General features: G+C 65.0%; 96 protein-coding genes, 1 tRNA gene, 1 other RNA gene and 2 riboswitches (2 of these 100 only partly in view). Of the genes, 58 read left to right on the top strand and 40 right to left on the bottom strand.

The features are described from left to right. Positions 1-1,391: the 5' portion of a sigma-54 interaction domain-containing protein gene (locus tag AAEU42_RS12150; RefSeq protein WP_342233831.1), read on the bottom strand. The gene continues 28 nt to the left of window position 1, outside the view; only the first 1,391 of its 1,419 coding nucleotides appear in the window; its start codon is at positions 1,389-1,391; its stop codon lies beyond the left edge, outside the window. A 300-nt stretch (positions 1,392-1,691) separates the two neighbouring features. On the opposite strand from AAEU42_RS12150, the gene AAEU42_RS12155 reads away from it, so the two are divergent. Genes AAEU42_RS12155 through acrA form a run of 5 tightly spaced genes read left to right on the top strand, consistent with a single transcriptional unit; the run spans position 1,692 to position 7,135 of the window. After that, positions 1,692-2,468, top strand: a complete 777-nt coding sequence (locus tag AAEU42_RS12155) for an enoyl-CoA hydratase-related protein (RefSeq protein ID WP_342233832.1) — start codon at positions 1,692-1,694, stop codon at positions 2,466-2,468. Between the two features lie 12 nt (positions 2,469-2,480). After that, the gene (locus tag AAEU42_RS12160; protein ID WP_342233833.1) at positions 2,481-4,037 is read left to right on the top strand and encodes an acyl CoA:acetate/3-ketoacid CoA transferase; all 1,557 of its coding nucleotides are present in this window, start codon (positions 2,481-2,483) and stop codon (positions 4,035-4,037) included. Positions 4,038-4,059: 22 nt separating this feature from the next. Continuing rightward, positions 4,060-5,196 (top strand): acyl-CoA dehydrogenase, encoded by a 1,137-nt coding sequence (locus tag AAEU42_RS12165; protein ID WP_342233834.1) that lies wholly within the window; start codon positions 4,060-4,062, stop codon positions 5,194-5,196. A gap of 15 nt (positions 5,197-5,211) precedes the next feature. After that, entirely contained in the window at positions 5,212-6,012 is an 801-nt protein-coding gene (gene acrB / locus AAEU42_RS12170; protein WP_342233835.1) for an acryloyl-CoA reductase electron transfer subunit gamma, read from the top strand. A gap of 16 nt (positions 6,013-6,028) precedes the next feature. After that, positions 6,029-7,135: an acryloyl-CoA reductase electron transfer subunit beta gene (gene acrA / locus AAEU42_RS12175; RefSeq protein ID WP_342233836.1), complete on the top strand. Its 1,107-nt coding sequence runs from the start codon at positions 6,029-6,031 to the stop codon at positions 7,133-7,135. Between the two features lie 53 nt (positions 7,136-7,188). Here the strand turns inward: acrA and AAEU42_RS12180 are convergent, their stop codons facing one another. From AAEU42_RS12180 to AAEU42_RS12205, 6 genes are read right to left on the bottom strand one after another with little or no spacing between them, the layout of a single operon-like run. Continuing rightward, positions 7,189-7,785: an NAD(P)H-dependent oxidoreductase gene (locus AAEU42_RS12180; RefSeq protein ID WP_342233837.1), complete on the bottom strand. Its 597-nt coding sequence runs from the start codon at positions 7,783-7,785 to the stop codon at positions 7,189-7,191. An 8-nt stretch (positions 7,786-7,793) separates the two neighbouring features. Continuing rightward, entirely contained in the window at positions 7,794-8,555 is a 762-nt protein-coding gene (locus AAEU42_RS12185; RefSeq protein WP_342233838.1) for an SGNH/GDSL hydrolase family protein, read from the bottom strand. A gap of 10 nt (positions 8,556-8,565) precedes the next feature. Further along, a complete protein-coding gene (locus tag AAEU42_RS12190; RefSeq protein ID WP_342233839.1) occupies positions 8,566-9,273 on the bottom strand; it encodes a M15 family metallopeptidase in 708 nt (235 codons plus the stop codon). 2 nt (positions 9,274-9,275) lie between these two features. Next, positions 9,276-9,953, bottom strand: a complete 678-nt coding sequence (locus AAEU42_RS12195) for a GNAT family N-acetyltransferase (RefSeq protein ID WP_342233840.1) — start codon at positions 9,951-9,953, stop codon at positions 9,276-9,278. A 13-nt stretch (positions 9,954-9,966) separates the two neighbouring features. Next, complete coding sequence (locus tag AAEU42_RS12200) at positions 9,967-11,031, bottom strand: M24 family metallopeptidase (protein WP_342233841.1); 1,065 nt, start codon at positions 11,029-11,031, stop codon at positions 9,967-9,969. A 23-nt stretch (positions 11,032-11,054) separates the two neighbouring features. Next, the gene (locus AAEU42_RS12205; protein WP_342233842.1) at positions 11,055-11,273 is read right to left on the bottom strand and encodes a helix-turn-helix domain-containing protein; all 219 of its coding nucleotides are present in this window, start codon (positions 11,271-11,273) and stop codon (positions 11,055-11,057) included. Positions 11,274-11,338: 65 nt separating this feature from the next. Here AAEU42_RS12205 and AAEU42_RS12210 point away from each other — a divergent pair, with 65 nt between their 5' ends. Further along, entirely contained in the window at positions 11,339-11,572 is a 234-nt protein-coding gene (locus tag AAEU42_RS12210; protein ID WP_342233843.1) for a hypothetical protein, read from the top strand. Between the two features lie 663 nt (positions 11,573-12,235). Here AAEU42_RS12210 and AAEU42_RS12215 read toward each other — a convergent pair. Both AAEU42_RS12215 and AAEU42_RS12220 read right to left on the bottom strand, forming a co-directional pair. Beyond that, a complete protein-coding gene (locus tag AAEU42_RS12215; protein ID WP_342233844.1) occupies positions 12,236-13,090 on the bottom strand; it encodes a TIM barrel protein in 855 nt (284 codons plus the stop codon). Beyond that, on the bottom strand, positions 13,087-13,593 hold the full coding sequence (locus AAEU42_RS12220; protein WP_342233845.1) for a YqeG family HAD IIIA-type phosphatase: 507 nt from the start codon (positions 13,591-13,593) through the stop codon (positions 13,087-13,089). Before AAEU42_RS12220 ends, AAEU42_RS12215 begins: the two co-directional genes overlap by 4 nt. 115 nt (positions 13,594-13,708) lie before the next feature. On the opposite strand from AAEU42_RS12220, the gene AAEU42_RS12225 reads away from it, so the two are divergent. Further along, the gene (locus AAEU42_RS12225; RefSeq protein ID WP_342233846.1) at positions 13,709-14,497 is read left to right on the top strand and encodes a glycoside hydrolase family 18 protein; all 789 of its coding nucleotides are present in this window, start codon (positions 13,709-13,711) and stop codon (positions 14,495-14,497) included. A gap of 50 nt (positions 14,498-14,547) precedes the next feature. Here the strand turns inward: AAEU42_RS12225 and rpsU are convergent, their stop codons facing one another. From rpsU to AAEU42_RS12275, 10 genes are all read right to left on the bottom strand, one after another. Next, complete coding sequence (gene rpsU / locus AAEU42_RS12230) at positions 14,548-14,730, bottom strand: 30S ribosomal protein S21 (protein WP_342233847.1); 183 nt, start codon at positions 14,728-14,730, stop codon at positions 14,548-14,550. A 124-nt stretch (positions 14,731-14,854) separates the two neighbouring features. After that, a complete protein-coding gene (locus AAEU42_RS12235; protein WP_342233848.1) occupies positions 14,855-15,238 on the bottom strand; it encodes a VOC family protein in 384 nt (127 codons plus the stop codon). A gap of 11 nt (positions 15,239-15,249) precedes the next feature. Beyond that, positions 15,250-17,688 (bottom strand): leucine--tRNA ligase, encoded by a 2,439-nt coding sequence (gene leuS / locus AAEU42_RS12240; RefSeq protein ID WP_342233849.1) that lies wholly within the window; start codon positions 17,686-17,688, stop codon positions 15,250-15,252. A gap of 199 nt (positions 17,689-17,887) precedes the next feature. Beyond that, complete coding sequence (locus tag AAEU42_RS12245) at positions 17,888-19,294, bottom strand: hypothetical protein (RefSeq protein ID WP_342233850.1); 1,407 nt, start codon at positions 19,292-19,294, stop codon at positions 17,888-17,890. Continuing rightward, positions 19,291-19,797, bottom strand: coding sequence for an RNA polymerase sigma factor (locus tag AAEU42_RS12250; RefSeq protein ID WP_342233851.1), 507 nt, complete (start codon positions 19,795-19,797; stop codon positions 19,291-19,293). Before AAEU42_RS12250 ends, AAEU42_RS12245 begins: the two co-directional genes overlap by 4 nt. 314 nt (positions 19,798-20,111) lie before the next feature. Continuing rightward, positions 20,112-21,824 carry a phosphoenolpyruvate--protein phosphotransferase gene (gene ptsP / locus AAEU42_RS12255; protein WP_342233852.1) on the bottom strand — a complete coding sequence of 571 codons (1,713 nt, stop codon included), beginning with the start codon at positions 21,822-21,824 and terminating at the stop codon, positions 20,112-20,114. Then, positions 21,821-22,087, bottom strand: a complete 267-nt coding sequence (locus AAEU42_RS12260) for an HPr family phosphocarrier protein (protein WP_342233853.1) — start codon at positions 22,085-22,087, stop codon at positions 21,821-21,823. The genes ptsP and AAEU42_RS12260 overlap by 4 nt, the downstream gene beginning before the upstream one ends. 27 nt (positions 22,088-22,114) lie before the next feature. Next, the gene (locus AAEU42_RS12265) at positions 22,115-24,049 is read right to left on the bottom strand and encodes a PTS fructose transporter subunit IIABC (protein WP_342233854.1); all 1,935 of its coding nucleotides are present in this window, start codon (positions 24,047-24,049) and stop codon (positions 22,115-22,117) included. A gap of 6 nt (positions 24,050-24,055) precedes the next feature. After that, entirely contained in the window at positions 24,056-24,976 is a 921-nt protein-coding gene (gene pfkB / locus AAEU42_RS12270) for a 1-phosphofructokinase (protein ID WP_342233855.1), read from the bottom strand. Further along, on the bottom strand, positions 24,973-25,731 hold the full coding sequence (locus AAEU42_RS12275; RefSeq protein WP_342233856.1) for a DeoR/GlpR family DNA-binding transcription regulator: 759 nt from the start codon (positions 25,729-25,731) through the stop codon (positions 24,973-24,975). Before AAEU42_RS12275 ends, pfkB begins: the two co-directional genes overlap by 4 nt. Before the next feature lie 269 nt (positions 25,732-26,000). On the opposite strand from AAEU42_RS12275, the gene AAEU42_RS12280 reads away from it, so the two are divergent. The 3 genes from AAEU42_RS12280 to AAEU42_RS12290 all read left to right on the top strand — a co-directional run bounded on the left by AAEU42_RS12280 (position 26,001) and on the right by AAEU42_RS12290 (position 29,618). Then, the gene (locus AAEU42_RS12280) at positions 26,001-26,402 is read left to right on the top strand and encodes an RrF2 family transcriptional regulator (protein WP_342234027.1); all 402 of its coding nucleotides are present in this window, start codon (positions 26,001-26,003) and stop codon (positions 26,400-26,402) included. A 76-nt stretch (positions 26,403-26,478) separates the two neighbouring features. Next, entirely contained in the window at positions 26,479-28,389 is a 1,911-nt protein-coding gene (locus AAEU42_RS12285; protein ID WP_342233857.1) for an acyl-CoA dehydrogenase family protein, read from the top strand. Positions 28,390-28,403: 14 nt separating this feature from the next. Further along, complete coding sequence (locus AAEU42_RS12290; RefSeq protein WP_342233858.1) at positions 28,404-29,618, top strand: FprA family A-type flavoprotein; 1,215 nt, start codon at positions 28,404-28,406, stop codon at positions 29,616-29,618. Positions 29,619-29,684: 66 nt separating this feature from the next. On the opposite strand, the gene AAEU42_RS12295 is transcribed toward AAEU42_RS12290, so the two are convergent. Next, positions 29,685-31,376: an FUSC family protein gene (locus AAEU42_RS12295; protein WP_342233859.1), complete on the bottom strand. Its 1,692-nt coding sequence runs from the start codon at positions 31,374-31,376 to the stop codon at positions 29,685-29,687. A gap of 161 nt (positions 31,377-31,537) precedes the next feature. Further along, complete coding sequence (gltX, locus tag AAEU42_RS12300) at positions 31,538-33,019, bottom strand: glutamate--tRNA ligase (protein WP_342233860.1); 1,482 nt, start codon at positions 33,017-33,019, stop codon at positions 31,538-31,540. Between the two features lie 138 nt (positions 33,020-33,157). Between gltX and trpS the strand changes: the two genes are divergently transcribed. The 4 genes from trpS to AAEU42_RS12320 all read left to right on the top strand — a co-directional run bounded on the left by trpS (position 33,158) and on the right by AAEU42_RS12320 (position 37,290). Then, positions 33,158-34,156 (top strand): tryptophan--tRNA ligase, encoded by a 999-nt coding sequence (gene trpS / locus AAEU42_RS12305; protein WP_342233861.1) that lies wholly within the window; start codon positions 33,158-33,160, stop codon positions 34,154-34,156. Positions 34,157-34,247: 91 nt separating this feature from the next. Further along, positions 34,248-35,327, top strand: coding sequence for an MraY family glycosyltransferase (locus AAEU42_RS12310; protein ID WP_342233862.1), 1,080 nt, complete (start codon positions 34,248-34,250; stop codon positions 35,325-35,327). After that, positions 35,324-36,472, top strand: coding sequence for a non-hydrolyzing UDP-N-acetylglucosamine 2-epimerase (gene wecB / locus AAEU42_RS12315; RefSeq protein WP_342233863.1), 1,149 nt, complete (start codon positions 35,324-35,326; stop codon positions 36,470-36,472). The genes AAEU42_RS12310 and wecB overlap by 4 nt, the downstream gene beginning before the upstream one ends. 50 nt (positions 36,473-36,522) lie before the next feature. Beyond that, positions 36,523-37,290, top strand: coding sequence for a hypothetical protein (locus AAEU42_RS12320; RefSeq protein WP_342233864.1), 768 nt, complete (start codon positions 36,523-36,525; stop codon positions 37,288-37,290). Between the two features lie 53 nt (positions 37,291-37,343). On the opposite strand, the gene AAEU42_RS12325 is transcribed toward AAEU42_RS12320, so the two are convergent. From AAEU42_RS12325 to AAEU42_RS12335, 3 genes are read right to left on the bottom strand one after another with little or no spacing between them, the layout of a single operon-like run. Further along, on the bottom strand, positions 37,344-37,583 hold the full coding sequence (locus tag AAEU42_RS12325; RefSeq protein WP_342233865.1) for a hypothetical protein: 240 nt from the start codon (positions 37,581-37,583) through the stop codon (positions 37,344-37,346). Next, on the bottom strand, positions 37,576-38,067 hold the full coding sequence (locus AAEU42_RS12330; protein ID WP_342233866.1) for a hypothetical protein: 492 nt from the start codon (positions 38,065-38,067) through the stop codon (positions 37,576-37,578). The genes AAEU42_RS12325 and AAEU42_RS12330 overlap by 8 nt, the downstream gene beginning before the upstream one ends. A 27-nt stretch (positions 38,068-38,094) precedes the next feature. Further along, positions 38,095-38,373, bottom strand: coding sequence for a hypothetical protein (locus AAEU42_RS12335; RefSeq protein ID WP_342233867.1), 279 nt, complete (start codon positions 38,371-38,373; stop codon positions 38,095-38,097). A 70-nt stretch (positions 38,374-38,443) separates the two neighbouring features. Here AAEU42_RS12335 and AAEU42_RS12340 point away from each other — a divergent pair, with 70 nt between their 5' ends. Together AAEU42_RS12340 and AAEU42_RS12345 are read left to right on the top strand one after the other, a co-directional pair. Beyond that, positions 38,444-38,914 (top strand): metallophosphoesterase family protein, encoded by a 471-nt coding sequence (locus AAEU42_RS12340; protein ID WP_342233868.1) that lies wholly within the window; start codon positions 38,444-38,446, stop codon positions 38,912-38,914. Positions 38,915-38,924: 10 nt separating this feature from the next. Further along, complete coding sequence (locus AAEU42_RS12345) at positions 38,925-39,701, top strand: type III pantothenate kinase (RefSeq protein ID WP_342233869.1); 777 nt, start codon at positions 38,925-38,927, stop codon at positions 39,699-39,701. Between the two features lie 76 nt (positions 39,702-39,777). On the opposite strand, the gene AAEU42_RS12350 is transcribed toward AAEU42_RS12345, so the two are convergent. Next, positions 39,778-40,680 carry a helix-turn-helix domain-containing protein gene (locus AAEU42_RS12350; protein ID WP_342233870.1) on the bottom strand — a complete coding sequence of 301 codons (903 nt, stop codon included), beginning with the start codon at positions 40,678-40,680 and terminating at the stop codon, positions 39,778-39,780. 285 nt (positions 40,681-40,965) lie between these two features. On the opposite strand from AAEU42_RS12350, the gene AAEU42_RS12355 reads away from it, so the two are divergent. Genes AAEU42_RS12355 through AAEU42_RS12370 form a run of 4 tightly spaced genes read left to right on the top strand, consistent with a single transcriptional unit; the run spans position 40,966 to position 45,592 of the window. Beyond that, positions 40,966-41,610 (top strand): GntR family transcriptional regulator, encoded by a 645-nt coding sequence (locus AAEU42_RS12355; protein WP_342233871.1) that lies wholly within the window; start codon positions 40,966-40,968, stop codon positions 41,608-41,610. Continuing rightward, a complete protein-coding gene (locus AAEU42_RS12360) occupies positions 41,607-43,466 on the top strand; it encodes a glycine betaine ABC transporter substrate-binding protein (protein WP_342233872.1) in 1,860 nt (619 codons plus the stop codon). Before AAEU42_RS12355 ends, AAEU42_RS12360 begins: the two co-directional genes overlap by 4 nt. A 13-nt stretch (positions 43,467-43,479) precedes the next feature. Then, complete coding sequence (locus tag AAEU42_RS12365) at positions 43,480-44,667, top strand: quaternary amine ABC transporter ATP-binding protein (protein WP_342233873.1); 1,188 nt, start codon at positions 43,480-43,482, stop codon at positions 44,665-44,667. A 46-nt stretch (positions 44,668-44,713) separates the two neighbouring features. Beyond that, positions 44,714-45,592, top strand: coding sequence for a YitT family protein (locus AAEU42_RS12370; RefSeq protein ID WP_342233874.1), 879 nt, complete (start codon positions 44,714-44,716; stop codon positions 45,590-45,592). 55 nt (positions 45,593-45,647) lie between these two features. Here the strand turns inward: AAEU42_RS12370 and AAEU42_RS12375 are convergent, their stop codons facing one another. Continuing rightward, a complete protein-coding gene (locus tag AAEU42_RS12375) occupies positions 45,648-47,681 on the bottom strand; it encodes a bifunctional diguanylate cyclase/phosphohydrolase (protein ID WP_342233875.1) in 2,034 nt (677 codons plus the stop codon). Further along, entirely contained in the window at positions 47,674-48,039 is a 366-nt protein-coding gene (locus AAEU42_RS12380; protein ID WP_342233876.1) for an Hpt domain-containing protein, read from the bottom strand. The genes AAEU42_RS12375 and AAEU42_RS12380 overlap by 8 nt, the downstream gene beginning before the upstream one ends. 244 nt (positions 48,040-48,283) lie before the next feature. On the opposite strand from AAEU42_RS12380, the gene AAEU42_RS12385 reads away from it, so the two are divergent. The 3 genes from AAEU42_RS12385 to AAEU42_RS12395 are packed head-to-tail and all read left to right on the top strand — an operon-like array spanning position 48,284 to position 52,567. After that, positions 48,284-49,210 carry an AAA family ATPase gene (locus AAEU42_RS12385; protein ID WP_342233877.1) on the top strand — a complete coding sequence of 309 codons (927 nt, stop codon included), beginning with the start codon at positions 48,284-48,286 and terminating at the stop codon, positions 49,208-49,210. 4 nt (positions 49,211-49,214) lie between these two features. Then, complete coding sequence (locus tag AAEU42_RS12390; RefSeq protein ID WP_342233878.1) at positions 49,215-50,189, top strand: DUF58 domain-containing protein; 975 nt, start codon at positions 49,215-49,217, stop codon at positions 50,187-50,189. Beyond that, positions 50,186-52,567 carry a transglutaminaseTgpA domain-containing protein gene (locus tag AAEU42_RS12395; protein WP_342233879.1) on the top strand — a complete coding sequence of 794 codons (2,382 nt, stop codon included), beginning with the start codon at positions 50,186-50,188 and terminating at the stop codon, positions 52,565-52,567. The genes AAEU42_RS12390 and AAEU42_RS12395 overlap by 4 nt, the downstream gene beginning before the upstream one ends. Before the next feature lie 52 nt (positions 52,568-52,619). On the opposite strand, the gene AAEU42_RS12400 is transcribed toward AAEU42_RS12395, so the two are convergent. Beyond that, positions 52,620-54,530 carry a sensor domain-containing diguanylate cyclase gene (locus AAEU42_RS12400; RefSeq protein ID WP_342233880.1) on the bottom strand — a complete coding sequence of 637 codons (1,911 nt, stop codon included), beginning with the start codon at positions 54,528-54,530 and terminating at the stop codon, positions 52,620-52,622. A 303-nt stretch (positions 54,531-54,833) separates the two neighbouring features. Here AAEU42_RS12400 and AAEU42_RS12405 point away from each other — a divergent pair, with 303 nt between their 5' ends. From AAEU42_RS12405 to AAEU42_RS12450, 10 genes are all read left to right on the top strand, one after another. Beyond that, positions 54,834-56,228: a putative periplasmic lipoprotein gene (locus AAEU42_RS12405; protein ID WP_342233881.1), complete on the top strand. Its 1,395-nt coding sequence runs from the start codon at positions 54,834-54,836 to the stop codon at positions 56,226-56,228. 63 nt (positions 56,229-56,291) lie between these two features. After that, the gene (locus AAEU42_RS12410; protein ID WP_342233882.1) at positions 56,292-56,903 is read left to right on the top strand and encodes an HAD family hydrolase; all 612 of its coding nucleotides are present in this window, start codon (positions 56,292-56,294) and stop codon (positions 56,901-56,903) included. A gap of 90 nt (positions 56,904-56,993) precedes the next feature. After that, positions 56,994-58,391, top strand: coding sequence for a hypothetical protein (locus AAEU42_RS12415; protein ID WP_342233883.1), 1,398 nt, complete (start codon positions 56,994-56,996; stop codon positions 58,389-58,391). A 95-nt stretch (positions 58,392-58,486) separates the two neighbouring features. Next, positions 58,487-60,316 (top strand): ABC transporter permease, encoded by a 1,830-nt coding sequence (locus tag AAEU42_RS12420; protein ID WP_342233884.1) that lies wholly within the window; start codon positions 58,487-58,489, stop codon positions 60,314-60,316. Between the two features lie 3 nt (positions 60,317-60,319). Then, the gene (locus AAEU42_RS12425; RefSeq protein ID WP_342233885.1) at positions 60,320-61,966 is read left to right on the top strand and encodes an ABC transporter ATP-binding protein; all 1,647 of its coding nucleotides are present in this window, start codon (positions 60,320-60,322) and stop codon (positions 61,964-61,966) included. 75 nt (positions 61,967-62,041) lie between these two features. Then, positions 62,042-62,836, top strand: a complete 795-nt coding sequence (locus AAEU42_RS12430) for an HAD family hydrolase (RefSeq protein ID WP_342233886.1) — start codon at positions 62,042-62,044, stop codon at positions 62,834-62,836. Then, positions 62,833-63,468: a beta-phosphoglucomutase gene (pgmB, locus tag AAEU42_RS12435; protein ID WP_342233887.1), complete on the top strand. Its 636-nt coding sequence runs from the start codon at positions 62,833-62,835 to the stop codon at positions 63,466-63,468. Before AAEU42_RS12430 ends, pgmB begins: the two co-directional genes overlap by 4 nt. A gap of 98 nt (positions 63,469-63,566) precedes the next feature. Next, the gene (locus AAEU42_RS12440) at positions 63,567-64,580 is read left to right on the top strand and encodes an ABC transporter substrate-binding protein (protein WP_342233888.1); all 1,014 of its coding nucleotides are present in this window, start codon (positions 63,567-63,569) and stop codon (positions 64,578-64,580) included. Then, positions 64,577-66,301 carry a cache domain-containing sensor histidine kinase gene (locus tag AAEU42_RS12445; protein ID WP_342233889.1) on the top strand — a complete coding sequence of 575 codons (1,725 nt, stop codon included), beginning with the start codon at positions 64,577-64,579 and terminating at the stop codon, positions 66,299-66,301. The genes AAEU42_RS12440 and AAEU42_RS12445 overlap by 4 nt, the downstream gene beginning before the upstream one ends. Further along, a complete protein-coding gene (locus AAEU42_RS12450; RefSeq protein WP_342233890.1) occupies positions 66,295-67,038 on the top strand; it encodes a response regulator transcription factor in 744 nt (247 codons plus the stop codon). Before AAEU42_RS12445 ends, AAEU42_RS12450 begins: the two co-directional genes overlap by 7 nt. A 47-nt stretch (positions 67,039-67,085) precedes the next feature. On the opposite strand, the gene AAEU42_RS12455 is transcribed toward AAEU42_RS12450, so the two are convergent. The 12 genes from AAEU42_RS12455 to AAEU42_RS12510 form a co-directional block, all read right to left on the bottom strand. Next, positions 67,086-70,406 carry a hybrid sensor histidine kinase/response regulator gene (locus AAEU42_RS12455; RefSeq protein ID WP_342233891.1) on the bottom strand — a complete coding sequence of 1,107 codons (3,321 nt, stop codon included), beginning with the start codon at positions 70,404-70,406 and terminating at the stop codon, positions 67,086-67,088. 36 nt (positions 70,407-70,442) lie between these two features. Next, positions 70,443-72,575, bottom strand: a complete 2,133-nt coding sequence (locus tag AAEU42_RS12460) for an ATP-binding protein (protein WP_342233892.1) — start codon at positions 72,573-72,575, stop codon at positions 70,443-70,445. A 7-nt stretch (positions 72,576-72,582) separates the two neighbouring features. Continuing rightward, positions 72,583-73,878 carry an ABC transporter substrate-binding protein gene (locus AAEU42_RS12465; RefSeq protein ID WP_342233893.1) on the bottom strand — a complete coding sequence of 432 codons (1,296 nt, stop codon included), beginning with the start codon at positions 73,876-73,878 and terminating at the stop codon, positions 72,583-72,585. Positions 73,879-74,028: 150 nt separating this feature from the next. Beyond that, a complete protein-coding gene (ade, locus tag AAEU42_RS12470) occupies positions 74,029-75,828 on the bottom strand; it encodes an adenine deaminase (protein WP_342233894.1) in 1,800 nt (599 codons plus the stop codon). A 67-nt stretch (positions 75,829-75,895) separates the two neighbouring features. Next, complete coding sequence (locus AAEU42_RS12475; protein ID WP_342233895.1) at positions 75,896-77,281, bottom strand: NCS2 family permease; 1,386 nt, start codon at positions 77,279-77,281, stop codon at positions 75,896-75,898. 89 nt (positions 77,282-77,370) lie between these two features. After that, positions 77,371-78,648 (bottom strand): amidohydrolase family protein, encoded by a 1,278-nt coding sequence (locus tag AAEU42_RS12480; RefSeq protein WP_342233896.1) that lies wholly within the window; start codon positions 78,646-78,648, stop codon positions 77,371-77,373. Between the two features lie 81 nt (positions 78,649-78,729). Then, a riboswitch (purine riboswitch) is annotated at positions 78,730-78,826 on the bottom strand. 67 nt (positions 78,827-78,893) lie between these two features. Then, positions 78,894-78,990: riboswitch (purine riboswitch) on the bottom strand. 218 nt (positions 78,991-79,208) lie between these two features. Then, positions 79,209-81,740 (bottom strand): putative bifunctional diguanylate cyclase/phosphodiesterase, encoded by a 2,532-nt coding sequence (locus AAEU42_RS12485; protein WP_342233897.1) that lies wholly within the window; start codon positions 81,738-81,740, stop codon positions 79,209-79,211. Positions 81,741-81,924: 184 nt separating this feature from the next. Then, positions 81,925-83,478: a sensor domain-containing diguanylate cyclase gene (locus AAEU42_RS12490; protein WP_342233898.1), complete on the bottom strand. Its 1,554-nt coding sequence runs from the start codon at positions 83,476-83,478 to the stop codon at positions 81,925-81,927. Between the two features lie 91 nt (positions 83,479-83,569). Continuing rightward, complete coding sequence (locus AAEU42_RS12495; protein WP_342233899.1) at positions 83,570-85,045, bottom strand: GntR family transcriptional regulator; 1,476 nt, start codon at positions 85,043-85,045, stop codon at positions 83,570-83,572. Between the two features lie 53 nt (positions 85,046-85,098). Next, a complete protein-coding gene (locus AAEU42_RS12500) occupies positions 85,099-86,427 on the bottom strand; it encodes an ABC transporter substrate-binding protein (protein ID WP_342233900.1) in 1,329 nt (442 codons plus the stop codon). Next, on the bottom strand, positions 86,424-88,559 hold the full coding sequence (locus AAEU42_RS12505) for a hybrid sensor histidine kinase/response regulator (RefSeq protein WP_342233901.1): 2,136 nt from the start codon (positions 88,557-88,559) through the stop codon (positions 86,424-86,426). Before AAEU42_RS12505 ends, AAEU42_RS12500 begins: the two co-directional genes overlap by 4 nt. Positions 88,560-88,871: 312 nt before the next feature. Then, a tRNA-Ala gene (locus AAEU42_RS12510) sits at positions 88,872-88,947 on the bottom strand. 164 nt (positions 88,948-89,111) lie between these two features. Here AAEU42_RS12510 and ffs point away from each other — a divergent pair. The 25 genes from ffs to rpoD form a co-directional block, all read left to right on the top strand. Beyond that, positions 89,112-89,376, top strand: an RNA gene (gene ffs / locus AAEU42_RS12515) — signal recognition particle sRNA large type. Positions 89,377-89,450: 74 nt separating this feature from the next. Beyond that, positions 89,451-91,220, top strand: coding sequence for a DNA polymerase III subunit gamma/tau (gene dnaX, locus AAEU42_RS12520; RefSeq protein ID WP_342233902.1), 1,770 nt, complete (start codon positions 89,451-89,453; stop codon positions 91,218-91,220). 14 nt (positions 91,221-91,234) lie between these two features. Continuing rightward, positions 91,235-91,585: a YbaB/EbfC family nucleoid-associated protein gene (locus AAEU42_RS12525; RefSeq protein WP_342233903.1), complete on the top strand. Its 351-nt coding sequence runs from the start codon at positions 91,235-91,237 to the stop codon at positions 91,583-91,585. Positions 91,586-91,590: 5 nt separating this feature from the next. Continuing rightward, positions 91,591-92,277, top strand: a complete 687-nt coding sequence (locus tag AAEU42_RS12530) for a YoaK family protein (protein WP_342233904.1) — start codon at positions 91,591-91,593, stop codon at positions 92,275-92,277. Next, a complete protein-coding gene (locus AAEU42_RS12535) occupies positions 92,277-93,260 on the top strand; it encodes an MBL fold metallo-hydrolase (RefSeq protein WP_342233905.1) in 984 nt (327 codons plus the stop codon). The genes AAEU42_RS12530 and AAEU42_RS12535 overlap by 1 nt, the downstream gene beginning before the upstream one ends. A gap of 1 nt (position 93,261) precedes the next feature. After that, a complete protein-coding gene (locus AAEU42_RS12540) occupies positions 93,262-94,386 on the top strand; it encodes a DUF362 domain-containing protein (RefSeq protein ID WP_342233906.1) in 1,125 nt (374 codons plus the stop codon). Between the two features lie 46 nt (positions 94,387-94,432). Next, on the top strand, positions 94,433-95,098 hold the full coding sequence (gene deoC / locus AAEU42_RS12545) for a deoxyribose-phosphate aldolase (protein ID WP_342233907.1): 666 nt from the start codon (positions 94,433-94,435) through the stop codon (positions 95,096-95,098). Between the two features lie 442 nt (positions 95,099-95,540). Continuing rightward, positions 95,541-96,719 (top strand): BMP family lipoprotein, encoded by a 1,179-nt coding sequence (locus tag AAEU42_RS12550; protein ID WP_342233908.1) that lies wholly within the window; start codon positions 95,541-95,543, stop codon positions 96,717-96,719. A 309-nt stretch (positions 96,720-97,028) separates the two neighbouring features. Continuing rightward, positions 97,029-100,340, top strand: a complete 3,312-nt coding sequence (locus AAEU42_RS12555; protein WP_342233909.1) for a PD-(D/E)XK nuclease family protein — start codon at positions 97,029-97,031, stop codon at positions 100,338-100,340. A 42-nt stretch (positions 100,341-100,382) separates the two neighbouring features. Beyond that, entirely contained in the window at positions 100,383-103,952 is a 3,570-nt protein-coding gene (gene addA / locus AAEU42_RS12560; RefSeq protein WP_342233910.1) for a helicase-exonuclease AddAB subunit AddA, read from the top strand. 135 nt (positions 103,953-104,087) lie between these two features. Further along, positions 104,088-104,777 (top strand): permease prefix domain 1-containing protein, encoded by a 690-nt coding sequence (locus AAEU42_RS12565; RefSeq protein WP_342233911.1) that lies wholly within the window; start codon positions 104,088-104,090, stop codon positions 104,775-104,777. Next, positions 104,774-105,400, top strand: coding sequence for a hypothetical protein (locus AAEU42_RS12570; protein WP_342233912.1), 627 nt, complete (start codon positions 104,774-104,776; stop codon positions 105,398-105,400). The genes AAEU42_RS12565 and AAEU42_RS12570 overlap by 4 nt, the downstream gene beginning before the upstream one ends. Before the next feature lie 14 nt (positions 105,401-105,414). Next, on the top strand, positions 105,415-106,149 hold the full coding sequence (locus tag AAEU42_RS12575; RefSeq protein WP_342233913.1) for a permease prefix domain 1-containing protein: 735 nt from the start codon (positions 105,415-105,417) through the stop codon (positions 106,147-106,149). Continuing rightward, positions 106,146-106,796, top strand: coding sequence for a hypothetical protein (locus AAEU42_RS12580; RefSeq protein WP_342233914.1), 651 nt, complete (start codon positions 106,146-106,148; stop codon positions 106,794-106,796). The genes AAEU42_RS12575 and AAEU42_RS12580 overlap by 4 nt, the downstream gene beginning before the upstream one ends. A gap of 14 nt (positions 106,797-106,810) precedes the next feature. Beyond that, entirely contained in the window at positions 106,811-107,143 is a 333-nt protein-coding gene (locus AAEU42_RS12585; protein WP_342233915.1) for a PadR family transcriptional regulator, read from the top strand. Between the two features lie 5 nt (positions 107,144-107,148). After that, a complete protein-coding gene (locus AAEU42_RS12590; protein WP_342233916.1) occupies positions 107,149-107,874 on the top strand; it encodes a permease prefix domain 1-containing protein in 726 nt (241 codons plus the stop codon). Continuing rightward, the gene (locus AAEU42_RS12595; protein WP_342233917.1) at positions 107,871-108,551 is read left to right on the top strand and encodes a hypothetical protein; all 681 of its coding nucleotides are present in this window, start codon (positions 107,871-107,873) and stop codon (positions 108,549-108,551) included. The genes AAEU42_RS12590 and AAEU42_RS12595 overlap by 4 nt, the downstream gene beginning before the upstream one ends. A 129-nt stretch (positions 108,552-108,680) precedes the next feature. Beyond that, positions 108,681-108,887, top strand: coding sequence for a 50S ribosomal protein L31 (rpmE, locus tag AAEU42_RS12600; RefSeq protein WP_342233918.1), 207 nt, complete (start codon positions 108,681-108,683; stop codon positions 108,885-108,887). Positions 108,888-108,979: 92 nt separating this feature from the next. Further along, positions 108,980-109,480, top strand: a complete 501-nt coding sequence (locus tag AAEU42_RS12605; protein WP_342233919.1) for a flavin reductase family protein — start codon at positions 108,980-108,982, stop codon at positions 109,478-109,480. A 10-nt stretch (positions 109,481-109,490) separates the two neighbouring features. After that, positions 109,491-110,801 carry a GTPase HflX gene (hflX, locus tag AAEU42_RS12610; RefSeq protein ID WP_342233920.1) on the top strand — a complete coding sequence of 437 codons (1,311 nt, stop codon included), beginning with the start codon at positions 109,491-109,493 and terminating at the stop codon, positions 110,799-110,801. Positions 110,802-110,803: 2 nt separating this feature from the next. After that, positions 110,804-111,337, top strand: a complete 534-nt coding sequence (locus AAEU42_RS12615) for a GNAT family N-acetyltransferase (RefSeq protein ID WP_342233921.1) — start codon at positions 110,804-110,806, stop codon at positions 111,335-111,337. Beyond that, positions 111,334-111,963 (top strand): IMPACT family protein, encoded by a 630-nt coding sequence (locus tag AAEU42_RS12620; RefSeq protein ID WP_342233922.1) that lies wholly within the window; start codon positions 111,334-111,336, stop codon positions 111,961-111,963. Before AAEU42_RS12615 ends, AAEU42_RS12620 begins: the two co-directional genes overlap by 4 nt. A gap of 108 nt (positions 111,964-112,071) precedes the next feature. After that, entirely contained in the window at positions 112,072-113,076 is a 1,005-nt protein-coding gene (locus AAEU42_RS12625) for a deoxyguanosinetriphosphate triphosphohydrolase (RefSeq protein ID WP_342233923.1), read from the top strand. A 95-nt stretch (positions 113,077-113,171) separates the two neighbouring features. Continuing rightward, the gene (dnaG, locus tag AAEU42_RS12630) at positions 113,172-114,953 is read left to right on the top strand and encodes a DNA primase (protein ID WP_342233924.1); all 1,782 of its coding nucleotides are present in this window, start codon (positions 113,172-113,174) and stop codon (positions 114,951-114,953) included. A gap of 107 nt (positions 114,954-115,060) precedes the next feature. Next, positions 115,061-115,343 carry the 5' portion of an RNA polymerase sigma factor RpoD gene (gene rpoD / locus AAEU42_RS12635; protein WP_342234028.1) on the top strand. 953 nt of this gene lie beyond the right edge of the window, so the window shows 283 of its 1,236 coding nt (coding positions 1-283); the start codon lies at positions 115,061-115,063; its stop codon lies off the right edge, out of view.

The following is a 115,343-nucleotide window of genomic DNA, read 5'->3' on the forward strand; positions in this document are numbered from 1 at the left end:
CGCGCGGCGGTGGCCTGGGAGATCCCCAGCTCCTTCGCCACGGCCACGGTGGTCTTGTTCCGGGCGTAGGAATCCAAAATGATCTGCCGCTCGTAGTCGTCCATCCGCCGGGAAAGGGGCCCGGCGGCCTGGACGGCCTGGGGCCCGGCAGGGCCGGAGAGTTCAGGGGGCAGGTCGGTCAGGTCGACGATGGGCCCCTGGGCGGTGATGACCACCCGCTCCACCAGGTTTTCCAGCTCCCGGACGTTCCCCGGCCAGGGACAGCTCTCCAGGAAGCCCGGAAACCGGGGGGAAAAGCTCAGGGTCTTGCCGTACTCCTGGGAAAACCGGCTGAGGAATTGGTGGGCCAGGGGCAGGATGTCCTCGGTCCGCTCCCGGAGGGGCGGGATGTGCATGCGGATGACGTTGAGCCGGTAGAAGAGGTCGGAGCGGAACAGGCCCTTGCGCACTTCCTCCTCCAAATCCCGGTTGGTGGCGACGATGAGGCGGAAATCCAGCTCGATTTTTTTGGTGCCCGAGAGCCGCTCAATGGTCTTTTCCTGGATGAGTTGGAGGAGCTTGGATTGGATGTGGGTGGGCAGCTCGCCGATCTCGTCCAGGAAGAGGGTGCCGTGGTTGGCCAGCTCGATTTTGCCGATTTTCCCCGCCGAGGAGGCCCCGGTGAAGGCCCCCTTCTCGTAGCCGAAGAGCTCGGACTCGATGAGGTTTTCGTGGAGGACGGCGCAGTTGACCTCGATGAAGGGGCCGTCGGCCCGGCCGCTCATCTTGTGGATGGTCTTGGCCACGGCGGACTTGCCCACGCCGGTTTCCCCGGTGATGAGGATGTTGGCCTTGGTGTTGGCGGTATTCTGCATCAGGGTCCACAGCCGCTGCATAGCCGGACTGCGGAAAACCAGCTTGCCCGTGGCGGTGGCCCGGGTGCGCAGCTCGGCCAGCTCGGCGGTGTACTGCTCCACCGACTCCTGGAGGTCGTGGTAGTTACGAAGGATGGTGTTGATTTGCTCCATGGACACCGTGTTGAAGCACACGGCGTATTTCAGCGTCCCCCGGCTGTCGAAGAGGGGGATGCCCACCGTCATCACGTTCTTGTGGGTGCGGTTGATGGTTTGGGTGGTGATGACCTTGCTCCGCTCCCGGATGACCCGGGCGGTGATGCAGGGGGAGAAGGTGCCGTCGGCCTCCAGGTCGAAGGCGGACTTCCCCACGATGGAGCCGTGGGCGAAGCCAAAGTTCTGCTCGTAAGTCTCGGAGACCCGCAGGATGGTGCCGTCGGCAGCGGAGAGCATCATGTCGTCGGCCAGCACCAGGTTGTTCTCCGGGTTGATGATGTCGAACAGGCATTTCAGGTCGATATCGTCGGAAAAAATATCTGCTTTATTTTCTCTGCTCAAGGGGATAACCTCCCTCTTTCTATTCACTTTTGAGTATAGCATATTCAAAAGTGAATAGAAAGAGGGCTTTTTTGGTGGGAAACAACAATTTTTGCGGATGGCATTTGGAGGGCTTCCACAAAAACAACAGAGAGAAGGCGGGTGAAAGGGCTATTCAAAGATGAATAACCCATTGCTCTGGAGAAAGAAAACCGCCCTCAAAGGACAAAAAATGCCCCCAAACGGGGGGAGAGGGGCCGAAAAAATTGGCACGCCGATTGCAACAGATATGGGCAGTGAAAAAATAAGGAGGTTTTCGTCATGTATCAAACCATCCATTATGAAAAGAAGGACCACATCGGCATCCTCACCATCGACCGGCCCGAGGCGCTGAACGCCCTCAACTCCACCGTCATCACTGAGTTGGAGCAGGTGATTGGCGAGGTGGAGGGGGACGGGACCCTGCTGGGCCTCATCCTCACCGGCGCGGGCCGGTCCTTCGTAGCCGGGGCGGACATCGGGGAGCAGCAGCCCTTGGACCTGGCCGGAGGCCGGAAGTGGGGCCAGCGGGGCAGCGCCCTTATGCGCCGCATCGAAAAGCTGGAGATCCCCACCATCGCCGCGGTGAACGGCTTCGCCCTGGGGGGCGGCTGCGAACTGGCCCTGTCCTGCGATATTATTTTGGCCAGCGAGAAGGCCAAGTTCGGCCAGCCCGAGGTGGGCCTGGGTATCACTCCCGGCTTCTCCGGCACCCAGCGGCTGCCCCGCCGGGTGGGGACGGCCAAGGCCAAGGAGCTGATCTTCTCCGGCCGGATGGTGAAGGCCGACGAGGCCGAGCGGATGGGGCTCGTCAACGCCGTCTGCGCCCCGGAGGAGCTGATGGACAAGGCCATGGAGCTGGCCCGGTCCTTCGCTAAGAACGCCCCCATCGCCGTGAAGTACTCCAAGGCCTGCATCGACCGGGGGATGCAGATGGACATCGACGACGGCATCGCCCTGGAAAACGAGCTCTTCGCCATGTGCTTCGCCACCGCCGACCAGAAGGAGGGTATGAAAGCCTTCCTGGAGAAGCGGGACGCGGCCTTTGAAAACAAATAAGGGGGCGGGGGCGTGAGAAAAGCGAACGTCATCACCGCCAAGGAGGCGGCCCTTCTCGTGAAGGACGGGGACACCATCTCCACCGGCGGCTTCGTCAGCTGCGCCTGCCCCGAGGGGCTGTCCAAGGCGCTGGAGAAGCGGTTTCTGGAGACCGGGCACCCCCGGGACCTGACCCTCTTCTTCGCCGCCGGCCAGGGCCACCGGGACGGCACCGGCGGTGACCACTACGGCCACGAGGGCATGGTGAAGCGGGTCATCGGCGGCCACTGGGACCGGGCGCCCCGGCTGGGGGACCTGGCCCTGGCGGGGAAAATCGAGGCCTATAACCTGCCCCAGGGGGTCATCTCCCACATGTACCGGGACATCGCCGCCCACAACCTGGGTACCTTCACCACCGTGGGGCTGTACACCTTCGCCGACCCCCGCAACGGCGGCGGCAAGCTCAACGACGTGACCACCGAGGATTTGGTGAAGGTGGTCAACGTGGAGGGGGAGGAGCTGCTCCTCTACAAGGCTTTCCCCATCGACGTGGTGTTCCTCCGGGCCAGTTACGCCGACGAGTACGGCAACTGCACCGTCCACCGGGAGATCGGCCCCCTGGACGTCACCGCCATGGCCCAGGCCTGCAAGAACTCCGGGGGCAGGGTCATCGTCCAGGTGGAGAAGATCGTCCAGGGGGGCACCCTGGACCCCAAGCTGGTGGCCATCCCCGGCATCTACGTGGACTCCATCGTGGTGGGCACCGCCGAGGAGAGCGACCAATGCCTGGGGATGCCCTACGACGGCGCCCTCACCGGCGAGTACCGCATCCCGGTGGACGCCATCCCGCCCATCCCCCTGGACGCCAAGAAGGTCATCGCCCGCCGGGCGGCCATGGAGCTGCCCCGGGACGCGGTGGTGAACCTGGGCACCGGGGTGCCCGAGAAGATTGCCAACGTCTGCGCCGAGGAGGGCATCTCGGACTACATGACCCTCACCGTGGAGGCCGGCTCAGTGGCCGGGGTGCCCATGGGGGGCACTCAGTTCGGGGCCGCCGCCAACGCCATGTGCATCATGCCCCACAACGTGCAGTTCGACTTCTACCAGGGCGGCGGGCTGGACATCGCCTTCCTGGGCCTGGCGGAGACCGCCCCCAACGGGGATCTGAACGTCTCCAAGTTCGGCACCCGGCTGGCCGGGGCCGGGGGCTTCATCGACATCACCCAGAACGCCAAGAAGGTCTGCTACTGCGGAACCTTCACCGCCAAGGGCCTGGAGGCCCTGTGCGAGAATGGCAGGCTGGTCATCGCCCGGGAGGGGAGCAAGAAGAAGTTCGTGCAGTCGGTGGAGCACATCACCTTCTCCGGCAGATACGCCGTGAAGGTGGGCCAGCCGGTCCTCTACATCACCGAGCGGGCGGTCTTCGAGCTGCGGCCGGAGGGGGTCACCCTCACGGAAATCGCCCCCGGGGTGGACCTCCAGACCCAGGTCCTGGACCAGATGGACTTCATGCCCAAGATCGCCATGGACCTGAAGCTGATGGACAGCCGTATTTTCCAAGACGAGCCCATGGGGCTCGCCCAGCGCTGATGAATAAATAGGAGGGAACCAAATGGAATTCGAATTGACCCGTGAGCAGGAGCTGGTCCGCAAGATGATGCGGGAATTTACCGAGACCCAGGTGAAGCCCATCGCCGCCGAGACCGACAAGACCTCTACTTATCCCCGGGAGACCATCGAGAAGCTCTTCGACCTGGGCGTCATGGGCATGATCGTCCCCGAGGCGTACGGCGGGGCCGGGGCCGACGACCTGGCCGGGGCCATCGCCATCGAGGAGCTGTCCAAGCAGTGCGCCTCCACCGGCGACATCGTGGCCACCCACAACGGCCTGTGCTGCGGCCCCATCCTCCAGCACGGCACCGAGGAGCAGAAGAAGAAGTACCTGCCCATGCTCACCACCGGCCACCATGTGGGGGCCTTCGCCCTCACCGAGCCCAACGCCGGCTCCGACGCCTCCAAGGGCCAGACCGAGGCCCGGCTGGAGGGGGACCACTGGGTGCTGAACGGCTCCAAGATCTTCATCACCAACGGCTACGTGGCCGACGTGTTCGTGGTCTTTGCCATGACCGACAAGTCCAAGGGTACCAAGGGCATCTCCGCCTTCATCGTGGAGAGCTCCTACCCCGGCTTCTCCGTGGGCAAGCACGAGGAGAAGATGGGCCTCCACGGCTCCCCCACGGCGGAGATTGTCTTCACAGACTGCATCGTGCCCAAGGAAAACCTGCTGGGCCGGGAGGGCAAGGGCTTCTCCATCGCCATGCAGACCCTGGACGGGGGCCGCATCGGCATCGCCGCCCAGGCCCTGGGCATCGCCCAGGGGGCCATGGCGGAGGCCATGGACTTCACCAAGACCCGGGTCCAGTTCGGCAAGCCCATCGACAAGTTCCAGAATACCCAGTTCGTCTTTGCCGATATGTACATGGGTATCCAGGCGGGACAGCTTTTGACCTACAAGGCCGCCGCCTCCAAGATGGCGGGGAAGCGCTTCACCGTGGACGCCGCCTGCGCCAAGCTCTTCTGCTCGGAGCTGGCCATGAAGACCACCGTCAAGGCCCTCCAGATGTTCGGCGGCTACGGCTACACCAGGGATTACCCCATCGAGCGGATGATGCGGGACGCCAAGATTACCGAAATCTACGAGGGGACCTCCGAAATCCAGCGGGTGGTCATCTCCGGCAATATTCTGTAAGGGAGGAAGGAACTTATGAAAATCATCGTCTGTGTCAAACAGGTCCCCGATACCTCCGGGAAGGTGGCCGTCAACCCCGACGGCACCCTGAACCGGGCATCCATGCAGACCATCACCAACCCTGACGACCTGAACGCGGTGGAGGCCGCCCTGAAGCTCAAGGAGGAGACGGGTGCCACGGTCACCGTCATCACCATGGGCCCGCCCCCCGCCGAGGGGATGCTCCGGGAGCTGCTGGCCATGGGGGCGGACGACGCCGTGCTGGTGTCCGCCCGGGAGTTCGGCGGGTCGGACACCTACGCCACCTCCCAGATTTTGGCCGCCGCCATCAAGCGCATCGGCCTGGGGGAGGACGGCGTGGTCCTGTGCGGCCGTCAGGCCATCGACGGCGACACCGCCCAGGTGGGGCCCCAGATTGCCGAGAAGCTGGGCCTGCCCCAGGTGACCTACGTGGCCGACATCCATAAAAACGGCAAGACCTTCTCCTGCAAGCGGATGCTGGAGGACGGCTACATGACCGTGGAGGTGGACGCCCCCTGCCTCCTGACCTGCATCAAGGAGCTGAACGAGCCCCGGTACATGTCGGTGAACGGCATCTACAAGGCCTATTCCAAGCCCCTGGCCGTCTTTGATTACGAGGCCCTCAAGGACGACGCGCTGGTGGACCCGGCCACCATCGGCCTCAAGGGCTCCCCCACCAACATCTTCAAGAGCTTCACCCCGCCCAAGAAGGGGGCGGGCACCATGCTGGCCGGCTCCGGGAAGGACGCCTGCGCCCAGCTGGCGGACGCCCTGGCCGAGAAGCACTACATCTGAGGGAGGAGAGAGGAACATGACGAATTTCGATAGCACGGCCATTGCCGAATTCAAGAATGTCTGGGTCTTCTGCGAGCAGCGGGAGGGCAAGCTGTCCTCCACCGCCCTGGAGCTGATTTCCGAGGGCCGCAAGCTGGCCGACGACCTGGGGGGGAAGCTCTGCGGCGTCCTGCTGGGCGAAAAGGTGGAGGCCCTGGCCGCCGAGCTGGGGGGCCACGGGGCCGACGAGGTGCTGGTGTGCGAGCACCCCCTCCTGAAGGACTACACCACCGACGCCTACGCCAAGGTGCTCTGCGACGTGGTGGCCGGGGGCAGGCCCGAGGTACTTCTGCTGGGCGCCACCAACATCGGCCGTGACCTGGGCCCCCGCTGCGCCGCCCGGCTCCACACCGGCCTGTGCGCCGACTGCACCCACCTGGACGTGGACGTGGCCAAGTACGTCTCCTACCTGCGGGAGAACTCCACCCTGGACGTGGACGGCACCGAGTGGGACATGGCCGACCGCAACCTCAAGATGACCCGGCCCGCCTTCGGCGGCCACCTGATGGCCTCCATCATCTGCCCCCGGTTCCGCCCCTGCATGGCCACCGTCCGCCCCGGCGTGATGAAGAAAGCCCCCTATGACCTGGCCAAGGCCCAGGCGGTGAAGGTGGTGAAGCCCGCCTTCTCCCTCAGCGAGGCCGACCTCCACACCCGGGTCACCGAGACCGTGAAGGCCGCCAAAAAGCTGGTGGACCTGATTGGGGCCGACTACGTGGTCTCCGTGGGCCGGGGCATCGCCAAGGACGTGGAGGGCGGCGTGAAGCTGGCCCAGGCCCTGGCCGACGAGCTGGGCGGCGTGGTGGGCGGCTCCCGGGCCGCCATCGACTCCGGCTGGCTCTCCGCCGACCACCAGGTGGGGCAGACGGGCAAGACCGTCCACCCCAAGGTGTACGTGGCCCTGGGCATCTCCGGGGCCATCCAGCACAAGGCGGGGATGCAGGACTCGGAGTGCATCGTGGCGGTGAACACCAACGCCGGCGCCCCCATCTTCGAGGTGGCGGACTACGGCATCACCGGCGATTTGTTCCAGGTGGTGCCCGAGCTCATCGAGGCCATCCGGGCCGCGAAGGCCGCGAAGTAAGCGAACATCAGAAGAGCGGTGGAACGCAGCGCGTTCCACCGCTCTTTTTCCTTTTAAAAAGTCTCGGCCAGGGCGTCGGCCTCTTCTCCCGCCCGGGCCAGGAGGGCCCCGGCGTCGTTGCGCACGTCGTCCAGCCCCTCGGCCCGGAGGAGCAGGGGCTCCCCGATGCCGTACATGCCGCACAGCCCAACAATTTGCCGCCAGCCGCACTCGAATTCGGAGCCGTCGTAGTTCCCGCCCCGGGTGGTGACGAAGAGGAGCTTGTCGGCTTTGCACATGCCGATGGTCTCCCCGTCCGCCCCATAGCGGAAGGCGATGCCCACCACGGAGACGTGCTCCAGATAGACCTTCACCGCCGCCGGGAAGGACAGCTCCCAGAAGGGGGCGGCCAGCAAAATCTTGTCGGCGGCGGCGAACTGTCGGGCCAGGGCGAAGTCCGGGCCGTCAAAGGACTTTTCCCGCTCCAGCTTCCCCAGCCGCTCGATTTCCGCCCCGGTGCGGGGCCGCAGGCCCATGGCGTCCAGGGTCAGCCGCTCCACCGCCCAATCCGGGTTCTTCGCCTGCCAGCGGTCCAAAAACCGCTCCGTCAAAGCCAGCGTCCGGGACTGTCCGCCCCGGACGCAGCCGTCGATAAATAAGAGTGTCTTCATGATTTCCCTCACACAAAATGATGGGCCCGCAGCCCTTCCAGCACCGCCTGGGCCATCCGCTCCTGCCCCGCGGCGTTCAGGTGGTGGGCGGGGCAGTCGCCGTAATACTGGAGCTGCCGCTCAAACCAGGGGCCGGTGTCCCAGAAGGGGGCGCCGTAGGCCTCGCACAGCTCCCTGGCGATGCCGTTCCACACCGCCAGCCGGTCCTGGGAGCCAAGGAAGCCGTAGCCCCGGTCGAACCAGAGGATGGACAGCACCAGCATGGGCCGGTGGCCGTTACGCTTTAGGATGCCCTCCAAATCGGCCCGGTATGCCTCTGCGGTGGCCTCGGGCCGCTTGATGTCGTTGGTGCCGAAGGCCAGGATGACCCCGCCCGCCCCCAGCGTCCGCCGCTCGAACTGGGCCTTGGCGAAGGAAGTCTCCCCGCCGGGCCAGCCCTCGTTCACCACCCGGACCCTCCGCCCCTCGGCCCGGAGGGCCTTTTCCACCAGGGCGGGCCAGGCCTGCTCCGGCGGCCCCGGCTCCTGGGTGGCGGAGAGCCAGTAGCGGGTGTTGGAGTCCCCGAAGGCGGTGATGAGGGCTGGCTTGGCCGCCTCCGCCACCACCCGCAGACAGAAGGGGCAGTACCACCCCACGCTCCCCGCCCGGCCCTGCCGCTCCCGGGGCAGGGGGACACAGTCGTCCTGGCGGCCCGTCTCGGGCCGCCAATAGGAGGCCTCCTCGCCCAGCCGGCCCTTCCGCATCTCTCTGCCGCACCAGGGACATTTCATGTATGTCACCTCATCCGTCACACTCCGGGCAGTAGCCGTAGAAGGGCGCCTTGCCCGTCCGCGCGGCCCACTGCCGCTCGCCGTAGGCGTAATGCCACCACTCGCAGGGGTAGTTCACCAGCCCCACCTCTGCCATCAGGTGGTAGAGGAGCCGCCGGTTGTCCCGGGCCTCCTCCAATCCGGGGGGACAGGCCCGCTCCAGCCAGTCGGTGTGGGCCAGGTCGGTAAAGTCGTCGAAGCCGGTGCCCATCTCCAGGGGCGCGCCGTCCCTGCACAGGGTCAGGTCCACCGCTCCGCCGGTGGTGTGGGGCGCGGGGCGGCTGGGCCGCTTCACGGGCCGGGCCACGAAGTCGTCCAAAATCAGCTCCACCTCGGCGGGGCTGGCCTGGGGGCGCTCCCGGGTCACCACCTCCCGGAACTGGTCGTAGAGGGCCTTCTGGACCCGCAGGGGCCGCAGGCCGTCGAAAATGAGGAGGGACCAGCCCTCCGGCAGCAGCTCCGCCGCCCGGACCAGCCGATGGGCCAGCCCCCGGCGCAGGAGGCACCGGTCCATGGCCCCGGGCAGGCCTTGGGAGAGGTAGGCCCCGTTGTAGGCGATCCGGGGGGACAGCTCGGTGGGGTCCACCAGAGGCTCCCCGCACTCCGCCGGGGCGGGCACCTTCTCCCAGTCGTCCTTGGGGGCGGCGGGGATGGGGGTTAAAAAGTCACGGGGAAACATGCTCAGACCACCTCGAACCAGCTGGACACCACGCCGGTCTGGGCGAAGCCCGTCTGCTCGTAGAGCCCCATGGCGGCGGCGTTGGCGGTGGAGACCAGCAGGGAGCAGGCCCCGGCCTTGGGCCCCAAAGACTCCAGAGCGGTGAGCAGCAGCGCCCGCCCCAGGCCCAGCCGGCGCAGCTCCGGGTCCACCGCCAGGGTGGTGAGCTGGGGGGTCTTCTCGCTCAAATCCAGGCAGTACGCCCCGATGAGCTGCTCCCCCTGGTAGGCCAGGGTATACCGGCAGTTGGGCAGCCGCAGGTCGCCCTGGCCCTGGGTCTTGGCGTTGGGCACGTCCCGGTAGGCCTTGTTCACAAGGTCCAGGTAGGTCTTCTCCTCCAGGGCCTTCTTCACCGGCTTCAGCACGAACTTCTGGGTGGGCTTGGGCAGGTCGGGGCCCAGGGCCCGCTCCATGGTCACCATGTCGTGGACGTGGGTCAGCCGCCACACCCCCACGGGGCCGGGGTGGAGGGGCTCCCCCTCGGGCAGGGAGGTGGCCCAGACCTGTCTGGCCCCGGCCTTTTTCAGCTTTTCCATGCCCTTGCCCAGGGCCTCGCCCAGCCGGTCCTCCGGGCAGTCCCGGAGGATGAGGTAGCCGATGCCCCGGGTGGGCACCTCTCTTTGAATGACTTCGAGAACCATAGAAGGCCCCTCCTTACAGAATGATAAGCTCCTTGGGGGAGTGGGTGATATCGGTGTTGCCGCCCTCCTCCATGCGCACCACGTCCTCGATGCGCACGCCGAACTGGCCGGGGATATAGATGCCCGGCTCGGCGGAGACCATGGCCCCCACGGGCATGGGGGTGGTGTCCCGGGTGTTGGCGTTGGGGCTCTCATGGATCTCGATGCCCACGCTGTGGCCGTAGCCGTGGCCGAAGAACCGGCCGTAGCCCGCGTCCTCGATGACCTTGGCGGCGGCGGCGTGGATCTCGGTGCCCGGCACCCCGGCCTTGGAGGCGGCAATGCCCGCAAGCTGGGCCTTCAGCACGGTGTCGTAGACCTTTTTCTTGTCGTCGTCGATTTCTCCCAGGGCCACGGTGCGGGTCATGTCGGAGCAGTAGCCCTCGTAGATGCAGCCGAAGTCCATGGTGATGAACTCGCCCTTCTGGACCTTCCGGGGGCCGGGGACGGCGTGGGGGCGGCTGCCGTTGGGGCCGGAGGCCACGATGGGGTCGAAGGAGGTCTTGTGGGCGCCGAAGCGCATCATGTCGTACACCAGCTTGGCGGCGATCTCCTGCTCGGTGACCCCGGGCTGGATGAATTTGCAGATTTCAGCAAAGGCCTTGTCGGTAATCTCCTGGGCCTTCACCATCCGGGCGAACTCCTCCTCGTCCTTGGCCGCCCGCAGGCCGGTGACCAGCCCCCCGGCGTACACCAGCTCGGCGTGGAGCTCCTTTTTCAGGAAATTGTACTGGGACAGGGACATGTAGTTGTCCTCGATGCCCAGCTTTTTGACGCCGTGGGCGTCCAAAAACTCGTTGATGAGCACGGTGTAGTTGCGGCCCTTGTCCACGGTGAGCACCTCGGCGCCGGTGACGGTCTCCTCGGCCGCCTCGGTGTAGCGGGAGTCGGTGATATACCGGCAGGCGGAGGGGGCGACGATGGCGAAGCCCTCCCCACGCAGGCCCACGGCGTAGAACTCGCCGGGCTCGGAGTTGACAAGCATGGCGTCGATGTGGTACTCGGACAGCTTGGCGGCGATTTGGGTGAGATGATTCATGGTGATGACTTCCTTTCTGATTGTCAGGGCTGGTCGGTACGGCCCAGGAGGTAGTCGGCGGAGACGCCGAAGTAATCGCAGAGCAGGCAGAGGCGGGGGAGGGAAGTGATTTTCGTCCCCTTCTCCATCTCGCTGATTTGGTTGACGCTGACACCGATGGCGTCGGCCAGGACTTGCTGGGATTCCCGGCGGGCTTTTCGCAGTTCCCGGATCCGGGCGGAGAATTTTTCTTGGTCAAACATAGGTATCCTCCTTGACGATTCACCTAACAGGTGATATAATAAAATTCAACTGGGAGGTGAATTGTTTGGACTGCTTAGAAGAATTGTTCCTTTCTCTGTGGGAGGAAAGAGACCCCGTGACACTGGAATTTGAGGAGATCCGACAGGTGCAAATGAAGCTGGGAAATAAGCTGGATGCCGTTGCCGGGGATGAGTTGGTGGAAAAATGGCTGGATATTCAAGGGGAATACCTGGAATTGAAATGCCGGCAGTTTTTCCACAGTGGGGTGCGGCTGGGAGTGGAATTGCTCAAACTTTGAGTGATTGCACGTCAAACGTGCGTGTAACTGGGGGACATTTCTTTTCCCGAGGAAAAGAAACGCCGCCCCAGACCCCCAAAGAAAAGTCTCTGGTGCGAGCCTGCTCGCAGTTTCCCTTTTCAGTAGGAGGTCTACTGCTCGAAGAAGAGGTATAAGCTCGGGTGCGTCTGTACGACCCGTGGTCCCTCTTGCGTCGCTGCCGCTGATAGCTTCTTGATACCGCCTGGTCCTTAGCCTTCCCCTTGGGGGAAGGTGGCAGCCCGGAGGGCTGACGGATGAGGGGAACTGAGGACATGGGAGAGGCCCTGCTAAACGATAAGTTCCCCTCATCAGTCTCGCTTCGCTCGACAGCTTCCCCCAGGGGAAGCCTAAGACCTGCCGAACCCCGGCCCCGTTACGGAGTAAGGGGCCGGGGTCATCCCACATTCTTGTGGACAGCCCCGGGAGATGAATCCAAACAAGGGGGCCGCAGTCCCCCTCCTTTGGCCGTTGAGAGAGGGGGCCCAGAGGGAGAGATTTGTTGGCCCTTAGCGAGGTACGAGCTTAGGGCCAGCTAATGCAGCGTAGCTGTTGAGTCGGAACTCTCTCCCCCTGGTGCTTTCTTGGGGGGTGTGGGGGGCTATTCTTTCCAGAAAGAATAGCCCCCTACGTTCCCCCGTGCGTTCACGCACGGCACTCCAGGGAAGAAAGGTACATTCCCTTCATTGCCAAAGCGTCCTCCGTCTGCGTCCCCGCGCTCTCACAGATAAAGGTGGGCGCCCACCCCCGCCGGGCCACCTCGGCCATCAGCGGTGCCGGGTCGGGCCCGAAGCCGCCGTTGTCGGCGAAGGTCCGGTGGCACTTCTCGCCCCCGTTGGGGGTGAACTCGATTTGGGAAAAGTGGCTGTGGAACCCCCCGGCCCGCTCCCGGCCCAGGGCCCGCTCCATCTTGTCCAGCATGACGCCGTAGGGCTCCGGGTCCCCCAGGGCCCGGGCGTAGAGGTGCCCAAAGTCCACGGTGGGGATGAGCCGTCCGTCCAGCTGGCACAGCTCCAGCACCTCGTCCAGGTCCCCCAGCTGGTTGATCTTCCCCATGGTCTCGGGGCACAGGGCAATGTGCGCATACCCCTCGCCCTCCCAGGCCTTGAGGACCTCCGTCATGGAGGCCTTGGCGATGTCCAGCGCCTCCCGCCGGGTGCGCTTCATCAGCGCTCCGGTGTGGACCACCACCCGGCCGGCCCCCATCCAGTCGGCGGCCTGACAGGCGGCCAGGATATAGCCGGTGGTCTTTTTCAGGCTCTCCGGGTCGGGGTTGGCCAGGTTGATGAAATAGGGGGCGTGGAGGGAGAGGGAAATGCCCGCCTCCCGGGCGGCGGCGCCCAGCTTCCGGGCGGTCTCCTCGCCCACGTTGACCCCCTTGCCGCACTGGTACTCGTAGCAGTCCAGGCCGAGCCCGGCCAGCCAGCGGGGGGCGTCCACGGAGGATTTATAGGGAAAGGCGTCGGCGTTACCCGCCGGGCCGAATTTCGCTCGCGTCATAGTGTGTCCTTTCTTTTCCCCGCCAGACGGAAGGGGGTCTCGGCGGCGTAGCGGGCCGCCCGCAGGGGATTTTTCCCGATGGCGATGGGTTTTACCAAAATGGAGGCGACCCCCGCCCGGTTGGCCCCCAGCACGTCGGTGAAGATCTGGTCCCCCACCATGACGGCCTCCTGGGGCTTGACCCCCGCCTCCCGGAGGGCCCGGCGGAACCCCGCCCGCCCCGGCTTGCCCGCGTGGCGGACGCAGGGGACGCCCAGGGCGGCGCAGAAATCGGGGCACCGGCGGCTCTTGCGGCTGTTGGACACCACGTAGAGGGCAATGCCCGCCCCCTCCAAAGCCTCCTTCCACAGCCGGACGGCGGGGGAGGGGAGGGCGTCCTCATAGGACACCAGGGTGTTGTCCAGGTCGGCCAGCACCAGCCGGATGCCTTTGGCCCGGAGGGTGCCGGGGGTCAGGTCGAAAATGCTGTCCGCCACGTAGGACGGCACCAGGGGAAAAGCCAAGGGATCACCTCTTTTTGCCGGGGGCTTCTGTTTTCCCCCTGTCCTGCATACTTTAAATCAGATTATAACACTTTCCAGGTCGCCAGGACAAGGGGGAAATGGAACGATGGAATGGATGGAACGATTGATTATTGCGGCCCAGCCGGGGCAGCTCACCGCCGCCGGAGGCTGGGGGCTGCCCCTGGCCCATCTGGCCTACCGGGTGGGGGGAGGCCCCCACCTCTTCCGGGCCAACGCCCCGGTGGCGCCCCGGGGCGGGCTGATGGTGATGGACGCCGCCCGCTTCGACGGGGCGGGGGAGAGCCTGCCCTTCTGCAACGAGGTGCTGCGGGAGTGCGCCGCCCGGCGGTTCACGGGGGTGGTGTGCCGCTTTGAGGGGCGGCCCCTGCCGCTGCTGGGGGAGATCGCCGGGAAGCTGGGGGAGCTGTGCGGGGAGCGGGGCATGGAGTGCTTCGTCTCCGAGCCCTACGGGGCCGCCGCCCCCGCCGCCAAGGTGCTCATCCCGACGGCCCTCTCCGGCGGCTCCTTGCAAAGCAGGCTGGAGGAGGCCCAGGGCCGGTTCGGCCCCGGCCGGGTGGCCCTCTGGGTGGACCGGTCGGCGGAGGATTTCCTCCTGCCCTCCCCCGGCGGGGCCGGCGCGCCGCTGACGGTGGAGGAATTGGCCCGCCGCCGGGAGGAACAGGCGGCCACCATTTTCTTTTCCGATGAGCTGTGCGCCCACTATTTCACCTATATGGCAGGGGAGAAGGCCCACTTCGTCCTCTTCGACGACGCGGGCAGCGTGGGCAAGAAACTCCACGTCGCCCACCGCCTGGGCATTACCACCGCCTTCCTGCCCCACGAGACCATGTCCGACCTTCTGCCGGAACTGCTGGGGGAGAAGAAGTCGCAGAGGATGGGCTGACGGCCTGCAAAAAACCCCGTGTCCAACCGGACACGGGGTTTTTGACGCTTTTAATAGAACTTTTTCTTGTTCTTGCGGGCGGCCTCAGACTTCTTACGGCGCTTGACGCTCGGGCTCTCATAGCACTCACGCTTACGCACTTCGGCCAGGACTCCGGACTTGGCGCAGCTGCGCTTAAAGCGCTTCAGCGCGTTGTCCAGGGACTCGCCCTCTTTCACATGGATCTCCGACATTGACTTCCCCTCCCTCCGAAGCGACGGAAATTCTCCCGCCGCGAAAGGGCCACATAGCTATGGCTTTAACAGTAATATTATATGAAAAATATGTGCTTGTGTCAAGTGAGAATTTCAGAATGGCCTACCGTTCCTGGAAAAACTCGATATCCTCTCCGGCGGGGCCGGTACAGAAGGCGATGCGGATGGGGTAGTCCCCGCCCAGGTTCTTGTCGGAGGGGAGGAGAAAGACGGGGCACCCGGCCTCCTCAACGGCCCGGACGGCGGCGTCCACGTCGTCGGTACGGAAGGCGATGTGGGCGAAGGGGCCTTTGGAGTCCCCGGCGCTCCCGTTGGCCATGACCTCCAGCAGGGTATTGCCCAGCTCCAGCATGGCGCCCCGGTCGTCCCCCCGGCCCCACTGGCGGACCAGCCCGGCCCCCAGGACGCCGGTGTAGAAGTCCAGCACCCGCTGGAACTGCTCTTCTCCGGCGGCTTTGAGGGAGATGTGGTGGATCCCTTGCAGCATGATTTGCCTCCTTACGCCTGGGGCTTGACGATCAGGTTCACCAGCTTGCCGGGGACGTGGATGACCTTGACGATCTCCATGCCGTCGAGGAACTTGGCTACCTTGGCGTCCGCCTTGGCGGCGGCCACCGCCGTGTCCTGGTCACAGCCGGCGGGGACGGTGACGGTGCCCCGGAGCTTGCCGCCCACCTGGACGGCCATGGTGACGGTGCTGGCCACGGTCTTGCTCTCGTCGTAGGCGGGCCAGCTCTGCTGGCAGGCCATCCTGCCGCCGTGGGCCTGGGCGAAGCCCATGCTCTCCCACAGCTCCTCGGTCATGTGGGGGGCGAAGGGGTTCAAAAGCAGGAGGAGCACGCCGTAGTCGGCCTTGGAGCAGCCGTTGGCGTAGAAGTCGTTCACCAGGGCCATGAGGGTGGCGATGGCGGTGTTGAACTTCATGGCGTCGATATCGCCGGCCACCTTCTTGATGGCCTTGTGGAGGGCGGACTCGTTGGCGGCGGTATGCTCCAGACTGTCGGTGACCTGCTCGGAGAGGTTCCACACCCGGTCCAGGAACCGCTTGCAGCCCTTGACGGCGTTGTCGCTCCAGGCGGCGGCCTTCTCAAAGTCGCCGATGAACATGATATACATGCGCATGGTGTCTGCCCCGTACTGGGCCACCACGTCGTTGGGGTTCACCACGTTGCCCCGGGACTTGGACATCTTTTCCCCGCCCTCGCCCAGGATCATGCCGTGGCTGGTCCGCTTGGCGTAGGGCTCTTTAGTGGGCACCACGCCGATGTCGTAGAGGAACTTATGCCAGAACCGGGAGTAGAGCAGATGCAGGGTGGTATGCTCCATGCCGCCGTTGTACCAGTCCACGGGGGACCAGTAATTCATGGCCTCCTTGGAGGCGAGGGCGTCGGGGTTGTGGGGGTCCATATACCGCAGGAAGTACCAGGAGGAGCCCGCCCACTGGGGCATGGTGTCGGTCTCCCGCTTGGCGGGACCGTGGCAGTGGGGGCAGGTGGTGTTCACCCAGTCGGTCATCTTGGACAAGGGGCTCTCGCCGTCGTCGGTGGGCTCATAGCTCTCCACGTCGGGCAGCAGCAGGGGGAGCTGGTCCTCGGGGAGGGGCTGCCAGCCGCACTTGTCGCACCACACCATGGGGATGGGCTCCCCCCAGTAGCGCTGGCGGGAGAACACCCAGTCCCGGAGCTTATAGTTGACCTTCTCGTGGCCGATGCCCTGCTCGGTGAGCCACTTGGTGACGGCGGGAATGGCCTCTTTCACGGTGAGGCCGTCCAGGAAGCCGGAGTTGACCATGATGCCGGTGTCGTCCTTGGCGGTGAAGGCCTCCTTCTGCACGTCCTCGCCGCCGGAGACCACCTCGATGATCTCACAGCCGAACTTCTTGGCGAAGGCCCAGTCACGGGTGTCGTGGGCAGGGACGGCCATGATGGCGCCGGTGCCGTAGCTGGCCAGCACGTAGTCGGAGATGAAGATGGGGATCTCCTTGCCGTTGACGGGGTTCACGGCCCGGACGCCCTGGAGCATCACGCCGGTCTTTTCCTTGTCGGCGGCCAGCTCGGTGCGTTCGAAGTCGGACTTGCGGGCGGCCTCCTGGACGTAGGCGTCCACCTCGTCCCAGTTGGAGAGCTTGTCCTTCCAGGCCTGGACGTACTTATGCTCGGGGGAGATGACCATATAGGTGGCGCCGAACAGGGTGTCGGGCCGGGTGGTGAAAACCACGATGTCCTCCCCGGTGGTGGCCTTGAAGGTGACCTCGGCGCCGGTGGAGCGGCCGATCCAGTTCTTCTGCTGGGTCTTGACCCGCTCGATGAAGTCCAGGCCGTCCAGATCGTCGATGAGCCGCTGGGCGTACTCGGTGATCTTCAGCATCCACTGGCTCTTCTCCTTGCGGATGACGGGGGAGCCGCAGCGCTCGCAGACCCCCTCCACTACCTCCTCGTTGGCCAGCACGCACTTGCAGGAGGTGCACCAGTTCACGGGCATGGTGGTCTTGTAGGCCAGGCCCTTCTTGAACAGCTGGAGGAAGATCCACTGGGTCCATTTGTAGTAGGCGGGATCGGTGGTGTTGATGACCCGGTCCCAGTCGAAGGAATAGCCCAACATCTGAAGCTGCCTGGTAAAATTGGCGATGTTGTCGTGGGTCACCTTGGCGGGGTGGATGTGGTTTTTGATGGCGTAGTTTTCCGTGGGCAGGCCGAAGGCGTCGTAACCCATGGGAAACAGGACGTTATAGCCGTCCATGCGCTTCTTCCGGGCCACCACGTCCATGGCGGTGTAGGGCCGGGCGTGACCCACGTGGAGCCCCTGCCCCGAGGGGTAGGGGAACTCGACAAGGCCGTAGAACTTGGGCTTGTCCGAGCCGTTTTCCGCGGCAAAGACCTTCCCGTCCTGCCACTTTTTCTGCCATTTCGGTTCAATACCGGCAAAATCGTATTTCAAATCCAATCACGCTTTCCTGTATTTCTGCCTGTACGGGACAAGGGCCCGCCGGCTTGGTGCAGATTCCAAAATATTATACAGGAAAAGACTAATGATTGCAAGGCCCGCGGCCCTGTTTTTCCCACAGGACCAGGCTGGAGAGGGAGGAGAGGCTCTCGCGTTTTTCTGGATTCCCGCCTCCTGCCGTCTTTTTGCGTTTCTACTCTGGGAGTTCGGAGAGCCAGGAGCCTGGGCTGCCATCCAGGGGAAGGTACCGCAGGCCGATGGCAACGCCCGCCACCTGGTCCGGGTCGATGGACTGGGGGCAGTCCCAGCCAGTGGTGAAGTGGCCGGAATCGCCGCCGGTGTGTTCCCACATGCTTCCGCCCAGACTCTCCCCCAGTGGGACGGCGGCGCCGTCGGCCAAGAAAAGGGTCATCCGCTGTCCGCTCAGCGTGGCGCGGCCCTCGTAGGTGGTGTCCCCCTCCACCCATACGCTGATGGCGGAGAGGGTGACGCTTTTCAGCTTCATCCCCGGCCGGTCCAGGGTGTCGGAGAGCGCTACGGCACGGGAGGGAACCTTTTCCACCGCGAAGGAAATCTCCCAGCTCCCCTGGATCCTGTCGGCCAGGACCAGGATACCGCCCACCGGGTCCAGGGACAGGTCGGACAGATCGGCGGGGGTGGCACCCTGGATACCGAAGTCGTAATAGGGTACGCCGTCCGCCAAAAAGCCGATACCGCCGGTGAAGGCGGTATTATAGACCGTGTCGCCGTTGATCTCCCCGGCGGCGTGGGCCGCCTTGGAGCGAACGGTGGTCAGCAGATGGGTCTCCTCCGGCTGGGCTCCCTCGGGAAGCCGGAAGAGGAAGTGGAGATACCCGTCGGAGGCGAAGCCCATAGAGGAGAGGGATATGCCCATGGCTCCCGGCAGCTCGGCCACGGTCTGCCCCGGTTCCAGCACCAGAGTACCGTCGTCCAGGGACCTGCTCTTCAGCGTCTCGCCGGTGACCCGCTCCGCAGGAAGAGGCGTGCCGCCGTCACCCGCGTTGGGGAGCCGGTAGAGCTCCGGCCGCAGGCCGCGGGCCAGGAAGACCATCTCCTCTTCCGCGGGCACCGTGCTCTCGTATGTGACCTCAAAGAGCGCTGTATCGGCGGCGTCGTCATAGCTGACAAGCCGGCACCCGCCGGAGGCGACGCTGCTCTCGCCCAGGGCCTTGCGGCAGATGCTGGCCTCCAGCTCCACATTGCCGCTGGTAAGGCGTCCGTCTGTCAGGTCCCGAACCTCCACATAGACCTTGGCCTGGTAGTCGTCCACCAAGGCCCGGACCACCTTCATTTCAATGCCCTGGTCCCGGGTGGCGCTCTCGATCTCCTGGGCGTAGGGGAGGGAGCTCCCCAAGAACTGGTCCAGCGCCTCCCGCAAACCGGGAGAGGCGGCAAAGACGGTCACGGCCAGGGCGGCGCATAGGGCCGCCGCGATCAAAAAGCTGCGGCCCAGGGGCCGCCGGCCCTTCCTCTGCTCCGGCAAATTCTCCAGCAGGGTCTCCAGCCGGGCGTCGAACCCCTCCGGCACCGGACAGCCCTGGCGCTTCGCCCGCAGGCGGAGCCGTTCATCAAAAGTCATATTTCTTCCTCCTCACCCAACAGGACCCGAAGCCGGGCCCTAGCCCGGCTCAGCCGGGATTTCACCGTCCCCTGGGCCACCCCCAGGATGGGGGCGATCTGGGCCAGGGTCAGGTCTTCATAATAAAAGAGCACTACCGCCGCCCGCTGATCCCTGGGCAGTCGGTTCACCGCCTGCCAGAGGTCTTGGACGGCGTCGGCGTCCCGCTCAGGAGCGGCGGTCTCCAAGGTGTCGACGGGGATGAGCCGGCCGGTTTTCCGATATTGCTCCCTGGCGCAGTTGGCCGTAATCTTTAAAAGCCAGGCCCGCACGGACAGAGGATCCCGTAGGGCGCCGTAGCTCTGCCAGGCCCGCAACACAGCCTCGCCCACAGCGTCCTCGGCGTCAGCGTCGGAGCCGGTAAGGGCCCGAGCTGTACGGAACATGGCGCCGCTGTGGAGCCGCACCACCTCGCAAAACCGTTCTTTGGTCTCTTCCCGTGGGACGGTCAAGTCCAAATCCATGGTCGTCACCTCTTTTTTGTCTAGACACCCCTTAGATGCGGGGGAGAGGAAAAAGGTTCCCATCAGTTTGTGAAAAAAGGCCCCCTAGGGTCCTTTTTTCACAAACTGCCCAATGCCGGCATATTTATGCCGCTACACGTTGTCAAAATCTTCACTTCGTTCGACGAACGCCTGCCGTGGGGGCTTTTCGAGGCTTTTGATTTCTCGCAAGGTGGACCGCTACTCTTTCACGCTCTCCCGCAATTCCAGCGGCTGTTTTTTTTTGAGGAACCGAAATAAAAGGGAACGGCTATTCAGCCGTTCCCTTTTCAATCTTATGGCCGGATCGATTCCTCCAGCGCGGCGCGGACCTCTTCCTCGGTCTCCAGCTCCATGGCCCCGGCGGCCACCCAGTCGGCGTCCACTTTGCCCCAGCGGGCGATCTCCCGCCGGGCGGCCAAGATGGAGGAGCCACCCACGGAGAACTCGTCCAGTCCGAAGGAGAGGAGGACGGGGATGAGCCGGGGGTCGGCCGCGGCCTCGCCGCACATGCCCACGGGGATGCCCCCGGCGTGGCCGGCGGCGATGACCTGCCGCACCGCCCGGAGCACCGCCGGGTCGAAGGGGGAGCCGATGGCGGCCACCTGGGGGTTGCCCCGGTCGGCCACCATGGTGTACTGGGTCAGGTCGTTGGTGCCGATGGAGAAGAAGCCGGCCTCCCGGGCCAGCGCGTCCGCCATCAGCACGGCGGCGGGAGTCTCCACCATAATGCCAAGCGGGATGTCCTTGTTGTACGCGATGCCCTCCCGGTCCAGATCGCCCTTGGCCACCTCCAGAAGGGCCCGGGCCTGCCGCAGCTCGGTGAGCCGGGTCACCAGGGGCAGCATGATCTTGACGGGGCCGAAGGCGGAGGCCCGCAGCAGGGCCCGCAGCTGGGTGAGGAAGAGCTCCCGCCGGTCCAGGCAGTACCGGACGGCCCGGAAGCCCAGGAAGGGGTTTTCCTCTTTCGTGAGGCCCAGGTAGGGGATGTCCTTGTCGCCCCCCACGTCCAGGGTGCGGATGATGACCTCCCCGGCCGGGAAGAGCTGGGCGGCGGCCTTGTAAGCCTCGAACTGCTCGGCCTCCGTGGGGAGGGCGGAGCGGTCCATGAAGAGGAACTCCGTGCGGAAGAGCCCCACCCCCTCGCCGGTGGCCTCGGCCACCGCCTGGGCGTCGGCCACGGAGCCGATGTTGCCGTAGAGCTGGACGGCCTTCCCGTCGGCGGTGCGGGTAGGCCTGCCCCGGAACTGGCCCAGAGCGGCCCTGTCCGCCAGCTGCCGCGCCCGCTTGGCCTCGTATTCCTTTAAAAGCCCCGCCTCGGGCTTGACCAGGACCAGGCCCTTGTCCCCATCCACCACCAGGGCGTCCCCGTCGGCGATGGCGTCCAGCGCGCCGGGGACGCTGAGGACGGCGGGCAGCTCCATGGCCCGGGCCAGGATGGCGGAGTGGGAGGTGACGCCCCCGGTCTCGGCCACGATGCCCGCCGCGTGGGCGGCGTCCAGGGCGGTGGCCATGGAGGGGGTCAGGTCCCGGACCACCAGCACCGTGCCCGCCGGGAGGTGGGCCAGGTCGGCCTCTTCCCGGCCCAGCAGGAGGGCGAGGAGCCGGGCGCGCAGGTCCCCCACGTCGGTGGCCCGCTGGGCCATCAGCTCGTCGCCGGTGGCGGTGAACATGTCGATGAAGGACTGGCACACCTCATCCACGGCCCGCTCGGCGCAGGCGCCCCCGGAGAGCTTTTCCGCCAGCTGGCCCTGGAGGAAGGGGTCGGAGAGCATGATGAGCTGGCCCTCCAAAATCTCCGCCTGGTGCTCCCCGGCCTTTTCCCGGGCGGCGTCCGCCAGGTCCCGGGTCTTTTCGGTGAAGGCGGCCACGGCGGCGGTCAGCCGGGCCTGCTCGGCCTCCGCCCCGGCGGAGGAGACGTGGGAGTAGTCCAGATCGGCGGGGACCACCCGCAGGGCGGTCCCGACGCCCACGCCGGCCGAGGCGGCGATGCCCCGCAGCTCCATCATTCCTCTCCCAGCCCGGAGTTGATGAGCCCCGCGGCGGCCTGGAGCATCTCGGCCTCGTCGGGGCCGGAGCACTGCAGCTCCAGCTCGGAGCCCTGCTTCATGCAGGCGGCCATCACGTTCATGATGCTCTTGCCGTCGATGTTTTTGCCGTTGAAGACGATGTTGATGTCGCTTTTAAATTGGGCCATGGCCTGGACGAAGGCGCTGGCCGGGCGCATGTGGAAGCCCATTTTGTTGATGACGGTGACTTTCTTGGATACCATAAAAGACCCTTCTTTCTATGTGATGGTTCAGACCTTTTTCTTCTTCAGCAGGGCCAGCATGGCCATGCCCACCACCGACCCGGCGGCCAGGGCCACCACGTACATGAGCACGTTACCCATCACGGGGAAGACGAACAGGCCGCCGTGGGGGGCGGGGAGGGTGCAGCCGAAGGCCATGGACAGCGCCCCGGCCACGGCGGAGCCCACCACGCAGGAGGGGATGACCCGGATGGGGTCGGCGGCGGCGAAGGGGATGGCGCCCTCGGTGATGAAGCAAAGGCCCATGATATAGTTGACGTAGCCGTTCTTGCGCTCGTCGGCGGTGAAGCGGTTTTTGAAGAAGGTGCAGGCCAGGGCGATGGCGATGGGGGGCACCATGCCGCCCACCATGACGGCAGCCATGGTGGGGGAGTTGACGGCCTGCCCGGCGGCGTTCACCAGGGAGGCGGTGCCGAAGAGGTAGGCGGCCTTGTTGAAGGGCCCGCCCATGTCGATGGCCATCATCCCGGCCACCACGGCCCCCAGCAGGATGGCGGAGGCGCCGTTCAGAGACTCCAGGCCGCCGTAGACGGCGGTGTTGATCATGCCCACGAAGGGGTTGATGGCGCACATCACGACGCCGATGGCGAACACGCCCACCAGGGGGTAAATGAGGATGGGCTTGATGCCCTCCAGGGCCCGGGGGAGCTTATCGCAGAGCTTTTCCAGCCCCAGGGTCAGGTAGCCGCCGGCGAAGCCGGCGATGAGGGCGCCCAGGAACCCGGCGGACACGTCGGTGCCGGTGGGGGAGGCGAAGGTGGCGCCCGAGACGGCCAGCGCCCCGCCCACGAAGCCCACGGCCAGCCCCGGCCGGTCTGCGATGGACTCGGCGATGAAGCCCGCCAGGATGGGGAGCATGAAGCCGAAGGCCGCGCCGCCCACGCTCTTCAAAAACGCGGCGATGGGGGTGATGGTGCCGAACTGGCTGAAGTTGGTGTCGTTGACGGCCCCGGCGTCGAAGAGGAAGGCCAGGGCGATGAGGATGCCGCCGCCGATGACGAAGGGCAGCATGTGGGAGACGCCGTTCATCAGGTGCTTGTAGATCTTGTGGCCCACGCTCTCGTCGCCGTCCACGGCGTTGGCCGGGGCGGAGCCCTGGGCGGCGCGGTAGACGGGGGCCTCCTGGACCCGGCGGATGAGCTCCTCGGGTTTGTTGATGCCGTCGGACACGGGCACCTGCACCAGCCGCTTGCCGTGGAAGCGGGAGAGGTCCACGTTCTTGTCAGCGGCGATGATGATGCCGTCGGCGGCGGCGATCTCGGCGGCGGTGAGGATGTTCTTGGCCCCGCCGGAGCCCTGGGTCTCGGCCTTCAGGGGCAGGCCCAGCTCGGCGCCCTTTTTCTCCAGGGCCTCGGCGGCCATATAGGTGTGGGCGATGCCGGTGGGGCAGGCGGTGACGGCCAGGAGGCGGTAGCCCTCCCGCTTGGGGGCGGGGGCGGCTTCCTCCGTTACCTCGTCGGGGTACTTCTCCCGCTCCGCGGCGTCGATGGCGGCCAGGAAGGCGGCGGGGTCCTTGGCGGAGAGGAGCTTTGAGCGGAAATCGGCGTCCATGAGAAGGACCATCAGACGGGACAAAATCTCCAGGTGGGTGTCTCCCCCCTGGGCGGGGGCGGCGATGGCGAAAAAGAGGTTGGAGGGCTTGCCGTCGGGTGCGCCGTAGTCCACGCCCCCGGGGACGGTGATGGCGGCCAGCCCGGGCCGCTTGACGGCGGCGGACTTGGCGTGGGGCACGGCGATGCCGTCCCCGATGGCAGTGGAGCCCTGGGCCTCCCGGGCCAGCAGGTCGGCCTTATAGGCCGCGGGGTCGCTCAGGTTGCCGCAGGTGTGCTGGAGCTTAACGAGGGCGTCCAGCGCCCCGTCCTTGTCCTTGGGGGCGGCCCCCAGGGAGATGCCCTCGGGGCGGAGCAGGTCGGTGATCCTCATGTCATATCATCCTTTCGTCTCGGTGATCTGTCGATAGACGGTTTCAATTTCCTCTTTGGTGGCCAGACGGGGGGAGAAGGCGGTGGCCCCTCCGGCGGCGGTGCCCAGCCGCAGGGCCTCGGCGCAGCCGCCCCGGGCGTAGCCAGCCAGGAAGCCGGCCACCATGGAGTCCCCGGCCCCCACGGAGTTGCGCAGGGTGCCGTGGGCGGCGGCCTGGGCGAGCACCTGCCCGTCCTCGGCCACCAGCAGGGCCCCGTCCCCGGCCAGGGAGACCAGCACGTTCCGGGCCCCCTTTTTCTGAAGGGCCTGGGCGGCGGAGACCAGGGCGGCGGTGTCGCCGGGGTCCAGCTCCTTCCCCGCCAGCTCCCCCAGCTCGTGGTGGTTGGGCTTGATGAGGAAGGGGCGGAAGGGCAGGACGTTTTCCAACAGCGGCCCCGTGGCGTCCACCACGTACCGCACCCCTTTGCCCTCCAGCCGGGCCAGGGCCCGCTCATAGACGTCGGGGGGGAGGGTGGCGGGGATGGACCCGGCCAGCACCAGGGTGTCCCCCTCCGTGAGGCCGTCCAGCTTGGCGAAGAGGGCCTCCAGGGCGGCGGGGGGGATGTCCGGGCCACGGCCGTTGATCTCGGTCTCCACCCCATTTTTCAGCTTGACGTTGACGCGGGTCATCCCGGCGGGGAGGGTGACGAAGCCGGTTTGGACCCCCAGCGACTCCACCCACTGCCGCAGCAGCTCGCCGGTGTACCCGGCCAGGAAGCCCAGGGCCACGCTCTCCACCCCCAGCTGCCGCAGGACCAGGGAGACGTTGATGCCCTTGCCCCCCACCTGGAGCTCCTCGGCGTCGGCCCGGTTGGTTTTGCCGGGGACGAAGGACTGGATGCGCATGAGGTAGTCCAGGGCGGGGTTAAAGGTGACGGTATAGATCACGGTGCCATGACCTCCTTGACGACGGTGAGTTCCCGGTACTGGGGATCGGGGAGGGTGTCGGTGACGACGCAGGCTTTCCCCAGCGCGCCGAAGGTGAGGGAGGAGACCCGGCCGAACTTGCTGGCGTCGGCCAGCACGTAGGTGAGGTAGGAGCGGGCCATCACCTCGCCCTTGAGCATGGCCTCCTCCGGGTCGGGGGTGGTGAGCCCCGCGGCGGGGTGAATGCCGTTGGTGCCCAGAAAGGCCTTGGTGAAGTTGTACTGCCGCAGGCTTTGCAGGGCGGTGGCCCCCACGATGGCCTCGGTGGTGGACTTGAACTGCCCCCCCAGGATGAAGGTCTTCAGCCCCCGCCGGGTGAGGCGGATGGCGTGGTCCACGCCGTTGGTGACAAAGGTGGCTTTGCACCCGGGGGCGACGTGGTCGATGACCTTCCCCGTGGTGGTGCCCGCGTCCAGGTAGACGAAGTCGTCGTCGGCGATGAGCCCCGCGGCGTACCGGCCCACCGCCTCCTTCTCCGCCACGTGGAGGGCGGCCTTGGTGGCCACGTCCTCCTCGGCGGAGGAAAAGGCCGTCCCGGTCCGGGCGGTGGCCCCGCCGTGGACCTTCTGGAGCCTGCCCAGCTCGTCCAGGGCGTTCAGGTCCCGGCGGACGGTGGACTCGGAGATGTTCAGCGTTTGGGCCAGCTCGGTCACGGTCACGGCGCCCTGCCGCTCCACCAGCTCGGTGATCTTCTGATAGCGTTCCTGGGTCAGCATCTGCCGTCCCCTCCCCTCGTTCTGGGGCCATCATAACACCACAAAAAATCATTGTCAAGCATAATTGATCAAAATCAATCAAAAATGAGCAAGAAAAAATCGGAGGGGGTTTGAGCCAGTATACCCAGTTTGCGTTTTTCACAAAACACCCCCTCCTTTTTTGTGGGAATGGTAAATTCGCCCAAGAAAAGCGCGGATATTCTTGACAACCATTATCCAGATTGCTATGATGGAATCACACAGAAGGAGAGGGGGGAGCGCGCCTGCTGATCACCAGAGAGACCGATTACGCCCTGCGCGTCCTGCGGGCCCTGTCCGGTGGGGAGCTGCTGCCGGTGGGGGAGATCTCCAAAGCCGAGGGCGTCCCCCAACAGTTCGCCTACAAAATCATCAAAAAGCTGGAGAAGGCGGGCCTGCTGGAAATCGTCCGGGGGGCGGGAGGCGGCTGCCGCCTCACCGCGGACCTCAAACAAGTGACCCTCTTCGACCTCATGGCGGTCATGGAGGAAGACACCCGCGTCATATCCTGTATGGAGCCGGGCTTTCTCTGCACCCGGCCCCAGGACAGCCTCCGCTGCGCCGCCCACCACCGGCTCAAGGCCATTCAGGACGTCCTGGACCGGGAGCTGAGGGGCCACACCCTGGCCCAGGTGCTGTTCGGCCCGGAATGAGGGAGTTTGTTTTTTTACCTTTAAAGTGGATAAAATTTGTCGAGTATAAAATGAAAACGTAAAAGGAGGCACCGGTATGTTGTTCCAAACCACACAGGCCCACGAGGAGCTGCGGGCCAAGGTCCGCGCGTTCGCGGAGGAGGCGGTGAAGCCCATCGCCTTCATGCTGGACCAGCAGAACGACTTCCCCGCCGAGGCGGTGAAGCAGATGGGGGAGATGGGCCTGATGGGCCTGCCCTACCCCAAGGAGTACGGCGGCGCGGGGCTGGACGTCATCAGCTACGCCATCGCCGTGGAGGAGCTGTCCCGGGTGGACGGCGGCACCGGCGTCATCCTCTCGGCCCACACGAGCCTGGGCACCTGGCCCATCTTCGCCTTCGGCAATGAGGCTCAGAAGAAAAAGTACTTAGTCCCCCTGTGCAAGGGCGAAAAGCTGGGGGCCTTCGGCCTCACCGAGCCCAACGCCGGCTCCGACGCCGGCGGCACCGAGACCACCGCCGTGCTGAAGGGCGACCACTATGTTTTGAACGGCGGGAAAATCTTCATTACCAACGCCCCAAAGGCGGACACCTACGTGGTCTTCGCCGTCACCACCCCCGACATCGGCACCCGGGGCATCTCCGCCTTCATCGTGGAGAAGGGCTGGAAGGGCTTCGAGTTCGGCGATCACTACGACAAGATGGGTATTCGTTCCTCCTCCACCGCCGAGCTGATTTTCAACGACGTCATCGTGCCCAAGGAAAACCTTTTGGGCAAGGAGGGCGAGGGCTTCAAGATCGCCATGGCCACCCTGGACGGCGGCCGCATCGGCATCGCCTCCCAGGCCCTTGGCATCGCCCAGGGGGCCTACGAGGCCGCCGTGGACTACGCCAAGGAGCGGGTCCAGTTCGGCAAGCCCATCGGCTTCCAGCAGGCCATCGGCTTCAAGCTGGCCGACATGGCCACCAAGCTGCGCTGCGCCCGGCTGCTGGTGTATTCCGCCGCCGACTTGAAGGAGGCCCACGTGCCCTACGGCATGGAGTCCGCTATGGCCAAGCAGTACGCCTCCGACATCGCCCTGGAGGTCACCAACGACGCCCTCCAGATCTTCGGCGGTACCGGCTACCTCAAGGGCATGGACGTGGAGCGGATGTACCGGGACGCCAAGATCACCACCATCTACGAGGGCACCAACGAGATCCAGCGGGTGGTCATCGCCTCCCACATCATGGGCAAGCCCCCCAAGAGCGAGGGCGGTTCCTCCAGCCGACCCAAGAAGCCCGCCCCCATCACCGGCGTGCGGAAAAAGCACATCCTCAAGGAGGGAGATGCCGCCGAGAAGGTGGCGGAGCTGGTGGCCCACCTGGAAAAGGACGGCCACGACTTCACCGTGGGCATCCCCGCCGACACGCCCATCATCCAGGCCGAGCGGGTGGTCTCCGCGGGCAAGGGTATCGGCGACAAGAAAAACATGAAGCTCATCGAGGACCTGGCCAAGGCCGCCGGCGCTGCCATCGGCTCCTCCCGCCCCGTGGCCGAGACCCTGAAATATGTGCCCCTGAACCGCTACGTGGGCATGTCCGGCCAAAAGTTCAACGGCAACCTGTACATTGCCTGCGGCATCTCCGGCGCCATCCAGCATTTGAAGGGTATCAAGGATGCCTCTACGATCGTGGCCATCAACAAGAATGCAAATGCCCCGATCTTCAAAAACTGTGACTACGGCATCGTGGGAGATGTCAACGAGATCCTGCCCCTCCTTACCAAGGCCCTGGACCGGGGGGAGAAGCAGCCCGCGCCCCCCATGGTGAAGATGAAGCGGCCCCAGCCTCCCAAGCCCGAGCCCCTGGGCAAGCGCTACGTCTGCGGCGGCTGCGGCTACGAGTACATCCCTGAGCTGGGGGATGCCGACGCCGAGATCGCGCCGGGCACCCTGTTTGAAAAGCTGCCCGAGGATTGGGTCTGCCCCGAGTGCGCCGAGGAAAAGTCCATGTTTATTGAGGCTTAAAGGAGGAAAAGACGATGTATTGTGTCAGAAACGTTACAGAGGACCTCTACTGGGTAGGGGCCAACGACCATAGGCTGCACCTGTTCGAGAATATCCATCCCATTCCCCGGGGGGTCAGCTACAACGCCTATCTTCTCCTGGACGAAAAGACCGTCCTCTTTGATACCGTGGACTGGTCGGCCTGCCGCCAGCTCTTGGAAAACATCGAGTACCTGCTGGCCGGGCGGCCACTGGACTACTTGGTCATCAACCACATGGAGCCCGACCACGGCGCGTCCATCGAGGAGATCCTGATCCGCTACCCCGGCGTGAAGATCATCTCCACCGAAAAGGCCTTCATGCTCATGCACCAGTTTGGCTTCGACGTGGACGGCCACGAGTGCGTCGAGGTGAAGGAGGGGGACACCCAGACCTTCGGCAAGCACACCGTCACCTTTGTGGCCGCCCCCATGGTCCACTGGCCCGAGGCCATGGTCACCTTCGACGTTACCAACGGCGTCCTGTTCTCCGCCGACGCCTTCGGCTCTTTCGGCGCCCTGGACGGCAAGCTCTTTGCCGACGAGGTGAACTTCGACCGGGACTGGATCGACGACGCCCGGCGCTACTACACCAACATCGTGGGCAAGTACGGCCCCCACGTCATGCATCTGCTGAAAAAGGCGGGCACCATCGACATCAAGATGCTCTGTCCCCTCCACGGCCCCGTGTGGCGGGAGAACATCCCCTACCTGCTGGACAAATATGTCCACTGGGCCACCTACGAGCCCGAGGAGAAGGGCGTCCTCATCACTTACGCCTCCATGTACGGAAATACGGAGGCGGCCTCCCAGGCCCTTGCCTCCAAGCTCTGTGAGAGAGGGATCACCAACGTCTGGGTCTACGACGTGTCCAACACCCACGTTTCCTACCTGATTTCCGAGACCTTCCGCCTGAGCCACGTGGTGCTGGCCAGTGTGACCTACAACCTGGGCATCTACCCCGTGATGCACGACTACCTCATGCACATGAAGGCCCTGAACCTGCAGAACCGGACCTGCGCCATTGTGGAGAACGGCTCCTGGGCCTGCAAATCCGGGGATCTGATGCAGAAGTTCCTGGACGAGGAGATGAAGGGCATGACCGTTCTCAACGAGCGGCTTTCCCTGGCCTCCGCCCTCAACGACGGCAAGGCCGCCGAGCTGGACGCCCTGGCCGACGCCATTGTGGAGTCCATGGAGCCCCGGGCCTGATCGGAAAACAAAAAACCCGGGCGGCCGCCATTATGGCGGCCGCCCGGGTTTTTTGGCCGGTGGGGGTCAGGTGGCCAGCGGCGCCCAGTGCCGGTGGGCGCGGCGCACCCGCTCCCGGCCCTGGGCCAGGATGGCGCCGATCTCGGGCCAGCAGCCCTGGGCGGCGTTCTGGGCCAGCTTTTCCTCCTGGAGGTGGGCCTGGATGACCAGGTCGTAATAGAGCTGGGGATCGGGGGAGTCCTCCTGGCTGACCCTGGTGAGAAGGTCGGTGGTGGCGGCGTACTTTTTTAGCAGCTGCCGGGTGGCGGTGTCCCGCTTGTAGGGGAAGAAGAGGCAGTTGGCCGCCAGGGCGATGAGGGCGCCCACGCAGATATAGCCCAGCCGGATGGCGAACATCTGCCCCACGGGCCCCCAGCCGAAGGCTCCGGTGACCACGGCTCCTCCCAGCGCCCCGATGGTGGAACAGGCGTAGGTGCCGGTATAGTCGGAGAAGTAGAAGGTGAGGTAGCCCGAGAGCATCATCACCGCCGTCCGCCCGGCCATGGAGGGGATGAGGGCGTAGGCCGCCACGGACACCAGCCCGCCCAGAATGGTGGCAGCCACCCGCTTCCTGGTTTTGGTCCCTACGTCGTCTGCGTAGGGGAGGGAGAGGGAGGCCAGGGTGAACAGCAGCCACTTGCCGTGGGGCAGGGCCAAAGCCTGCACCAGCAGGGTGAAGGCGGCCAGGAGGAGGGATACCCGCAGAGCGTAGAGGACCCGCACGGGGCTCACGTCCAGGGCCGCCTTGAGCCGCACGGAGAAGGAGAGGGCCGTGGGCCGGTAGTGCCGCCGGGTGTCCGGGTCGGTCATGTGCCGCAGATGGCCGCAGGTATACTCCAGGGTGTCGTACAGCTCCTTCTCGGCCCTCCCCTCCGGGAGAAACCAGGCGGGATCGGGGGCGGGGAGCGCGTCGGCCTCCCGCTGGAGGAAGGCCCGGATTTGGCAGAGCTGGCCATCCACGGCCTGGAGCAGGGCGGGGGAGAGGGTGTGCTCGGCCAGCAGGAGGACCAGGTTTTCCAGCCCACGTCCGGCGTCGATCATGGAGAAGGAGGCGTCCGAGACCTGAAGGACCCGCCTGCGCCGTTCGTAGACCGTCCGGCTGAGCCGGCACAGGGTGCCCCGGACCTCTTCGGGGGAGGCGGGAGCGCCCTCCCCGGAGCGGGCGAAGCGGACGGAGGCCCGGGCCTGGTCCACCATGGCCGTCAGCACCCCCTGGGCGGTCTCCGCCACCCGGTTCCGGCCCATAAAAAGCTGATAGAGGATGACGCACACCGCCCCAGCCAGCAGTCCAATCAGCCGCTTGGGCAGCTGGCCAAGGCCCACGGGAGAGATGAACACCAGGAAAAGATAGGAGAGGATATAGGGGAAATACATGTGGGTGGCGTACTCATAGGTGAAAGCGTAGAGGATGCCGAAGATGGTGGCAAAGTTAATGGGCAGGGCCGCCAGAGGGGGCAGGGTGACCACCAGGCAGGCGGAAACGCCCATCCAAACCAGCACCGCCGCCTGGATGAGCAGGTGCTTCCAGGGGGTGGCCGTCATGTCCCGCACCATAGAAGCCGACATCATGATGGTGAAGATGACCCCCACGATGGAGTTTTCCGGCCCAAAGATGGCCTGGAACACGTTGACGAAGAGAATGATGAAGATGAAGTTCAGCGTGGCGCGGGCAAAGGTCCCCCGGACCCTCTCCGCCGCTATTTGAATGAGGTTATACAAAAAATCAGTCCCCTTTTTGGAAGCGTTTCAAGAATGGAATCTATTTTATCAGAGGAAAAAGCCAGATTCAATAACGTAACTTTTGCACAAAGTTTCTTCGTGAAGCGAAAGGAACGCCCCCTCCGCGTTTCGCGGAGGGGGCGTTCCTGAATTTTTGGTTCTCAGCCGCCCAGCTGGGCGATGCCCTTGCGGATGCGGACGAGGCTCTCCTCCCGGCCAAGAAGCTGGCACAGCTCCACAGCTCCGCCGGGGGTCACCGGCTTGCCGGAGAGGGCGGTGCGCACGGGCCACATGATACGGCCGTTTTTCAGCTCCAGCCGCTCCGCCAGGCCCACCAGGGCGTTGTGGATGGCGTCGTAGGTCCACTCCGGCAGAGCCTCCAGCACCGGGAGGACGGCGTTCAGCGCCTCCAGGGAGTTGGCCTCATCGGTCTTCATCTTCTTGTGGCAGTAGAGCTCGTTCCCGTACTCGGGCAGGGCGTCGAAGAAGTCCACCTGGGGGGCGATGTCCAGCAGGGTGTCGCACCGGCCCTGGACCAGGGGGGCCACCAGCTTCAGATCCACCTGGGGGGCGCGGACGGCGGCCTTGAGATAGGGCTCCGCCGCGGCGTAGAAGGCCTCCGGGGACAGGGCCCGGAGGTAGTGGGCGTTGAAGTAGTTGAGCTTCTCCCGGTCGAAGATGGCGGGGGATTTGGAGATGCCGGCGATGTCAAAGACCTGGGAGAGCTCGTCCAGGGTAAAGAACTCCCGCTCCGCGTTCTCCCCCTTGGGGGCCCAGCCCAGGAGAGAGACGTAGTTCACCACCGCCTCGCACAGGTAGCCCTGCTCCAAAAGGTCCTCGTAAGAGGGGTCCCCGTGGCGCTTGGACATTTTGTTATGGGCGTCCCGCATGACGGGGGAGCAGTGGATATACTCGGGCACTTCCCAGCCGAAGGCCTCGTAGAGGAGGTTGTACTTGGGGGCGGAGGAGAGGTACTCGGAGCCCCGGACCACGTGGGTGATGCCCATGAGGTGGTCGTCCACCACGTTGGCGAAGTTGTAGGTGGGCAGGCCGTCGGACTTGATGAGCACGTTGTCGTCCAGGGTGTCGTTGTCCACGGTGATGGAGCCGAACACCGCGTCGTGGAAGGTGGTCTGGCCCCCGTGGGGGATCTTCTGGCGGATGACGTAGGGAACCCCGGCCGCCAGTTTTTCGTCTATCTCCTGTTGGGACAGATTCCGGCAGGGGTCCTCGGCCTTCTCGAAGGGCGCGCCCTCCTCGGCCTCGGCCTTCTCGCAGAAGCAGTAATAGGCTCCGCCCTTCTCCACCAGGAGCCGGGCATATTTGCTGTAGAGGTCTTTACGCTCGGTCTGGATATAGGGGCCCACGGGACCGCCGACGTCGGGGCCTTCATCCCAGGTGAGGCCGCACTCTTTGAGGGTCTTGTAGATGACCTCCACGGCCCCCTCCACCAGACGGCCCTGGTCGGTGTCCTCGATGCGCAGGATGAACTTCCCGCCGCTGTGGCGGGCGATGAGCCAGGTGTACAGGGCGGTGCGCAGGTTGCCCACGTGCATGTAGCCCGTGGGGGAAGGGGCGAAGCGGGTGCGTACCTCCCCGGTGGGGATGCGCCCCTCCATTTCCTCGAACCAGGCCATATCCATGTTGATTCCTCCAAATCCAATTCACATTCTTCCCTATTTTATCGGTAGGAGTAAAACTTGTCAAGCGGGGCGGATTATGGTATGATATCTCGGTATTACCAGGGTGGAAAAGAGCCCTGAGAAAAGGAGTGTTTTCACATGAACAAAGACCGTAAAGTCAGTTTCAGCGGCATTCAGCCCAGCGGCAACATCACTCTGGGCAACTATATGGGGGCACTCCGGTACTGGCCTACCTACCAGGATGACTGCGACTGCGTCTACTGCGTGGTGGATGAGCACGCCATCACCGTCCGCCAGGACCCGGCGGCCCTCCGTCACCACGCCCTGGAGCTGTTCGCCCAGCTCATCGCCTGCGGCATCGACCCCCAGCGCAGCATCCTGTTTGTCCAGTCCCAGGTGCCCGCCCACGCGGAGCTGGCCTGGGTCCTCAACTGCTTTACCATGTTCGGCGAGCTCTCCCGCATGACCCAGTTCAAGGAGAAGTCCGCCTCCCACGCCGACAATATCAACGCCGGCCTCTTCACTTACCCCAGCCTTATGGCCGCCGACATCCTCCTCTACCAGACCGACATCGTCCCCGTGGGGGAGGACCAGAAGCAGCACGTGGAGCTGGCCCGGGACATCGCCCAGCGGTTCAACGGGGTGTTCGGTGACGTGTTCACCATCCCCGAGGCGGTCATCCCCAAGGTGGGCGCCCGGGTCATGAGCCTCAGCGAGCCGGAGAAGAAGATGTCCAAGTCCTCGGACAACGAGAACTCCTATATCCTGGTCATGGATACCCCCGACGCCATCATGCGCAAGTTCAAGCGGGCGGTCACCGACTCCGACGCCTGCGTCCGCAAGTCCCCCGATAAGCCGGGGGTGTCCAACCTCATCGACATCTACTGCGCCGCCACCGGGGCCACCGCCGAGGAGGTGGAGCGCCAGTTCGAGGGCAAGGGTTACGGCGACTTCAAGCCCGCCGTGGGCGAGGCAGTGGTGGAGTTCCTCCGCCCCGTCCGGGAGGAGACCGAGCGCCTCATGGCCGACAAGGGGGAGCTGGAGCGGCTCTACCGTCTGGGGGCCGAGAAGGCCGCCCACGTGGCCAACCGCACCCTGATGAAGGTCCACAAGAAGCTGGGCTTCCTGCCCCGCTGACCCGGGCGCGGCGCCCTGAGGCACGCACTTTCCCATACGATATCATCCCCAGAAAGAAACCCGGCCCGCGCCGGGGAAGGAGCCGTTTTTCATGCCTATCTCGTTGGAATTGATCGGCAAGGTGGCCGCCGCCCTGGGCGTGGCCTTTCTCATCGCCCTGATCACCACCCCCGTGGTGAAGAACCTGGCGGTCAAGATGGGGGCGGTGGACGTCCCCAAGGATGCCAGAAGGATGCACGACCACCCCATCCCCCGGATGGGCGGACTGGCCATTTTCCTGGGCTTTCTCCTCAGCGCCCTGGTCTTTGTCCCCATGACGGGCCCCCTCCGGGGAATGCTTTTGGGGGCGGTCATCATCGTGATCCTGGGCATCTTCGACGATATCTACGCTCTGGGGGCCAAGTTCAAGCTGGCGGTGCAGATCATCTGCGCCCTGGTGGCGGCCCTGTCGGGGAACGTTATCACCGATCTGTCCAATCCCAACGTGTTTTCCGCCGACCTGTACTGGCACCTGGGCTGGCTCTCCATCCCGGTCACTGTGCTGTGGATCGTGGCCATGACCAACGCCGTCAACCTCATCGACGGCCTGGACGGCCTGGCCTGCGGCGTGTCCTCCATCAGCTCCCTGACCCTGCTGGTCATTTCCCTGCTGGTGGGGGAGCCCACCGTGGCCCTGCTGGTGGCCGCCCTGGCCGGCGGCTGCCTGGGCTTCCTGCCCTATAACATGAACCCGGCCAAGATCTTCATGGGGGACACCGGTTCCACCTTCCTGGGCTTCGTGCTGGCCTGCATCTCGGTCCAGGGTTTGTTCAAGATGTATACCCTCATCTCCTTCGTGGTGCCCTTCCTTATCTTCGGGCTGCCTATCTTCGACACCTGCTTTGCCTTCATCCGCCGCATCGCCCACGGCCAGAGCCCCATGCACGCCGACCGCAGCCACGTCCATCACCGGCTCATCGACATGGGCTTTTCCCAGAAGCAGGCCGTGGCCGTGCTGTACGTCATCACCGCCATCCTGGGCCTCTCCGCCGTGGTGCTCACCACCAGCGGGCCGGTGAAGGCCATGCTCCTGCTGCTGGCCTTCTGCGCCGCCGGTGCGGTGGCCCTGAGCGTCTTTAATCTCAACAACAACCGCCGCAGGAGCCACGACGAGGAGGACGAGGAGAAATGAAGCCCATCCGTGTCATGTCGATTTTCGGCACCCGGCCCGAGGCCATCAAGATGGCTCCCCTGGTGAAGGCCCTGGCCCGCCGGGAGGGGGTGGAGAGCCTGTGCTGCGTCACCGCCCAGCACCGCCAGATGTTGGACAGTGTCCTGGACATCTTCCAGATATCCCCCGACTACGACCTGAACATCATGGAGCCCCGGCAGACCCTTTCCACAATCACCACCAAATGCCTGCTGGGCCTGGAAAAGGTGTTTCAAGAGGCCCGGCCCGACCTGGTGCTGGTCCACGGGGACACCTCCACCACCTTCTCCGCCGCCCTGGCCGCCTTTTACGGCCAGATCGCGGTGGGCCACGTGGAGGCAGGCCTGCGGACCTACGACAAGTACTCTCCTTTCCCCGAGGAGATGAACCGCACGCTGGTGGGGGACCTGGCAGATCTCCACTTCTGCCCCACCCAGGCCAACCGGGACAATCTGGCCCGGGAGGGGATCACCAAGGGGGTTTTCCTCACGGGCAACACGGTCATCGACGCCATGTCCACCACCGTGCGGCCCGACTTCCGCTTCTCCACCGAACTGCTCAACCATCTGGACTACGCCGGAAGGACCGTCATCCTGGTCACCTGCCACCGGCGGGAGAACTACGGACAGCCCATGGCCAATATCATGACCGCCCTGCGCCGTCTGGCGGAGGATTACCCCCAGGTGGAGCTGGTCTATCCTGTTCACCTGTCCCCCGTGGTGCGGGAGGCGGCGGAAAAATACCTCTCCGGCCACGACCGCATCCATCTCATCGATCCTCTGGACGTGGCCGAGATGCACAATCTCATGGCCCGGTGCGCCTTCGTCATGACCGACTCCGGCGGGCTCCAGGAGGAGGCCCCCGCCCTGGGCAAGCCGGTGCTGGTCCTCCGCCGGGAGACCGAGCGGCCCGAGGCCGTGGCCGCCGGCACCGCCGAGCTGGCGGGCACGGAGGAGGAAGAGGTCTACGCCCTGGCCGCCCGGCTGATGGACGACCCGTCGGCCTACCAGCGGATGGCCCACGCCGTGAACCCCTATGGGGACGGCCATGCCTGCGACCGGATCGCTGATGCCATCGCGTATCATTTCGGCCTGCGGGAGGCGGCGCCCCAAGCCTTTTGCCCCTGACAGGACAGCTTGTCCCATCCGCCGATTCGACCGGGAGGAGGTGCCGCCCCGTGGAGCGACGCAACCGCAATATCCTCATCGTTCTCATCGCGGCGGTCATCGCCGTCGCCGTTTTTTCCAGCTTCAGTCTGCCCCTCTTCGCCAACAACACCCCCAAGATCGTGCTCCCCACCCCCGTTCCCACCGGCCAGGAGGACCCGGGGACGGTGGATCAGACCGGGGGCACCCGGGTGGAGGTGACCCCCCGCACCGTCCAGAGCGTCATCGCCGCCCTCAGCCGCCTGGAGAGCTACTCCCGCACCGTCACCACCGTCCTGGAGGAGAGCACCCTTTCGGCCAAGGTCTGGGTGGACGGGGGGTGGACCCGTACGTCCCTGACCCTGCCCACCGGCCTGACGGCCCACACCATCGTGGGGGACGGCACGGTTTGGCGCTGGTATGGGAATGACCGGACCGCCGTCTCCTGGCCCGCCGACAGCGGCTCCGCCGATGTGGAAGGCCAGCACATCCCCACCTATGAGGACGTGCTGGCCCTGGCGGTGGACACCATCACCGCCGCCGGATACGAGGAGAAAAACGGGTTGGCCTGCGTCTACGTGGAGGTCTACGTGCCCGAGCTGGACCAGAGCGAGCGCTACTGGGTCTCCGCCGACAACGGCCTGCTGGTGGCCGCGGAGACCTATACCGGGGGAGAGGTGGTCTACTCCATGTCCGCCTCCGCACCGGAGATCCCCGTCTCCGCCGCCGCTTCCTTTGCCCTCCCTGACGGCACGGTGCTCCACAAGGTGGGGGAGGAGAGCGGGGCGGGGGCCGGCTGAGCCGGCGGTATCCCGCCCGTCCGTTTTCAAGTTGATTAAGAAAGATTTTTCTTTTATAGGATAAGCATTAGGCCCAGGGTGATGAGCAGTTCCAGATTATCCTCCCGGTCGTCCAGAAAGAGGAAGAGGAGGATGAGGAGGAGGAGCACGTCTCCCGTGTCCAGATCGTCCAGCTTGAGGCCCTTCAGAAGGGCCGACAGCCCCTTCTTTTCGTGTTTCTCCCCGCTTTGGGTGGGGGGCGGAGTGACGGGCTCCTCGGCTGGGCCGGGTTGGGGCAGATAGGGATTATACATGGCCGTCCCCCTCTTCCTTGAGCAGTTGGAGGGCCACCCGCACCACCCGGGACAGCCGGGCGATCTTTTCGGCCTTCTCCATCTTCTCCCGGCGCTCCTGGCGGAGGAAGGGCTTCAGGGCCCCCAGGAGGGCAGCCTTGTCGTCGTCCTGGGAGGAGTATTCTGAATACACCCGCAGGGCGATCTGGATGAGCCTGGGGTCGATGTCCGGCAGGTTCCCGTTTCCCAGGAGGGAGAAGAGGGCGGACAGGTCCGGCCCCTGTCCCTCACCGGGGGAGGGGGAGCCGGTGGGTTCCTCCTCCGGGGCCGGGGCTTCCTCCCCGGTGTGGTCCACCGGTATGTAATCCACGTCCTGGGCCTCCGGCTCCGGGGCGGGGGGCGGCGGGACGTCCGAGCCCGTGAGGGCCCGGGCGATGGCGGTGATCTGGCCCATGGCCTCCGGGTCCCCCAGAATGGCCTGGAGCTGTTCTTGCAGGTCCGCCATGATGATCCCTCCCCTCCGGCGGCGGCGTTATTTTGTGGTCTTTTTCTGAAGGCCCTCCACCGCCTGGGCCCCCTCCTTGCTCTGCATGACCTGGCTCAGCAGGCCCATGAGGGCGTCCGGCTTTCCCTTGGCGGCGGCGTGGGCGGCATCCTGAAGGGAGCCGCCGGCGCTCTGGTTCAGGAGATTCATCAGCTTTTGGGTCTCGGGCGCCGAGAGCAGGGATTTCAAAGCGCCGGGGTCTTTGAGGAGCTGGGCGGCCTGGGGGTCTTTTTTCAGGGCATCCAGATCTGGATCGTGTTTGCTCATAGCAGGTCCCTCCCTGTATTTATAGTGGGTTTCTCTTTAGTATATGTGTCAAAGGGAAGAAGGTGACAGCGTGAAGCTGTTGGTCTGCTCCGATTCCCATGGGAATCTGGACTATATGCGCCGGGCGGTGGAATTAGAACGGCCCGACCGGGTCCTCCACCTGGGGGACGTGACCCGGGACGGCCAGCGGTTGCTGGAGGCCTTTCCCGGCCTGGCGCTGGAACAGGTGCGGGGCAACTGCGACGGCTGGGGAGACGGCTTTCCCGAGGAGAAGGAGCTTTTCCTGGGGGGAAAGCGGATCTGGATGCTCCACGGCCACACCTACCGGGTGAAGCTGGGCATCGGCCTGCTGACGGAGGAGGCCCGGAGCCGGGGGGAGGATGTGGTGGTATTCGGCCACACCCACCAGCCCCTTTGCTTTCTGGACGGGAGCCTCTGGGTCATGAACCCCGGCACCATCCGGGGCTTTCCCAAGGCCACCTATGGCCTCATTGAATTGGAGGCGGGCAAAATCAACTGCCGTATGGCGGAGATGAAGTGAGGGGAACGATATGTTATTGGCGATCGACGTGGGCAACACCAACCTGTGCTTTGGCATCTATGACGGCGGGGAGATGAAGGGGAGCTTCCGGCTGAAAACCGACCCGGACCGGACCAGCGACGAGATCGGCTTGTTCGCCTGTGATTACTTCCGCCGCTTCGGGCTGGACCCGGAGGAGGTGGAGGACGTCATCATCGCCTCGGTGGTGCCCACCATCATGCACACCCTGGCCAACGCCATGATGAAGTATTTCGGCAGGGAGCCCATCATCATCGTGGACGAGGCCGAGGCGGGGTTGAAGCTGGGGGTGGAGAGCGACGAGCACCTGGGGCCCGACCGGTCGGTGGCCTGCGTGGCCGCCATGGCCCGGTACGGCGCCCCCTGCGTGGTGCTGGACTTCGGCACCGCCACCACCCTGGACGCCTTGAACGCCAAGGGGGAGTACATGGGCGGGTGCATCACCGCCGGAGTGAAGGTGTCCGCCGACGCCCTCTCCTCCAAGACCTCCCTCCTGCCCCGGGTGGAGCTGGCCCGGCCGGAGAAGGTGCTGAACACCACCGCCGTGGGCCACATCCAGGCCGGCGTGGTGCTGGGGTATATCGGCTCCATCGAATACCTGGTGCGCCTGGCCAAGGAAGAGCTGGGGGCGGAGGACTGCAAGGTCATCGCCACCGGGGGGCTGGCCCGGATGGTGGCCGACAACACCCCGGTCATCGACGTAGTGGACCGGGACCTGGTGCTGGACGGCCTGCGGCTCATCTACGAGAAGAAACAGGCCGAACAATAACCGCTCAGGCCCAATGGATCGAACAGAAAAAGGCCCCGGAAAGAAAATTCCTTTCCGGGGCCTTTTCGCGGCCTTTTTACCCGGGCTGTTCCAGCTCGAAGGGGGCGCGGCACTGGCCGGTTTCGCAGTCGTACCAGAAGTACCCCGAGCGGGGGACTCCGGCGGCGTCGGAGAAGGAGCAGTACAGCAGCATGGCGGAGCTGTCGGCGCTCCACTGGAGAAACTGATATTGGATCTCCGGCGCGAAGGGGTCGCCGCCGCTGGGCAGGCCATACCGGGCCAGCTCGCTGGCGCCCAGCCCCATGGAGAGGCAGGCGGACAGGTTGCTTTCAGAGTTTCGCTCCAGCCACGCCAGGGCGAGGCGGGTCTGTTCCCCGTACCGGAGGGAGAGGACGTATTTCTTGCCGTCAGGGGCCCACCAAAGCCCCTGGTAGGTACACTCTCCATAGGAGATCCGGATCTCGGCCCCGTCCGGCCGCTTCACCCGGAGGGAGACGGCGGGCTGGGGAAGCATGGCGGAGCCGTAAATATCCCGGCCATAGACGGTGACGGCGGCGGTGCCGTCGGGGGAGGGGCGGGTGTCCACGACGGAGAAATATCCCCCCCGCCAGAGAAGGAGGCCGCCCAGCAGGACCAGGGCGGCCAGGCAGGCGGCGGCCGCGGCGTATTTGGCGCGGAAGGTCCTGAGCTTGCGCCTAAGCTCCTGCCTGGAATAACCCAGAAGGCGCTTGGCCCGGGCCTCGGCCTCCTCCGCCTGTTCACCGGGGGCGAGACGCTCCCCTTGGAGCAGTTCCACGATGGAGACGCCCAGCGCCTCCGACAGCGGTTCCAGAAGGGCGATGTCGGGGGCGCACTGGCCCCGCTCCCATTTGGAGACGGCCCGGTCCGTGACATGGAGCAGACCGGCCAGCTCCTTCTGGGTCATGCCCTTTTGGGCGCGGACCTCTTTGATGAAACAACCCGTTTTTGTATTATCCATGGGGGGCCTCCTGTTTGATGGGATAGGGCCATTATAGCAGGAAAGGGCGGGAAAGGCGCCAAACCATAGGTTGAGTTGAGGCTGGTGAAAGAAATGTCCGGAAAAACTGTGGAAAAAGAATGCCTGAGCGGGGGAGAATATATGGACTGCGGCATTTGTATTGGCTTGGGGCCCGGCGGGACCTCTCCGCCTCCTGCCCCTGTTTTCCGCGACAGGTTTCGATTGACAAGTGACAACTTTAAATATAAAATAGAGTTGTCAGTACAAAGAAGAGGAGCGATCCACGTGAGAAGAGCGGAACATATCCCCATCTACGCCCAAGTGGCCCACGATATGGCGGCCAAAATCGCCGCCGGGGAGCTGGGGGAGGGGGTCCGGTTCACCGGACGGTCCCTGATGGGTTCCCAATACGGGGTGTCCCAGGAGACCATCCGCAGGGCCCTGGGCCTGCTGGCCGACGTGGGCGTGGTGACCATCCGACAGAACGTAGGGGCGGAGGTGGCCTCTCGCTCCCGGGCGGCGGAGTATGTGGAGCAGTCCAAGGCGGACAGCGACCTGCTGGCTCTGCGGACCAGGCTGCGGGAGCTCATCGCCCAGCGGGACCGGCTCAACGGTGAGATCACCGACACCTTCCAGCGGGTGATGGACCTGGAGGAGCGATTCCGCAGCAGCGACCGGCTGCGGACTTATGAATTTGCCCTGGACCCCCAAAGCCCCGCGGTGGGGCGGAATCTGCAGGACCTCCAGTTCCGCCAGCGGACGGGGGCCACGGTGGTGGCCCTGCGGCGGGGGGAGGAGGCAAGGCTCTCCCCCGGCCCGGACGCGGCGCTGGAGGCGGGGGACGTATTGGTAGTGGCCTGCAACGCCGGGGACATCGAGCGGGTGTCCCGGCTGCTGCGGGAGGAGTGCCGAGAGGAGGCGACGTCATGAGGAAACGAGAGCGGCTATGGGCCGGAGCCCTGGCGCTGGTGATGGGGACGGCGGTCCTGGCGGGGGGTGTCCCGGCCGGGGCGACCCAGCCCGGCGGGGAGATCGTCTTTGCCGACGTGGGCTGGGATTCCATCAAGCTCAACAACGCCATCGCCGGGTACATCGCCCAGGAGGTCTTTGGCTACACCTGGACCGAGATCCCCGGTTCCACCCCCATCATCCACGAGGCCCTGATCAAGGGCGAGGTGGACGTGGTGATGGAGGAGTGGAGCGACAACATCACCGGCTACGCCGAGGACCGGGACGCGGGGAAATTCCAGGAGCTTGGCATCAACTTCAACGACAACTATCAAGGGCTGTACATCCCCCGGTACGTGGCCGACGCCAACCCGGGGCTCAAGACGGTGAAGGATCTGGCCAATTATCCCGAACTCTTCCCCGACCCGGAGGACGCCTCCAAGGGCATCATCTACGGCGGCATCCCTGGCTGGGACGCCACCGAGATCATGGGGAAAAAGGTGGCCGCCTACGGTCTGGACCAGTATTATAACTACCTGGTCCCCGGCAGCCAGGCTGCCCTGGACTCGGTCATCACCTCCGCTTGGGACAAACAGCAGCCCATCGTGGCCTACTACTGGGAGCCCACCTGGCTGCTGGGACAGTACGACATGGTGCTGCTGGAGGACACCCCCTATGACCCGGCCACCTATCAGGACGGCCTGGGGGCCTATCCGGCGGTGACCGTGGCCGTGGGCGTCAGCAACCAGTTCGCCCAAGACAACCCGGAATTTTGTGAATTCCTCTCCAAATACCACACCTCCTCCGCCCTCATCAGCGAGGCGCTGGCCTATATCCAGGAGACGGGGGAGGATTACAGCCAGGCGGGGCTGTGGCTGCTGGAACAGCACCCGGAGCTGCTGGAGAAGTGGCTCACCCCGGAGCAGGCGGCCCTTCTCACCGGGGAGATCTCCGGCGAGGCGGGGATGGACCTCTTCACCTTCCCGGCTGTCTTTCAGCCCAACACCGACGCCATCGATTCCGGCGTGCGCTCCTTCGCCGTGAGCGCCGAGCCGGTGCTGGGGGCCATCCGGGGCGGGCTGGACGGATTGGTCACCGCTTTCAACTGGCTGCTGAACCACATCCCCTGGACCCTCTTCCTGGCCGGGGTCTTTGCCCTGGGCTGGTACGCACGCAAGCGCCTCACCAGCGGGATCCTCTACGCCGTGCTGGTGGCCCTCATCGGCGTGGTGGGGCTGTGGGAGGAGATGAAGCTGACCCTGTCCATCGTGCTGGCCAGCGTGGTCATCGCCCTGCTGCTGGGTCTGCCCATCGGCGTGCTCATCTCCGGTTCCGCCCGGGCCAATAAAATCGCCCGGCCCATCATGGACACCATGCAGACCATGCCGGTGTTCGTCTATTTGATCCCCGCACTGCTGCTGTTCGGCCTGGGCAACGCCTCGGCGGTCATCGCCACGGTGGTCTACGCCATCGTGCCCGTCATCCGGCTGACGAGCCTCGGTATCCGGCAGGTGGACAAGGAGGTGGTGGAGGCGGCGGTCTCCTTCGGCTCCACCCGGTGGCAGGCCCTCTTTAAGGTGCAGATACCCCAAGCCCTGCCCACCATCATGACCGGCGTCAACCAGACGCTGATGATGGCCATGGCCATGGTGGTGACCTGCTCCATGATCGGCGCCCGGGGCCTCGGGATGGAAGTCCTGAACGCCGTGCAGCGGGTGCAGATCGGCCGGGGGCTGGTGGCCGGCGTGTGCGTGGTGGTCATGGCCGTGGTGCTGGACCGGCTGACCCAGGCGCTGGCCGAGAAGGACAAGAAGCTGGAAGACGCGGCCCGTCAGTGAGGAGGGGACAACTATGAGCGAGAAAAACCAGAATACCATCATCGAGGTGGAACACGTCTCCAAGCTCTACGGGCTCAACCGCCAGGAGGCGGTGCGGATGATGGAGGCGGGCGGCGAGAAGGACGAGGTCCACAAAAAGACCGGCGTCACCGTGGGCCTGTGGGACATAAATTTGACCATCCCCAAGGGGAAGATCTTCGTCATCATCGGCCTGTCCGGCTCGGGCAAGTCCACCCTGGTGCGGTGCTTCAACCGGCTCAACCGGCCCTCGGCGGGGCACGTGCGCTTCGAGGGCCGGGACCTGGCCGAGTTCAACAAGCAGGAGCTGCTTGAATTCCGGCGGACAAAAATCTCCATGGTGTTCCAGTCCTTCGGCCTCATGAGCCACCGGGACGTGCTGGGGAATGTGTCCTACGGCCTGGAGGTCCGGGGCATGTCCCGGGAGGAGCGGGAGCGGCGGGCCATGGAGGTCATACACATGGTGGGCCTGGACGGCTGGGAGAAGCAGAACTGCGGCAGCCTGTCCGGCGGCATGCGCCAGCGGGTGGGCATCGCCCGGGCCCTGGCCAACGACCCGGAGGTCCTGCTGATGGATGAGCCCTTCTCCGCCCTGGACCCCCTGGTGCGGCGGGACATGCAGTTCGAGCTGCTCCAAATCCAGCGCAAGCTGGGCAAGACCGTCATCTTCATCACCCACGACATCGACGAGGCCTTCAAGCTGGGGGACATGGTGGCCATCATGCGGGACGGCAAGATCGTCCAGGTGGACACCCCCGAGGAGATGAGCGCCCACCCGGCGGACGAGTACGTCCAGGCCTTCATCAACAGCGCCGACAAGGCCAAGGTCCTCACCGCCCGGAACATCATGATTACCCCCGACGCCCTGGTGCGGGAGAGCGACGGCGCCGAGCGGGCCATCCGGGTCATGAGCCGCAACGCCCTGTCCACCGCCTACGTGGTGGACGACGAGCTGCGGCTCAGAGGCATCCTCACCATCCGGGACGCCCTGAAGGCCCGGCAGGAGGGCCTTACCATCGCGGGGATGATCCAGACCGACGTGCCCACCACCGGGCCGGACACCCTGGTGGCCGACATCATGCCCATCGCCGCCGAGGCCCCCTATCCCATCGGCGTGGTGGACGACGACGGCCAGCTCATGGGTATCGTCACCAAGGCGAACGTGCTCTCGTCCCTGATTTAAAACAATAGAATGGAAAGCGCGCCCAAAAGAGAAAGGCGGCGGCGGTATGGGGACCTTTTTCCAGCGGCATGAGGCGGTGCGGGAGTGGGGCTGCGTCTTCGGCGGCATCCTCCTGTACGCCATGTCCCTCAATCTGTTCCTGGCGGGGAACGACATCGCCGCCGGGGGGCTGGCCGGCGTGGCCACGGTTTTAAGCCGGCTGATCCCCCTGCGCATCTCGGTCCTCATCCTCCTGATGAACCTGCCCCTGCTGGCCATCAGCCTCGCGGTGCGGGGGTGGAGGTTCACCCGCAACACCCTGGTGGGGAGCCTCCTTTACAGCCTCCTGGTGGAGGCCACCTCCTTCCTGCCCACCATGACCAGTGACCCCCTGGTGGCCACCGTCTTCGGCGGGGCCATGTACGGCGGGGGGATGGCCCTGCTGGTGCTGGGCAACGGCTCCACCGGGGGTACCGACCTGGTGAACCGCCTGCTGGTGAGCCGGTTCCCCGGCACCAGCGTGGGGAAGATGAGCCTGCTGGTGGACGGGGCGGTGGTCATCTTCGCCATGGCGGTGTTCGGGAACATCGAGGTGGGCCTCTACGCCATTTTGACCATCTTCGTCTGCTCCGCCTTCGCCGATAAGGCCCTGCTGGGCTTCGAGCAGGGGAACGTCTGCCTCATCATCACCAGCAAGGACCCCAAGGAGGTGTCGGCGCCCCTGCTGGCCATGCTCCACCGGGCGGTGACCAAGCTGGACGGCGTGGGCATGTACACCGGGGCGGGGCGCAGCGTGCTGCTGGCCGCCGTCAAGCCCTCGGAGACCCCCAAGGTAAAAAAGGCCCTCTCCCAGGTGGACCCGGAGGCCTTTGTGGTGGTCATCCCCGCCAGCGAGATGCTGGGGGGCAACTTCAAGTCGCTGAAAATCGCCACCATGCGGCCGTGAGACGGCCTGTGGCACAAAAAAGGAAGCCGTCCATTGGACGGCTTCCTTTTCTCATTCAGCGGCCGGGTTCCGCCAGGGGGGAAGGGACGGCGCCGGGATACAGGCAGTATTGGGCCTTACCCAACGCCTTGGCGGAGCGGAGGGCCCGATCGGCATGGCGGAAGAGCGTGTCGTAGTCCATCCCATGGTCGGGGGAGAGGGCCGCCCCCAGGCTGACGGTGATGGGAAAATCGCCGTAGGTATGGGTGAGAGATTCCATCAGGGCGCGGATCAGATCCTCGGGGTCGCCGGGACAGGGGAGGAAGAGGAGAAAGTCGTCTCCGCCCACCCGGGCGGCCACCCCGCTCTCCCCCAGCCAGGCCGGGATCTGCTGGGCCACGTGGCGGAGGACCTGGTCGCCGAAGAGGCGACCGAAACGGTCGTTGGCGTGGTGGAAGCCGTTCAGGTCGAAGAAGAGCAGGATGTACCGCCCGCTGCCGCCGGCCAGAGCGCCCTCGATAAGCTGCCGGGCGGCGCGCTGGTTGTTGAGTCCGGTGAGGCTGTCCTGGTCGGCCAGCTGGCGCAGCTGTTCCAGGCGGAGACGCTCGTCGTGGACGTCGGTGAATTTTCCGATGGCCCCGGTGGGGGGCTTCTGCTCTCCGTCCAGCCACATGGGCCGGGCCACCACCTTGAACCAGCGGCGGCCGCCGTTCACCGTGAGCTGATAGGCGTCGCTGACCAGGGGACTGGCCGGAGAGGCCCGGTGGAGCTTTCCGCACAGGTCCATGTAGTCGGCCGGATCCATGATCCGGCACAGCGCCGGGTTCTGGGCGGGCTGGAGGATCATGGGGTTGAGCCCCAGCTGTTTGGCCCCGGCGTCGGAAAAGGTCAGCAGGTCGTTTTTGAAATCCAGGTCAAACTGGATCTCCTGGGACATGGCGGCGAAGAACTGGTATTTTACCCGCTCCTGCTCCAGCAGGGCCAGGGTGCGGCTGGAGGCCTTGCCATTGGCGATGAGCTGGGCGGCCAGCTGCCGGTTCTGGGGATCTGAGCCGTGGACGGAGCGGAGCTTCAGCTCCTCCTCCAGATGGGGCCCAACGGTCCGCAGGCAGTCCGTCAGAATGGGATTGAAGGCGCCGCACTCCCCGCCCAGGATCATCTCCATGGCCTTGTCGTGGGAGTAGGCGGATTTATAGACCCGCTGGCTGGTGAGGGCGTCGTAGACGTCGGCCAGGGCCACCACCTGGGCGCTGATGGGGATGTCGTCGCCGGACAGCCCGTCGGGGTAGCCCCCGCCGTCCCAACGCTCGTGGTGCCAGCGGCAGATCTGCCGGGCGGTCTCCACCAGGGTGCTGTCCGTGCGGTATGGGGCCTGCTCCAGGATATGGGCGCCGATGGCGCTGTGGGTCTTCATGATCTCGAATTCCTCGGCCGTGAGCCTGCCGGGCTTGTTGAGGATCTCCTCCGGGATGGAGATCTTGCCGATGTCGTGGAGGGCGGAGGCATTGACAATGACAGCCATCTGGGCCGGGGTGAGGGGGTAGCGGTCGGTGAGGTCCATGAGGGCCTGGAGGAAAATCTCGGTGAGCATACGGATGCGGGTGACGTGGAGGCCGCTCTCCCCGTTCCGGAATTCCACGATGTTGGAAAGGATCTCCACCATGGTCAGGCTGTACTGCTCCTTTTCCATGACCTGCTCGGCCACGGCCTGCTCCAGAGCCCGCTGCTTGCTGTACAGCATGATGGTGTTGCGCACCCGGCGGCGGACGGTCTGCTCGTCAAAGGGGCGGTTGATGTAGTCGCTGGCGCCCAGGTCATAGGCGTGGTCGATGACGCCGGAGGAGGTCTCGGCGGAGATGGTGATGACGGGGGTGTCCTCGATCCATCCGGTCTTGTTCATCATGGCGAGGACCTCGAACCCGTCCATGACGGGCATCACCAGATCCAGCAGGACGATGGAGATGTCGCCGTGGCGCTGGCGCAGGAGGGAGACCGCCTGGGCGCCGTCGCCGGCCTCCAGGATGGAGTAATCCTCACAGAGGATATCGGAGAGGATGGAGCGGTTGATCTCCACGTCGTCCACGATGAGGACGGTATGCCGCTCAGCCATGGCAGCTGCCCCCCTCCCACTCCAGAATGGCGGCGACGATGATGTCGTAGCTGTCACGGACCTCCTGGAACAGGCCGTCCGCCCCCTGGTCCTGCCCGGAGCGCAGAAGCTCGGTGAGGCTGCCGGCGGAGACGGCCAGGGGGGTGAGGCCCAGGTTGAGGGCCAAGCCCTTCAGGGAGTGGGCGGCGCGGAAGGCGGTATTGACGTCCCCGCGGGCCAGCGCATCGGAGAGGGTCTGGAAGGAGGCGTCGCCCGGCACCATACGCAGGAAACGGCTGACCCGCGCCTCAGAGCCCAGCCGGCTGAGCACGCCGTCCCAATCGCCCCCGATGCGTGCGTAACAATTTTCCGTGGTCATGGCGGAGCCCTCCCCAGGTTTCAGAAGTTAATGGTATACGATAAGGAAAAATCACATTTAGGATTATTCTAATCCTTTTCCTGAAAGTTGGCAAGGGAAAACCCTTCCACTTTTGGCGAACGGGGATGAGAAAGAAATCTGGTTTTCTCCTGGCGTTTTTTTTCTACATGCGATATCATAAATAAAAGGAACAAAGTGGGGGAAAACCCAGTCAAAGAGAAAAAAGGAAAAGGTGGGACGCGCGATGGAAAAGACGCTGGCCGCACAAGTGCTGTGCGAGGTGCGGAAAGCCGTGGTTGGAAAGGACGAGGTTCTGGCCAAGGCGCTGCTGGCCATTCTGGCGGGAGGGCATATCCTGCTGGAGGACATCCCCGGCGTGGGCAAGACCACTATGGCCCTGGCCTTCTCCAAGGCGCTGGGGCTTCAATACCGCCGGGTGCAGTTCACCCCGGACGTGATGCCCTCCGACCTGACGGGGTTCTCCATCTGGAACAAGGAGACAGGGGGCATGGAATACCAGCCCGGCGCGCTGCTGTGCAACCTGTTTTTGGCCGACGAGCTCAACCGCGCCACCTCCCGCACCCAGTCCGCCCTTTTGGAGGCCATGGAGGAGGGCCAGGTGACGGTGGACGGGGTGAGCCGCCGGGTGCCCTCCCCCTTCCTGGTGGTGGCCACCCAGAACCCGGCGGGGGCCTCGGGCACCCAGCTGCTGCCCGACTCCCAGCTGGACCGGTTCATGGTGCGGCTGTCGCTGGGCTATCCCGGGGCGGCTGAGGAAGTAGTGATGCTGCGCCGCAAGCAGGAGGGCAACCCCCTGGAGACGGTGGTCCAGGTTACCGACGCCGCCGGGCTGGAGGCGGAGCGCCGGGCGGTGGAGCGGGTCTATCTCAGCGACGAGGTGGCCCAGTACGTGGTGGATCTGGTGGTGGCCACCCGAAACCATCCCCTGGTGGCCCAGGGGGGCAGTCCCCGGGCCACCCTGGCGGTGGCGGCCATGTCCAGGGCCGCCGCCCACGTCCAGGGACGGGACTATGTGGTGCCCGGGGACGTGAAAGCGGTATTCCGCGACACGGTGGACCACCGCATCCTGCTGACGGGCCGGGGCGCCTCCGGAGGGGCCGACCCGGTGGGGGAGATCCTTTCGGCGGTGAAGCCGCCCCGCCTGGGGTGACGCCATGGTGAGGCGCTGGGTGTGCTATGCCCTGGCGTTGGCCGGGGCGCTGGCCTTGCGGGTGGTCTATACCGGGTGGCTGGCCGGCTTTTTGCTGGCCTTTCTCCTGTGCCTGCCCCCGGTGGGGGTGCTGGTGAGCCTGCCCGCCGTGCTGTCCTGCCGCCTGGGTCTGGGCCCATTCCCGGCGGCGGTCCGGCGGGAGGAGGCGGGGTACTGGCAGGTCTCCGGCCGGAGCGTGCTGGGGCTGCCTCTGGGTCGGGTGCGGGTGACGGTGGAGACCGTCAATCAAATGACGGGGCAGAGGATGTCCGCCAAGGCGGTCTTTGCCCTGCCCGGCGGCGGGGGAGGGGCAAAGGTCCCCGTCCCCGCGGATCACTGCGGCTGTCTGGAGGGACATATTTTATCGGCCTGGGCGGCGGACTGTCTGGGGCTGTTTTACCTGCCGGTGCGGAGGGGGGCCGGGGCCCTCCTCACGGTGCTGCCCCGGGAGGAGGGGGAGGAGCTTCCGCCCCTTCCCGAGGAGGAGGCCCCCGGGATGCGCCCCCGCCCCGGGGGAGGGCCGGGGGAGGACTATGACCCCCGCCCCTACCGGCCGGGGGACCCGCTGAACACGATCCATTGGAAGCTCTCGGCCAAGCGGGACGAGCTGGTGACCCGGGAGACCCTGGAGGACGTGAAGGCCCTGCCTCTGATCACCCTGGACCACTTCGGCCCGCCGGAGGCGATGGACCGGGTGCTGGACCGGCTGGCGGGCCTGGGCCGCGGCCTGCTGGGGGAGGGCAGAGCCTTCACCGTGGCCTGGGCGGACCCGGCCACCGGGGCGGTCAGGAGCTTTCCCGTCTCCGGGGCGGGGGAGTGGTCGGCCTGCCTGGGCGCGGCCCTGTCCCAGCCCGCGCCTTTGACGGGGCGGTCCATCCTGGACGCCCCCGGAATGAAACGGGCCCTCCACCTGTCCGGGGCAGAGGAGGGGCGGCCATGAGGCGGCGGGAGAAGAGAAAGCCCTACCCCAGAGGGCCGCTGCTGCTTTTGGGGGACGGGGCGCTGCTGTTCCTGGCGCTGGCCGGGACCGGATTTTCAGCCGCCACCGCCTACGGAATAGAGGTGGACGGCTTCCTGCTCCTGGCCGGCTGTGGGGCGCTGGCTCTGCTGTCCCTGGTCCTGTGGTCCCTGCCCCGGTACAAGCTGCCCCTGTTCTTGGCCCTGGCCGGGGGCTGGGCCGTGGCTGTCTGGCGGCTGTGGGAGCCGCTGATATGGGGGGAGGCGTGGATTCGGTGCGCGGTGGTGAACACCATCGCCGCGAAGGTGCCCGGGGTGGGGACCATCGTTCCGCTGGCGAAGTATACCCAGAGCCAGTGGAGCAGGATGTCCGCGCTGTGGATGCTGGCGGCGGGGGCGGTGCTGGCGGTCTGGCTGGGCTGGCTCATCTGCCGGGACCGGCGGGCCTGGCCGGTGGCCGCCACCACGCTGCTGCCCCTGGCCCCCGCCCTGTGCGTCACCGAGGCCCCGGCGGCGCTGCCCATGGCCTGCCTGATTGTGGTGTGGGGGACCCTGGCCCTCACCTCCCTGTCCATGAGGAGCGATCCGCCGGGGGCCGCCAGGATGACCCCCTACGCCCTGGGGGCCAGCGCCCTGGTCCTGGCCCTGCTGATGCAGGTCATGCCCACCGAGGGCTATACCCAGACCGGCTGGGCGGCCCAGGCCCGTTCCGACCTGATCTCCGGGGTGAACCGGCTGGACCTGTCGGCCCTGACGGGGCCCTGGCGGGGGTGGCGGGGCTCCGGCTCCACCGAATACGTCAACCTCACCGGCGGCGGGGCCTCCCGTACCGGACGCACCGCCCTCAGGGTCCACACCGACGTGCCGGGGAAACACTATCTGCGTGGCTATTCCGCCGACGTGTATACCGGCACCCGGTGGGAACCGCTGGACCGGGCGGCCCAGCGGGAGCTGGAGGAGCTGCGGAGGGCGGGGGTGGAACCCCTGCTGATGCTGGGACAGGTGTCAAGGCGGCCGATAGGGGCCAATATGGAGGGCGAGACCCTCTATGAGTCCACGGGCACCATGACGGTGGAGAACGTGTCCGCCCCCGGCGGGTGCGTCTACTACCCCTATGCCCTGTGGGAACTGCCCGAAGGGGCCTCCTTCGGTGGGGATTCCCATTTGGCGCGGGGCTGGCGTTCCTGGGAGCATGAGATCGCCTTCGAGCCCGACTGGGAGAGCCCCTTCGGATACGGCTGGAGCGCCCGGGACGGGCAGGAGAATGGGCGGGACGGCCAGGCCGAGCTGGCCTACCGGGAATTTGTCTACGCCCATGAGCTGGAGGTGCCGGAAGGGCTGCGGGAGTCGCTGACCGCGTGGCTGGACGCTGTCGGCCTGCGGGAGGACATCCGCTCTCCGGAGGACTTTGTCCGCTACTGGAAATGGATGACCGGCCCCACGGCCAGCTCTGTGTACGGCGGCCAGGACCTCCAAATCACCCAGGAGGAGGTGGAGCAGATCCGGCCGCAGTACGCCATTTTGATGGCGGACACCCTGTCCTACCTTCTGTCCAGGAACGCCGTCTATAACCAGGACACCCCCGCCCCGCCGGTGGGGGAGGACTACGTGGAGTGGTTTTTAAATGAGAGCCGGCAGGGCTACTGCATGCATTTTGCCACGGCGGGGGCCCTGCTGCTGCGGACAATGGGCATCCCCGCCCGATACGTCAGCGGCTACGTGGTGGACGTGCCCCGAACGGGCTACGCAGTGGTGCCCGATTCCGCCGCCCACGCCTGGGTGGAGGTCTATCTGGACGGCTATGGCTGGTACCCTCTGGACTTCACCCCCGGCTTCGAGGGGGGCGGCGTGGGGGAGAACGAGCCGGACGACTTCGATCCGGCGGCGTCGGCCGCGCCCGAAGCGACACCTACGCCCAGGCCCACGGAGAGCGTCTGGGAGACGCCGGGGCCGGAGGCCCCGGTGCCCACGCCCAGCCAGGATCCCCAAAAGGGGCCGGGCGTGGGCCCGGGCGGCGGAAAGAACCTTTCCGTGTGGTTTTTGCCGCCGGTTGTGGTTCTGCTGGCCGCCCTGGGCAGGGCATGGGCCCTGGACCGGCGGAAGCGGCGGCTGCGGGCCGCCGACACCAACCGGGCGGTCCTGGCGGCCTACGTGCTGTCCCGCAGGCTGATACCCTGGGGCGGAAGAGAGGATCCCGCCCTGGAGGAGCTGGCGGGGAAGGCCAGGTTCAGCCAGCACATCCTGACCGGGGAAGAGCGGGACCGGGCCCTGGAGCGGCTGGCGGCGGAACGCCGCCGGGTCCGCGAGGCCCTGCCCGGATGGAAAAAACCGCTGTTCTGGCTCTTCTGGGGCAGCGAATAGAAAAGAAGGCCCCGGCATCCAAGAGGATGCCGGGGCCTTCTTTGCGGAAAGGTCATGCCTGATAGATGGTAAAGCCGTTTTTGCCCCGGGCCTTGGTCTGGTAGAGGGCGGCGTCGGCGTTTTCATAGAGGGACAGCCGGCCGGGCTGTCCCTGACCGGAGAGGGCGACGCCGATGCTGGCCGTCGCGTGCCAGACCTTATCCCCCGCGCCATGGACCTGATCCAGGGCGTCGGCCAGTTCCCGGGCTTTTTCCTCCGCCCAGCGCCGGTCGGGGACGGGGACCATGGCCACGAACTCGTCCCCGCCCACCCGGCCTAAGATGGCGGACGGGGGGAAGTGGGCGCGGATGGCATCAGTGAAGGCCAGAATGACGGAGTCACCGAAGGCATGGCCGTGGAGGTCGTTGGCCTGCTTGAAGTTGTCGATGTCGAAGAGGAAGAGGGCGTGGAGCTGGCGGGCGGGGGCCTCCTCCAAACGCAGGTCGATGGCCCGCCGAGTGGCCATCTTGGTGAGGAAGCCGGTCATCTCGTCGGTCTGGGCCAGCTGGCGCATCCGCTCCTCCCGCCGCTTCTCGGCGTCGATGTTCTGCCGGTAGGTCAGCATATGCAGGGAGTGGTCCCCCTCCAGAAGCACCATGCGGGCGGTGATGCGCATCCAGTAGTAGTTCTCGCCGTCGTCGGTCATCATGAACTCGTAGCGCAGGGAGTCGATGCCGGCGTCAAAGGCCTGTTGGACGTTTTTGGGGGAAAAGGTGTCGATGTACCCTTGGCGGAACCCCTCCTTGATCTGCTTTTCCGCCACGATGCGCAGGGATTTTTCATAGGAAGTCCCCGGCGGTGCGCCCAGGCTTTCGAAGTACCGCTCGGTGGCCCGGTTGGCCGGGCAGTCGTGGGTGATGTCCAGCTCATAGATATTGTCGAAAAGCTGCTCCGTGGCCTGCTCAAACATGGAGTGCCGCTCCTGCTCGCTGGCCTGGGTGAGGGCGATGATCTGCCGGTTGAAGCTGCGGATGACCCGGGTGATGACCAGGAGGATGGTGACGATGATGGCGGCGATGATGGCCAGAGCCAGGACGAACTGCCCGGCCAGCTGGCGGAGCAGGGCGCTGGTGTCCTGTTCCACCACCAGATACCAGTCCAGCTCGGGGAGGTACCGGGCCACCACATAGTCCGCCCTTTTTACCCAGAAACTCCGTGAGACATCCGCCTCCCGCCAGCCGGAGAGCTGTTCCTGGATCTCCTCCCCATAGCGGTCCAGAAGGAAGAGGCTGACCGGCTGGTAGCCGGTGTGGTCGGTGGAGATCTGGATGGTGCCGCCGCCGTCGATCAGATAGGCGTTCACGCCGAACTGGTCCTGGTAGGTCTGGAGCATCCGCTGAAGGGAGGTGACCCGCAGGCCCACTCCCACGGCCCCCAGCATGGCGCCGCCGGGGCCCTTGATCTTGGCGTTCACAAAGACCGTAATATCGTTGTCGGCGGCGGCCGCCTCGTCATTGTCCACCACCACCCGGTAGTCCTCGGGGAAGGAACCCAGCGTGTAATACCAGGTGTTTTCCGGCTCGTCCGGCGTCAGGACCCGGTCCAGCCCGTCGAAATTATAGTAGCGCTTGCTGGCCTCGGAGACCAGAAAAACAGAGTCGTAGCCGTATTTGTCCCGATAGGCGCCCAGATATTCCCGGATGCGGGCCAGATAGGCGGGATCCTCCAGAGAGGCGTCCTCCTCCTGGAGAAGAGATTTGAGAAGGCTGTCGTTGGCCATGGTCAAAGAGACGTTCACCGGCCGGGAAAAGGTGATGGTGAGCTGGTGGTAGACCCCCTCGGAGGAGAGGGTGGACACCTGCTCGATGCCGCGCAGGGAGGCGGCGTAGTTGGCCCTGTAACTGAGCAGGGCGGTCAGGACAAAACCGACGACGAGGATCAGGCTCACCAGGGCGTTGGTCCGGGACAGAATATTCCGCTTCATGTGAGCGCCTCCCCGTTGCCGTGCCGCATCGCTGAAATTTTGACTCATTATAGCATAGGGCGGGGGGAGAAGCAAGCAAGGGCAGGGAGGAAAAAGCGGCAGGGATTTATTTGAAATGACGAAAACGGGTGGGGATAATTTGGAAGATGTCATGCAGATTGCTTAAAAACACAAAGAATTGCAGATTTGTCCAGTGGATTTTTAAACTTTGCGTTTGTAAAATGTAAATAGAAATGGCGGAGTGCTCTGTCCTGCCATTGGTCAAAACAACGACATAGGAATCAGAAGGAGGAAACGTACATCATGAAGAAACGCGTATTGTCTCTTGCACTGGCCATGTCCATGACCGTCGGCCTGCTGGCCGGCTGCTCCAGCAAGCCCACTGAGGAGAGCAAGGCCCCCGAGAACTCTCCGGAGGTCCTGCTTCCCGAATCCGAGGCCCCCGCCGCCAACCTGACCGCCACCCAGAAGATCATCGCCGAGGCCGAGGGGATGACCATGGAGGAACTGGCGAAAAAGGCCATCGAGGAGTCCAACGGCAAGATGTTCTACGGCGTGGGCAACTCCAGCCGCGGCAAGAGCGCCCTGCCCCTGTTCATCGAGTACCTCCAGACCATCGACCCCAGCTACAACATGGAGTTCGAGTGGCAGCAGCCCAAGAACAATAAGATCTTCGACCAGCTCACCGCCGACTCTTTGAAGGATACCGGCACCTTCGCCATGACCCTCATCCAGGACGGCAACCAAATCGAGTCCAAGATGGTCCAGCCCGGCATCCTGGATACCTTTATCCCCAAGGAGTGGGCCGAGGCCAACGGCACCACCGCCGACAGCTATACCGGCTTCCTGGCCCTCCAAACCCTTAACAAAGTGTTCATGTATAACAACACCGGCTCCAAGACCTATGATAACTGCTGGGACTTCGTGGCCGAGGGGGAGCACGGGCTGTACATGGATATCGACTCCGAGATCGTGGGCAAAAACTTCCTCTACATGCTCACCGAGGATACCTATGCCGGCTGGCTGAAGGAAGCCTACGACAAGCTCTCCGACAGTGAGAAGGCCTATTTTGAGCCCACCATCAAGGAGATGGAATCTGAGGCCGCCGACCTGGGGCTGGGCGCCGACGGCGCTTACGCCCTGGCCTGGATCAAGCTGTGGGTGGAGTCCTACAACGCCCAGACCGACGATGGCCCCATCTGCAACACCCTGGTGGATAAATCCGCCACCGACCAGTTCGGCCTGCTGGTGTACTCCAAGCTGCGCAGCGTGGAGGAATCCAACTCCGTATCCGTCAACAACATCAACGTGGCCGCTTACCAGGACGGCTTTGAGGGCATCGGCGGCTACGGCTACTGCCACTACCTCTTCGTCACCGACAACAGCCCCCTGCCCTGGACCGCCTGCGCCTTCATCGCCTACATGACCTGCACCGCCGACGGCTTCTCCGCCTGGGGCAAGGACATGGGCGGTTATTCCTCCAACCCCGTGGTGGCCGCGGACACCGAGGCGGAGTATCACCACTCCGAGGGCGGCTATGTGGACGGCGTGAACCAGTTTGACGCCAAGAACGACCGGGGCTACGACTGGTGGACCACCAACGGCAAGCTGGTCCTGGAGGATCCCGAGTACTGCGCCGACGTGGCCTTCACCGTGGGCAGCTGGGTGGAGATGCTGACCAAGTACAGCGCCGGCTGATAAAAAAGGACGGTCCCCCGGGGCGGATGGCCCCGGGGGACCGCTTGGAAGGAAATAGCGCGTATGATCAAAAACGTGATTTTCGACGTGGGCGGCGTTCTGATGGACTTCGACACCCATGCCCTGACCTGGGATCTGACCGGAAATGAGCCCGACGCCGACATCCTCCACCAGGAGATCTTCGACCACCCGGACTGGATCGCCACCGACCGGGGCATCCCGGAGACGGCGGTGCTGGAGTCCATCAGGGGACACCTGCCTCCCCATCTCCACGCCGCGGCGGGGGAGGCTCTGGCCCGATGGGACGAGTGGCTGACCCCCATCGCGGAGATCAACGACCTGGCCCGGGAGGTGGATGGGCTGGGCTGCCGGGTGTACATCCTGTCCAACACCTCGGAGGGGTTCTACCGCTTCTGTGAGCGGATCCCCGCCTGGCCGCTGGTGAAGGGGTGCATCCTCTCCTTTGAGGAGAAACTCCTCAAGCCGGACCCGGAGATCTTCCGCAGGCTCCTGATCCGGTTCGGCCTGGCTCCCGGGGAGTGCTTCTTTGTGGACGACTCCCACCTGAATATCGAGGCGGCCCGGTGGTGCGGGCTCAAGGGCGAGCTCTACCTGCACGACGCGGCCCGTGTCCGGGCAGGCCTTCGGGCCGAGGGAGTGCCCGTCGCCCCCTGAAACAGGGAACGGAACATGGGCTGGGAACCGGGAAAATATGGTTTCCAGCCCTTTTTTAAGACATGACGACAGAGAAAAAGGAGAGACATCATGAAAAAAAGAATCCTGTCCGGCGCGTTGGCGCTTAGCCTGTGTCTGTCTATGACGGCCTGCTCCAGCGGCCCCGCCGCTGAGAGCAAGGGCCCCGAGAGCGAGGCTCCTGTGGACAGTCTGGCCCCCGCATCCACAGAGACTCCCGTCAATCTGACCGCCACCCAGAAGATCATCGCCGAGGCCGAGACCATGACCCTGGAAGAGCTGGCGAAAAAGGCCATCGAGGAGTCCAACGGCAAGACCTTTCACGCCGTGGGCAACTCCAGCCGGGGCCCAACGGCCATGACCAAGTTCACCGAGTACCTCCAGACCATCGACCCCAGCTATACCATGGAGCAGGATTGGCAGACCCCCAAGAACAACAAGATCTTCGACCAGCTCACCGCCGATTCCCTAAAGGAGACCGGCACCTTTGCCATGACCCTCATCCAGGACGGCAACCAGATCGAGTCCAAGATGGTCCAGACCGGGATCCTGGACACCTTCGTCCCCCTGGAGTGGGCCCAGGCCAATCACACCACCGCGGCCGAGCACACCGGCTATCTGCCCATGCAGAGCGGCAGCAAGGTGTTCATGTACAACAACACCGGCTCCAAGACCTACGACAACTGCTGGGACTACGTGGCCGAGGGGGAGCACGGGCTCTTCATGGACATCGACTCCGAGGTGGTGGGCAAGAACTTCCTCTACATGCTCACCCGGGACGACTACGCCGCATGGCTGAAAGAGGCCTACGAGGCCCTGCCCGCCGACGAGCAGGCCTACTTCGAGCCCACCATCAAAGAGATGGAAGCCGACGCCGCCGACTTGGGGCTGGGCGCCGACGGCCCCTACGCCCTGGCCTGGATCAAGCTGTGGGTGGAGTCCTATAACGCCCAGACCGACGACGGCCCCATCTGCGCCACTCTGGTGGACAAATCCGCCACCGACCAGTTCGGCCTGCTGGTGTACTCCAAGCTGCGCAGCGTGGAGGAGTCCAGCTCCGTGTCCGTCAACAACATCGACGTGGCCGCCTATCAGGAGGGCTACGAGGGGATCGGCGGCTACGCCTACTCCCACTATCTCTTTGTCACCGACAACAGCCCCCTGCCCTGGACCGCCTGCGCCCTCATCGCCTTCATCACCGAGACCGTGGACGGCTACTCCGCCTGGGGCAAGGATATGGGCGGCTACTCGTCCAATCCCAAGCTGGCCGCTGAGATCGAGGAAGTCTACCACCACTCCGAGGGCGGCTACGTGGACGGCGTGGACACCTACCCGGCCAAGAACGACCGGGGCTTCGACTGGTGGAGCACCAACGGCAAGCTGGTCCTGGAGGACCCCCAGTACTGCAACAGCGTGGCCTTTACCGTGGGCAGCTGGATCGAGATGCTGACCAAATACAGCGCCGGCTGATGACCGACCGCCGCAAGCTATCATGAGCAGAGGGGGGCCCGGAGGGTGTTCCGGCGCCTCCGAAGCCCCCCTCTCCACTCAGGAAGGAGCAAGTCATGAACGATACCGCAACGCTCAGGGCCAGCCGGTCCGCCATCTTCCTCAACAAACTGAAGACCTTCCTCTCCAAACCCCAAAACGTGATCCTGCTTCTGATGGGCATCGTCCTCACCGTTACCACCGTGGCCCCCATCGTGGCCATCGTGGACGACACCTTCAAGATCCACGCCGGCACCATCGACGCCCACCTTACCGGGCAGGCCAGCGGATACAGCGTCATCAACTACATCGATCTCTTCACCAGTAAGCTGGCCAAAGCCAACCTGTGGACCCCGCTTTGGAATACGGTGCTGCTGGCTGTGGGGACCTGTATTGTAGCCATTCTCTTCGGCGGCATCGTGGCCTTCCTGGTCACCCGCACCAACCTGGCCTGGAGACAGTACATCAGCTCCATTTTCATCTTCCCCTACATCATGCCCCAGTGGACCCTGGCGGTGGTGTGGCAGAACCTGTTCAACTCCAACGCCGTCACCGGCACCCAGAACGGCCTGGTGGCCGCGCTGACGGGAATCAACATGCCCATGTGGTGGTGCAAGGGGCTCTTCCCAAGCCTGGTGGTGCTGGGCCTTCACTACGCCCCCTTCGCCTATATCCTCATCGGGGGCATCTTCCGCAACATGGACGCCAACCTGGAGGAGGCGGCCACCATCCTGGACACCCCCAAGTGGAAGACCATGTGCAAGATCACCCTGCCCATGGTCAAGCCCGCCATCCTCTCCACCGTGCTGCTGGTATTCGGCTCGGCCATGGGCTCCTACCCGGTGCCCCACTACCTGGGGCTGACCACCATGGCCACCAAGTATGTGTCCATGAACTCCAAGTACACCGGAGAGGCCAGCATCCTGGCCATCATCATGATGATCTTCGGCGTGGCCATCATGTTCCTGAACCAGATGTCCCTGAAGAGCCGGAAGAGCTACACCACCGTCACCGGCAAGTCGGGACAGACCTCCAAGATCAACCTGGGCAAGGTGGGCAAGTATGTCATTGCCGCGGTGCTGGTGGTCACCACCTTCTTCACCAGTATTTTCCCCATCGCCTCCTTCGCCCTGGAGACCTTCCTGCCCAACCCCGGCGACTACTCCTTCCTCTATACGGGGGACACCAGCAACCTGACCACCAAGTGGTGGACCACCAGTGAGAACATCACGGAGAACGGCATGTACGGCCAGAAGGGCATTCTCCACAACGAGACCATCTGGCACGCCTTCAAGGGCACCATCCTGGTGGCCGTGGCCTGCGCCCTGCTGGCGGGCACCATCGGGACCCTGATCGGCTACGCCGTGGCCAAAAACCGGCGAAGTAAGTGGGCAAACTACGTCAACTCCGTGGCCTTCTTACCCTATCTGATGCCCTCCATCGCCGTGGGCGCGGCCTTCTTCATCCTGTTTTCCAACCAGCACATCAATCTTTTCAATACGTATACCCTGCTGATTATCGCGGGCACCATCAAGTACATCCCCTTTGCCAGCCGCTCCAGCCTCAACTCCATGCTCCAGCTCTCCGGTGAGATCGAGGAGGCGGCCATCATCCAGGATATTCCCTGGTTCAAACGGATGACCCGCATCATCATCCCCATCCAGAAGTCCTCCATCCTGTCGGGCTATCTGCTGCCCTTCATGACCTGCCTGCGTGAGCTCTCCCTGTTCATGCTGCTGTGCGTACAGGGCTTCATCCTCGCCACCACGCTGGACTACTTCGACGAGATGGGGCTCTACGCCTTCTCCAGCGGCATCAATCTGATTTTGATCGTCACCATTCTGGTCTGCAACACCATCGTCAACAAGGTGACCGGCGCCAGTCTGGACAAAGGGATCGGAGGTTAAACCATGCCTGAAATCAAATTGGAACATGTGACCAAGCGCTGGGACAAATTCTACGCGGTGGACGACCTGGATCTGGTCATTGAGGACAACGCCTTTATCACCCTGCTGGGCCCCTCGGGCTGCGGCAAGACCACCACCCTGCGGATGATCGCCGGGCTGGAGACCCCCACCTCGGGCCGCATCACCATCGGGGACACCGTGGTCTTCGACTCCCAGGCCGGCATCAACATCCCGCCCAACAAACGCAAGGTGGGCTTCCTCTTTCAAAACTATGCCCTGTGGCCCAACATGACGGTCTATCAGAACATCTCCTTCGGCCTGTCCAATATCAGGGAGGAGCTGCCCAAGGTGGATCTGGAGGCCCGGAAGGCCGCCGCCCTCATCCGCATCCTCCAAAAGCCGGAGGACGTGGTAAAGACCATCCAGGAGTGCGTGGACAAAAAGGGCAAGCTGGACGTGAACAAGGCCCACATCAAGCTCATCGACCGGTACGAGATCTCCATCCACACCGCCAAGACCCTGATGGGCTACAAGCTCCACGAGTCCATGGACGCTGGCACCATCGCCAAGAGCAAGGCGGGGGAGCTGGAGAAGGAGCTGGAGAACGCCAGAAGCAAATGCGCCGCCGAGGGCTGCACTTTTAATGAAAACTTTGAGTATTGCAGGGACGGCAGGCCTGTCACCAGCGTGCGCAAGCTTTTCCCCGAGGAGATCGACCTCTCCGTGCGCCGGGTGGCCCGCATCGTGAAGATCGGCATGTTCATGGACCGCTATCCCTCCGAGCTCTCCGGCGGCCAGCAGCAGCGGGTGGCCATCGCCCGCACCCTGGCCCCCGAGCCCACGGTGCTCTTCATGGACGAGCCCCTCAGCAACCTGGACGCCAAGCTCCGGCTGGAGATGCGCTCCGAGCTCCAGCGGCTTCACATCGACACCGGCTCCACCTTTGTCTATGTCACCCACGACCAGATGGAGGCCATGACCCTGGCCACCAAGATCTGCCTCATTGAAAACGGCGTCCTCCAGCAGTATGACGCCCCTCTGGACGTGTACAGCAAGCCCGCCAATCTCTTTGTGGCCGACTTCGTGGGCAACCCCGCCATCAACTTCATCGAGGCCAAGGGCGCCCAACAGCCGGACGGCTCCCTGGCCCTGACCATCTTTGATGGCACCCGGGCTGTATTCCGGCCCCGGAGCCCTGTGGCGCTGGCGGATTGGTTCGCCCAGGCCGACGCCGACGACGCGGCCCGGAAAGCCGCGGAGGCCGAGGCCGCCAAGGACAAGAAGCACGTGGAGAAAGGGAACAAGGATACCCTCTTCCGCTATCACGTGGCCAAGGTCCATGAGTTGGAGGACTTTGGGGACGAGGCCGTCCTGGGAGACGAGGATTTTGTGGTGGGCATCCGACCGGAGTTCCTCTCCATCAGTGACAATGGCCCCCTGGAGGGGGAGATCTACTCCGCCATGCCCACCGGAATGGAGACCACCGTGAAGGTACGCATCGGGGAGTTCCTGCTCACCGGCGTGGTCTTTGGCGGGGTGCTCTACCAGATTGGCCAAAAAGTGCGGCTGGACTTTGAGGGCAGCCATATGGTATTATTTAGCCGGAAGAACGGCCGTCTGATCGCCCAGGGCTCCCTGGACGTTTCATAAAGACCGCCGTCAGCGGCGGGGGGCGGCTTCGTCCCCCGCCGCTTGATTTTATCATGATACTGTGAGGTCTCCGCTATGGTCAAACTCATCGCCAGCGACATCGACGGCACGCTGATCCCCTACGGCAGGGAGACGCTGGAGCCGGAGCTGTTTCCCCTGATCCACCGCCTCCGGGCGGCGGGCGTCCTGTTCTCTCCCGCCTCCGGGCGGCAGTACCACTCCCTGCGGCGGCTCTTCGCCCCGGTGGCGGACGAGATCTGCTTCCTGTGCGAGAATGGGGCCATCCTGTACGGTCCAGGCGGGGAGGATACCGCCCCCATCCTCTCCCGGACCGTCATGGCCCGGGCCGAGGCGGGGGACCTGGCCCGGGCCATCTGGGGCCTGCCTGGCTGTGAGCTGATGGTGTCAGGCGTGGGGACCATCTACGTCTGTACGGAAAACGAGGGCTTTATCCACCTGATCCGGGATGAGAAGGGGAACCGGGTGGAGCGGGTGGAACGCCTGGAGGAGCTGCCGGAGGAGATCTTGAAGGTCTCCGCCTATTGCCCCGGCGGCACCGCCGCCCCCGCCGCCGCCCTGGGACCCCGGTGGGGCGGCCCCTTCCGCATGGCGGCCGCCGGGCCGGACTGGCTGGACTTCACCCTGGCGGACAAGGGGACGGGCCTGCGGGGCCTCTGCGCCGGGCTGGGAATATCCCTGGCCGACGTGATGGCCTTCGGGGACAACTGGAACGACGAGGCCATGCTGGAAGAGGTGGGGACGGGCTATCTGATGGATACCGCCGACCCGGTCCTGCGGGCCAAATTTCCCCGGCAATGCCGCAGCGTGCTGGCGGTGCTGGAGGACCTCCTGAAGGAGCTGGAAGCGTGAAAAAAGCAGTCATCTTTGATTTGGACGGGGTGCTGGTCCACACCGACAGGCTCCACTACACGGCCTGGAAGGAGCTGACCGGACGGCTGGGCATACCCTTCGGGCAGACGGTCTACCGCCGCCTGCGGGGCATTTCCCGGATGGACAGCCTGGACATCGTGCTGGAGGCCGTCCCGCGGGATTTCAGCCCGGAGGAAAAGGCGGCCCTGGCGGCGGAGAAAAACGAGGCCTATCTGGCTCTGGCCGCCGGCCTTGGTCCCCGCGATGTGGCGGAGGACGTGCGGAGGGCCCTGAGGGGCCTCCGGGAGAGAGGGCTCCTTTTGGCGGTGGGGAGCAGCAGCAGGAACGCGAAATACATTCTGGAGCGGACGGGGCTTGCCCCCTGCTTCGACGCCGTAGCCGACGGCACTATGGTAACCCGGGCCAAGCCCGACCCGGAGGTGTTTTTAAAAGCCGCCGCCCTGCTGGGGGTAAGCCCTGGCCAAGCGCTGGTGGTGGAGGACGCCGCCGCCGGCATCAAGGCCGCCCGCGACGGGGGCTTTACGGCCGTGGCCTTCGGTGGGGACGCGGTGGAGAGCCTTCTGGCGGAGCACCGGGTGGGGACTCTCACGGAGCTTTTGGACCTGGTATGAGTAGGCGGGCCGGTGGTGTCACCGGCCCGCCTTTTTATTTACAAAGCGATTAAAATGTGCTAAAATAAACAAAAAATGTGGGGAAGAAGGGCGGCTGAGTGAAAAAATTGACGGCGCTTGCGGCGGTTCTGGCCCTTTTCCTTACCGGCTGCGCCCCGGCGGCCACGGAGGAGTACCCCTTTGCCCCGGGGGAGGAGGAGCGGCTTACCGTCTACACCTCTCACAAGGAGGAGGTATACGGCCCCATCCTGAAGGAGTTCCAGGAGCGCACCGGAATCTGGACCGAGGTGGTCACCGGGGGCACCAACGAGCTTTTGGAGCGGATCGAGGCGGAGCGGGAGGAGCCCAGGGCCGACGTGATGTTCGGCGGGGGCGTGGAGAGCCTGGCGGCCTACGAGGACTGTTTTGAGCCCTACACCTGCGCCCAGGCGGGGGTCCTGAAGGCCGGGGCCCGGTGCGAGGGGGACGTGTGGACCCCCTTTTCCTCCCTGCCCATCGTGCTGATCTGCAACACCAAACTCCTCTCCCGGGGAGAGGTCACCGGCTGGGCTGACCTGCTGGACAGCCGGTACCGGGGCAGGATCGCCCTGGCTGACCCCACGGTGTCCGGCTCCAGCTACACCGGGATCCTGACCCTGCTCTCCGTCCTGCCGGGGGACGACTGGGAGCTGCTGGCCCGGCTGGTGGAAAATCTGGACGGGCAGGTCCTGGCGGGCTCGGGGGACGTGGTGGAGGCGGTGGCCTCCGGCAGCGACTTTATCGGGGTCACCCTGGAGGAGACCGCCCTCAAGCGCCTGGCCCAGGGGGATCAGATCGAGATCATCTATCCAGTGGAGGGGACCAGCGCCGTGCCCGACGGCAGCGCCCTCATTGCCGGGGCGCCCCACGGGGAGAACGCAAAGGCCTTTCTGGAGTTTGTACAGAGCTATGACGTGCAGGAGCTGGTGGTGAGCCAGTTTTCCCGCCGGTCGGTCCGCACGGATGTCCCCGACCCGGCCGAATTGGCGGGGGAGGGTATAAAGCTGGTGGACTACGACGTCCACTGGGCCGCCGGGCTGAAAGAGGAGTTCACCCGGCGGTGGTCCGCCCTGCGCGGGGAGGATGCGTCATGATGCGGGAGCGGTGGAACCGCTCCTTTCGGGGGAAGCTGCTCTTCGGTTTCCTGGTGACGGGGATCGTGCCGCTGCTGATCTGTGTTCTCATGATGGTGGGGGTATTCCGGGGCAGCCTGGAGCGGAACGCCGCCGAGACGGCACAGACCCAGCTGGCCGCCGCCGGGGCGGATATGGACGAGCTCTTCCACGTCTGTGCCGGGGTGATGGACACGCTGGCCCAGGACCCCCAGGTCCGCGCCGCCCTCTCCGGCTCCCGGGAGGTGGAGGAGCAGGACATCTATTATCAGCTCTACGCCGGCGCCGCCCCGGCCCTCAGCCGGGCGGACGTCTCCCTCTTCGACGCCCAGGGGCGGCGGCGCTATTCCACGGCCAACGACCGGGGCGGCACCGCCCTGTCCGCCGACTGGGGCGTGCTGAGAGCCGCCCGGGAGACGGGGGAGCTGGTTTTCCGGGACGTGGAGGACTTTGCCGGCGGCGGCCCGGACTGCCTGCGGGCGGCCCGGCCGGTGACGGAGGGGGGCCATGTGCTGGGCTATGTGGTGCTGGAGATGACCGACCGCCAGTTCCAAAGCCTGCTGGAGGGCAAGTACGGCGCCACATCGTCCCTGCTGGTGCTGGACCCCTACTGGAGCCTTGTGTACGCCACCCCCTCCGCCCGAAAGACGGGCCTGGTGCCCCGGCTGCGGGAGCAGATGCTCTCCGGGCAGGTGCTCAGCGACAAGGGCGGGGAATATTCTTATTATATCCGCCAGAGTGAGGGGACCGGCCTCTATCTCCTCATGCAGCAGCCCAAGCCCCTGGCGGCGTGGATCATGCGCCTGCTGTACCTGGTTGCGCTTATGGCCATCGCCCTGTGTGTGGGGCTATGCGTGCTGGTCTCCATGGGGTTTTCCAAGCAGCTCTTCGAGCCGATCCGGGCCCTCAACAGCGCCATGAGCGAGGTGGAGCGGGGGAATCTGGAGGTCCAGGTGGCCAGTGAGCGCATCGACGAGATGGGCCAGCTGGCGGGGCGGTTCGACCGGATGGTGTCCACCCTCCGGGACAACCTGGCCGAATCGGTGCGGCAGCAGCGGGAGCTGGGCGACGCCCAGATCCGCATGCTCCAGGCCCAGCTGAACCCCCACTTCCTCTACAATACCCTGGACACCATCAAATGGATGGGGAAGATCAATCAGGTGCCCGAGGTGGCCACAATCTCGGCTGATCTGGCCGACATCCTCCGGTGCAGCATCACCGATCAGGAATTCGTCACGCTGGAGCAGGAGCTGCGGCTGCTGGACCGGTATGTGGAGATCCAGAAGATCCGTTTTTCCGGCAAGTTCCAGTTCCGCACCCAGGTGGATGGGGCCATGCTGGACGTTCTGGTGCCCAAGCTGATGCTCCAGCCCTTGGTGGAAAACGCCATCGTCCACGGTTTCGAGGACCGGGAGGGGGGCGAGATCCTCATCACCGCCCGGCGGCAGGGAGAGGAGCTGGAGGTGACGGTGCGGGATGACGGCCGCGGCATGTCGGAGGAGAGCATCCGGCGCTTCCAGGCCCAGACCACGGCCTCCGGCGGGGGGCATCTGGGTCTTTATAATGTGGACGCCATTCTGAGGCTCCACTACGGCGCGGACCACGGCCTTGAGTTCCCGTTCACGGGGGGCCGGGGGACTTGCGTTCGGATCCGGCTGCCCATCAGCCGGGCGGGAAAGGAGAGGGAAGAGGAGCCATGCTGAAAGTGGTGGTGGTCGAGGACGAGGAGCTTGTGCGCAAGGGCATCGTCCTGGCGGTGGACTGGGCCAGCGTGGGCTGCGCCGTGGTGGCGGAGGCGTCCAACGGGGCGGAGGGACTGGAGGTCATCCGCCGCTGCAAGCCGGATCTGGTGGTCTCAGACATCAAGATGCCCCGGATGGACGGGCTGGAGATGGCCCGCACCCTCCGCTCCGAGGGGAACGGCGTCTTTCTCATCTTTCTGACGGCGTACAGCGACTTTGCCTACGCCCAGTCGGCGGTGAAGCTGGGGGCGGCGGACTATCTTCTCAAGCCCTTTCATGACGGGGAGCTGGAGGAGGTGGTCGCCCGCATCCAGAAAAACCGCCGGCCCGCCCCCACCGTGGGGGCGCAGGTCCTCTCCGAGGACCTGCGGGACAAGAGTAAGTATGTCATGGAGGCGCTGGCCTATATCGCCGGGCACTATAACGACCCGGATATCAGCGTCAGCTCCGTGGCCCGGAACCTGGATATCAGCGAGAGCCATCTGAGCCACGTGTTCAAGAAGGAGACCTCCCACACCCTGACGGGTTATTTGACCAATTACCGCATGCACCGGGCCATGGAACTGCTGAAGGACTGCCGCAACAAGGTCTATGAGGTGGCGGCGCAGGTGGGGTACCGGGATATCACCTACTTCAGCAGCACCTTCAAGCGGGCGGTGGGAATGTCGCCGTCGGAGTACCAGAAACAGTGCCAGTAGCATAAAAAGCCTTCGGCCCGAAAGGGCCGAAGGCTTTTTTGCATCACTCAATCCAGCCAGCGGTGGAGGGCGGCGAGGAGCTTGTCCATCTCCAGCGGCTTGGCCAGGTGCTCGTTCATACCGGCCTGCCGGGCGCGGTAGGCGTCGTCGGCGAAGGCGTTGGCGGTGAGCGCGATGATGGGGATCTCGGAGGCGTCGGGGCGGCCGCCCGTCCGGCCCAGCTCCCGGATGGCCCGGGTGGCCTCGTAGCCGTCCATCACCGGCATCTGGATATCCATGAGGATGAGGGAATAGGTGCCCGGCGGATGGGCCGAGAACAGCTCTACCGCCTGCTTTCCGTCCACGGCGCAGTCGCTCTTCAGTCCCGACATCCCCAACAGCTCCCGGGCGATCTCCCGGTTGATGTCGTTGTCCTCCACCAGCAGGACCGTGGTCCCCGGGCCAAAGCCGGAGGCGGGCCGGGGGGCGGTTTGACCGGTGGGGGCGGCGGAGAGGGCCTGCCGGTCCAGCTTGAGGAAGAGGATGACGGTGAAGCGGGTCCCCTCCTCGGGTCGGCTCTCCACCCGGATGGAGCCGTTCATCATCTGCACCAGGTTGTGGGTGATGGCAAGACCCAGCCCCGTCCCCTGGACGGAGCCCACCCGGGGGTCCTCCGCCCGCTCAAAGGGGGTGAAGAGCCTGTCCAGGAAATCGGGGGACATGCCGATGCCGTCGTCCTCCACGATGAACTCGAAACAGCCCACCCCCCGGAGGCTGGAGAGCTTCTCCTCCGCCCGGAGGGAGATGCGGCCCCCGGCGGGGGTGTATTTGACGGCGTTGGAGAGCAGGTTGAGCAGGATCTGCTGCACCCGCATGGAGTCGCCCAGGACGGCGTCGTTCTGGATGGAGGAGCGGAAGGCGAGCCTCTGGTCCTTGCGGTCGGTGTCCGGTCGGATGATCTGGAGGACGGTGTTCAAGGTTTCGCCGAGGGAAAAGGAACTCTCGTTCAGACCGATATTGCCCGACTCGATCTTGGACATATCCAGCACTTCGTTGATAAGGCCCAGCAGGTGGCTGCCCGAGAGGTGGATCTTGGCCAGGCAGTCGGACACCTTTTCCGGCTCGTCCAGCCGTTTTTCCGCGATGGTGGCCATGCCCAGGATGGCGTTCATGGGGGTGCGGATGTCGTGGCTCATGCGGGAGAGGAATTCGCTCTTGGCCTGGTTGGCCCGCCGGGCGCCCTCATAGGCCTCCTCCAACGCCTGCTTGGCGGCGCTCTCCTCCGCCTGGTGCTCCAGTTCCCGGCGTTTTTCCGCGCTGACGTTCCGCAGGGCGATGATGGCGATCTTGGGCTCCGCGCCCAGAAGGGACACCGGGTGGATCTCCAGCCGGAACCACGCGGGCTCGGAGCCCGCGGGGCCGCCCTGCCGGAACTCCACCTCGGCGTAGTCGTTGGAGCGCAGCAGGACGTCCCGGTCGCACACCTGGGCCACCCGGGGCCGGCTGGCGTCCTCCACCTGGGGCAGCAGGCGCCTGCACAAATCGCCGGAGAAGCTGCCGGTGCGGGTGAATTCCAGCGGGTCCCTGCTCTGCGGCAGACGGACGGCGTAATACTGGTCGTCGGTAAGATTCACATAGAAGATGCAGACGTAGACGCCGCTGATGGCCTGGAGGGCGGACTGGTTCATGTGCAGGCGCTCGCTGTTTTCCAGCAGGGTCTCCTTCAGGCTGTGAATGTTGCGGATGGTGCCCACCACCCGGTCGGGGCGGCCGTCCCGGATGATGAGGCGGCTGCTGACCCGGTGCCAGCGGTAGTCGCCCGGCGCGCTGTCCGGCGTGACGACCCGGGCCTCGAACATCTCAGCCCGGCCGTTGCAGATGTTGTCGATGGCCATGGGGGCGTCCTCGGGGTGGAGGAAGGACTTGTCCAGCAGGCATTGGGAGTAGTGGTCCAGCTCCCGGCGGATGACGCCGCCGCCGGCGCGGGGCTCGTAGCTGATGAAGGTGTCGGTATCCATGATATACTCGAACATGGTGTCCGAGCTGGACTCCATAGCCACCCGGTACATCTCCTGCTCCTGCTCCAACTGTTCCTGGAGCAGCTTGCGCTGGGTGATGTCCACCAGGGTGCGCTGAATGACCAGTTCGCCCTCCGGGGTGCGGTCCACCACGGTGTTGGTGCCGTTCAGCCAGTGGAGGGAGCCGTCCCGCCACCGGGCCCGGTACTCCCGGTCCTGCCGGTCCCCCACGTTGTGGAGGAGCCGGTAGGCCTGGCGCAGCATGGCCTGATCCTCCTCCAGCACGGAGCCCAGCACGCCGCCGTGCCAGTCCGCCATTCCCTCATCCATACTGTCGTAGCCCAGCAGGGACAGGGCCGCGCGGTTGAGGGAGGTGAGGTGGAAGGTGCCGTCCCGGCGGCAGACGAAGCGGATGATGCCGCAGGGGACGGTGTCGTAGATGCTGGTCAGGAGCTGGGTCTGCTCCCGCAGGCGCTGGGCGTCCTCCTCCGACCTGGTCACGTCCAGGTAGAGGCTGTTGACCATCCAGTTGCCCTCGGGGTCCTGGGCCTTCTTGCCGCTGTCGATGATCCACTTGAGACTGCCGTCCTTGCACCGGACACGGTAGCGGATGGAGTAGGTGAGCCCTCCGTCCCGGAAGGCCTCCACACATTCGCCCAGGACCCGCTCCAGGTCGGGGGGATAGACGGCCCCCACGGCGGTGCCGCCGGTGACGGCCATAAACTCCTCCACCGTATAGCCGAAGAGGGCGGCGGCCTCCTTGCTGACAAAGGCGTAGGAATAGGTGTCGTCGTCGTTGCTGATCTTGAGCCCGCCGGCGATGGAAGACATGATGACCTCCAGTTGGCGGTTTTGCTGTGTGGTCTGGACCTCCAGCGCCGCCAGCCGGTCCTGGACATACTCGTAGGACTGCCGGCCGATCTTCTCCGGAAAGAGCTCCCCGCTGACAAGCTCCTGGTAGGGGTTGGAGCAGTGGATGTGGGCGCACAAAAGAGCCCCGCCGGCCTCCTGGAACACAAAGGTGACCCGCTGGTGGACCTTGAGGTACATCTCCACGCCGGGGGCGGTGGAAACCCACATCCGGCCCGACACTACGTAGACGCCCGGCACGGGCTCGATGGCGTCGTACTCCTCGTCCTGGATGCCGCACTCCGGAATGGCGTCCTTGAATTGGCGGAAGGCTGCCGCAGCCTGGTCCCGGCCCACGATATACTGCTCCTCGCCCGCGCCGAACCAGGTGAACTGAGGGGCGAAATAGGCGGTCACCTTCTCGGGCTCGCCCTCGCAGTAGTGCAGGCGCATCAGACGGCTGGCGAGGGCCTTGGCCTCCTCCAGACGTCGGGTATGGTCACGTTCGGTCGGATGTTCCACTGTGCCCACGACCTTTCTTATCGGAGCCGGGATCGCTTATGGCTCCAGGTGTTTTTGGATCTCTCTGAGCATGGCGGGCATGTCCAGCGGCTTTGCCAGATGGCTGTCCATCCCGGCCTCTTTGGCCGCCTCCACGTCCTCGGAGAAGGCGTCCGCCGTCATGGCGAAAATGGGGATGGAGGCGGCGTCGGGCCGGTCCAGCCGCCGGATCCGCCGGGCGGCCTCATAGCCGTTCAGGACGGGCATCTGGATGTCCATCAGGATCAGGTCGAAATATCCCGCCCCGGCGTCGGTGAAGCGGTCCACGCAGGCCTGACCGTTCTCCACACACTCCACCTGGGCGCCCGCCCCCTCCAGGAGTTCCCGGGCGATCTCCCGGTTGAGCTCGTTGTCCTCCGCCACCAGGATGCGGCGGCCCGTGAGGTCGACGGGGCCGTCCCGCCGTTCCTGGGTGAGGAGGCGGGGGGCGGGAGAGGCTAACGGCAGGTCCAGGGTGACGGTGAATACCGTGCCCTTTCCCGGCTCGCTCTCCACGGTGATGCGGCCGTCCATCCGGTCCACGATCATTTTGGCGATGGCCATGCCCAGGCCGCTTCCCTCGGTCTTGTCCACCCGGCTGTCCTGTTCCCGGGTAAAGGAGTCAAAGATGTGCTCCAGAAATTCCGGCTGCATCCCGATGCCGTTGTCCGCCACCCGGAAGACCAGTCGGGCCTGTCCCGCTTTGGGAGAGGGGCGCTCGGCCACCTCCATCCGCACCTGGCCCCCCTCCTGGGTGAACTTGACGGCGTTGGACAGGAGGTTGAGGAGGACCTGGTTGAGGCGGAGGGAGTCGAAGCACAGCGTGTCATGCTGAAGGTCAGGGCAGGACAGGGTGAAGTCCAGCCCCTTCTTTTCCGCCATGGGAGAGACGATGTTGGAGAGATTGTCCAGGAGGTCCCGCAGGGAGGCGGGGTCCTGGCGGAGCACCAGCTTACCGCTCTCGATCTTGGACATGTCCAGGATATCGTTGATGAGCCCCAGCAAAAGCTGGCCCGACAGCTCCACGTTTTTGAGGTAGCCCGCCATCCGCTCCGGCTCCCCGATATGGCCCTCCGCCAGCTTGGTCATGTTGAGAATGGCGTTCATGGGGGTGCGGATGTCGTGGGACATGTTGGAGAGGAAGCGGCTCTTGGCCGCGTTGGCGCTCTCCGCCGCCCGGCGGGCCTGCTCCTCCGCCAGGAGGATCCGGCGGGTGGAGTCCCGGTAGATGATGAAGAAGGCGGCCAGTATAAAGACGCTGACCAGGATCAGGAGGAACAAGATCTGGGAGTGCTCGACGATGCTGCCGGCCTGCTCCATGATGACCGCGTTGGGGATGATGGACACCACGTACCAGCCCGCCGCGGACTCCATGGGCACGTAGCAGAACACGTATTCCTCCTCCTGGTAGCGGAAGCGGGCAGCCCCCCGTTTCCCCTGCTCCAGCGCGCGCCGGAAGGCGTCGATATCTTTGCCGCTGTTGCCCTGGAGGTCGATGATGTCGAAGAGGTTTTGGAAGGTGCGGTTGCTGTTGGGGTGCAGGGAGCGGATCAGGATGTCCCCCGCCGGGTTCACCACGTAGGAAAAGCCCTGGTCGTCGTAAAAGGAGAGGGAAAACCGCTCGGCGATCTCGGAGAGGGGCTGGGACTTTTGGACCAGCCCCGGGGCGCCGTCGGCAAAGGAGAAGTTTTCGTAGATGCCCAGAGTCCAGACCCCCGTGTAATCGTCAAGAAAGGGCTCCCGGACACCGCTGCCCTCCAGGGAGCGGAAGACCTGGAGACGGTCTTCGCCCAGCGGGCCGCCCGGCGGGTTCTGGTCCGTATAGGCGGCGCCGGAGGCCAGGTCCACGCAGAGGTAGGCGGTGTTGTCCTCGCCCCCGCCAAACAGCCCGACCTTTTCCCATAGGGCCTGTTCGTCACCGGAACGCTTCCCCTCCAGCGTGGAGGCCAGCAGGTGGAGGGCCGCCTCATCCTTTTCCAGGTAGACGTCCAGGGTATGACGGCCCTGGGCGGTGACCTCCAAAATATCCGTCACCGCCTTGTTCCAAAGGTTTGCTTGAACGTTGTAGATGTAGCAGATGCCGCCAACCAAAATGGCGGCGGTGGAGAAGAGGACCAGAAGGATAATGACCCATTTACGCCGTTCTTTCAACAAAAGCTCACGCTCCCGTCCGCGCTTCATGCCACGCGCCGATCAGTTCCCGCATACAGGACACGGCGGCCTGAGCGTCTCCGCCCTCCAGCATTTTTACCACGCACTGCCGGGACAGGTCCCAGATGGGCAAATCGAAATTGTCGTCCGAGCCCAGCACGCTGCGGCCGTTGGTCAGGTAGGGGGCGATGGACTGGATGGCCTTGTCCTCGGCCAGCAGGTTCTCCTTCAGCGGGCTGAAGGAGCTCTGGCTGTTTACAAACTCCCACAGTACGTCCCTGCGGGTCAGATATTCCACAAACTGCTTGGCCTCCTCCAGATGGGGGCTGTCGGCGTTGACGCTGACCCGGGTGTCCATGTTGATGACCAGCACGCTGCCGTCATCCAAAATGGGGTAGGGGCGCACCTCGAAACGGAGGCCGGGCGCCAGCTCCCGCAGGCGGGAGACCGCCCAGGCGCCGGTGAGCATGAAGGGCCGCTCACCCTGGGCAAAGAGGACCAGATCGTCCTTGGTCTTGGCGGTGGTCAGGGCCTCCCCGGCGTCCACCCAGCCCTGGGAGAGCATCTGCTCCACCAGCTGGAAGCCGGGGAGGAGGGCCTGGGCCAGATCGTCCTCACCGGTATTGAACCGCGCGATGGCCTGGGCGGTGTCCGCCCCCTGGTAGAGGGGGAGGAGGGCCCCGCCCAGGACTACGGTCTTGAGAGAGATGTCATTGTTGGCCACGATGGGGGTGATGCCCTGGGAGACAAAGTAGCGGCAGGCCTCCTCCAGCTGGGCCCGGTTTTCAGGAATTTCCCGGCCGTGGGCCTTGAGAAGGTCCGTGTTGCAGTAGAGGCCGAAGGCGGAGATGGAGGTGGGCAGGTAGTAGATGGCCCCGCTGGCGGACATCTGGCTCATGGCCAGGTCGCTGAAGTCCGCCACGGTGGAGAGGTCCGAGAGGTCGGCCAGCCGGCCCTGGCCGCTCAGCTCCAGCACCCGCTCATGGTCCACCATGAAGATGTCGTCGCCGTTGCCGGTGTCCAGCCGTTTTTGCAGGACGTCGTAATAGTCGAGGCCCTTGATCCCGTCATAGGAGATGCAGAGCTCTGGGTGCTCGTCCATGTAGCCGTGCAGGGCGTCCTCGATGGCCAGGACGTTGAGGGCCTCGTATTTAAAACCGAAGAAGGTCAGCCTGGTCTGGGGAGGAGGAGCCGTTGGGGTGTCGTCGATGATGATGTTCCGTCCCGCTGAACAGCCCCCCAGCAGGGAGGCGGTGAGGGAAAGGGAACACAGGGCCCGGAACGCGCGCCGAGGCTGATTCATTCTGTTTCCCCTCCCTAAAACTCACATTAATCGCTGTTTTGATATATTTTTTAGTATACCATGGCCGGGGCGATGGGACAAGGAAAGAAAAAGAAATGGCGGGCATTTTGTGCCCGCCATTTCCTAAATTCGATTTTCTCGGGGCCGCGCTCACAGAAACAGCGGCGTGAACGTAAAGCTCCGGCAGTCCACCAGCCCCCGGTCGGTGAGGCGCAGCTCGGGGATGCAGGCCAGGGAGGCCAGGGCCATGGTCATGAAAGGGGCGGGCAGGGTGCAGCCCAGCTCCTTCCAGGCTCCGGCCAGCCGGTCCACCAGACCGGCCATCTCCTCCACGCCGCCCTCACCCATGAGCCCCGCCACGGGCAGGGGGACCAGGCCCAGGACCCGGCCGTCCAGCACGGCGCACATCCCGCCGCCGCAGCCGGCCAGGGTGTTGGCGGCCAGGACCATGTCGGCGTCCGCCGCCCCCATGACCAGCAGGTTGTGGGCGTCGTGGGCCACCGTGGAGGCCATGGCCCCCCGGGTGATCCCGAAGCCCTTCAAGAAGCCCAGGGCGTGGCGCCCCATGGCCTTGTGCCGCTCAAAGACGGCGGCCTTCAGCACATCCTGCTCCGGGGCGGCGTCCACCTGGCCGTGGTGGGCGGTCAGGGTGACCACGGCCTCCCGGTTGGCGGCGCTGCCGCCGATGACCTCGATGGCCCGGACCTTTACCACCCCCTCCTGGACTGGGGCTGCGATCCGGAGCTGTTCGGCGGTCACCGGCTGGGCCAGGTGCATGGTGTCCCTGGCCCAGCCGGGGCAGGGAGGCGGAGACAGGGGGGAGGCGAGGGCGCCGTTCTCCGCGGCGAGGGCCCCGTCGATAAAGACCGCCGCGGCCTTGAAGTCCTTCAAATCCTCAAAAAGGACCAGGTCGGCGCACTTGCCGGGGGTGACGGAGCCAAGATCCTGGTCCATCTGAAAGCACTGGGCGCAGTTGATGGTGACCATCTGCAGGGCGGTCACGGGGGGGATGCCCTCCTCCACCGCCCGGCGGAGGAGCCGGTCCACGTGGCCCTCGACCGCCAGGGTGTGGGGGTGGGCGTCGTCGGTGACCAGCAGGGCGAAGCGGGGGTCCACCTGGTGGGCGGTCACCGCCTGGGCCACCTGGTGGAGGTCCTTCCAGCCGGAGCCCTCCCGCAGCATGGCGTACATGCCCAGGCGCATTTTGGCCAGGGCCTCCTCCTCCCGCACCGACTCGTGGCAGCTGCGCACGCCGGAGGCGATGTAGGCGTTGAGGCCCCGGTCCAGGTCGGGCATGGTGTAGTGGCCGGTAATGGTGCGGTCCGCTTTCAGAGTCTCTGCCAGGATGGCGTGGGGCTCCTCCGCCCCGCCCAGGACGCCGGGGTCGTTCATCATCTCCCCCAGGGCCACACAGCGGGGGTCGGTCATGGCCTTCGCCACGTCCCCGGCGTCCACCGCGGCGCCGGTGTCCTCGAAGCCGGGGACGGCCGGGACGCAGGAGGGCATGGTGAGCATGGCCTTCAGAGGCGTCCGCTCCGCCTCCTCCAGCATCAGTTCCACCCCCTTGGGGCCCAGCACGTTGCAGATCTCGTGGGGGTCGAAGTAGACCCCAACGGTGCCGTGGGGGATGACGGCGGCGGCGAAGCCGGCGGGGGTCATCATGGAGGATTCGATGTGGACGTGGCCGTCCAGCAGCCCCGGGGCCAGGTACCGGCCCCCGGCGTCTACCACCCGGGTGTCCTTGCCGACGCAGTGGGCGGCGTCGGGGCCCACATAGGCGATGCGGCCCATGGCCGCGGCCACGTCCATGGGGTACTGGATCTCCCCGGTGCAGACGTTCACCAGCCGGGCGTTCCGGATGACCAGCTCGGCCGGGGCCTGGCCCTGGGCCACGGCGGCCAGGGTCTTGGCCGCCTCCCAGAGCGGGACGCGGCAGAATACGTTTTTCATACGCGGACCTCCTTGTGTCGAAGCGCGCGCGGCGGCCCGGCCCCCAAAGGGCCGGGCCACCGGACGGTCAGATGAGGATGTACTTGAAGACAAAGAGGATGGCCAGGATATACATGACCACGCTGATCGTGTTCCGGCGCTCTTTGCCGCCGAAAAGGTTGATGACCACGTAGGAGATGGTGCCCATGGCGATGCCCTCGGAGATGGAGTACATGAAAGGCATGGCGATAAGGGTGATGTAAGCGGGGATGGCGTCAAAGGCGTTGTCGAAGTCCACCTTCAGGATGGCGCCCACCATCAGGAAGCCCACCACGATGAGGGCGGGGGCGGTGGCGAAGGAGGGGATGGCCAGGAAGATGGGGGAGAGGAAGAGAGCCGCGCCGAACAGGGCGGCGGAGACCAGGCTGGTGAGGCCGGTGCGCCCGCCCTCGGAGACGCCGGAGGCGCTCTCCACGAAGGTGGTGATGGTGGAGGTGCCCAGCACGGCGCCGGCGGTGGTGCCCACGGCGTCGGCCATCAGGGCTCCACGGATCTTGGGCAGCTTGCCGTCCTGGTCCAGCATGTCCGCCTTGGAGGCCACGCCGATCAGGGTGCCCAGGGTGTCGAACATGTCCACGAAGAGGAAGGCGAAGACCACCACCAGGAAGTCCAGAGAGAGGACTTTGGAGAAGTCCAGCTGGCCCAGGGTGGGCAGGACGCTGGGGATGGCGATGCCGTTGGAGAAGTCGGGCAGGACGCTGCCCAGGACGGAGGGGTCATAGAGGCCGGTGACCTGGCACAAAATGCCCAGGACCCAGGTGGCCAGGATGCCCCAGAGGATGTTGCCCTTGACCTTTTTCACCACGAGGATGGAAGTGATCAGCACGCCGATGATGGCCAGCAGGACCGTGATGCCCACGGTGCGGAAGTCGGCGGCGTTGTCGGCGAAGTTATAGACCCCCACCAGGGTGGCGGACTCCACCACCAGCTTGCAGTTCTGCAGGCCGATGAAGGCGATGAAGAGGCCGATGCCCGCGGAGACCGCGTGCTTGAGGGGCAGGGGGATGGCGTTGAAGATGGCCTCCCGCACGTTGGTGAGGGAGAGAAGGATGAAGATGACGCCCTCCACAAAGACGGCGGCCAGGGCCATCTGCCAGGAATAGCCCATTTTGATGACCACGGTATAGGCGAAGTAGGCGTTCAGGCCCATGCCGGCGGAGAGGACGAAGGGGTAATTGGCAAAGACCGCCATCAGGACGGTGGCCAGGATCGAGGCGAGGCAGGTGGCGGTGAATACGGCGCCGGCGTCCATGCCGGCCGCGCTGAGGATGCTGGGGTTGACCGCCAGGATATACGCCATGGTCATGAAGGTGGTCACCCCCGCCATGACCTCGGTCTTGACGTCGGTGTGGTTGGCGCTGAGATGGAACACTCTGTCCAGAGTGCCGCCAGGGGCTTTTGTCGGTGTACTCATGCTGGACCCTCCCTTTCAATTCGCAAGGTTTTGAGCATCGGGGCCTCTCTCGTGCCCCTTACCATAGCCGAGTGCCGGGGATAACGCGCTTACCAGAGTGCCGTGCCGCTGCCGTACTTCTTTATCACATCCCTGTCTTCCAATAGATAGACGCCTCTCTCCAGGCGTTCTTGAATGGTGAGTTCCAAAGGGGTTTTCAGCCGGCTGTCGTCCAGGACCACGGCGTCCACCTCATAGCCCGGGGCGAAGGAGCCCACCGGGCCGAAGAAAGAGCCGCCGCCCGCGGTGGCCAGCCAGAAGGCCTCGGGCACGGTGAGGGGGGCGAGGCTCTGGTCGGAGAGCCGCCAGTGCAGCTTGGAGCACTGCACGGCGTCCGCCATGGCCCGGAGGATGGACAGGCTGCTGCCCCCCGCCACGTCGCTGCCCAGGCCCAGGTTGAGGTCGGCATCCAGGTACCGCCGGACGGGGGCCACACCGGAGGCCAGATTGGCGTTGGACTGGGGACAGTGGGCGATATAGACGCCCCGGTCCCGTATAAGGGAAATCTCCTCGTCGCTGGAGAGGACGCAGTGGGCCATAATGGTCCTGACGTCCCCGCCGAACAGGCCGAAGGAGGCATAGGCGTCGCCGTAGAACCGGGAGGCGGGGCAAAGCTCCTGGACCCAGGCCCGCTCCCCCTCGTTTTCCGACAGGTGGGACTGGAGGGGAAGGCCGTACCGCCGCTGGATGTCCGCCAGCCGCTCCATGAGCTCGTCGGAGCAGGAGGGGATGAAGCGGGGGGTGAGGATGGGTTTGGTGCGCCGGTATTTCCCGGCCGTGTCCTCCAGCCAGCGGACGGTCTCCTCCGCCGAGGCTTTGGCGCTGGGCTCCCGGATGGTGTCGGGGCAGTTGCGGTCCATGTTCACCCGGCCCACCATGGTCACAAGCCCCGTGTCCTCCAAAAGGTCCATCAGCAGCTCGGTGGCCCCGGTGTGGGCGGTGGCGAAGACGCAGGCCCGGGTGGTGGCGCCCCGCTTCAGGTCCCCGGCAAAGATGCCGTAGGCCTTCCGGGCGTAATCCAGGTCCCGGTACTTGGCCTCCTCGGGAAAGACCCGGGCCTCCAGCCAGTCCAGCAGCTCCAGGTCCATGCCCAGGCCCCGGAAGGCGTACTGGGGGGCGTGGACGTGGAGATCGGTCAGGCCGGGAATGACCAGCCGGCCTGTCCAGTCCTCCAGGGGCAGGGCCCGGTATTCTTCGGGCAGGTCCCGGAACACACCGGCGGACCTGCCCTCCAGGACCACCAGATAACCGTTTTCCACGGTCTCCAGGGTGCGCGGGTCCTTGCTGTAACACAGATCGCCCTTGAGCACAAAGGTTTTGTCACGCATCGGTTTTATTCTCTCCTTTTCTGGGTGAGCGCCGGAAAAAGGGCGCAAAAAAGCTGCCGCAGGAACGCCATAAGTATTCCCGGTTTTCCTCCGGGAACTTATAGCGCAGCTGTTACGGCAGCTGGTAGAGACGCCCGACCAATTACGGGCCTATATAAGTCCTCTGCTATTCGATTTGGTCCGGCCGTCTCTGGAGCGGGCAACAAAAAAGCTGCCGTCCAACTGTACTTTTATCTCCAAAGGCATCACCGCCCTTCGAGACTTATAGCACAGCTATTTCGGTAGCTGGTAGAGACGCCCAACCAATTATGGGCTTATATAAGTCTGAGTCACACTTTGTTTGATTGTGCTTTCAGTATAATCACAATAGATGGCTTTGTCAATAGGGGTTTCGTTGTATAATTTGACGGCCGGTGGAAAAAATACCCCCAAATGACTGGGGCGCAGCCGATAGAAGATTTTCCTGCAAAATAAAAATATTTTAGGAAAGAAATCTTTCTGTTTGAAACGGGGCCGTACTGGACGTTCAAAGGAGATGTCCAATCCGGCCCCGCTTCTTGCTATTCCTTTATAAAACGGTCAAATTCCGCCTCGGGCATGGGCCGGGCGTAGTAATAGCCCTGAATATACTGTGCTCCGGAAGCGGCGATGGCCTCCTGCTCCGCCTGGGTCTCCACGCCCTCCGCTACGACCAGCAGCCCGTTGATGGCCGCCATCTCCACAATGGAGTGGAGCAGCGCGTATTGCTTGGGGCTCGTTAAGATCTGCTGGGTCAAGGAGCGGTCGATTTTGAGGATGTCCACCGGAAGGTTGGACAGGTAATTGAGGCTGCTGTATCCCACGCCGAAATCATCCAGCGCAATATGGACGCCTGCCTGCCTCAGCTTTTCCAGGACCTCGGCCGCCCGGTCTATGGACTGGATCAGGATGCTCTCCGTGATCTCCAGAGTGACCCGGCGGGGGTCCAGGCCGCTGGAGCGGATCAGCTCCAGCAGGTGGTCGGCGCTGGCGCCGACCAGAAGCTGCTGTACGGAGAGGTTGATCCCGATCCGTTTGAGCCCCAGCCGCTCGCCATGGGCCTTCATAAACGCGCAGGCCTGGGAGAGCACATAGTCGCCCAGCTCTTCCACGATGCCGTTGCGCTCGGCCAGGGAAATGACCTGGCCCGCAGAGAAGTGGCCGCCTTTGCCGTTGGGCAGGCGCACAAGGGCCTCCGCCGCGGTGTACCGGCCGTCTTCCAGCAGCATGATGGGCTGGTACCAGACCTCCAGGGACTTCTGCCGGATGGAGTCCTTCAGCCGGCGCAGGATGTCTCCCTCGGTCCGGATCATCTCGTCCAGCTGTCCGTTGTAGATGGCCACCGTCCGGTCCGACTCCTTGGCGAAGCGCAGGGCGGACTGGATATGGTCCAGGAGAGCGCCGGGGGTCTCACCGTGTTCGGGGTACAGGCAGGCCGCGATGCGGATCTGCAGGGGGAAGGAGAGGCTGCCCACCGTGATGGGCGCGAGAAACATGGCCTGAAGCCGGCTGGCAAAGGACTGGGCGCTTTCGTCGGAGAGGGATACGCCCAGGAACACGTCGCCGTTGATGCGGTAGAGGTAAGTACCGAATGGGCGTGACAGCCGGCGCAGCACCTCGTGCAGGATCTCGTCTCCGATGGCGGCGCTGAACAGCTCGTTATACTGGCTGAAAGAGCAGATATCCACGCAGTAGAGGCTGAACCGCCTCTTTTTGTCGTAAGAGATCAGCATATTGGTATCCCGGAGAAATTTCGGCCGGTTCCCCACGGCGAACACCGGGTCGGAATAGGCCAGCTGCTCCACCTGCTTGCGGTACCGGTTGAAGGTCTTGGAAAGCTCCATCATTTCCAGGTCCGTGTACTCGTCAAAGACCACGTCGCCCCTTCCCTCGATGAGCTGCCTGCATTTTTCCGTCAGCTTGCGCACGGGGGATTCCTGGGCGACACGGAGGTAATAGGCGCGGATCAGCCCGGCGAGGGCATCCGCCGCCCGGTCGGTGCCGGGCCGGTATTCGGCATACTGGTAGCGGGCCATCAAAAAGCTCTTCTCTCCGTCGATCCGCACCTGCAATAAGAGCTCCAGCGACAGCCCCTTGGCGAAGTCCTCCCGCTGCTGCTCGTCCATCTCCTCCCGCACCGCGACGATAAAACTCCCGGCGTCCAGCCGCCCGGCCAGGAAAGGGCTGTGGATATACTCGTCCAGCCGGGCCGGGACGCTCCGCAGGAAAACCGCCTCCGCATCCGGGCCGATCAGGCGGGCGGCCTGCGTATATCCCTCGATGGAGTAGTAAAACAGCATGACGGGGCGGCCGCCGGCGGAGGGCCAGCCGTCCAGAGCGGCCGTAAATCCCCTGCGGTTGTACAGGCCCGTGTCCGCGTCCTTCTGGTCCGTCAGACGCAGCGCCCGTTTTTGCGCGGCGTTTTTGTACAGCAGGTACGCCATCGCCAGCAGGAGGACGGCCAGCAGCGTGCTCACCAGGATCAGGCCCATTGTCTGCCCCGAATCGAGCCATCCCGCCGACGGTTGGATGCTGAGGGTCCATTGGGTCGGAAGATAGAACACCGTTTTTTTCGCCTGGGAGAAATCGGTGTCTGACCGGGAGCTTGCGATGACCTCCTTGTTTCCATTCTGCGGCTCCACGCGCCACAGCTCGTAGTCATACCCCTGTGCGTACAGCTCCGCCAGCCCGAGCTCCTCCAGAACATAGTCCCGGTCTACCGCCACGGCCACCTGGCCCAGATAGGCGTTCTCCTCCACAATGGGCTGCAGAAACAGGAATACCTCCTGTCCGGGGGCACTCTCCAATACGACGGGCCCTTCGACCACCAACTCCTTGACGACCTTGGCCAAGGTGAATATGTAGGAGAAATCCTGCATGTCCCGCCCGACCAGCTGTCCAAAGCTGTCCCGGGGCAGGGCGCTTACCATGGTGTCCCCGGCGAACAGGTAGGCGAAGCGGACCTCCTCCCGCTCCAGCAGCGGCTCGGCCGCGTGGTCGAACCAGTCGAGGGAGCCCGGCTGCTCCTTTTCCATCACATATGCCGTCTGCGCCAGGGAACCGGCCTCGTTCATGGTCCCCCCCATCTGAAGAAGGATCTTTTCCCGATAGTAAAACAAGACGTTTTCAGCTTCTCTTTGACGGATCTCCAGAATGGAGCTCCGTAGGCCAAGCCCCACCGCCGAGGCCGCGGCGAGGATCAGCAGTATGACGGCGAAACAGGCTGCCCGCCGTGGAGTGTGTCTGTTCATAGGCCCCTCACTTCTTGTGGATATGGTAATACCCTTTCCCGTTTTGCTTCACGTAGTAAAGGGCCTCGTCCGCGTCTGCGATCATCTGCTCCAGCTCCGCTCCCGGCTGGTAGATGGATACGCCGATGCTGCACTGGACCGGGATGCTCTGTCCTCCCGACTGGACGCTGGTCTGGAGGCGGAGGACAAGCTCGTCCAGCACACCCCGCAGCTCCGCCTCATTGTCCAGGCTGGTCAGCAGCAGGACGAACTCGTCTCCGCCGTACCGGCCCACCACACCGTCGTATTTTTTCTCATATTCCCGGAGGATGTATCCCAGGCTTTTCAGCGCGATGTCGCCGCCGGCGTGGCCGCAGCTGTCGTTGATATACTTCAGATTGTCCATGTCAATAAAGCACAGGGCTTGGACCAGCTGTGGGTCCGCCTTTTTCAGAAGGGAGGAGGCCTGGTTCAAAAAGACCGAGCGGGTGACCACGCCGGTCAGGCTGTCGGACAGGCCTGTGCTGGTCAGGCGCAGAACCTCCTGAAAGTCCACATTCTCGGGCCGCTCGTCCTGGTAGACCCGCCGCTCCAGCTCCTCCACCGAATGGACCAGGGTGTCCACGACCCGCATCTGGTCGGCGATGTAACGGCGCACGAACCACAGCAGGCAGAGGCAGGACAGGATTGTCAGGCCGGACACCAGCAGCAGCGCCGGAAGGATCTCCGAAAAAGTGCTCCCGAAGTTGACCGAGCATATGATATCCCAGCCCGTGTACTCCACCCGCTGGTAGACGGTATAGTACAAGCTGCCGTCCCGGAAGCTCCAAAAGGCGCCGGGCTGGGCGGCCAGCAGGTGTTCCTCCAGCTGATCCGCCGTGGTGCCGAACAGCACGCCGTTTCGAAAGACATCCATGATGGAATCCCCGTAGGGAAACCCCACCGTGGAAGACATGACCTGTCCCTGGGAGCCGATCAATGTCGCCTCCGCGCCGTTGGTACCCGCCGACGCTTTCAGGATTTGCACGGCCTCGTCAAAGTAAATGGCGCAGAATAGACACCCGGTGATGGTTCCATCCTCGTCAAACAGCGGCACCGCCACCGTGTAGTTCAGCGTCGCCCCGTCCGCCCCCGCGGCAAAGCTGTCCGTCACCTGCCGCCGCCCGGTGGAAAACAACTGCTGCATGTAGTCCCGGCTGGCGAGGCTTGCCGGTTCGGAGCCGTCGGAGTAGACGATGATGTTGGAATCCACGTAGCAGAGCATCATGTACCCGAAGTGGGGGCTCATCTGGTCCAGCTTTTTTACCTTGTCGATGGGCGGGAGCTCCGGGTCGTAAAACTCCGGGAGGCCAGCCAGGGATTCCAACAGGTCCACCGCCCCCGCGACCCGCTGGGAGATCTGCGCGTGGCTCGCGGCGAGAGAGGCCCTGGCGTCCGCCCGCATCCGGCTGATGGAGAGGATGCCGCCGCCCAGGAGGACGATGAGGAAGATCAGCGCGCAGAATACCGCGCTGTATCGGGAGATGGGGGCAAAGGAGATTTCCCATTTGCCGCTTTTCTTCTTTTCTCGGTTCCTTTTCATAACGATGCTCGGCCTTCCTTTCGGCAAAGAGGGAGCCCCGGAGTTGACCGGCGGCTGTATGTCAGTTTCCTGTCCCGTCCCGGCGGGGGCGTCATTTCCAAAGAGCCGTCCCGTCGTACACCCGCATCGCGGCGTCCCAGTAGCCCAGCTGCCGGCAGGCCGTGACGATCAGGCCCCGGACCTGCGCGAACATATCCGCCGCCGCTTTGGCGAACCGGGGGGCGTCGCCGCCGGAGAGGATCTCGGCGGCCTCGATGCACTGCCGGTAGATCTCGCTGTTTTGTGGATTTTTGTCCGGGCTGACCAGCTTTGGAATACCGCGGCCGATGCTGAAATTTCGGGCCAGGATCCCATAGATCGCCCGCAGGGCGTCATATTGGATATGCTCAGCGATGAAATCCAGCAGTGTGCGCGGGATCAGCTGGTGCTCACAGGGCTGCTCCAGCTGCCTGAGGAGGACTCCCCGGAGCTGCCGGGCCTCTTTTGTCTCCGCCCGGGCCCCGGCGTGGGCGGCGACCCGTTCCACCGTCAGGGACAGCAGCTCCAGACTGTCCAGATACCGCCGCACGTGGCAGGCGATGGACTCCGGCGTGATCTGGATCTTTTTCAGCCCGTCCAGATCCATTACCACCGAGATGCCCCGCCGGGGCGCGGCGGTCACCACGCCCCAGCGGCGCAGCATGCGGATGGCTTTGACGGTGGTGTCCCGGCTGACGCCGTAGATTTCCTGGAGCTGGTCGTGGGTGGGCAGGCGGTCGCCGGGCTGATAGCGGCCGATGGCGATGAGCCCCAGCAGATCCAGGCAGACCGTGGAGTACCGCTCCTGGGCCAGGCTGAGCTGCTGGCCCGGGCCGTCCGCCTCCGCCAGCAAGGGGCAGGGGGAGAGGGCCTGGAGGAACTGGAACTCACCCGCCTGCTCCGCGATCGCCCGGTATTGGGCGAGGATGGGCGCAAACTGTGCCTGTTCCGGCTCGCCCCCGGCCTTGACCGTCTGGAGCAGCCGTTCAATATTCTCTCGGTACCGGACCCTGTCCTCCAGCGGGCCGGGAGGGGGCTCTTTTCCTCGGAAGCCCAGGCTGTCCACGGCCCGCAGGAGCAGTTCGTTCTCATTCCTCGCGATGAAAAAGCGCCCCAGCCGGCTGGAGAGCTGCCAGAATTCCTCCGGCCGGTTTGGATCCATTTGGGCGAGCAGGGCCTCCGGAGTGCGCCAGTCCCCGCCGGCGCACCGGCGCAGGCCGCTCATGTAGATCGGATAGCACAAGAGGACGCTTGTCTGCAGCAGGTCGTTGACCCGGGCGGCGTCCGCCTTTTTTGTGTGCAGCAGCGCCCGGCCCTCCGGCGCGGCGAAGGCGGAGACCACGACAGGCCGCTTTCTGGGGGAGATGTCCAGATATCCGTCCTGCGCCAGCAGCTCCAGCGCGTGCCGGAGGGTCCGCTCCGACGTTCCCAGCTCCCTGCACAGGATGGACCGCCCGGGCAGCGCGGCGCCCACCGGGAGGATGCCGTACTCGATCCTGCTTTTCAGCAGGTGGTAGATCCGCTCATATTGGATCACATCGCTTTTCATGCCTGCACCCACCGTTTCCGATCCTGTTTTTTGGACCTATTTCGCCAAGGCCCTCAGCCGTTGGCGGCGCGGCCCTGCTCCAAAGCGGCGTTGCAGTTCATGTCGATGCCCACCGCCGCCTGTTCCGGGGATTTTGTGCCCGCCAGCAGATCGCCGATCAGGGGATAAAAGACGTTCCGAACACCCTGCCAGTTCAGATTGTTCTGGATGTTATCCACCGTATTGGAGGTGTTTTCTCCATAGGCTTTCAGCATCCAGATCTCGTCCTGATACTGTTCGGTGATGGAGTCGTTGACCGGCAGGGTGCCCAGGGTATACCGCATCAACGTCTCATCCGTGTAGATAAAGCGCAGAAAGTCCTTGGCCGCCTGGATTTTTCGCTCGTCGCCGTTGTCAAACACGCAGAAGCCATTGGCGGACGTGGTGCAGTACCCCTCGCCGGTCAGGCTGGGAAAATTCACGGCAAAGACGTCCAGCCCCTTGGCGCGGGCGTCCCAAAGGTTGGTCAGGTTCCCGATGCAGATCGCCAGCTGTCTGTTGTAAAACAGGTTGATACAGTCCAGCAGCTCCAAATTTTCCGCGCCCCTGGGCGTAATCCCCTGTTTGTCCATGTCCTTGATCCAGGCAAGGGCCTGGATCCCCTCCGGTGTGTTCACCTTGAAATTCCCGTGCTCATCATACAGCGGGCAGCCATAGGCCCGCAGCAGGGTCATGATATGGTTGTCCCCTTGGCTATTGGCGGCATACATCATAAACGCGAAGGTATTCTCATCGGTGAGGGCCTCCGCCAGCGTCCAGCAGATGTGGCTGAACTCCTCCGTGGTCCAATGGGCTATGGCGTCGTCTGGGGGAATATATTCCTCCAGACCGGCCGCCTCCATCATCGCCCGGTTCACCATCAGGGTGTTTTGAAGCTGATGGAAGGGCATAGTGTAGACCTGGCCGCCGATGGAATTCTGCATCCAGATCGACGGATTGATATCCGCGCGCAGCTCGTCGTCAATGATGTCGTCCAACGGGACCAGCCAGCCACGCTTGGCGTACAGCGGCGTGTTCCAGGAGCCGGAGAAGAACAGGTCGGCGGCCTCCGCCGTCCCATATTTGTCCGCCAGCTGCGCCTGCTCGTCCAGATAGTCATAGCGGCTGACGACAAACTCCACGTCATATGTATCATATTGCGCCTGAAAACGTTCCGCCGCCGCCGTAAGCAGGTCGGCGGCCTCCGCCTCTCCCACGCCTGGCACGTTTCCAAGGCTGATGGGCGGCGTTTTTATAATGAGGGTCAATTTTTCCGGTCCTATGGGCGCGTCTGTCCGGCAGCCGGTGAGGCAGAGGCACAGCGAGGCGGCGAACAGGGCGCGAAACAGGCGGCTTTTCTTCATGATTCGTCCTCCCGGTCTCTGACCCGCTCGATTTTCTGGAGCAGCAGCTTCATGTCCAGCGGCTTTGTCACTACGTCGTTCATGCCCGCGGCCAGCGCCCGCTCGATGTCCTCCCGGAAGGCGTTGGCCGTCATGGCGATGATCGGCACCGCCGCGGCGTCGGGCCGGGGCAGGGCCCGGATGCGCCGGGTGGCCTCATACCCGTCCATCACCGGCATCTGGATATCCATCAGGATCAGGTCGAAATGTCCCGGCGGGCTGTTTTCAAAGGCGGCAAGGGCCTCCTGCCCGTCGCAGGCCTCCGTCAGCTCACAGCCCCGGCCCTCCAGGATGGACACGACGATCATCCGGTTGATCTCATTGTCCTCCACCACCAGGGCGCGTTTTCCCGCCAGGGTCTCCGCCGTTTCCTCCGGCTCGCTTGACGCGCCCGCTTCCCCGGGCGGAGCTGCCATGGGGAAGGGGATGGAAAAGGTGAACACCGTTCCCTTTCCCGGCTGGCTTTCCACCGATATGGAGCCGCCCATCTTTTCCACCAGGGTCTTGCTGAGGGTCGTTCCCAGCCCCGTCCCGTTTTGGGAGGCGATCCGCCGCTCCTGCTCAAAGGGCAGCCAGATCCGCTCCAAAAAATCCTGGCTCATGCCGCAGCCGGTATCGGCCACCTGAAACGTGGTTTGGGCCACGCCGTCGGACGGTGTCTGCCGGACGGTCAGGGTGACCGAGCCCCCTTCGGGGGTGAACTTCACCGCGTTGCCCAGCAGATTTGTCAAGATCTGCTTGAGGCGCAGCGGATCCCCCCATACGAAGGGCTCCGTCAGCTCCCGGCAGTCTATGCTGAAGCACAGCCCTTTCTGCTCCGTCTGATTCTCCAGCAGGATCCTTACCTCCTCGATGAGTTTGGACAGATCCATCTCGCTGCGGTAGAGCTCGAGCTGTCCGCTTTCGATCTTGGACATATCCAGAACGTCGGTAATCACGCTTTGCAGGTAGGACGCGGACACCTCCGCCTTGGTCAGGTATTCCTCCAGCTTTTCCCTGTCGTCCAGGTGGTGGCGCATGAGGTATTGCAGACCCACGATGCCGTTGAGCGGCGTGCGGATCTCGTGGCTCATGTTGGCCAGGAATATGGCCTGGGCCTGCCTGGAGGCCTGGGCCACCTTGACCGAGTTCACGCTGTGGTAGATGAAATACGCGATGGCGAGAACCAGTCCTCCCAACACCAGGAAAAAGGGGATGGAGCGGGAGACAAGGGCCTTCACCTGGTCCGCCGTCACCTGTGTGGAGACGCGCACCACCAGATACCAGTCGTTTCCGTCGTGGTGGTCCAGGGATTGGAACAGCGCGTAGTAGGAGCCGCCGTTCAGGGTGTACTCGACAAACAGGCTCTCCCCCTGTTCCACCGCCCGCCGGCAGGCCTCCAGGGAGCCGCCGTTTTTGAACTGGGCCTTCGACAGAGGAGCCAGGAAGTTGTTGGCCGTCATGCTGTACTGCCGGCTGGCCGTGATAATATCGCCGGACCGCTGCATGACGATGGCGGCGCCCTGCCCGTCAAAGCTTTCCAGCCTCATCTGGTCGGCGATCTCGGCGATGGGGACCAGGCCGACCGCGCCGCTGACCTCTTTCCCACCGCAGGAGATGGGGGCCGCCGCGTGTACGCCGTAGACGAGAAACTCGCCCCACCGCTCCCGGCCGGCTTCGTCATATCTGGTCACAAAGCTGCTGTCGGACTCCAGGAACGCCCTAGCCCAGGGCATGCTCTGAAGCGAGGTTTTCAGGAAGGAACTGTCGTACACCTCGCCGTCGGCGGTGACCAGATAGAGCGTGTCAAAAGAAGTGGCCTGTGCTTCCACGCCCAGGCTGTAAACCACATCCTCGATCTGGCTGTTCCGCGTGGCTTCGATGCGGCTGAGCAGGGCTTGAAGATACTCTTTCTTGCTGTCTATCTGATTGACGATATTCAAATGGTCGTGATCCGCGATCTGCTGCATGAAAGAGAGCGTCGTGGAGTAGACCGCCTGCTCAAGGCTTTGATGGTACAGCCAAAAGCCGCCCCCCAAAACCGCGGAGGCGGCCAGAAGGATCAGGACCGAGCCCCACCACGGCCGCGTGCTTTTCTCCTTCGCTTTGCGCATCGTTCCATCTCCATTCCTGCCGTATTTCTCTGCCGGGCTGTGGAAGAACGGCGGTTCCGCAAGATTTCTAAGGATTTTTTAATCCGGCGGCATTCCGGCTCAAAACTGGGATCATATACAGACTAATAAGGCGAAAAGAAATCGCTGTACCAGTACCCGGAGATCCGTCTGCCAAATACCATTCCAGTCCATTCAAATATAGCATCTTCTCACCGATATTGCAAGGACAGAACGAGAAAGTCCTTTTTGGGCGGATCGGCTGTGAGAACGCGCAAAAAAAGGAAGACATTCCTGATGGAATGTCTTCCTTTTTGGTGGACCCGAACGGGATCGAACCGTCGACCTCTCGGATGCGAACCGAACGCTCTCCCAGCTGAGCTACGGGCCCATGCGCAAATGAACACCATGACATTATAACAATCTTTTTTTGCGATGTAAAGAGCTTTTTCAAAAAAATGAGTTTCAACAGTTGATAATCCGGCGGAAATGTTGTATGATAACTCCATCTTAGCCTGTCTATGGCCCGTCTTGGTACGCCGGCCTGAGGCAAGGCCGCGCTAGTCGGGGAGTCAGCGGTGCCCTATGCCTGCAATCCGCTACAGCAGGGATGAATCCCGGCCCCCGGAATCGCGCTGTGTCGTCTGACCCCGGTAAGCAGTGATGAAGGATCGGTCCCACGCAACGCTCTCCCGTGAACCGTGTCAGGCGGGGAACCGAGCAGCACTAAGCGGGCCCGAGCGTGTGCCGTGGGGGTACCGTTCCTGAGCCGGCTGCCGGGGTAACGGACATAGCGCGGTCTTCAAAGGCCGGTGCGCGGTCTTGCCATGGGCCGGAAACTGGGGGAGAAGGGTCGTTGCCTTTCTTCCCCTTCTATTTCCTATGAGGTGAAAAATGATGTATCAGGCCCTTTACCGCAAATGGCGGCCCCGCACGTTCGACGACGTGGTGGGCCAGAGCCACATTACCGATACCCTCAAGCGCCAGGTCCAGGAGGGGCGGCTGTCCCACGCCTACCTGTTCACGGGCACCCGGGGGACGGGAAAGACCACTTGCGCCAAGATCCTGGCCCGGGCGGTGAACTGCCTCCACCCGGTGGACGGCAACCCCTGCAACGAGTGTGATGCCTGCAGGGGCATCGAGAGCGGCGCTATCCTGGACGTGCTGGAGCTGGACGCCGCCTCCAACAACGGCGTGGACCAGGTCCGGGCCCTCCGGGACGAGGCGGTCTACTCCCCGGCGGCGGTCCGCAAGCGGGTGTACATCGTGGACGAGGTCCATATGCTCTCCACCGCCGCCTTCAACGCCCTGCTGAAGATCCTGGAGGAGCCGCCGGAGCATTTGATGTTCATCCTGGCCACCACCGAGCTCCACAAGGTGCCCGCCACCATCAAGTCCCGGTGCCAGCAGTTCGCCTTCAAGCGCATCTCCCCCCTGGACCTGGCCGGTCGGCTGAAGTACGTGGCGGGGGAGGAGAAGATCCCCCTCACCTCCGACGGGGCCAACCTCCTGGCCCGGCTGGCCGACGGTGGGATGCGGGACGCCCTGTCCCTGCTGGACCAGTGCGCCACCGGCACCGGCGCGGGAGAGCTGGGGGAGCAGGAGATCCTGGACGCCCTGGGGCTGGCGGGGAACGTGGAGACCGCCGCCCTCATGGGGGAGATCGCCGGGAACGACGCCGGGGCCGCCCTGGAGCGGCTGGACCGGCTCTATTCCGCGGGCAAGGACGTGGGGAGCCTCTTGAACGAGCTGGCCTCCCTGGCCCGGGACCTGCTCATCCGCAAGACCGCCCCCAAGGGCGGGGCGGCCCTGCTGACGGGCGGCTACGACGAGACTACCCTTCGGGGCCTGGACCAGGTCCTCACCGCTCCCCGGCTGGCCCAGGTGTTGGGACGGCTTCAGGCCGCCTCCGCCGATCTGGGCCGCAGCGCCAACCGGCGGGTGGACGCGGAGCTGTGCCTCATCCGGCTGTGTGACGCGACCCTGGACGAATCGGCGGCGGGGCTCAATGCCCGGCTGGCCCGGCTGGAGGAGCTTGTGGCGGGCGGCGTCCCGGCGGCTGCCGCCCGGCCCGCGTCGGCCGCTCCCCGGGCCCCCCAGGCGGCCCCGGCCCGGCCCGCTCCGGCAGAGGCGCGGGAGCCGGAGCCCCTGGCGGGGGGAGACCTGCCCCCCTGGGACATGGAGCCCCCTCCCGCGGCGGCGGAGCGGATGCCCGAGCCCTCCGAACCGGCCCCCGCGCCGGAGGAACCGGCGGTGCCCGTGGCCCCGCCGGCCTCAATGGCCCCGGCGCCCCAGCCTGTCCCCCCGTCCGGAGCGGCGCTGGGGGACTTCTGGCCCGGCCTGGTGGCGGGGCTGAAGGGTAGGGTGCCCATGGGGGAGTACAGCTTCCTCTCCAACCCGGCCATGGTGAAGGGGACGGCGGACGGCCCTATCCTGACCCTGTGGGCCCAGAGTGATTTTGTAAAGAACATGATCTCCAAGCCGGGGATCCTGGCGGCGGTGGAAAACGCGGCCAAGCTGCTGCCCGGCGGACCCTACCGGGTGGTGGTGACCATCGGCGCCCCGCCCGCCCCGGTAACGGCGGCGCCCGCCGGCGGGGGTGACAAGCTGGACGAGCTGCTGGCCCTGGGGGAGCAGTTTGACAATATCATCATTGAGGAATAAGGAGCGGATTTGATATGGCAAAGGGATTCAACAGCCGCGGCGGCTTCGGCGGCATGGGCGGCGGTATGAACATGAACATGATGAAGCAGGTCCAGAAGATGCAGCAGGACATGGCCAAGATGCAGGAAGAGCTGGCCAATAAGACCTATATCGCCGCCGCGGGCGGCGGCGTGGTCTCCGCCGAGGTCAACGGCCAGCACGAGGTGGTCTCCATCACCATCGACCCCGAGGCCGTGGACCCCGACGACGTGGAGATGCTCCAGGACATGGTGGCGGCCGCCGTCAACGAGGCCATGCGCGCCGCCGAGGCCGACGCGGCCAACTCCATGAAGGGCATCACCGGCGGGCTGGGTCTGGGCATCTGACAGCGGTGAAAAAGCTCACTCACGAGGAAGCGGCGGAAACCTTCCTCCTGGCCGCCGCCCTGGCGGTGGCGGGAGGCTTTTTAGACGCCTATTCCTACCTGGTCCGTGGGGGCGTATTCGCCAACGCCGAGACGGGGAACATGGTGCTGCTGGGGATCCGGCTGATCCAGGGGGAGTATGCCGGGGCGCTGACCTACCTGGTGCCCATCCTCGCCTTCGCCCTGGGAGTGTGGACCTCTGAGGCGGCCCGGGACAGGTTTCGGGACCACCCCAATGTCCACTGGCGGCAGCTCACCCTGGGGGCCGAGACGGTGATCGTGGCCGCCGTGGCCTTCCTGCCCGAGACGCTGGATATGCTGGCCAACGTGCTGGTGGCCTTCACCTGCGCCATGCAGGTGGAGAGCTTCCGGCGGGTCCGGGGCAACGCCTTCGCCTCCACTATGTGCACCGGGAATCTGAGGAGCGGCACCGAGTCGCTGTTCCACTTCCGCCGGGGGAAGGACAAGGAGGCGGGGGAGAGCGCGCTGTGCTATTACGGCATCATCGTGATCTTCATCGCGGGAGCCGCCCTGGGCGCCCTGACCTGCGGCGTTCTGGGGCGGAAGGCCGCCCTGGTGTGCGCCGGGATCCTGCTGTTTTGTTTTAGCCTTTTCTCCCTGCGGGGGGAACGGAAGATGGCGGGAGGGGCATGATGGAAGAACTTTTACCCGGCCTTTGGCGCATCCCGGTCCCTCTGCCGGGGAACCCGCTGAAGGAACTGAACAGCTACTTCATCCGGGGAAACGGAGAAAATCTGCTGATCGACACCGGCTTCCGCATGCCTGAGTGCAGGCGGGCCCTCTGCGGGGCCCTGGCGGAACTGGGGGCCCGGCAAGAGGAGACCGACATCCTCCTGACCCACCTCCACTCCGACCACTCCGGTCTGGCCCCCGATTTGATCGGGGCGGGGCGGAGGATCTATGTGGGGCGGGTGGATCTGCCCTATCTGGCCCACAGCGAGACCTGGAAAGAGGACGACGGCAGCCGGTTCTTGAAGATGGGCTTTCCGCCCGGGGAAGTGGCCCGGCTCCACACCGACAACCCCGCCCAGTCCATGGCCCCCGCCCCCTGCGGACAGTACGCGGCTTTGGATGAGGGGGACACCCTTACATACGGCGGCCGCACCCTGGAGGCTGTCCTTACCCCCGGCCATACGCCGGGGCATCTGTGCTTTGCCCTGCGGGAGGAGAAGGTCCTTTTCACCGGGGACCATGTCCTCTTTGACATCACACCCAACATCACCGACTGGCCCGAGCTCCCCGACGCCCTGGGGAGTTACCTGGAGAGCCTGGACAAAATGGCCCCCTTTGCCGGCTGGCGGGCCCTGCCCGGGCACCGGGCCGGAGGCGATCTGGCCGGGCGGACAGCCCAGCTGAAGGCCCACCACGCCCAACGGCTGGCCGAGACCCTGGACGTGGTCCGGGGGGCGCCGGGGAGCACGGCCTACGGCCTGGCGGGCCGGATCCGCTGGAAGATCAAGGCAAGAAACTGGGCGGAGTTCCCCCTGGCCCAGAAGTGGTTTGCCGTGGGGGAGTGCCAGGCCCATCTGGACCGGCTGGAGGCGCTGGGAGCGGTGTCCCGGACCTGGGACGGCGAAGCCTGGCGGTATGAAGCGATCAAAAAGGAGGCAGAATGAGATGAACCCTTCCCAAGTTTATTTTACTGATTTTCACGTGCCCGTGGGCACCAGCCAGCTCCAGAAGCTGCGCCGCCTCATTGAGAAGGCCGGGCTGGGGGAGCTGGATTTGGACCGGAAGCTGGTGTGCATCAAGATGCACTTCGGCGAGCCCGGGAACCTGTCCTTCCTGCGGCCCAACTACGCCAAGGTGGTGGCCGACTTCGTGAAGGACAAGGGGGGCGTGCCCTTCCTCTCCGACTGCAACACCCTCTACGCCGGACGGCGGAAGAACGCCCTGGAGCACCTGGACGCCGCCTATGAAAACGGCTTTTCCCCCCTGTCCACCGGCTGCCAGATCTTGATCGGCGACGGCCTGCGGGGCACCGACGACGTGGAGGTGCCCGTCCGGGGCGGCGAGTATGTCAAGGCGGCCAAGATCGGCCGGGCCATTATGGACGCCGACGTGTTCATCTCCCTGACCCACTTCAAGGGCCACGAGCAGACCGGTTTCGGCGGCGCCATCAAAAATATCGGCATGGGCTGCGGCAGCCGGGCCGGGAAGATGGAGCAGCACAACGCGGGCAAGCCCGTGGTGAAAGCCAAGCGGTGCGTGGGCTGCCGGGCCTGCGCCAAGCACTGCGGCCAGGACGCCATCACTTACGGGGCCGATGGAAAGGCCCTTATCGACCAGGACAAGTGCGTGGGCTGCGGCCGGTGCATCGGGGTGTGCAACTTCGACGCCATCCACAATCCCAGCGGCGACAGCGTCCAGATGCTCAACCGCAAGATGGCGGAGTACACCAAGGCGGTGGTGGATGGGCGGCCCTGCTTCCACATCAGCCTGGTGCGGGACATCTCCCCCAACTGCGACTGCCACGGGGAGAACGACGTGCCCATCCTCCCCGACGTGGGGATGTTCGCCTCCTTCGACCCGGTGGCGCTGGACCAGGCCTGCGCCGACGCCTGTCTGGGGCAGGAGCCCCTGCCCGGCGGCCAGCTGGCCCGCCGGATGGCGGAGGAGGGCTTCGTGGACCAGCACGACCACTTCGTCAACACCACCGAGGGCACCGAGTGGGAGAGCTGCCTGGCCCACGCCGAAAAGATCGGCCTGGGCAGCCGCCGGTACGAGCTGGTGGCCATATAATAAGCGTGAGCCTATTTTTGATGGGTATGAAAGGAAGGAATGGAATATGGAGCTGAGTGAGATCCTGAGCCGGTGCGACCACACTCTTTTGAAGCAGGAGAGCACCTGGGAGCAGATCAGAGAGGTCTGTGACGACGGACTGAAATTCAACTGTGCCAGCGTTTGCATCCCCGCCGGGTTTGTCAAGCAGGCCGGGGACTACCTGGGGGACCGTCTGAAAATCTGCACCGTCATCGGTTTCCCCAACGGCTACTCCACCACCGCCGTCAAGGTCTTTGAGACCGAGGACGCCATCCGCAACGGGGCCGACGAGATCGACATGGTCATCAACATCGGCTGGGTGAAGGACCGGCGGTGGGACGACCTTTTGGCCGAGATCAAGGCCATCAAGGCCAGCTGTCAGGGCCGTATCCTCAAGGTCATCGTGGAGGCCTGCCTCCTGACCGAGGAGGAGAAAGTCAAGATGTGCGAGATCGTCACCGCCTCGGGGGCCGACTACATCAAGACCTCCACCGGTTTCTCCACCGGCGGCGCCACCCGGGAGGACGTGAAGCTCTTTAAGGAGCATATCGGCCCGGGCGTCAAGGTGAAGGCCGCCGGCGGCATCCGCACCCTCCAGGACGCCGAGGACTTCATCAACCTGGGAGCCGACCGGCTGGGCACTTCCGCCGTGGTGAAACTGGCGAAGAACGAGCACCCCGAGGGATACTGAGCGGCCGACAGGTCGGCGTTCAGGGGGCCCCGCCTGGGGCGGGGCGGCGCGCCGTAAATTCGGAGCGGAGCGAAGAATTGCGCAGGGAGGATTCATTCCGACCGAGCATGTGAAATCTGAAAGGGTTCCCAAAGAGCGCGGCGCGCTCTTTGGGAAATGCCGACCGGCTGGGCACTTCCGCCGTGGTGAAACTGGCGAAGAACGAGCACCCCGAGGGGTACTGATTTTAAAGAGGAGGCGGGCGCTGCCCGCCTCCTCTTTAAATATTGCTAATGTGTGAACTGAGTTAACAATTTTGTAAAAAATATATGTCATATCGCAAAAACTTATTGCGCTTTTTGGCCGGACACGCTATAATAAAAACGAACCGTCCGGGTAGATATAGGCTCATCAAGGTCTCTGTCAGCCCGGACATTGATATGAAAGGAAGGTATGTACTGAAATGAAGAAGACGAACAAGCTCCTTGCGCTGCTCCTGTCCGGCTCCATGATGCTGGCCCTCGCCGCCTGCGGCGGCGAGACGAAGGAGAGCGAGAGCGTGGCTCCCTCTGAGCCTCCCGTGGAAAGCACCGCTGTGGAGAGCGAGACTCCCGCCGCCGCTCTGGTGAGCGATCCCGAGGCCACCATCGCCATGATCACCGATAAGGGCGACATCAACGACAAGTCCTTCAACCAGGGCACCTGGGAGGGCATCAAGGCTTGGTGCGCCGCCAACGGCCGCGGCACCGAGGGCGAGGATTATCAGTACTATAAGCCCGTGGAGGCCACTACCGACGCTTACACCGCCATGATCGAGCAGGCCATCAACGACGGCCACAAGATCATCGTCACCCCCGGCTTCCTGTTTGAGGAGCCCATCTACAACGTCCAGGACAAGTATCCCGACGTTGCCTTCATCCTCATCGACGGCAACCCCCACAACGCCGACTACTCTACTTATAAGACCGCGGCCAACACCGTGGGCATCCTCTTCTCCGAGGAGCAGGTGGGCTACCTGGCCGGTTACGCCGCCGTCAAGGACGGCAACACCAAGCTGGGCTTCCTGGGCGGCCAGGCCGTCCCCGCCGTGGTCCGCTACGGCTACGGCTTCGTCCAGGGCGCTGAGGCCGCTGCCGCCGAACTGGGCGTGAAGGTGGACATGATGTACAACTACACCGGCGGCTTCGACGCCACCCCCGAGGCTCAGGCCATGGCCGCCGGCTGGTACAAGGCCGGCACCGAGGTCATCTTCGCCTGCGGCGGTTCCGTGGGCAACTCCGCCATGGCCGCCGCCGAGCAGAACAACGGCAAGGTCATCGGCGTGGACGTGGACCAGTCCGCTGAGTCCAGCACCGTCATCTCCTCCGCCATGAAGGGCCTGGCCGAGTCCGTGGCCCAGATGTTGGACGCTTACTACGCCGGCGAGTTCCCCGGCGGCCAGAACTTGACCCTGGGTGCCGCCGACAACGCCGTGGGCCTCCCCATGGACACCTCCAAGTGGGCCAGCTTCAGCCAGGCTGATTACGACGCCCTGTACGAGAGCCTGGCCAACGGTTCCATCACCCTGAAGAAGGACACCGACGCCGAGACTCCCACCGGCCTGGGCTGCGAGAACGTCAACGTCCAGTTCATCGAGCAGTAAGTCCATACACCCTTCTTAAATGTACCGTTTTTGGGGCCTGTGCCCGCTGAAAAAGGCAGGCCGCCGTTCTGAAACGGCCAGATAAGCTGAGAAAAGCCCCCGGTATCCATTAGGATACCGGGGGCTTTTTTGCGCCTGCGGCGGGGCGAACGGTGGCGAAACACGGGCGGGGTATGGTATAATAACAAATACCGGTGTGGAAACGCACCTGCAATGAAAGATGGGCGGGCATTTGATTGGGAAGGCCCGCCGGTATTGACACCATAAAAGCAATGATTGCCCTATGGAAGGGAACGGGAGGCCGGAACAGTGCTGAAACTCATCTTAGGCCGGGCGGGGACGGGGAAATCCACCGCCCTGTTAAAGGCCATCGCCGCCTCGGGCGGGGCCTGCCCCCAGCTCCTCATCGTGCCGGAGCAGCACTCCCACGACGCGGAGCGCCGGCTGTGCGCCGCGGCGGGGAACGCCGTGAGCTTATACGCCGAGGTCCTCTCCTTTACCCGGCTGGCCAGCCGGGTGTTCTCGGTGGCGGGGGGGCTGGCGGAGCCCACCCTGGACGCCGGGGGGAGGCTCCTGCTCATGGACGTGGCCCTTAAATCGGTGGCCGGGCAGCTGAAGGTCTACGCCAAGCCCTCCCGGAAGCCCCAGTTCCTCTCCCAGCTGGCCGCCACGGTGGACGAGTGCAAATCCAGCGGGATTTCCCCGGAAAAGCTCTTTCAGGTGGCCCAGGAGGTGGAGGGGGAGGCTGGGGAGAAATTTGCCGATCTGGCCCTTATCTGCGGGGCTTACGACGCCCTCACCGAGCAGCGGGGAGCCGACCCCCGGGACAGGCTCACCAAGCTGGCCCAAGCCCTGGAGGAGTGCGGCTGGGCCCGTGGGCGGGACATCTATCTGGACAGCTTCACCGATTTCACCCCCCAGGAGCGGGCCGTGCTGGCCCGGCTGCTGGCCCAGGCCCGGTCGGTCACTGTGGCCCTCACCTGCGACGGCCTGGAGGGCGGGGAGGAGGACATCTTCGCCCCCGCCCGGCGCACCGCCCGCAAGCTCCTGGACCTGGCCCGGCGGCAGGGAACGGCCGCCGAGGTGGAGATTAGGACGGAGCGGGCCCTTCCGGCGGCGGAGGGGCTGGCCCTGGTGGAGAGCCGCCTCTTTGCGCCGGTCCAGACCCCCGTCCCCGGTGCCGTGAAGGGGGTTGCCCTTTACCGGGCCTCCGCCCCCTACGCCGAGGTGGAGCGGGCCGCCGCCGAGGCCGCCCGGCTGGTCCGGGAGGAGGGTTACCGCTGGCGGGACCTGGCTGTCACGGCCCGGAGCATGGAGGGCTACGGCCCTCTCATCGCCCTCATTTTTCCCCGGTACGGGGTGCCGGTTTTTCTCTCACGGATGGACGACGTGCTCCAAAAGCCGGTGCTGGCCCTGGTCACCGCCGCCCTGGACACGGTGGCGGGGGACTACCGGTATGAGGACGTCTTCCGCTACCTGAAAACCGGCCTGACCGGCCTGAGCCTGGACGAGGCGGACCAGTTGGAGAACTACGTCCTCAAATGGGACCTACGGGGGAGCCGGTGGACCCAGAAGGCCCCCTGGAACCTCCACCCGGAGGGCTACGGCCTGGCCTGGAGCGACCGGGACAGGACCCGGGTGGAGCATTTGGACGACCTGCGCCGCAGGGTCTCCGCCCCCCTGGAGGGCCTGCGTCTGGCCAAGGAAAAGACGGGGGCCGGGCTGGCCCTGGCCCTGTACGCCTTTTTGGAAGAAATCGGCCTGGCCGGGCGGCTTGTGAGCCGGGCGGAGGAGCTCCGGGAGACCGGGGAGGCCGCCTTGGCGGCGGAGTACGAGCAGCTCTGGGAGATCCTCTGCTCCGCCCTGGAACAGTGCGCCGGGCTTTTGGGGGAGACCCCCATGGAGTGGGAGGAGTTCGCCCGGCTGTTCAAGCTGGTGCTCTCCCAGTACAGCGTGGGGGCCATCCCCGTCTCTCTGGACCAGGTGACGGCGGGGGACATGCCCCGCCTGGCCCACAAGCACTGTAAGGTGCTTTTCCTGTTGGGGGCCGACGACGGCGAGCTTCCGGCGGCGGCGCCCTCCCCCGGCCTGCTGGCCGACGACGACCGCACCCTCCTGGCCTCCTTCGGCCTGGAGAGCGCCCCCCGGCTCACCGACAAGCTGTGGCGGGAGATGACCATCGCCTACGAGACCTGCACGCTGCCCTCGGACCGGCTGGTGGTGAGCTGGCCCGCCGCCGGGAGCGGGGGGGAGGAGCGCCGCCCCTCCTTCCTGGTGAAGCGGCTGCGGAGCCTCTTTCCCGACCTGACCGTCCTGGACGAGCGGACCCTGGGGGACTCCTTCCGCCTGACCGCCCCCCGGCCCGCCCTGGAGCTGGCGGGCCGCTATCCCCAGGCGGGGCGGGCGCTGAAGGGGCTGGAGGAGTATGCCCCTCTGGTGGAGCGGATGGAGCGGGCCGCCGGGCTGGAGCGGGGGAGCCTCACCCGCCCGGCGGTGGAGGCCCTCTATGGCCGCCGGGTGCCCATGTCCGCTTCCCGGATGGACAAGTATAAGTCCTGCCACTTTTCCTATTTCATGGAGTACGGCCTGAAGGCCAAGCCCAGGAAGTCCGCCGGCTTCCAGGCCCCCGAGTATGGCACCTTCGTCCACTACGTGCTGGAACACGTCCTCCGGGAGCGGCGGGACAAGGAGATCCCCACCCGCCAGACGGTCTCGGCGGTGGTGGAGCGGTACGTCCGGGAGGAGCTGGGGGGCCTGGAGGGAGAGACACCCCGGTTCCGCTATCTCTTCCGGCGGCTGGAAAAGTCGGTGTACGCCGTGGTGGAGAACGTCTGTCAGGAGTTGGCCCGCTCCGACTTCCAGCCCATCGCCTTCGAGCTGGGCTTCGGCCGGGACCAGGATTTGCCCCCCGTGGAGCTGACGGCGGACGGGGTCACCGTGTCCATCTCCGGCTTTGTGGACCGGGTGGACGGCTGGGAAAAGGACGGGAAGCTCTACCTGCGGGTGGTGGACTACAAGACGGGGCGCAAGTCCTTTGACCTGACCGACGTCTGGAACGGCCTGGGCCTGCAAATGCTGCTCTACCTCTTCACCCTGAAGGAGGAGGGCAGAGAACTCTTTGGCAAAGAGATCGTCCCCGCCGGAGTCCTCTACCTTCCGGCTCGGGACGCCATCGTGGCCGGGAGCCGTTCCATGACCGAGGAGGAGCGGAAAAAGGAGATGGACGGCCTTCTGCGCCGGAAGGGGCTGGTGCTGGAGGACGGGGAGGTGCTGTCCGCCATGGAGCGGACCGAAGGGGAGCCTCCCCGGTTCCTGCCCCTGCGGGTGAGCCGGACCACGGGAGCCGTCACGGGGGACGCGCTGGTGTCCGCCGAGCGGCTGGGCCGGCTGGAGCGCCATACCGGCCACATCCTGAACGCCATTGCCGCCGAGCTGGCGGCGGGGAACATCAGCGCCGACCCCTTCTGGCGGGGGCCCCAGCACAACGCCTGTCAGTGGTGCGACTACGCCGCCGCCTGCCAGTTCCGGGAGGGGGTGGGGGGCGACCGCCGCCGGTGGCTGCCCAGCGTGAGGGCCGCCGAGTTCTGGGCGGGCCTGGAGGAGAAGGAGGCGGACCGATGAGGCCGCCGGTGAGAACGATGGAGGAGAGAAAGAGGTGATCCCATGCCCTTCCAACTGACAAGAGAACAGCAGGCCGCCGTGACCGACCGGGGGGGCGGCCTCCTGGTCTCCGCCGCCGCCGGTTCGGGCAAGACCCGGGTGCTGGTGGAGCGGCTTCTGGCCCGGGTGGAGGCCGGGGCGGACATCGACCGCTTCCTGGTCATCACCTACACCAAGGCCGCCGCCGCCGAGCTGCGGGGGCGGGTGGTGTCCGAGCTGGCCGACCGGCTCTCCGCCCGGCCCGGCGACGCCTTCCTGCGCCGCCAGTCCACCCTGGTGTACAAGGCCCAGATCTCCACCATCCACGCCTTCTGCGGCCAGCTCCTCCGGGAGGAGGGTCACCGGCTGGACCTGGACCCGGACTTTCGCCTCTGCGACGAAAACGAGGGCCTCATGCTCATGGAGGACGCCCTGGCCGACGTGCTGGAGGAGCGCTACGAGGACCTGGCCCCGGACAGCGACTTTGCCCAGCTGGTGGACACCATGTCCGCCGGGCGGGACGACAGCCGCCTGGTGGAGATCGTCCTGGACATCCGCGGCCGGGTCCAGAGCCATCCTGACCCGGCCCGCTGGCTGGCCGAACAGGAGGCGGTCTTTGCCCTGGAGGGGGTCACCGACGCCGGGGCCACCCCTTGGGGGAAGCTGCTGCTGGACGACGTCCGCCGCCAGGCCGACTACTGGGCGGGGCGGATGGAGGAGGCCCTGGACCTGGCCCAGGGGGACGAAAAATTGGCTAAGGCCTACGCCCCCAGCCTGGAGATCACCCTGGAACAACTTCAGGCCCTAGCCTCCGCCGCCGGGCGGGGCTGGGATGCCGCGGCGGAGTGCTCCGGGGTGGAGTTCCCCCGGGTGGGTAGCTCCAAAAACTGCGAGGACCCTCTGGCCCTGGAGCGGATCAAGCTCCTGCGGGACCAGTGCAAGAAGCGGATGAAGAAGCTCTCCGACCTCTTCCAGGACAACAGCCAGGGCCTTTTGGAGGATATGCGGGCGGTCTATCCCGCCATCCGGGGGCTCTTCGCCCTGGTGCGGGACTTTGAGGCGGCCTATACCGCCGAGAAGGCCCGCCGGGGCCTGCTGGATTTCTCCGATTTGGAGCATCTGGCCGCCCGGCTCCTCACGGGGGAGGAGGGGGAGCCCACCGAGCTGGCCCGCCGCTGGGGGGAGCGGTTCGACGAGGTGATGGTGGACGAGTACCAGGACACCAACGCCGTCCAGAACGCCATCTTCACTGCCCTCACGGACGGGGGGAAGAACCTCTTTATGGTGGGGGACGTGAAGCAGTCCATCTACCGCTTCCGGCTGGCAGACCCCACTATTTTTCTCTCCAAATACCGCTCCTACAAGCTCTGGACCGAGGCGGAGGAGGGGGAGCCCCGGCGGGTGGCCCTGTCCCAAAACTTCCGCTCCCGGCCCCAGGTGTTGGAGGGGTGCAACTACATTTTCCGAAATGTGATGAGCGAGACCTTCGGCGAGATGGACTACACCGACGCCGAGGCCCTGGTCCCGGGGGGCACTTTCCCCGGGGAGGACGACAGTCCCTACGCTGTGGAGCTGGATGCCCTGGACTGCTCCATGGGGGATGGGGAGGACGAGGGGGGGGAGAAGCCCCCCAGAGACCTGCTGGAGGCCCGGTTCGTGGCCCGGCGGGCCCGGGAGCTGCTGGACGGCCCCTTCCCCGTCTCCGACGGAGGGGGGGGACGGCGGGGCGTCCAGCCGGGGGATATGGTCATCCTCCTGCGCTCCCCCGGCACGGTGCTTCACCACTACGCCGCCGCCCTGGGGGAACTGGACATCCCCTGGGAGGCGGAGGGCGGCGGCGACTTCTTCGCCGCCACAGAGGTACAGGTGGCCCTCTCCCTTCTGCGGGTGGTGGACAACCCCCGGCAGGACGTGCCCCTCATCGCCGCCCTGCGCTCGGCGGTGTACGCTTTTTCCGCCGACCGGCTGGCCCAGATCCGGGCCGCCACCCCCGGGGAGGACTTCTACACCGCCCTGAGCCGGGACGGCGGGGCGGACGCCGCCGCCTTTCTCGGCGAGCTTCGGGATTTGAGGAGTAGGGCGGGGGACGAGAGCTGTGACCGGCTCCTGTGGCGGATCTACGACCGCACCAACCTGCTGGGAGTTTACGGCGGGATGGACGAGGGGGAGACCCGCCGGGCCAACCTCCTGCTTCTGGCCCAGCTGGCCCGGGAGTTCGAGCAGGCCGGGCACAAGGGCCTTTTCGGCTTTCTCTCCTACCTCCAGCGGCTGGAGGAGAACGGGGGCAAGCTGGCCCTGCCCTCTGCCGGGGGAAACGGCGGCGTGAAGATCATGAGCATCCACAAATCCAAGGGGCTGGAATTCCCGGTGGTCTTTCTGGCGGGGCTGGCCCGCCAGCTCAACCGGCAGGATATGGCCCGGCCCATCCTCTTCCACCCCCGGCTGGGGGTGGGGCCCAAGCGGCTGGATCTGGAGCGGAGGGTGGAATACCCCACCCTGGCTCGGCTGGCGGTGGCCCGGCAGATGGACTACGAGCTGTCGGCGGAGGAGCTGCGGCTTCTCTACGTGGCCATGACCCGGGCCAAGGAAAAGCTGATCCTGTCCTGCGCCCTCACCGGGGGACGGGGAGACATCGACAAGCTGCTTCCCTCCGCCGGGGTGCCGGTGGAGCCCCAGGCCCTGCTGAACTGCGTCAGCCCCGCCCAGTGGGTGCTGCTGCCGGTGCTGGCCCGGCCGGAGGCGGGGTTGCTGCGGCCGGGGGCCCTTCCGCCCCCCGCGGCCGCCGGCACGGACTTCGGCCCGGCCTGGGACCTGCGGTGGGTGGACGCCGCCCCCTTCGTCCACCCGCCGGAGCGGCAAAAGGCGGGGGAGAAGGCGGCGGCCCGGGAGGAGGCCGGAGACGGCCTGACCGCCTGCTTTGCCTGGCGCTATCCCCACGCCGGGGACGTGGAGCTGCCCTCCAAGCTCACCGCCACCCAGCTCAAGGGCAGGGTGCTGGACGAGGAGGCGGCGGAAGAGGCGCCCAAGCCCCCCCGTCCGCCCCGGTTCGACCGGCCCCGGTTCGCCGCGGAGCGGATGGGCCTCACCCCCGCCCAGAAGGGCACCGCCCTCCACCTGGTGATGCAGTATATCGACTTCGCCCGCTGTGACAGTGTGGAGCAGGTGGCGGAGGAGATCGGGCGGCTGGTGGAACAGGCCTTCCTCAGCCCGGAGCAGGGGGAGTCGGTGGAGGCGGCCAAGGTCTATTCCTTTTTTGCCTCCCCGCTGGGCCGGGCGGCGCTGGCCGCACCCTCCCTCCGGCGGGAATTCAAATTCTCCATCCTGGCCCCCGCCCGGCGGTATTATCCCCAGGCGGGGGAGGGGGAGCAGGTGCTCCTCCAGGGCGTGGTGGACTGTTATTTCGAGACGGAGGACGGCCTGACGGTGGTGGACTTCAAGACCGACCGCGTGCGGGGGGAGGTACTCCTCCGGCGGGCGGAGGAGTACCGGCCCCAGCTGGAGGCCTACGCCCAGGCCCTTGGGGAGATCACAGGAAAGCCCGTGGGACGGAAGGTGCTGTGGTTCTTCGAGGAAGGGCGGGCCGTGGAGGTGTAGCGCCAGCCCGATTGGAAAAAATAGAGTTGACTTACCTCGTATCTCTAGGTATACTATACCTAGAGATACGAGGTATTTTTTGAGGGGGTGGCCTGGGTGAAAGCGGAAGAATTTTGCGATAGAGTTGTCTCCAAAGTGCGCTGGGTCACCCAGGAGGAGCGGGAGACGATTTGGGAAGAGCTGGCGGGCCACCTGGCGGACCATGCCGAGGCGTTGGAGGAGGCCGGGAGAGCGGCGGAAGAGGCCGAGGAAATGGCCGTTGAGGCCATGGGAGACCCGGAGGAGATCGGTGAGGCTTTGCGGCGGCAGTACCCCTGGCGGTGGTGGTGGCTGTCCCGGATGGCCCTCATCCTCAATGTGATGGTGTGTGGAAGCCTGCTCGTCGGCCTGCTCTATGAGCCGCCGCCCCTGCTGGACAATCTGGCCTGCCGGTTTTTCCCCACCTGGCAGGGCAGCGACCTGGCGAGGCTCGGGGGCTTCGACCGGGTGGAGCGGCTGGACATCCGGGAGCGGGTGTCCTCCCACGTGGTGTACATATACGGCGTGGGGCTGACCGAGGATGGCCCGGCGGAGGCCAGGGCCGCCGTGACGCTGTGCGTCTACGACACCAGTCTGTTGGCCGGACCGGCCAAGGTTCCCTATGGCAGCATCTATTGGGAGACGGACACGGTGGATGGGCCGTACGCGCCAATGGAGCAGGAGCGCTACTATCTTCTGCGGGATATCCCGGTGCGACGGGGAGACGAGACAGTGACGGTGGTCTATGACACGGCGGGGGGAACGGCACGGATCCAGGTCCCCTTGCCCTGGGAGGAGAGGCCGTGAAGCGGCGGTATACGCCCCACCGGCGGGGGCTGGCCCTGCGCCGGCTCGCCTTTCTGCTGGCGGTATTGGTAGTCGGGGGGTTGCTGAACCGGTATCACGCCTTGCCTGTCATGGCCCTGCGGGATGTGGAGGAGCTCTGCAACACCGGGCCGCTGACCCTGGCGGTCCAGGAAAAGGGGCCTGGGAGGTATCGGAGGCTCTATTTGGCGGGGAATGAAAACGTGGTAGTACTCTGTGCGCCCCAGATGGGTCTGCGGGGCTGGACGGTGGATGAGCATCAGCTGACCTATTGCAGAGCGGAACGGGGCGGCGCCCTGACCGCTGGCCAGTGGGAGCTCCAGGGGACGCTCTATGTCTACGGCCGGCTGACCGACACCAGGGCGGCCTCCGCCCGGATCGTCCTGTGCTATGAGGACCGGGAGGAGCTTGGCCCGGTGATCGGGCCGGAGAACTGGACCCTTCGGAAGGACGGGCGCTATTTTATCCAGCCGGTGGCCGATATGCCGAACCGGGGCTGGCGGGACCAGCGGCCTGAGCCGGAAATCGCCGTGTACGACAGCAATGGGGCGGAGCTGGGCCGCTGGGGCGTCGCCCCAGGCGGGATGCTCTACACGATCCCGTGAGAGGAGGGGGCGGCGTGGACATAGAGAGCTTTTGCGCGGGGGTGCTGGCCCACGTGCCCAGGGCCACCCCGAAGGAACGGGAGGCGCTCCGGCGGGAGCTGGAGGGCCACGTGGAGGACCACGTGCTGGACCTGGAGGCGGCGGGCTGTGACACCGAACTGGCTGAGGCGCGGGCGGTGGCGGCCATGGGGGACCCGGAGGAGATCGGGCGGGCGCTGAATGCCCAGTTATCCCCCTTCTGGCTGTGGGCGGGACGGGGATGCAAGGCCGCCGTGGCCCTGCTGTGCCTGGTCCAGCTGGCGGGCGGCAGCTTTTTTGGGCTGAGCCGGGAGAACGTCCGGCGGTGGGAGGTCTGGAGGGCGGCCCAGGAGGAGCCGTGGACGCTGTGGACGGACTGGGAGCCCTATCCCGTGTCCAACAGGCTGGACATACGCACGCCCATCGGAAACGACGTGCTGTACATCTACCAGGTGGACGTGTCCCCGGTGGAACATATGGCCGCCGTCAAAATGGTGGCCTATGATATGGCGGGACCGGGCAGCGTGGCGGATTTCCACCGATACCTCACCGTGGAGACCCAGGGCGGGACGCCCCAGGAGCCGGTATGGGGCGGCTGGTCCGGAAATATGCCGTGGTATATCCGGCGCATCCACTATGAGCCGGGAGACACCTATTTCACCCTGCACTACGACCGCTTTGGGGAGCGGGTCTCCATCGACGTGCCGTTGTTCGGGGAGGTGGGGGAATGAGGAGGCGAACAATCACCCGGCGCGGGAAGGCCCTGCGCTGGGCGGCGGTCCTGGCGCTTGTGACGGCGCTGACGGCGTACCGGTACGATTTCAGCCCCGAGGGGGCCTGGCGGAGCCAGGCGGAGGGGCTGGGGACAGGGGCCGTCCAGGTGTTGTGGGAGCTGGAAAGCCCGAAGCTGGAGGGAACGGAAAACTGTCGGGTGACCCTTCTGGGCAGTGACCGGGCCCTGCTGTTGAGCGCCACCCGGTTCACCTGGCACTCGGGCTGGGCGGAGGGAGCCGCCGTGGCGGTGGATTGCTCCGGCCCGGCCCCACTCCACGGGGGATGGTGGCTGGTAGGGACCCCCGGGGCCGCCTGGCCGGAACAGCTCTGCTACGGCTATGGCCGGGTGGAGGACCCGGCGGTGGTCCGGGCGGAGTTCCGAATCTTTGACCAGGGGGCCGGAAAGGTGCTGCAAACCATTTCGGTTCCAAAAGAACAGTGGAAGCCAATCGATGGGAAGCCCTACTTTGTGGTGACCGCCCGGCCGGAGGGCTGGGAGGGGGCCGTGGGCCCCCTGTGGGTGGAACTGACGGGCTATGACGCCGCAGGGGCCGTCCTGGACCGGCGGACCGTTGGGGATATCAGCGCCGTGACGGCGTTTTAGAAAGGAGATCAGCCATGAAAAAGAGGACTATCGACCACACGGAGCTGCTGGTGCTTTCCCTGCTGGCGGGAGAGGACATGTACGGCTATCAGATTATCACCGAGCTGGCCCGGAGGAGCGACCACACCTTCGACATGAAGGAGGGGACCCTTTATCCCGTGCTCCACGGGCTGTGGAAGGACGGGCAGGTGGAGTGCTACGAGGCCGAGGCCCCCACGGGGCGGAAGCGGAAGTACTACCACCTGACCAAGAAGGGCCGGGACGCCCTGAAGGTGGAGACGGAGGAGTGGAAGGGCTACACCCACGGGGTGGACGCGGTGCTCTCCTATGTCCCGGCCCAGGGGTGACGGCCATGACGCGGGGAGAATTCTGCGCCAGGGTGCGAAAACACCTCAAACGGGCCACCGACGCCGAGTGGCAGTCCATCCGAAGGGAGATCCTGGGCCACGTTGAGGACCGAATGGAGGACTTTCAGCGGTCGGGCTTAGACCAGGGGGCGGCGGAGGTACGGGCGGTGGCGGCCATGGGGGAGCCGGAGGAGATCGGGGACGCGCTGAACCGGCAGCTTTCACCCTTCTGGCTGGTTTTGAGCCGGGTGAGCACCGTGTGCATTGTGCTTCTCTGCTTCGGGCTGCTGGGGTCGTCGCTGACGGGCTTTGCCCGCGTGTTTGACAACCTCCAGGCCCGGCTGGCTCCCGGCAGTGGGTTCCAGGGGCCGGAGGAGGGCTACGTCCGTCAGGAGGTGGACGTCCGGCTGTCCATCCGGTCGGATGTGCTGCGGGTCTATTGGGTGGATCTGTCGCCGGAAAAGGGGCTGGCGGAGGTGCACTACTGCCTCTATGACGAAAACCCCTTGGGCTATACGGCGAACAACGTCGACAATTATATCCGGGTACGGGAGCCGGACGGGATCTGGGGCCGGTACCCCGGCGGAGGACAGGGAGGCGCAGCCGTATGGTATTTGGAGCTGTCCGACGTGCCGGTGGAGCGGGGGCAGGAGACCATCACCCTGCGGTATGACCGGTTCGGGGACCACCTAACCCTGGAGATCCCGCTGGACTGGGGGGACGAGACATGAAAAAAGAGAAGAAAACGCCCACCCGGCGGCGGACCGCTTTGCGGCGGACGGCGGCGGCCTTTGTGATGCTGCTGGCGATGTGGCTTCTAAACGGCGGGAGCATCCTGCCCACGGGAGTTTTGCGCGTCCAGGCCGACGTCGAGGGAACGGGGCCTGTGGAGCTGGTAAAGGCTTTGGGACGGCTGCCGCTGAAGGGGCGCTATCGGAGGGTCTACCTCTCCGCTAACCAGGACGCGGTCCTGTTGAGCGCCGCGGCGCTTCATCTGACCATGGGCTGGCAGGAGTCCATGGGGGCGGGGCTGGACTGCTCCGAGGAGGGGCCGGTGCACATCGCCCGGTGGGCGGTCACTACCCGGGCGCCTGAAGGAGAGAGGGAGGGTTACGTCTACTTTTTCGGCCGGGTGGACGACCCCGGCATCCGGGAAGTGGGGGTCACCTACGGCCGCCGGGATGAGGCGGGCGAACTGACCATCCACGGATTTGAGGGCAGCCAGCTGACCTCTTCCCGAGAGGAGTGGGTTCGCTGGGGAGGCTACGACTATTTTGTGATGTCTTCCCCTTTGGACGTGGAGCGGCAGCAGGAAACGGCGGGAGACTATTACCTGTGCGTGGACGGATACATGGTCCAGCCGGACTTGAAGGTCAGCCAGTGGACCAGCACCTCTCTGGGGGATTGAAAAACCGTCCAAAAAGTTGAAAAAGGGCTTGCAATTTTGGAAAAGCCGTGGTATCATATCAAATGCGTTTATAAGGCGTGGAGGTTTGCTGCGCCGCCTTACCCGGAACGAGAAAGAGGTGAACCAAGCATGAGAGAAGGTATCCATCCCGACTACAAGCAGACTACCATCACTTGCGCCTGCGGCAATGTGATCGAGACCGGCTCCACCAAGGAGAACATCCGTGTCGAAGTCTGTTCCAAGTGTCACCCCTTCTTCACCGGCAAGCAGAAGATGGTGGACTCCGGTGGCCGTGTCAGCCGCTTCAACAAGAAGTTTGGCCTGGACAAGAAGTAAGTCAGGGAAATTTTTGGGCTCGTGCCGGTTACGGTACGGGCCCTTTTGCATATCATAGGAGTGCGCTAAATATGAAAATGGAGGGGAACGCCATGTTTCAGAAAATCGAGCCCAAGGAGCTGGACGCCAATTTCTTTTCCCTGCTCTCCCAGCGGTGGGGGCTGGTCACCGTGGCCGACGGGGCCGGGTGCAACCCCATGACCGTCAGCTGGGGCGGGACCGGGATCCTGTGGAACAAGCCCGTGGCTACCGTGTATATCCGGCCCCAGCGGTACACCTATGGACTGATGGAACAAAGCAAGTATTTTTCCTTGTCATTCCTGCCGGAGGAGCGCCACGACGCCATGGCCCTGTGCGGCAGCAAAAGCGGCCGGGATACGGATAAGGTAAAGGACTGCGGCTTGACAGTGTGCCGGGACCAGGCGGCCCCCTATTTTGAAGAGGCGGAGCTGGTGCTGGTTTGCCGGAAGCTCTATGCCCAGGACTTCGACCCTGGCTGCTTCGTTGACACCGAGCTGGATGGGAAGAACTATCCGGGGAAGGATTACCACCGGATGTATATCGGGGAGATCGAGGCAGTCCTCAAAAAGTAATGGAGGAACTATGTTCGAAAAAACATTTGACGACACAAAAATCAACCGGGCGGTGCTGTGCGGGCTGAACGCCGGGTGCCTCTCCCAGGAGGAAAACGCCAGCGAGGAGTCGCTGGAGGAGCTGGAGGCCCTGCTGGAGACGGCGGGGGGCGAGTGCGTGGGCACGGTCCTCCAGAACAAGGCCACCCCTGACCCCAGGACCTTTCTGGGGGAGGGGAAGGTGGAGGAGGTCAAAGCCCTGGTGGAGGCCTCCGGGGCCGACCTGGTGATCTTCGACAACGAGCTCTCCCCCTCCCAGCAGCGGGCCCTGACCGAGGCGCTGGGGGTGCAGGTATTGGACCGGTCCGCCCTCATCCTGGACATTTTCGCCCAGCGGGCGAGGACCAGTGAGGGGCGGCTCCAGGTGGAGCTGGCCCAGTATAAATACCTGCTGCCCCGGCTCACCGGCATGTGGGGCCACTTGGTGCGGCAGAACGCCGCCGGGGGCAAGTCCCCCATCGGCACCCGCGGCCCCGGCGAGACCCAGCTGGAGAGCGACCGGCGGCTCATCCGGGAGAAGATCACCCGGCTGGAGCGGGAGCTGAAGGAGGTCCGCCGGGTGCGGGCCACCCAGCGCCAGCGCCGGGAGAAGAACGAGGTGCCGGTGGTGGCCATCGTGGGATACACCAACGCCGGCAAGTCCACCCTCCTGAACGCCCTCACCGGCGCGGGCATCCCGGCCAACAACCGGCTGTTCGATACCCTGGACACCACCACCCGGACCCTGGAGCTGTCCGACACCTGCACGGTGCTCATCTCCGACACGGTGGGCTTCATCTCCAAGCTCCCCCACCATCTGGTGGAGGCCTTCAAGGCCACCCTGGAGGAGCTGGAGTACGCCGACCTGCTGCTCCATGTCATCGACGCCTCCCATCCCGACTGGCGGGAGCAGGCCGAGGTGGTGGAGCGGCTCATCACCGAGCTGGGCGCCTGGGAGACCCCCCGTGTGGATGTGTTCAACAAGGCCGACCTGCTGGACGGGGACATCCTGCCCCACGGGGAGGATATCGTCACCATCTCCGCCAAGACAGGGGCGGGGCTGGACAGCCTGGCGGACAAGCTGCGGGGCCGATTGGATCAGGGGGCCCACAAGGTGACCCTCCACCTGCCCTACGATCAGGGGGGGCTGATGGACATGCTCTACCGGGAGGCCAAGGTGGAGACGGTGGAGTACGGCGAGACCATCGAGGCCGTGGTGACCTGTACCCCCAAGGTGCTGGGCCGGGTCAAGGACTATATCACCGACGGCTGGACGCCGCCGAAGGAATTCTGGGAAGATTGACGATGGAACAGTTGGAGACAAAGCGGCTCATCCTGCGGCGGTTTGCCGAGGCGGATGCCGCCGACCTATATGAATACGCCAGCGACCCCCGGGTGGGTCCGGCGGCGGGGTGGCCCCCCCACAAGAGCCTGGAGGAGAGCCTGGAGATCATCCGGACGGTCTTTCAGGCGCCCCATATTTACGCCCTGGTGGACAAGGCCTCGGGGAAGGTCATCGGCTCGGCGGGCTTCGTGGACCGGCACAAGACCCTCCTGCCGGGGCCCGACGACGAGATCGGCTACGCCCTCAGCCCGGACTATTGGGGCCGGGGGCTCATGCCCGAGGCGGTGGAGGAGCTGCTGCGTTACGGCTTTGAGGAACTGGGCCTTCAGACCCAGTGGTGCGGCCATTACGACTTCAACGACAAATCCCGGCGGGTGGTGGAGAAGTGCGGCTTCCGCTACCGGTTCACCGACCGGGCCTGGGTGGAGCTGATGGGGGAGGAGCGCACCGAGCTCCACTACGCCCTTACCAAAGAGGAGTGGCAGGCCAGATGAGCGAGTATTACATCCCCACCGCCCCCAGCGAGACGGAATTCACCGAGAAGCGGTCCCGGTTCATCGGCCACGTGTGGCCGGTGGAGACCGAGGAAGAAGCCCGGGCCCGCATCGAGGAGATGAGGAAGCGCTACCACGACGCCCGGCACAACTGCTGGTGCTACCTCATCCGCCAGGGCGGCGTGGTCCGCTACTCCGACGATGGGGAGCCCCAGGGCACGGCGGGCCAGCCCATGCTGAACGTGTTCCAGCGGGAGGGGGTCACCAACGCGGTGTGCGTCTCCACCCGCTACTTCGGCGGCATCCTGCTGGGGGCGGGGGGCCTCACCCGGGCCTACACCCGCTCCGCCAAAGACGCCCTGGACGCCGCCGGGATCTCGGTGGTCCGGCCCTGGACGGTGGTGGAGGCAGACTGCCCCTATCCCTTTTTTGAGCGGGTGCGGCTGGAGATCCCCGCCCTGGGCGGCGTGGAGGGGGACCACGGCTTCGGCGCCCAGGTCACGGTCCGGGCCCTGCTCCCGGAGGGGGCGGCGGAGGAATTTGGCCAGCGGCTCCGGGAGCTCTCCGCCGGCGGATGCTCCCCCCGTGTGGTGGGGGAGGAGTGGAAAGCGGTCCCCAGGGGGTAGGAGAAAAAGCCCCTGGGCCGCTTTTCTCTATTTTTTGAAAAGAAAAAGAGGATTTTTGCTCCCGCCGTCGTATATAAATAATACGAGAAGCGGAGAGGGGGCACCCAGATGACCATTCGACAGCAGTTGGAAGAGCGGGAACGCAAGGACCTGTCTCCCTTTGCCTGCCTGTCGGCCAACTCCAAGGGACGCCGGCGGCCGGTGGAGCCCTGCCCGGTGCGGACCTGCTTTCAGCGGGACACCGACCGGATCGTCCACTGCAAGGCCTTCCGCCGGCTCAAGCACAAGACCCAGGTGTTCCTCCAGCCCGAGGGGGACCACTACCGCACCCGGATGACCCACACCCTGGAGGTGGCCCGGGTGGCCCGGACCATCGCCCGGGGCCTGGGGCTCAATGAGGATCTGACCGAGGCCGCCGCCTTCGGCCACGACCTGGGGCACACCCCCTTCGGCCACGCCGGGGAGCGGCTCCTCAACGAGATCATGCCGGGCGGCTTCCGCCACAACGAGCAGTCCCTCCGGGTGGTGGACCGGCTGGAAAACGACGGGGAGGGGCTGAACCTGACCTACGAGGTCCGCCGGGCCATCCTCTGCCACTCGGGCCCCGAGCTGGCCGAGACGCTGGAGGGCCGGGTGGTGCGGCTGTCGGACAAGATCGCCTATCTGAGCGCCGACATCGACGACGCCCTCCGGGGGGGCATCATCTACCCGCTGGACATCCCCGCCCACGTGGCCCAGGAGTTGGGGGACACCCACTCCGAGCGGATCAACACCCTGGTGATGGACATCATCACCGCCAGCCAGGGGAAGGACGACATCTGCCAGTCTCCCGAAAAGGGCCGGGCCATGGCCGACCTGCGGGAATTTATGTTCGAGTCGGTGTACCGCAACCCGGTGGCCAAGGGGGAGGAGGGGAAGGCCCAGGAGATGATCCGCCGCCTCTTCGACTACTACATGGCCGACCTGGACAAGCTGCCCCCGGAGTTCCAGGAGATCCGGGAGGGGGAGAGCCCGGAGCGGGCGGTCTGCGACTACATCGCCGGCATGACCGACGCCTACGCCGTGGAGCGGTACCTGGACCTCTTCATCCCCAAGTCCTGGACGGTGAAGTAGGGGAGGTTGGCGCCGCCCCCTGCCGGAAGGCTTGAGAAGCGACAATGGTATAACCTTGTCATAACTTGGAAATCATAGCCGAGAGGAGGCCATCCATGCCCATACCCGAACAATTTATCGATGAGCTGGTGGCCCGCAGCGAGATTTCCGAGGTGGTGGGCGAGTATGTCCACCTGACCCCCAAAGGGAGCAACCTGTGGGGCCTGTGCCCCTTCCACAATGAAAAGACCCCCTCCTTTTCCGTCTCCCGGGACAAGCAGATCTACCACTGCTTCGGCTGCGGCAAGGGGGGCGGTGTCATCTCCTTCGTCATGGAGCTGGAGCACCTCTCCTTCCCCGACGCCGTGCGCCATCTGGCCAAGCGGGTGGGGATGGAGGTCCCGGACACGGGGGGGGACGACGCCGGGCGGAAGAAGCTGCGCCGGGCGCTGGAGGCCAACAGGGAGGCCGCCCGGTTCTATCACGAACAGCTGAAGAGTCCAGGCGGTGCCGCCGTCCGGGATTATATCGCCCAGCGGCAGATCAGCCCCAGATTTGCCACCCGGTTCGGCCTGGGGGCCGCCCCCAGTGAGTGGGACGGCCTCACCAGGGCCCTCACCGCCAAGGGCTTCACCAAGATGGAGCTCATCGACGCGGGCCTCGCCGTGGCGGGGAAGAACGGCGGCATCTACGACAAGTTCCGCGCCCGCCTCATGCTCCCTGTCATCGACGTGCGGGGGGACGTGTGCGGGTTTACCAGCCGCATCCTACCGGGGCTGGAGGGGGCCAAATACCTCAACAGCCCGGACACGGTGTGCTTCAAGAAAAGCCGGCTGGTCTATGCCCTCAACTTTGCCAAGAACACCAAGCGGCCCAACCTCATTCTGGTGGAGGGCAACATCGACGTCATCACCCTCCATCAGGCGGGCTTCGACAACGTGGTGGCCACCATGGGCACCGCCCTCACCGAGGAGCACGCCCGCATCCTCTCCCGGTACACCAAGGAGCTGGTGCTCTGCTACGACAACGACTCCGCCGGGAAGAAATCCACCGACCGGGTGCTGGGCATTTTGAAGGACGCGGACATGAATGTGCGGGTCCTCCAGCTCCCCAATGCCGTGGACGCCGAGGGCAAGCCCCTCAAGCAGGACCCGGATGATTTCATCAAGAAGTTTGGCCCCGCCGCCTTTGAAAAGTGCCTGAACGGCAGCGCCGGACAGAACGATTATCAGCTGGATACCCTCCTGCAGGGGGCCGACCTGGCCACCGACGAGGGCCGCATGGCCTTTTTGAAGGCGGCGGTGGAGACGGTGGGCAAGCTGGCCAGCCCCATCGAGCGGGAGATCTACGGCAACAAGGCCGCGACCGCGGCGGGCATCTCGGGGGCGTCCTTCGCCCTGGAAGTGGAACGGTGGCGGAAGGGACGAGCCCGGCAGGAGCGGAAAAAAGAGGTCCGCCGGGACCTGACCCCTACCATGACCCTCCAGCCCAAGAGCCGGGAGCTGCGCTACGACAATATCCGCTCCGCCCGGGCGGAGGAGGGGGTCCTCCGGCTGGTGATGCTGGACCCGGCCCTCTTTGCCGAGGCCAAGGTGGACCCGGGGCGGTTTTCCTCCCCGGTGCTGGGGAAGGCCTTCACCCTCTTGAAAAGCCGCCATGACCAGGGACTCAGCGTTCAGCTTGGGGCGCTGGCGGGGGAGCTGACGGGGGACGAGATGAGCCATTTGACGGCGGTCCTGGACCAGCCGGAGTCCCTGGCCAATGGAAAATGGGCCATGACCGACTACATAAAGACGATCGAGACCGAGGCGGTGGCGCGGGAGAACCCCAAGAGCGGCGACGCCCTGCTGGAGCTTCGGGCCAAACAAAGAGAAAAGACAATGGAGGATGGACAATGAGCGAAAAGAAGACCACCGGCAAGGCCGCCGATAAACGGACCAAGGGCAAGGAGCAGGAGCCCGTCACCCTGTCCGCCGAGCAGATGGAGGCGGGCAAGGTCGAGCTGATGCGGCTCTTGGACGGCGTGCCCGGCGCGGAAAAAGTGGCCGATCTGCTGGACAAGGGCAAAAAGAAGGGCAAGCTGTCTGCCTCCGAGATGATGGAAGTCCTGGATGAGCTCAACCTGGAAGGCGAGCAGATGGACAAGATCTACGATGTCATGGAGAACCTGGGCATCGACGCCGCCGGGGACGAGGAGGACCTCCCCGCCCTGGCGGACCTGGCGGATCTGGCTGACGTGGACCTGGTGCCGCCCCCCGAGGAGATCGAGGAGCTGGAAGAGGTCACCG

The organism is Pseudoflavonifractor phocaeensis (genome assembly GCF_038439875.1).
In the GTDB taxonomy this organism is placed as follows: domain Bacteria; phylum Bacillota; class Clostridia; order Oscillospirales; family Oscillospiraceae; genus Vermiculatibacterium.

Coding starts and splice junctions, on each gene's coding strand:
- AAEU42_RS12375 (WP_342233875.1), bottom strand. CDS start 47,681: ATGGCTGAGCGGCATACCGTCCTCATCGTGGACGACGTGGAGATCAAC.
- AAEU42_RS12350 (WP_342233870.1), bottom strand. CDS start 40,680: ATGGATAATACAAAAACGGGTTGTTTCATCAAAGAGGTCCGCGCCCAA.
- AAEU42_RS12450 (WP_342233890.1), top strand. CDS start 66,295: ATGCTGAAAGTGGTGGTGGTCGAGGACGAGGAGCTTGTGCGCAAGGGC.
- AAEU42_RS12420 (WP_342233884.1), top strand. CDS start 58,487: ATGAACGATACCGCAACGCTCAGGGCCAGCCGGTCCGCCATCTTCCTC.
- AAEU42_RS12505 (WP_342233901.1), bottom strand. CDS start 88,559: ATGCGCAAAGCGAAGGAGAAAAGCACGCGGCCGTGGTGGGGCTCGGTC.
- hflX (WP_342233920.1), top strand. CDS start 109,491: ATGTTCGAAAAAACATTTGACGACACAAAAATCAACCGGGCGGTGCTG.
- AAEU42_RS12290 (WP_342233858.1), top strand. CDS start 28,404: ATGTATTGTGTCAGAAACGTTACAGAGGACCTCTACTGGGTAGGGGCC.
- AAEU42_RS12185 (WP_342233838.1), bottom strand. CDS start 8,555: ATGAAATGTCCCTGGTGCGGCAGAGAGATGCGGAAGGGCCGGCTGGGC.
- AAEU42_RS12225 (WP_342233846.1), top strand. CDS start 13,709: ATGGAACGATTGATTATTGCGGCCCAGCCGGGGCAGCTCACCGCCGCC.
- AAEU42_RS12165 (WP_342233834.1), top strand. CDS start 4,060: ATGGAATTCGAATTGACCCGTGAGCAGGAGCTGGTCCGCAAGATGATG.
- ade (WP_342233894.1), bottom strand. CDS start 75,828: ATGAAAAACGTATTCTGCCGCGTCCCGCTCTGGGAGGCGGCCAAGACC.
- AAEU42_RS12180 (WP_342233837.1), bottom strand. CDS start 7,785: ATGAAGACACTCTTATTTATCGACGGCTGCGTCCGGGGCGGACAGTCC.
- AAEU42_RS12215 (WP_342233844.1), bottom strand. CDS start 13,090: ATGACGCGAGCGAAATTCGGCCCGGCGGGTAACGCCGACGCCTTTCCC.
- AAEU42_RS12615 (WP_342233921.1), top strand. CDS start 110,804: ATGGAACAGTTGGAGACAAAGCGGCTCATCCTGCGGCGGTTTGCCGAG.
- AAEU42_RS12365 (WP_342233873.1), top strand. CDS start 43,480: ATGAGCGAGAAAAACCAGAATACCATCATCGAGGTGGAACACGTCTCC.
- AAEU42_RS12245 (WP_342233850.1), bottom strand. CDS start 19,294: ATGACTTTTGATGAACGGCTCCGCCTGCGGGCGAAGCGCCAGGGCTGT.
- addA (WP_342233910.1), top strand. CDS start 100,383: ATGCCCTTCCAACTGACAAGAGAACAGCAGGCCGCCGTGACCGACCGG.
- AAEU42_RS12155 (WP_342233832.1), top strand. CDS start 1,692: ATGTATCAAACCATCCATTATGAAAAGAAGGACCACATCGGCATCCTC.
- AAEU42_RS12415 (WP_342233883.1), top strand. CDS start 56,994: ATGAAAAAAAGAATCCTGTCCGGCGCGTTGGCGCTTAGCCTGTGTCTG.
- trpS (WP_342233861.1), top strand. CDS start 33,158: ATGAACAAAGACCGTAAAGTCAGTTTCAGCGGCATTCAGCCCAGCGGC.
- dnaX (WP_342233902.1), top strand. CDS start 89,451: ATGATGTATCAGGCCCTTTACCGCAAATGGCGGCCCCGCACGTTCGAC.
- AAEU42_RS12190 (WP_342233839.1), bottom strand. CDS start 9,273: ATGTTTCCCCGTGACTTTTTAACCCCCATCCCCGCCGCCCCCAAGGAC.
- AAEU42_RS12625 (WP_342233923.1), top strand. CDS start 112,072: ATGACCATTCGACAGCAGTTGGAAGAGCGGGAACGCAAGGACCTGTCT.
- AAEU42_RS12430 (WP_342233886.1), top strand. CDS start 62,042: ATGGTCAAACTCATCGCCAGCGACATCGACGGCACGCTGATCCCCTAC.
- AAEU42_RS12200 (WP_342233841.1), bottom strand. CDS start 11,031: ATGAATCATCTCACCCAAATCGCCGCCAAGCTGTCCGAGTACCACATC.
- AAEU42_RS12475 (WP_342233895.1), bottom strand. CDS start 77,281: ATGAGTACACCGACAAAAGCCCCTGGCGGCACTCTGGACAGAGTGTTC.
- AAEU42_RS12310 (WP_342233862.1), top strand. CDS start 34,248: ATGCCTATCTCGTTGGAATTGATCGGCAAGGTGGCCGCCGCCCTGGGC.
- AAEU42_RS12260 (WP_342233853.1), bottom strand. CDS start 22,087: ATGGTATCCAAGAAAGTCACCGTCATCAACAAAATGGGCTTCCACATG.
- AAEU42_RS12330 (WP_342233866.1), bottom strand. CDS start 38,067: ATGGCGGACCTGCAAGAACAGCTCCAGGCCATTCTGGGGGACCCGGAG.
- acrA (WP_342233836.1), top strand. CDS start 6,029: ATGACGAATTTCGATAGCACGGCCATTGCCGAATTCAAGAATGTCTGG.
- AAEU42_RS12345 (WP_342233869.1), top strand. CDS start 38,925: ATGTTATTGGCGATCGACGTGGGCAACACCAACCTGTGCTTTGGCATC.
- AAEU42_RS12445 (WP_342233889.1), top strand. CDS start 64,577: ATGATGCGGGAGCGGTGGAACCGCTCCTTTCGGGGGAAGCTGCTCTTC.
- AAEU42_RS12410 (WP_342233882.1), top strand. CDS start 56,292: ATGATCAAAAACGTGATTTTCGACGTGGGCGGCGTTCTGATGGACTTC.
- AAEU42_RS12490 (WP_342233898.1), bottom strand. CDS start 83,478: ATGAAAAGGAACCGAGAAAAGAAGAAAAGCGGCAAATGGGAAATCTCC.
- AAEU42_RS12390 (WP_342233878.1), top strand. CDS start 49,215: ATGGTGAGGCGCTGGGTGTGCTATGCCCTGGCGTTGGCCGGGGCGCTG.
- wecB (WP_342233863.1), top strand. CDS start 35,324: ATGAAGCCCATCCGTGTCATGTCGATTTTCGGCACCCGGCCCGAGGCC.
- AAEU42_RS12500 (WP_342233900.1), bottom strand. CDS start 86,427: ATGAAGAAAAGCCGCCTGTTTCGCGCCCTGTTCGCCGCCTCGCTGTGC.
- AAEU42_RS12250 (WP_342233851.1), bottom strand. CDS start 19,797: ATGGATTTGGACTTGACCGTCCCACGGGAAGAGACCAAAGAACGGTTT.
- AAEU42_RS12195 (WP_342233840.1), bottom strand. CDS start 9,953: ATGGTTCTCGAAGTCATTCAAAGAGAGGTGCCCACCCGGGGCATCGGC.
- AAEU42_RS12205 (WP_342233842.1), bottom strand. CDS start 11,273: ATGTTTGACCAAGAAAAATTCTCCGCCCGGATCCGGGAACTGCGAAAA.
- AAEU42_RS12285 (WP_342233857.1), top strand. CDS start 26,479: ATGTTGTTCCAAACCACACAGGCCCACGAGGAGCTGCGGGCCAAGGTC.
- AAEU42_RS12605 (WP_342233919.1), top strand. CDS start 108,980: ATGTTTCAGAAAATCGAGCCCAAGGAGCTGGACGCCAATTTCTTTTCC.
- AAEU42_RS12265 (WP_342233854.1), bottom strand. CDS start 24,049: ATGAGGATCACCGACCTGCTCCGCCCCGAGGGCATCTCCCTGGGGGCC.
- AAEU42_RS12275 (WP_342233856.1), bottom strand. CDS start 25,731: ATGCTGACCCAGGAACGCTATCAGAAGATCACCGAGCTGGTGGAGCGG.
- AAEU42_RS12580 (WP_342233914.1), top strand. CDS start 106,146: ATGAGGAGGCGAACAATCACCCGGCGCGGGAAGGCCCTGCGCTGGGCG.
- dnaG (WP_342233924.1), top strand. CDS start 113,172: ATGCCCATACCCGAACAATTTATCGATGAGCTGGTGGCCCGCAGCGAG.
- rpmE (WP_342233918.1), top strand. CDS start 108,681: ATGAGAGAAGGTATCCATCCCGACTACAAGCAGACTACCATCACTTGC.
- AAEU42_RS12480 (WP_342233896.1), bottom strand. CDS start 78,648: ATGCGTGACAAAACCTTTGTGCTCAAGGGCGATCTGTGTTACAGCAAG.
- AAEU42_RS12585 (WP_342233915.1), top strand. CDS start 106,811: ATGAAAAAGAGGACTATCGACCACACGGAGCTGCTGGTGCTTTCCCTG.
- AAEU42_RS12360 (WP_342233872.1), top strand. CDS start 41,607: ATGAGGAAACGAGAGCGGCTATGGGCCGGAGCCCTGGCGCTGGTGATG.
- AAEU42_RS12590 (WP_342233916.1), top strand. CDS start 107,149: ATGACGCGGGGAGAATTCTGCGCCAGGGTGCGAAAACACCTCAAACGG.
- AAEU42_RS12335 (WP_342233867.1), bottom strand. CDS start 38,373: ATGAGCAAACACGATCCAGATCTGGATGCCCTGAAAAAAGACCCCCAG.
- AAEU42_RS12385 (WP_342233877.1), top strand. CDS start 48,284: ATGGAAAAGACGCTGGCCGCACAAGTGCTGTGCGAGGTGCGGAAAGCC.
- ptsP (WP_342233852.1), bottom strand. CDS start 21,824: ATGATGGAGCTGCGGGGCATCGCCGCCTCGGCCGGCGTGGGCGTCGGG.
- gltX (WP_342233860.1), bottom strand. CDS start 33,019: ATGGATATGGCCTGGTTCGAGGAAATGGAGGGGCGCATCCCCACCGGG.
- AAEU42_RS12550 (WP_342233908.1), top strand. CDS start 95,541: ATGAAGAAGACGAACAAGCTCCTTGCGCTGCTCCTGTCCGGCTCCATG.
- AAEU42_RS12485 (WP_342233897.1), bottom strand. CDS start 81,740: ATGAACGAGGCCGGTTCCCTGGCGCAGACGGCATATGTGATGGAAAAG.
- acrB (WP_342233835.1), top strand. CDS start 5,212: ATGAAAATCATCGTCTGTGTCAAACAGGTCCCCGATACCTCCGGGAAG.
- AAEU42_RS12405 (WP_342233881.1), top strand. CDS start 54,834: ATGAAGAAACGCGTATTGTCTCTTGCACTGGCCATGTCCATGACCGTC.
- AAEU42_RS12495 (WP_342233899.1), bottom strand. CDS start 85,045: ATGAAAAGCGATGTGATCCAATATGAGCGGATCTACCACCTGCTGAAA.
- AAEU42_RS12395 (WP_342233879.1), top strand. CDS start 50,186: ATGAGGCGGCGGGAGAAGAGAAAGCCCTACCCCAGAGGGCCGCTGCTG.
- rpsU (WP_342233847.1), bottom strand. CDS start 14,730: ATGTCGGAGATCCATGTGAAAGAGGGCGAGTCCCTGGACAACGCGCTG.
- AAEU42_RS12620 (WP_342233922.1), top strand. CDS start 111,334: ATGAGCGAGTATTACATCCCCACCGCCCCCAGCGAGACGGAATTCACC.
- AAEU42_RS12400 (WP_342233880.1), bottom strand. CDS start 54,530: ATGAAGCGGAATATTCTGTCCCGGACCAACGCCCTGGTGAGCCTGATC.
- AAEU42_RS12325 (WP_342233865.1), bottom strand. CDS start 37,583: ATGTATAATCCCTATCTGCCCCAACCCGGCCCAGCCGAGGAGCCCGTC.
- AAEU42_RS12425 (WP_342233885.1), top strand. CDS start 60,320: ATGCCTGAAATCAAATTGGAACATGTGACCAAGCGCTGGGACAAATTC.
- AAEU42_RS12380 (WP_342233876.1), bottom strand. CDS start 48,039: ATGACCACGGAAAATTGTTACGCACGCATCGGGGGCGATTGGGACGGC.
- deoC (WP_342233907.1), top strand. CDS start 94,433: ATGGAGCTGAGTGAGATCCTGAGCCGGTGCGACCACACTCTTTTGAAG.
- AAEU42_RS12235 (WP_342233848.1), bottom strand. CDS start 15,238: ATGCTGCAAGGGATCCACCACATCTCCCTCAAAGCCGCCGGAGAAGAG.
- AAEU42_RS12540 (WP_342233906.1), top strand. CDS start 93,262: ATGAACCCTTCCCAAGTTTATTTTACTGATTTTCACGTGCCCGTGGGC.
- AAEU42_RS12535 (WP_342233905.1), top strand. CDS start 92,277: ATGGAAGAACTTTTACCCGGCCTTTGGCGCATCCCGGTCCCTCTGCCG.
- AAEU42_RS12370 (WP_342233874.1), top strand. CDS start 44,714: ATGGGGACCTTTTTCCAGCGGCATGAGGCGGTGCGGGAGTGGGGCTGC.
- AAEU42_RS12595 (WP_342233917.1), top strand. CDS start 107,871: ATGAAAAAAGAGAAGAAAACGCCCACCCGGCGGCGGACCGCTTTGCGG.
- AAEU42_RS12465 (WP_342233893.1), bottom strand. CDS start 73,878: ATGAATCAGCCTCGGCGCGCGTTCCGGGCCCTGTGTTCCCTTTCCCTC.
- AAEU42_RS12525 (WP_342233903.1), top strand. CDS start 91,235: ATGGCAAAGGGATTCAACAGCCGCGGCGGCTTCGGCGGCATGGGCGGC.